This window comes from Cupriavidus campinensis (assembly GCF_905397395.1).
Lineage (GTDB): Bacteria > Pseudomonadota > Gammaproteobacteria > Burkholderiales > Burkholderiaceae > Cupriavidus > Cupriavidus campinensis.
The window spans coordinates 1-110,771 of sequence record NZ_CAJPVH010000003.1 but is presented as its reverse complement, the minus strand read 5'-3'; the positions used below and the strand labels follow the sequence as shown (position 1 = coordinate 110,771).

At 67.1% G+C, this 110,771-nt stretch carries 106 protein-coding genes, 4 tRNA genes and 1 riboswitch (1 of these 111 running past the window's edge); of the genes, 48 read left to right on the top strand and 62 right to left on the bottom strand.

Features of this window, described 5'->3' with window-relative positions; genetic code table 11:
- The 6 genes in view from phnL to phnG are tightly spaced (at most 5 nt apart) and all read right to left on the bottom strand, a layout consistent with a single transcriptional unit that may run on beyond the window.
- Positions 1-455: the 5' portion of a phosphonate C-P lyase system protein PhnL gene (gene phnL / locus KHO18_RS03260; protein WP_144197471.1), read on the bottom strand. The gene continues 283 nt to the left of window position 1, outside the view; 455 of the gene's 738 nt are visible here — the first part of the coding sequence; it begins with the start codon at positions 453-455; the stop codon falls past the left edge of the window.
- 5 nt (positions 456-460) lie between these two features.
- Positions 461-1,237 carry a phosphonate C-P lyase system protein PhnK gene (gene phnK / locus KHO18_RS03255; protein ID WP_144197472.1) on the bottom strand — a complete coding sequence of 259 codons (777 nt, stop codon included), beginning with the start codon at positions 1,235-1,237 and terminating at the stop codon, positions 461-463.
- Entirely contained in the window at positions 1,234-2,148 is a 915-nt protein-coding gene (locus KHO18_RS03250; protein ID WP_211942771.1) for an alpha-D-ribose 1-methylphosphonate 5-phosphate C-P-lyase PhnJ, read from the bottom strand. The genes phnK and KHO18_RS03250 overlap by 4 nt, the downstream gene beginning before the upstream one ends.
- Positions 2,145-3,287, bottom strand: coding sequence for a carbon-phosphorus lyase complex subunit PhnI (locus KHO18_RS03245; protein WP_144197474.1), 1,143 nt, complete (start codon positions 3,285-3,287; stop codon positions 2,145-2,147). Before KHO18_RS03245 ends, KHO18_RS03250 begins: the two co-directional genes overlap by 4 nt.
- 1 nt (position 3,288) lies before the next feature.
- Positions 3,289-3,960 carry a phosphonate C-P lyase system protein PhnH gene (gene phnH, locus KHO18_RS03240; RefSeq protein WP_211942770.1) on the bottom strand — a complete coding sequence of 224 codons (672 nt, stop codon included), beginning with the start codon at positions 3,958-3,960 and terminating at the stop codon, positions 3,289-3,291.
- Position 3,961: 1 nt separating this feature from the next.
- Positions 3,962-4,438: a phosphonate C-P lyase system protein PhnG gene (gene phnG, locus KHO18_RS03235; RefSeq protein WP_211942769.1), complete on the bottom strand. Its 477-nt coding sequence runs from the start codon at positions 4,436-4,438 to the stop codon at positions 3,962-3,964.
- A 195-nt stretch (positions 4,439-4,633) separates the two neighbouring features.
- Between phnG and phnF the strand changes: the two genes are divergently transcribed.
- The 4 genes from phnF to phnN all read left to right on the top strand — a co-directional run bounded on the left by phnF (position 4,634) and on the right by phnN (position 8,031).
- Positions 4,634-5,368: a phosphonate metabolism transcriptional regulator PhnF gene (gene phnF / locus KHO18_RS03230; RefSeq protein ID WP_144197477.1), complete on the top strand. Its 735-nt coding sequence runs from the start codon at positions 4,634-4,636 to the stop codon at positions 5,366-5,368.
- A 97-nt stretch (positions 5,369-5,465) separates the two neighbouring features.
- On the top strand, positions 5,466-6,698 hold the full coding sequence (locus tag KHO18_RS03225; protein WP_211942768.1) for an alpha-D-ribose 1-methylphosphonate 5-triphosphate diphosphatase: 1,233 nt from the start codon (positions 5,466-5,468) through the stop codon (positions 6,696-6,698).
- Positions 6,695-7,435 (top strand): DUF1045 domain-containing protein, encoded by a 741-nt coding sequence (locus KHO18_RS03220; protein ID WP_211942767.1) that lies wholly within the window; start codon positions 6,695-6,697, stop codon positions 7,433-7,435. Before KHO18_RS03225 ends, KHO18_RS03220 begins: the two co-directional genes overlap by 4 nt.
- Positions 7,432-8,031 carry a phosphonate metabolism protein/1,5-bisphosphokinase (PRPP-forming) PhnN gene (gene phnN, locus KHO18_RS03215; RefSeq protein WP_144197480.1) on the top strand — a complete coding sequence of 200 codons (600 nt, stop codon included), beginning with the start codon at positions 7,432-7,434 and terminating at the stop codon, positions 8,029-8,031. The genes KHO18_RS03220 and phnN overlap by 4 nt, the downstream gene beginning before the upstream one ends.
- Before the next feature lie 58 nt (positions 8,032-8,089).
- Here the strand turns inward: phnN and KHO18_RS03210 are convergent, their stop codons facing one another.
- The 12 genes from KHO18_RS03210 to KHO18_RS03155 form a co-directional block, all read right to left on the bottom strand.
- Positions 8,090-8,635 carry a phosphonate degradation HD-domain oxygenase gene (locus KHO18_RS03210; protein ID WP_211942766.1) on the bottom strand — a complete coding sequence of 182 codons (546 nt, stop codon included), beginning with the start codon at positions 8,633-8,635 and terminating at the stop codon, positions 8,090-8,092.
- Positions 8,632-9,453 carry a phosphonate ABC transporter, permease protein PhnE gene (gene phnE / locus KHO18_RS03205; protein ID WP_092292169.1) on the bottom strand — a complete coding sequence of 274 codons (822 nt, stop codon included), beginning with the start codon at positions 9,451-9,453 and terminating at the stop codon, positions 8,632-8,634. The genes KHO18_RS03210 and phnE overlap by 4 nt, the downstream gene beginning before the upstream one ends.
- A 78-nt stretch (positions 9,454-9,531) precedes the next feature.
- Complete coding sequence (phnD, locus tag KHO18_RS03200) at positions 9,532-10,512, bottom strand: phosphonate ABC transporter substrate-binding protein (protein ID WP_144197482.1); 981 nt, start codon at positions 10,510-10,512, stop codon at positions 9,532-9,534.
- A gap of 94 nt (positions 10,513-10,606) precedes the next feature.
- On the bottom strand, positions 10,607-11,455 hold the full coding sequence (gene phnC, locus KHO18_RS03195) for a phosphonate ABC transporter ATP-binding protein (RefSeq protein WP_144197483.1): 849 nt from the start codon (positions 11,453-11,455) through the stop codon (positions 10,607-10,609).
- Positions 11,456-11,585: 130 nt separating this feature from the next.
- The gene (gene rng / locus KHO18_RS03190) at positions 11,586-13,049 is read right to left on the bottom strand and encodes a ribonuclease G (protein ID WP_144197484.1); all 1,464 of its coding nucleotides are present in this window, start codon (positions 13,047-13,049) and stop codon (positions 11,586-11,588) included.
- An 82-nt stretch (positions 13,050-13,131) separates the two neighbouring features.
- Complete coding sequence (locus KHO18_RS03185; RefSeq protein ID WP_211942765.1) at positions 13,132-13,746, bottom strand: Maf family protein; 615 nt, start codon at positions 13,744-13,746, stop codon at positions 13,132-13,134.
- A 43-nt stretch (positions 13,747-13,789) separates the two neighbouring features.
- Positions 13,790-14,269 carry a 23S rRNA (pseudouridine(1915)-N(3))-methyltransferase RlmH gene (gene rlmH, locus KHO18_RS03180; protein WP_144197486.1) on the bottom strand — a complete coding sequence of 160 codons (480 nt, stop codon included), beginning with the start codon at positions 14,267-14,269 and terminating at the stop codon, positions 13,790-13,792.
- A 58-nt stretch (positions 14,270-14,327) separates the two neighbouring features.
- Positions 14,328-15,083 (bottom strand): ribosome silencing factor, encoded by a 756-nt coding sequence (gene rsfS / locus KHO18_RS03175; protein WP_211942764.1) that lies wholly within the window; start codon positions 15,081-15,083, stop codon positions 14,328-14,330.
- Between the two features lie 45 nt (positions 15,084-15,128).
- Positions 15,129-15,836, bottom strand: coding sequence for a nicotinate-nucleotide adenylyltransferase (locus KHO18_RS03170; RefSeq protein WP_149136487.1), 708 nt, complete (start codon positions 15,834-15,836; stop codon positions 15,129-15,131).
- An 11-nt stretch (positions 15,837-15,847) separates the two neighbouring features.
- Positions 15,848-16,759: an oxygen-dependent coproporphyrinogen oxidase gene (hemF, locus tag KHO18_RS03165; protein WP_144197489.1), complete on the bottom strand. Its 912-nt coding sequence runs from the start codon at positions 16,757-16,759 to the stop codon at positions 15,848-15,850.
- 132 nt (positions 16,760-16,891) lie between these two features.
- Complete coding sequence (purD, locus tag KHO18_RS03160; RefSeq protein WP_144197490.1) at positions 16,892-18,160, bottom strand: phosphoribosylamine--glycine ligase; 1,269 nt, start codon at positions 18,158-18,160, stop codon at positions 16,892-16,894.
- An 82-nt stretch (positions 18,161-18,242) separates the two neighbouring features.
- Complete coding sequence (locus tag KHO18_RS03155) at positions 18,243-18,968, bottom strand: YebC/PmpR family DNA-binding transcriptional regulator (protein WP_144197491.1); 726 nt, start codon at positions 18,966-18,968, stop codon at positions 18,243-18,245.
- A gap of 167 nt (positions 18,969-19,135) precedes the next feature.
- On the opposite strand from KHO18_RS03155, the gene KHO18_RS03150 reads away from it, so the two are divergent.
- On the top strand, positions 19,136-20,680 hold the full coding sequence (locus KHO18_RS03150; RefSeq protein WP_144197492.1) for a helicase HerA-like C-terminal domain-containing protein: 1,545 nt from the start codon (positions 19,136-19,138) through the stop codon (positions 20,678-20,680).
- Positions 20,681-20,775: 95 nt separating this feature from the next.
- Here the strand turns inward: KHO18_RS03150 and upp are convergent, their stop codons facing one another.
- Both upp and KHO18_RS03140 read right to left on the bottom strand, forming a co-directional pair.
- A complete protein-coding gene (upp, locus tag KHO18_RS03145) occupies positions 20,776-21,426 on the bottom strand; it encodes a uracil phosphoribosyltransferase (protein ID WP_144197493.1) in 651 nt (216 codons plus the stop codon).
- Positions 21,427-21,584: 158 nt separating this feature from the next.
- A complete protein-coding gene (locus KHO18_RS03140; protein ID WP_144197494.1) occupies positions 21,585-22,559 on the bottom strand; it encodes a Bug family tripartite tricarboxylate transporter substrate binding protein in 975 nt (324 codons plus the stop codon).
- A 272-nt stretch (positions 22,560-22,831) separates the two neighbouring features.
- Here KHO18_RS03140 and KHO18_RS03135 point away from each other — a divergent pair, with 272 nt between their 5' ends.
- The 3 genes from KHO18_RS03135 to KHO18_RS03125 all read left to right on the top strand — a co-directional run bounded on the left by KHO18_RS03135 (position 22,832) and on the right by KHO18_RS03125 (position 25,003).
- Complete coding sequence (locus tag KHO18_RS03135) at positions 22,832-23,719, top strand: DMT family transporter (protein ID WP_211942786.1); 888 nt, start codon at positions 22,832-22,834, stop codon at positions 23,717-23,719.
- Between the two features lie 76 nt (positions 23,720-23,795).
- Positions 23,796-24,584: an SDR family oxidoreductase gene (locus tag KHO18_RS03130; protein ID WP_144197495.1), complete on the top strand. Its 789-nt coding sequence runs from the start codon at positions 23,796-23,798 to the stop codon at positions 24,582-24,584.
- A complete protein-coding gene (locus KHO18_RS03125) occupies positions 24,581-25,003 on the top strand; it encodes a methylglyoxal synthase (protein WP_144197532.1) in 423 nt (140 codons plus the stop codon). Before KHO18_RS03130 ends, KHO18_RS03125 begins: the two co-directional genes overlap by 4 nt.
- A 26-nt stretch (positions 25,004-25,029) precedes the next feature.
- On the opposite strand, the gene KHO18_RS03120 is transcribed toward KHO18_RS03125, so the two are convergent.
- From KHO18_RS03120 to KHO18_RS03095, 6 genes are all read right to left on the bottom strand, one after another.
- A complete protein-coding gene (locus KHO18_RS03120) occupies positions 25,030-25,323 on the bottom strand; it encodes a YkvA family protein (RefSeq protein WP_144197496.1) in 294 nt (97 codons plus the stop codon).
- Positions 25,324-25,460: 137 nt separating this feature from the next.
- Positions 25,461-26,603: a BMP family ABC transporter substrate-binding protein gene (locus KHO18_RS03115; protein WP_149136482.1), complete on the bottom strand. Its 1,143-nt coding sequence runs from the start codon at positions 26,601-26,603 to the stop codon at positions 25,461-25,463.
- A 73-nt stretch (positions 26,604-26,676) separates the two neighbouring features.
- Complete coding sequence (locus KHO18_RS03110) at positions 26,677-27,597, bottom strand: ABC transporter permease (protein ID WP_211942763.1); 921 nt, start codon at positions 27,595-27,597, stop codon at positions 26,677-26,679.
- An 18-nt stretch (positions 27,598-27,615) separates the two neighbouring features.
- Positions 27,616-28,710, bottom strand: a complete 1,095-nt coding sequence (locus KHO18_RS03105) for an ABC transporter permease (RefSeq protein ID WP_144197499.1) — start codon at positions 28,708-28,710, stop codon at positions 27,616-27,618.
- A complete protein-coding gene (locus KHO18_RS03100) occupies positions 28,703-30,271 on the bottom strand; it encodes an ABC transporter ATP-binding protein (RefSeq protein WP_211942762.1) in 1,569 nt (522 codons plus the stop codon). The genes KHO18_RS03105 and KHO18_RS03100 overlap by 8 nt, the downstream gene beginning before the upstream one ends.
- Positions 30,272-30,602: 331 nt before the next feature.
- The gene (locus KHO18_RS03095; RefSeq protein ID WP_144197501.1) at positions 30,603-31,511 is read right to left on the bottom strand and encodes a pirin family protein; all 909 of its coding nucleotides are present in this window, start codon (positions 31,509-31,511) and stop codon (positions 30,603-30,605) included.
- 680 nt (positions 31,512-32,191) lie between these two features.
- On the opposite strand from KHO18_RS03095, the gene KHO18_RS03090 reads away from it, so the two are divergent.
- Genes KHO18_RS03090 through KHO18_RS03075 form a run of 4 tightly spaced genes read left to right on the top strand, consistent with a single transcriptional unit; the run spans position 32,192 to position 35,726 of the window.
- On the top strand, positions 32,192-32,908 hold the full coding sequence (locus KHO18_RS03090; protein ID WP_211942761.1) for an ABC transporter permease: 717 nt from the start codon (positions 32,192-32,194) through the stop codon (positions 32,906-32,908).
- 13 nt (positions 32,909-32,921) lie between these two features.
- Entirely contained in the window at positions 32,922-33,863 is a 942-nt protein-coding gene (locus KHO18_RS03085) for a glycine betaine ABC transporter substrate-binding protein (RefSeq protein WP_211942760.1), read from the top strand.
- A gap of 10 nt (positions 33,864-33,873) precedes the next feature.
- Positions 33,874-34,527, top strand: a complete 654-nt coding sequence (locus KHO18_RS03080) for an ABC transporter permease (protein WP_144197504.1) — start codon at positions 33,874-33,876, stop codon at positions 34,525-34,527.
- A complete protein-coding gene (locus KHO18_RS03075) occupies positions 34,524-35,726 on the top strand; it encodes an osmoprotectant ABC transporter ATP-binding protein OsmV (protein WP_144197505.1) in 1,203 nt (400 codons plus the stop codon). The genes KHO18_RS03080 and KHO18_RS03075 overlap by 4 nt, the downstream gene beginning before the upstream one ends.
- A 79-nt stretch (positions 35,727-35,805) precedes the next feature.
- Here the strand turns inward: KHO18_RS03075 and KHO18_RS03070 are convergent, their stop codons facing one another.
- On the bottom strand, positions 35,806-37,383 hold the full coding sequence (locus KHO18_RS03070; protein WP_211942759.1) for an aldehyde dehydrogenase (NADP(+)): 1,578 nt from the start codon (positions 37,381-37,383) through the stop codon (positions 35,806-35,808).
- A 114-nt stretch (positions 37,384-37,497) separates the two neighbouring features.
- Positions 37,498-38,256 (bottom strand): FadR/GntR family transcriptional regulator, encoded by a 759-nt coding sequence (locus KHO18_RS03065; protein WP_144197507.1) that lies wholly within the window; start codon positions 38,254-38,256, stop codon positions 37,498-37,500.
- 220 nt (positions 38,257-38,476) lie between these two features.
- Here KHO18_RS03065 and gudD point away from each other — a divergent pair, with 220 nt between their 5' ends.
- Both gudD and KHO18_RS03055 read left to right on the top strand, forming a co-directional pair.
- Positions 38,477-39,826: a glucarate dehydratase gene (gene gudD, locus KHO18_RS03060; RefSeq protein WP_211942758.1), complete on the top strand. Its 1,350-nt coding sequence runs from the start codon at positions 38,477-38,479 to the stop codon at positions 39,824-39,826.
- A gap of 59 nt (positions 39,827-39,885) precedes the next feature.
- On the top strand, positions 39,886-40,884 hold the full coding sequence (locus tag KHO18_RS03055; RefSeq protein ID WP_144197509.1) for a Bug family tripartite tricarboxylate transporter substrate binding protein: 999 nt from the start codon (positions 39,886-39,888) through the stop codon (positions 40,882-40,884).
- Positions 40,885-40,966: 82 nt separating this feature from the next.
- Here the strand turns inward: KHO18_RS03055 and KHO18_RS03050 are convergent.
- A tRNA-Ser gene (locus tag KHO18_RS03050) sits at positions 40,967-41,056 on the bottom strand.
- A gap of 192 nt (positions 41,057-41,248) precedes the next feature.
- Here KHO18_RS03050 and KHO18_RS03045 point away from each other — a divergent pair.
- The gene (locus KHO18_RS03045; protein WP_144197510.1) at positions 41,249-41,761 is read left to right on the top strand and encodes an outer membrane lipoprotein; all 513 of its coding nucleotides are present in this window, start codon (positions 41,249-41,251) and stop codon (positions 41,759-41,761) included.
- A 76-nt stretch (positions 41,762-41,837) separates the two neighbouring features.
- On the opposite strand, the gene KHO18_RS03040 is transcribed toward KHO18_RS03045, so the two are convergent.
- The 6 genes from KHO18_RS03040 to KHO18_RS03015 form a co-directional block, all read right to left on the bottom strand.
- A complete protein-coding gene (locus KHO18_RS03040) occupies positions 41,838-42,935 on the bottom strand; it encodes an enolase C-terminal domain-like protein (RefSeq protein ID WP_144201707.1) in 1,098 nt (365 codons plus the stop codon).
- 105 nt (positions 42,936-43,040) lie between these two features.
- Entirely contained in the window at positions 43,041-44,321 is a 1,281-nt protein-coding gene (gene hemW / locus KHO18_RS03035; RefSeq protein WP_211942757.1) for a radical SAM family heme chaperone HemW, read from the bottom strand.
- Positions 44,318-44,932, bottom strand: a complete 615-nt coding sequence (rdgB, locus tag KHO18_RS03030; protein WP_092293271.1) for an RdgB/HAM1 family non-canonical purine NTP pyrophosphatase — start codon at positions 44,930-44,932, stop codon at positions 44,318-44,320. Before rdgB ends, hemW begins: the two co-directional genes overlap by 4 nt.
- A gap of 35 nt (positions 44,933-44,967) precedes the next feature.
- Positions 44,968-45,684 carry a ribonuclease PH gene (gene rph / locus KHO18_RS03025; RefSeq protein ID WP_144201703.1) on the bottom strand — a complete coding sequence of 239 codons (717 nt, stop codon included), beginning with the start codon at positions 45,682-45,684 and terminating at the stop codon, positions 44,968-44,970.
- A gap of 85 nt (positions 45,685-45,769) precedes the next feature.
- Positions 45,770-46,684, bottom strand: coding sequence for a PP2C family protein-serine/threonine phosphatase (locus tag KHO18_RS03020; protein WP_144201701.1), 915 nt, complete (start codon positions 46,682-46,684; stop codon positions 45,770-45,772).
- A 59-nt stretch (positions 46,685-46,743) separates the two neighbouring features.
- Positions 46,744-47,790 (bottom strand): serine/threonine protein kinase, encoded by a 1,047-nt coding sequence (locus KHO18_RS03015; RefSeq protein WP_144201699.1) that lies wholly within the window; start codon positions 47,788-47,790, stop codon positions 46,744-46,746.
- Between the two features lie 257 nt (positions 47,791-48,047).
- Here KHO18_RS03015 and KHO18_RS03010 point away from each other — a divergent pair, with 257 nt between their 5' ends.
- The 4 genes from KHO18_RS03010 (at position 48,048) to KHO18_RS02995 (ending at position 52,715) form a co-directional block, all read left to right on the top strand.
- Positions 48,048-48,983, top strand: coding sequence for a YicC/YloC family endoribonuclease (locus tag KHO18_RS03010; protein WP_144201697.1), 936 nt, complete (start codon positions 48,048-48,050; stop codon positions 48,981-48,983).
- A 22-nt stretch (positions 48,984-49,005) separates the two neighbouring features.
- Complete coding sequence (gene gmk, locus KHO18_RS03005; RefSeq protein WP_144201695.1) at positions 49,006-49,680, top strand: guanylate kinase; 675 nt, start codon at positions 49,006-49,008, stop codon at positions 49,678-49,680.
- A 97-nt stretch (positions 49,681-49,777) separates the two neighbouring features.
- Positions 49,778-49,981 (top strand): DNA-directed RNA polymerase subunit omega, encoded by a 204-nt coding sequence (gene rpoZ / locus KHO18_RS03000; protein WP_006162413.1) that lies wholly within the window; start codon positions 49,778-49,780, stop codon positions 49,979-49,981.
- A gap of 316 nt (positions 49,982-50,297) precedes the next feature.
- Entirely contained in the window at positions 50,298-52,715 is a 2,418-nt protein-coding gene (locus tag KHO18_RS02995; protein ID WP_144201725.1) for a RelA/SpoT family protein, read from the top strand.
- Positions 52,716-52,718: 3 nt separating this feature from the next.
- Here KHO18_RS02995 and greB read toward each other — a convergent pair whose 3' ends face one another.
- On the bottom strand, positions 52,719-53,288 hold the full coding sequence (greB, locus tag KHO18_RS02990; RefSeq protein WP_144201693.1) for a transcription elongation factor GreB: 570 nt from the start codon (positions 53,286-53,288) through the stop codon (positions 52,719-52,721).
- A 125-nt stretch (positions 53,289-53,413) separates the two neighbouring features.
- Here greB and KHO18_RS02985 point away from each other — a divergent pair.
- The 4 genes from KHO18_RS02985 (at position 53,414) to KHO18_RS02970 (ending at position 54,526) form a co-directional block, all read left to right on the top strand.
- Positions 53,414-53,490 (top strand) — tRNA-Arg (locus KHO18_RS02985).
- Between the two features lie 161 nt (positions 53,491-53,651).
- Complete coding sequence (locus KHO18_RS02980; RefSeq protein ID WP_144201691.1) at positions 53,652-53,930, top strand: hypothetical protein; 279 nt, start codon at positions 53,652-53,654, stop codon at positions 53,928-53,930.
- Positions 53,931-54,087: 157 nt separating this feature from the next.
- On the top strand, positions 54,088-54,327 hold the full coding sequence (locus KHO18_RS02975; protein ID WP_144201689.1) for a hypothetical protein: 240 nt from the start codon (positions 54,088-54,090) through the stop codon (positions 54,325-54,327).
- A gap of 122 nt (positions 54,328-54,449) precedes the next feature.
- Positions 54,450-54,526, top strand: a tRNA-Met gene (locus KHO18_RS02970).
- A 92-nt stretch (positions 54,527-54,618) separates the two neighbouring features.
- Here KHO18_RS02970 and KHO18_RS02965 read toward each other — a convergent pair.
- Positions 54,619-54,882, bottom strand: coding sequence for a hypothetical protein (locus tag KHO18_RS02965; RefSeq protein ID WP_092292249.1), 264 nt, complete (start codon positions 54,880-54,882; stop codon positions 54,619-54,621).
- 59 nt (positions 54,883-54,941) lie between these two features.
- Positions 54,942-55,223, bottom strand: coding sequence for a hypothetical protein (locus tag KHO18_RS02960; protein ID WP_092292251.1), 282 nt, complete (start codon positions 55,221-55,223; stop codon positions 54,942-54,944).
- Between the two features lie 231 nt (positions 55,224-55,454).
- Here KHO18_RS02960 and KHO18_RS02955 point away from each other — a divergent pair, with 231 nt between their 5' ends.
- From KHO18_RS02955 to lpxO, 3 genes are all read left to right on the top strand, one after another.
- The gene (locus KHO18_RS02955; RefSeq protein ID WP_144201687.1) at positions 55,455-56,867 is read left to right on the top strand and encodes a DUF2252 domain-containing protein; all 1,413 of its coding nucleotides are present in this window, start codon (positions 55,455-55,457) and stop codon (positions 56,865-56,867) included.
- 45 nt (positions 56,868-56,912) lie between these two features.
- Positions 56,913-57,224, top strand: coding sequence for a hypothetical protein (locus tag KHO18_RS02950; protein WP_092292255.1), 312 nt, complete (start codon positions 56,913-56,915; stop codon positions 57,222-57,224).
- Positions 57,225-57,336: 112 nt separating this feature from the next.
- On the top strand, positions 57,337-58,239 hold the full coding sequence (gene lpxO, locus KHO18_RS02945; RefSeq protein WP_144201685.1) for a lipid A hydroxylase LpxO: 903 nt from the start codon (positions 57,337-57,339) through the stop codon (positions 58,237-58,239).
- 23 nt (positions 58,240-58,262) lie between these two features.
- Here the strand turns inward: lpxO and KHO18_RS02940 are convergent, their stop codons facing one another.
- Both KHO18_RS02940 and KHO18_RS02935 read right to left on the bottom strand, forming a co-directional pair.
- Entirely contained in the window at positions 58,263-59,795 is a 1,533-nt protein-coding gene (locus KHO18_RS02940) for a sensor domain-containing diguanylate cyclase (protein ID WP_211942756.1), read from the bottom strand.
- A 100-nt stretch (positions 59,796-59,895) separates the two neighbouring features.
- Entirely contained in the window at positions 59,896-61,344 is a 1,449-nt protein-coding gene (locus tag KHO18_RS02935) for an aminotransferase-like domain-containing protein (RefSeq protein WP_211942755.1), read from the bottom strand.
- Positions 61,345-61,520: 176 nt separating this feature from the next.
- On the opposite strand from KHO18_RS02935, the gene KHO18_RS02930 reads away from it, so the two are divergent.
- Entirely contained in the window at positions 61,521-61,904 is a 384-nt protein-coding gene (locus tag KHO18_RS02930) for a hypothetical protein (RefSeq protein ID WP_144201679.1), read from the top strand.
- Complete coding sequence (locus KHO18_RS02925) at positions 61,888-63,507, top strand: NAD(P)/FAD-dependent oxidoreductase (protein WP_211942754.1); 1,620 nt, start codon at positions 61,888-61,890, stop codon at positions 63,505-63,507. Before KHO18_RS02930 ends, KHO18_RS02925 begins: the two co-directional genes overlap by 17 nt.
- Positions 63,508-63,510: 3 nt before the next feature.
- Here the strand turns inward: KHO18_RS02925 and KHO18_RS02920 are convergent, their stop codons facing one another.
- A complete protein-coding gene (locus tag KHO18_RS02920) occupies positions 63,511-64,773 on the bottom strand; it encodes a TIGR03862 family flavoprotein (RefSeq protein WP_144201675.1) in 1,263 nt (420 codons plus the stop codon).
- A 157-nt stretch (positions 64,774-64,930) separates the two neighbouring features.
- Between KHO18_RS02920 and KHO18_RS02915 the strand changes: the two genes are divergently transcribed.
- Both KHO18_RS02915 and KHO18_RS02910 read left to right on the top strand, forming a co-directional pair.
- The gene (locus tag KHO18_RS02915; RefSeq protein ID WP_144201673.1) at positions 64,931-66,040 is read left to right on the top strand and encodes an acyltransferase family protein; all 1,110 of its coding nucleotides are present in this window, start codon (positions 64,931-64,933) and stop codon (positions 66,038-66,040) included.
- Positions 66,041-66,093: 53 nt separating this feature from the next.
- On the top strand, positions 66,094-66,696 hold the full coding sequence (locus KHO18_RS02910; RefSeq protein WP_211942753.1) for a DUF1415 domain-containing protein: 603 nt from the start codon (positions 66,094-66,096) through the stop codon (positions 66,694-66,696).
- A 54-nt stretch (positions 66,697-66,750) separates the two neighbouring features.
- On the opposite strand, the gene KHO18_RS02905 is transcribed toward KHO18_RS02910, so the two are convergent.
- The gene (locus KHO18_RS02905) at positions 66,751-67,593 is read right to left on the bottom strand and encodes a class I SAM-dependent methyltransferase (RefSeq protein WP_211942752.1); all 843 of its coding nucleotides are present in this window, start codon (positions 67,591-67,593) and stop codon (positions 66,751-66,753) included.
- Between the two features lie 261 nt (positions 67,594-67,854).
- Here KHO18_RS02905 and KHO18_RS02900 point away from each other — a divergent pair, with 261 nt between their 5' ends.
- The 4 genes from KHO18_RS02900 (at position 67,855) to KHO18_RS02885 (ending at position 71,085) form a co-directional block, all read left to right on the top strand.
- On the top strand, positions 67,855-69,468 hold the full coding sequence (locus tag KHO18_RS02900; protein ID WP_144201667.1) for a DUF342 domain-containing protein: 1,614 nt from the start codon (positions 67,855-67,857) through the stop codon (positions 69,466-69,468).
- 189 nt (positions 69,469-69,657) lie between these two features.
- A complete protein-coding gene (locus KHO18_RS02895) occupies positions 69,658-70,104 on the top strand; it encodes a response regulator transcription factor (protein WP_186296952.1) in 447 nt (148 codons plus the stop codon).
- Positions 70,105-70,502: 398 nt separating this feature from the next.
- The gene (locus KHO18_RS02890; protein ID WP_144201665.1) at positions 70,503-70,781 is read left to right on the top strand and encodes a type II toxin-antitoxin system RelE/ParE family toxin; all 279 of its coding nucleotides are present in this window, start codon (positions 70,503-70,505) and stop codon (positions 70,779-70,781) included.
- Between the two features lie 19 nt (positions 70,782-70,800).
- A complete protein-coding gene (locus tag KHO18_RS02885) occupies positions 70,801-71,085 on the top strand; it encodes a HigA family addiction module antitoxin (protein WP_313818701.1) in 285 nt (94 codons plus the stop codon).
- A 115-nt stretch (positions 71,086-71,200) separates the two neighbouring features.
- Here KHO18_RS02885 and KHO18_RS02880 read toward each other — a convergent pair.
- Positions 71,201-71,276: transfer RNA gene (locus KHO18_RS02880), tRNA-Thr, on the bottom strand.
- Positions 71,277-71,455: 179 nt separating this feature from the next.
- Entirely contained in the window at positions 71,456-72,523 is a 1,068-nt protein-coding gene (locus KHO18_RS02875) for a porin (RefSeq protein WP_144201661.1), read from the bottom strand.
- 682 nt (positions 72,524-73,205) lie between these two features.
- On the opposite strand from KHO18_RS02875, the gene KHO18_RS02870 reads away from it, so the two are divergent.
- The 6 genes from KHO18_RS02870 to KHO18_RS02845 all read left to right on the top strand — a co-directional run bounded on the left by KHO18_RS02870 (position 73,206) and on the right by KHO18_RS02845 (position 78,847).
- Complete coding sequence (locus tag KHO18_RS02870) at positions 73,206-74,042, top strand: NAD-dependent epimerase/dehydratase family protein (protein ID WP_144201659.1); 837 nt, start codon at positions 73,206-73,208, stop codon at positions 74,040-74,042.
- Positions 74,043-74,085: 43 nt separating this feature from the next.
- Positions 74,086-74,943, top strand: coding sequence for an SMP-30/gluconolactonase/LRE family protein (locus KHO18_RS02865; protein ID WP_211942785.1), 858 nt, complete (start codon positions 74,086-74,088; stop codon positions 74,941-74,943).
- A 98-nt stretch (positions 74,944-75,041) separates the two neighbouring features.
- Positions 75,042-76,052: a TRAP transporter substrate-binding protein gene (locus tag KHO18_RS02860; protein WP_144201657.1), complete on the top strand. Its 1,011-nt coding sequence runs from the start codon at positions 75,042-75,044 to the stop codon at positions 76,050-76,052.
- 145 nt (positions 76,053-76,197) lie between these two features.
- A complete protein-coding gene (locus KHO18_RS02855; RefSeq protein WP_244844498.1) occupies positions 76,198-76,647 on the top strand; it encodes a TRAP transporter small permease in 450 nt (149 codons plus the stop codon).
- Positions 76,638-77,921 (top strand): TRAP transporter large permease, encoded by a 1,284-nt coding sequence (locus KHO18_RS02850; RefSeq protein ID WP_211942751.1) that lies wholly within the window; start codon positions 76,638-76,640, stop codon positions 77,919-77,921. Before KHO18_RS02855 ends, KHO18_RS02850 begins: the two co-directional genes overlap by 10 nt.
- Positions 77,894-78,847 (top strand): aldose 1-epimerase, encoded by a 954-nt coding sequence (locus KHO18_RS02845; RefSeq protein ID WP_244844487.1) that lies wholly within the window; start codon positions 77,894-77,896, stop codon positions 78,845-78,847. Before KHO18_RS02850 ends, KHO18_RS02845 begins: the two co-directional genes overlap by 28 nt.
- 67 nt (positions 78,848-78,914) lie before the next feature.
- On the opposite strand, the gene KHO18_RS02840 is transcribed toward KHO18_RS02845, so the two are convergent.
- Both KHO18_RS02840 and pepN read right to left on the bottom strand, forming a co-directional pair.
- Positions 78,915-79,931 carry a class 1 fructose-bisphosphatase gene (locus tag KHO18_RS02840; protein WP_144201651.1) on the bottom strand — a complete coding sequence of 339 codons (1,017 nt, stop codon included), beginning with the start codon at positions 79,929-79,931 and terminating at the stop codon, positions 78,915-78,917.
- Positions 79,932-80,026: 95 nt separating this feature from the next.
- Complete coding sequence (gene pepN / locus KHO18_RS02835; protein WP_211942750.1) at positions 80,027-82,738, bottom strand: aminopeptidase N; 2,712 nt, start codon at positions 82,736-82,738, stop codon at positions 80,027-80,029.
- Positions 82,739-82,900: 162 nt separating this feature from the next.
- Between pepN and KHO18_RS02830 the strand changes: the two genes are divergently transcribed.
- The gene (locus KHO18_RS02830) at positions 82,901-83,638 is read left to right on the top strand and encodes a DUF4136 domain-containing protein (RefSeq protein ID WP_377731475.1); all 738 of its coding nucleotides are present in this window, start codon (positions 82,901-82,903) and stop codon (positions 83,636-83,638) included.
- A gap of 182 nt (positions 83,639-83,820) precedes the next feature.
- Complete coding sequence (locus KHO18_RS02825; RefSeq protein ID WP_211942749.1) at positions 83,821-86,142, top strand: NADP-dependent malic enzyme; 2,322 nt, start codon at positions 83,821-83,823, stop codon at positions 86,140-86,142.
- 150 nt (positions 86,143-86,292) lie between these two features.
- Here KHO18_RS02825 and KHO18_RS02820 read toward each other — a convergent pair whose 3' ends face one another.
- The 8 genes from KHO18_RS02820 to KHO18_RS02785 all read right to left on the bottom strand — a co-directional run bounded on the left by KHO18_RS02820 (position 86,293) and on the right by KHO18_RS02785 (position 93,598).
- Positions 86,293-86,538: a hypothetical protein gene (locus tag KHO18_RS02820; protein ID WP_092292299.1), complete on the bottom strand. Its 246-nt coding sequence runs from the start codon at positions 86,536-86,538 to the stop codon at positions 86,293-86,295.
- Between the two features lie 187 nt (positions 86,539-86,725).
- A complete protein-coding gene (locus tag KHO18_RS02815) occupies positions 86,726-87,349 on the bottom strand; it encodes a hypothetical protein (RefSeq protein WP_244844486.1) in 624 nt (207 codons plus the stop codon).
- A gap of 40 nt (positions 87,350-87,389) precedes the next feature.
- Positions 87,390-88,067, bottom strand: a complete 678-nt coding sequence (locus KHO18_RS02810; protein ID WP_144201645.1) for a VIT1/CCC1 transporter family protein — start codon at positions 88,065-88,067, stop codon at positions 87,390-87,392.
- 246 nt (positions 88,068-88,313) lie between these two features.
- Complete coding sequence (locus KHO18_RS02805) at positions 88,314-89,429, bottom strand: porin (protein ID WP_144201643.1); 1,116 nt, start codon at positions 89,427-89,429, stop codon at positions 88,314-88,316.
- Between the two features lie 144 nt (positions 89,430-89,573).
- Positions 89,574-90,104, bottom strand: coding sequence for a 2-oxo-4-hydroxy-4-carboxy-5-ureidoimidazoline decarboxylase (gene uraD / locus KHO18_RS02800; protein ID WP_144201642.1), 531 nt, complete (start codon positions 90,102-90,104; stop codon positions 89,574-89,576).
- Complete coding sequence (gene puuE, locus KHO18_RS02795; protein WP_144201640.1) at positions 90,101-91,045, bottom strand: allantoinase PuuE; 945 nt, start codon at positions 91,043-91,045, stop codon at positions 90,101-90,103. Before puuE ends, uraD begins: the two co-directional genes overlap by 4 nt.
- 228 nt (positions 91,046-91,273) lie before the next feature.
- Positions 91,274-92,680, bottom strand: coding sequence for a nucleobase:cation symporter-2 family protein (locus KHO18_RS02790; protein WP_144201638.1), 1,407 nt, complete (start codon positions 92,678-92,680; stop codon positions 91,274-91,276).
- A gap of 171 nt (positions 92,681-92,851) precedes the next feature.
- Positions 92,852-93,598: a GntR family transcriptional regulator gene (locus KHO18_RS02785; RefSeq protein WP_149136443.1), complete on the bottom strand. Its 747-nt coding sequence runs from the start codon at positions 93,596-93,598 to the stop codon at positions 92,852-92,854.
- Between the two features lie 355 nt (positions 93,599-93,953).
- Between KHO18_RS02785 and uraH the strand changes: the two genes are divergently transcribed.
- Together uraH and KHO18_RS02775 are read left to right on the top strand one after the other, a co-directional pair.
- A complete protein-coding gene (gene uraH / locus KHO18_RS02780) occupies positions 93,954-94,307 on the top strand; it encodes a hydroxyisourate hydrolase (protein ID WP_144201634.1) in 354 nt (117 codons plus the stop codon).
- Between the two features lie 31 nt (positions 94,308-94,338).
- Complete coding sequence (locus tag KHO18_RS02775; RefSeq protein WP_144201632.1) at positions 94,339-95,547, top strand: urate hydroxylase PuuD; 1,209 nt, start codon at positions 94,339-94,341, stop codon at positions 95,545-95,547.
- A 129-nt stretch (positions 95,548-95,676) separates the two neighbouring features.
- Here the strand turns inward: KHO18_RS02775 and KHO18_RS02770 are convergent, their stop codons facing one another.
- From KHO18_RS02770 to xdhA, 7 genes are all read right to left on the bottom strand, one after another.
- Entirely contained in the window at positions 95,677-96,255 is a 579-nt protein-coding gene (locus KHO18_RS02770; RefSeq protein ID WP_092292319.1) for a TMEM165/GDT1 family protein, read from the bottom strand.
- A 98-nt stretch (positions 96,256-96,353) separates the two neighbouring features.
- Positions 96,354-96,526, bottom strand: a riboswitch (yybP-ykoY riboswitch).
- A gap of 68 nt (positions 96,527-96,594) precedes the next feature.
- On the bottom strand, positions 96,595-97,764 hold the full coding sequence (locus tag KHO18_RS02765) for a fatty acid desaturase (protein ID WP_211942748.1): 1,170 nt from the start codon (positions 97,762-97,764) through the stop codon (positions 96,595-96,597).
- A 150-nt stretch (positions 97,765-97,914) separates the two neighbouring features.
- On the bottom strand, positions 97,915-99,237 hold the full coding sequence (gene guaD / locus KHO18_RS02760; RefSeq protein ID WP_144201628.1) for a guanine deaminase: 1,323 nt from the start codon (positions 99,235-99,237) through the stop codon (positions 97,915-97,917).
- A 56-nt stretch (positions 99,238-99,293) separates the two neighbouring features.
- Positions 99,294-100,349, bottom strand: a complete 1,056-nt coding sequence (locus tag KHO18_RS02755; RefSeq protein ID WP_144201626.1) for an adenosine deaminase — start codon at positions 100,347-100,349, stop codon at positions 99,294-99,296.
- Between the two features lie 48 nt (positions 100,350-100,397).
- Positions 100,398-101,414, bottom strand: a complete 1,017-nt coding sequence (xdhC, locus tag KHO18_RS02750; RefSeq protein WP_144201624.1) for a xanthine dehydrogenase accessory protein XdhC — start codon at positions 101,412-101,414, stop codon at positions 100,398-100,400.
- Between the two features lie 10 nt (positions 101,415-101,424).
- Positions 101,425-103,770 carry a xanthine dehydrogenase molybdopterin binding subunit gene (gene xdhB, locus KHO18_RS02745; protein ID WP_211942747.1) on the bottom strand — a complete coding sequence of 782 codons (2,346 nt, stop codon included), beginning with the start codon at positions 103,768-103,770 and terminating at the stop codon, positions 101,425-101,427.
- 14 nt (positions 103,771-103,784) lie between these two features.
- Positions 103,785-105,290, bottom strand: coding sequence for a xanthine dehydrogenase small subunit (gene xdhA, locus KHO18_RS02740; protein WP_144201619.1), 1,506 nt, complete (start codon positions 105,288-105,290; stop codon positions 103,785-103,787).
- Between the two features lie 276 nt (positions 105,291-105,566).
- Here xdhA and KHO18_RS02735 point away from each other — a divergent pair, with 276 nt between their 5' ends.
- Positions 105,567-106,514, top strand: coding sequence for a LysR substrate-binding domain-containing protein (locus tag KHO18_RS02735; protein WP_149136436.1), 948 nt, complete (start codon positions 105,567-105,569; stop codon positions 106,512-106,514).
- Positions 106,515-106,528: 14 nt separating this feature from the next.
- Here KHO18_RS02735 and KHO18_RS02730 read toward each other — a convergent pair whose 3' ends face one another.
- The gene (locus tag KHO18_RS02730) at positions 106,529-107,371 is read right to left on the bottom strand and encodes an ABC transporter substrate-binding protein (protein ID WP_377731474.1); all 843 of its coding nucleotides are present in this window, start codon (positions 107,369-107,371) and stop codon (positions 106,529-106,531) included.
- Positions 107,372-107,516: 145 nt separating this feature from the next.
- Here KHO18_RS02730 and KHO18_RS02725 point away from each other — a divergent pair, with 145 nt between their 5' ends.
- The 3 genes from KHO18_RS02725 to KHO18_RS02715 form a co-directional block, all read left to right on the top strand.
- A complete protein-coding gene (locus KHO18_RS02725) occupies positions 107,517-108,614 on the top strand; it encodes a substrate-binding domain-containing protein (protein WP_211942746.1) in 1,098 nt (365 codons plus the stop codon).
- A gap of 94 nt (positions 108,615-108,708) precedes the next feature.
- The gene (locus KHO18_RS02720) at positions 108,709-109,290 is read left to right on the top strand and encodes a DUF4126 domain-containing protein (RefSeq protein WP_144201613.1); all 582 of its coding nucleotides are present in this window, start codon (positions 108,709-108,711) and stop codon (positions 109,288-109,290) included.
- A 33-nt stretch (positions 109,291-109,323) separates the two neighbouring features.
- A partial coding sequence (locus KHO18_RS02715) for an ABC transporter permease (RefSeq protein ID WP_322791027.1) occupies positions 109,324-110,771 on the top strand: 1,448 nt, incomplete at its 3' end.

The window sequence follows — 110,771 nt, the reverse complement described above, 5'->3', positions numbered from 1 at the left end:
AGCCGTTCGAGCAGCACGGCGGCGCGGGCGCGGGCTTCTTCGTGCGAGGTGCCGCGCTGCTGGAGCGGGTCCGCCACGACGTCGAGCGCCGAGACGCGCGGGATGGCGCGCAGGAACTGGCTGACGTAGCCGATCACATGGCGGCGCAGGTGCAGGATGCGTTGCTCCGGGGCCTGCGTCAGTTCGACCCACGGCGCGCCTTCGGCGCTGGTATCGCGCAGGCGGATGGTGCCTTCGGTGGCGAGATAGTTGCCGTAGAGGCAGCGCAGCAGCGTGCTCTTGCCGGTACCGGAGCGGCCGGACAGCACCAGGCATTCGCCGCGCGCGGCGTCGAAGTCGATCGCGCGCAGCACGGGCAGGCGGATGCCGCCCTGATTGTGCAGCGTGAACATCTTCCCAAGGCCGCGCACCTCGATCAGTCGCTCGGCAGGGGTGTGGAGGTTGTCGGTGGACATCGTCGTCAGCCTTGCAGGATGGAGGAGACCAGCAGCTGGGTGTACGGGTGCTGGGGGTCGTCGAGGATCTGGTCGGTCAGCCCCTGTTCCACCACGCGGCCGCCCTGCATGACCAGCGTGCGGTGGGCCAGCAGGCGGGCCACGGCCAGATCGTGGGTGACCAGCACGGCGGCGAGGCCGAGATCGGTCACCAGTCGGCGCAGCAGGTCGAGCAGGCGGGCCTGCACGGAGACGTCGAGCGAGGCGGTCGGCTCGTCCATGAAGACCAGGCGCGGATGGGTGACGAGGTTCCGTGCGATCTGCAGGCGCTGCTGCATGCCGCCCGAGAACGTGCCGGGCACGTCGTCGAGCCGGGACAGGTCGATTTCCATCTTTTCGAGCCAGGCGCCAGCCACTTCGCGCAGATCGCCGTAGTGGCGCTCGCCCACGGCCATCAGCCGCTCGGCGATGTTGGCGCCGGCGCTGACCTGCATGCGCAGGCCGTCCCGGGCGTGCTGGCGCACGAAGCCCCAGTCGGTGCGCGCCAGCAGCCGCATGCGGGCGCTGGAGAGTGTGGCAAGGTCGGTCAGGCCCGATTCGCGCATGTCATAGCTGACGCTGCCGCGCTGCGGCGGCGCCTGCATCGACAGGGCCTGCAGCAGCGTGCTCTTGCCCGAGCCGGATTCGCCGACCACGCAGAGCACTTCGCCCGGATAGAGGTCGAAGCTGACGTCGTGGCAGCCGTGCAGGCCGTCCCAGGTGCGCGTGAGGTGGCGGACGGAAAGAAGCGGCGTGGCGGTCATTGGCGCACTCCCGCGGCTTCCACGGCTTCCACGGCTTCCACGGTCTGGGCGGCCTGGCGGTCGGCGCAGTACTCGGTGTCCGAGCAGACGAACATGCGGGTGCCGGCGTCGTCGGTGATGATTTCGTCGAGATAGCTGTCGGTGGCGCCGCACTGGGCGCAGCAGCTGGACCACTTCTCCACGGTGAACGGGTGGTCCTTGAAATCGAGGCTCTTGACGGACGTGTACGGCGGCACCGCGTAGACGCGCTTCTCGCGGCCGGCGCCGAACAACATCAGCGCGGGGCTGCGGTCGAGCTTGGGGTTGTCGAACTTCGGAATGGGCGACGGACGCATCATGTACCGCTGGTTGACGATCACGGGATAGTCGTAGGTCGTGGCGATATGCCCGTGGTGGGCAATATCCTCGTAAAGCTTGACGTGCATGGCGCCGTACTCGGACAGCGCATGCATGGTGCGCGTCTCGGTCTCGCTCGGCTCCAGCCAGCGCAGCGGCTCGGGAATGGGCACCTGATAGACCATGGTCTGGCCCGCGCGCAGTGCCGTCTCGGGAATGCGGTGGCGGGTCTGGATGATCGATGCCTCGGCGGTGCGCTCGGTGGTCTGCACCCCGGTCACGCGGCCGAAGAAGCGGCGGATGTTGATGGCGTTGGTGGTGTCGTCGGAACCCTGGTCGATCACCTTCAGCACGTCCTGCTTGCCGATGATGGCGGCCGTCACCTGGATGCCGCCCGTGCCCCAGCCATAGGGCAGCGGCATCTCGCGGCTGCCGAACGGCACCTGGTAGCCCGGAATCGCCACGGCCTTGAGCAGTGCGCGGCGCAGCATGCGCTTGGTGGATTCGTCGAGGTAGCCGAAGTTGTAGTGGTCGTCGCGGGCGACGGTGGCCGGATGGGCGATGGTCTGTGTCATGCCAGCGTTTCCTCTTGGGTGGCGGCCGGTGCGGGGGCCGGCGTCGGCGCGGATGCGGCTTGCGGCGCGGCGGCCTCCTGCTCGGCGCGCAGGCGGCGCAGCAGTTCCAGGTTGGCCTGGAAGTCGACGTAGTGGGGCAGCTTCAAGTGCTGGACGAAGCCCGAGGCCTCCACGTTGTCGCTGTGATAAAGCATGAATTCGATGTCGTTGGCCGGGGCGTCGGCGGCTTCGCCCAGCTCCGCCGCCCGCATCGCACGGTCCGCCAGCGCCATCGACATGGCCTTGCGCTCGTTGTAGCCGAACACCAGCCCGTAGCCGCGCGTGAAGCGGGGCGCCTCGTCGGCATTGCCGCTGAACTGGCTGACCATCTGGCACTCGGTCAGCTCGACCTCGCCGATCGTCACGGCGAAGCCCAGTTCCTCGACGAACAGTTCCACCTCGGCGGTGCCGTAGCGGATCTCCGCCGCGAACGGGTGCGAGTTGCCGTAGCCGCGCTGGGTCGAGTAACCCATCGACAGCAGGAAGCCCTCGTCACCGCGCGCCAGGTTCTGCAGGCGGGCGGCGCGGTCGGCCGGCAAGGTCAGCGGCTCGCGCGTCAGGTCCGGCGGGGCGGGGTCGCCGGGCGGGATGGTGTCCGCTTCCACCAGTTCATCGGCTTCCAGCAGGCCCGTCACGCGCGGCATGCCGCTGGCCAGCGGCTGGGCGGAGGGCGGCAGCGGTTCGGGGTCGCGGCCGGCTTCGAGCGTGAAGTCGAGCAGCCGCTGGGTGTAGTCGTAGGTCGGGCCGAGTACCTGGCCGCCCGGCACGTCCTTGAACGTCGACGAAATGCGGCGTTGCAGGCGCATGGCGCCGGTATCGAGCGGCTGGGTGTAGCCGAAGCGCGCCAGCGTGGTGCGATAGGCGCGCAGCAGGAAGATCGCCTCGATCTGGTCGCCGGCGGCCTGCTTGAGGGCGAGGGCGGCGAGGTGCGGGTCGTAGAGCGAGCCTTCGGCCATCACGCGGGCCACGGCCAGCGGCATCTGCTCGCGGATCTGGGCGAGCGTGAGTTCCGGCACCGACGTATCGCCACGGCGATAGCTGTCGAGCATCTGGTACGAGTTCAGGATGGCGCGTTCGCCTCCCTTCACGGCTACGTACATGTCAGTTCTCCCCGTGCGTCAGGTGCGTCAGGTGCGTCAGGTGCGTAAGGTGCGTAAGGTGCGTGGTGCGCGTCAGTGCGCAGAATTGGTCGCCGCTGGCCAGCAGCAGGTCCACACCGAGCGGGAAGCCGGCGTTGTTCGCGCGCCAGCTCGCCGGGAAATCGGCGGGCAGGCCGGTGACGGTCAGCGCCTGCGTGGTCTCGATGCCGGGGCCGTGCAGCGTGAGCGTGTCGCCTTCGGTCAGCGAGGCCACCTCCACGATCAGCGTGGCCGAGCGGTCCGGGTAGGCCGGCTGGCCCTGGGCGCAGTCGGCGAGGGCGGGCATCGCATGGCCGGCCGGCACGCAGACGAAGCTGGCGGCATCGAGCTGATCGACCAGCGGGCAGCCGCAGTGGAAGCGCAGGAAGGCGCGCGCCGGGGCGGGGACGGCGGCGGGCAGCCAGACCGGCGTGTCGGGGTCGGCCAGCGTCAGCAGCAGCGCTGCCAGCGCGGGCGAGAGGCCCTCGGGCACGCCGCTGGTGGCGGGCAGCGTCTCCAGCCGGCCCGGATGGGCGAAGGCTTCCAGCGTGGCGCGGAACACCTGCTGGGCGTCATCGACCGGGTTGTCGAAGCCGGGCAGCAGCGAGGCGGCCGGCGTGCCGAAGTTCGGCAGATTTGCTTGCGTGGTGGGCATGTCAGTCTTCTCCGCGTGCCATCGTGAAGAATTCGACGCGCGTCTGCGCGGCGGTGGCGGCCTGCTGCGCCGCGCGCTCGGCAAAGGCCTGCGCCATCGGGGCCAGGACGAGGTCGGTCACGCGCGGGTGCCAGGCCGGAAGCTGGAGCAGGGCGTCCAGCACGGCGGCCTGCTCGGCATGGCGGGCGCCACGGCCCTGCACGTAGGCCACGCCGGCGGTTCCACCGGCTTCCCCATCCTCGATCACCACGGCGCAGCGCGTGACGGTCATCTCGCCCAGATTGAACTGGGCGCCCGTGCCGCCGGCGCGGCCCCGCACCATGGCCATGCCCGACTCCGGCTTGCGCAGCAGGCGGTAGGCCGGCAGCGCCGCTGCCTCGCCAAGCCGCGCGTAGGCCGCGTCCAGCGCGTCAGACTGCGCCAGGGCCAGGGTTCGCAGCCATGCGGCGCGTGCCGCATTGGTTTCGCTTTGCATCATCACCCCTATACGTCTATACGTTTAGATGTAAAATACCACATCACGGCGATACTAGACCACAGCCACATGAAGGTTTCATGACGCGCTGGCCGACCCGGAGCGGATTGATCGGGCACGCCACGCGGGCGCTCCGGCTGAGGCACAATCGCACGCAATTGTGGATTTACGATGAATGCATGATGAAAGAGGGAAGCGATGTCTGATCGGGAAGTCGAACGTGGCTCCGGCGTGGCCGTGTGGCGCCAGATTGGTGAGGCGCTGGCGGACGACATCCGCAACAAGCTCTACGGCCCGGGCGAGCAGCTGCCGCCCGAGCCGGAGCTGGCCACGCGCTTTGCCGTGAACCGTCACACCATCCGGCGCGCCATGGGCGAGCTGGAGCTGAGCGGCCTCGTGCGCATCGAGCAGGGGCGCGGCACCTTCGTGCAGGAGCACGCCATCGACTACGCCATCGGGCGCCGGACGCGGTTCTCGCAGAACCTGGCCGCGCAGGGCATGCGCGGGCATATGGAGATCCTGGGCAGCCAGGTGATCCGCGCGCCGGAGGTGGCCAAGCACCTCGGTCTGGCGCGCAATGCCGACGTGCTGCACGTGCAGATGGTGGGCAAGGCCGAGGATCGCACCATCGACGTAGCCGAGCACTACTTCGACCCCAAGCGCTTCCCGGGCATGGAGGAGCAGGTGCGCGCCAAGTTGTCGATCTCGCGCGCGCTGGCGCACTTCGGCATTGCCGACTACACGCGCAAGTGGTCGCGCATCACCGCCGCCATGCCGAGCGCGCCCGTGGCGCGGCTGCTGAACCAGCCCAAGACGCGGCCGGTGCTGCAGGTGGAAGCCCTCAATGTGGACATCGACGGCGCGCCGCTGCAATACAGCATGACCCGCTTTGCCGGAGACTGGGTGCAGCTCACCGTCTCCGATAGCGACTGAATCCGGGTGCGCCGCGAGGGGCGGCGCTTGCATCGCATTGGTCTAGACATCCGGTGTAGACATGCGACTGTCATCAACCAGGGGTAGTGTGTTGTCCATGCCTACGACAAACCAAACTCATTCGGCGCGGCTGGCCGGCATCACGGGTCGCCGTGTGCTGGGCGCGGCCGCCATTGGCCCGGCAACGCTGGGTTTCGACCAGGGCAGCATCGCGTCGCCGCAACAGGCGCCCGAGAACGGCCCCTGCATCGATGCGGGCGACCTGCTGGTGCTGCCCGGCATCGTCGACATCCATGGCGATGCCTTCGAGCGCGCCGTGATGCCGCGCCCCGGCGTGAGCTTTCCGTACGCGGGCGCGCTGCTCGACGTGGACCGCCAACTGCTGTCGCACGGCATCACGACCGAATTCCACGGCGTGACGCTGTCCTGGGAAGGCGGCCTGCGTGGCGAAGCCTACGCGCTGCGTATGTTCGATGCCCTGGCGCACCTGCAACCGGTGCTGGGGGTCTCCCACAAGGTGCACCTGCGCTTCGAGGCCTATCACCTCGCCGGCGTGGAGACCGCGCTGTCCTGGATGGCCGATGGCCGCGTCGGCCTGCTCGCCATCAACGATCACCTGCCGATGATGGCGCGCAAGATGGCCAACGACAGCAAGCTGGCCCAGTACGCCGAGCGCGCCGAGTGCGACCCCGAGACCTTCCGTACGCGCCTGCGCACGGCCAGCCGCAACGCGCAGGACGTGCCGGCGGGCGTGTCCAGCCTGATCGCGGCCGCCCGCGTGGCGGGCCTGCCGGTGGCTTCGCACGACGACCCGGACCTCGCCACGCGCCAGCACTATCACCGCCAGGGCTGCCATATCGCCGAGTTCCCGCTGACCATCGAGGTCGCGAAGCTCGCCCGCCAGATCGGCGACGAAACCGTGTTCGGCGCGCCTAACGTGGTGCGCGGCACCAGCCACACCGGCGCCCCGAACGCCACCGAGATGGTGGCGGCGGGCCTGTGCACGGTGCTGGCCTCCGACTATTACTATCCCGCGCCGATCCAGGCCGCGTTCAAGCTCGCGCAGCTTGGCGTGGTCTCGCTGGCGGACGCCTGGCACCTCGTCTCGCGCAACCCGGCCCGTGCGGCTGGCCTGCGCGACCGGGGCGTGCTCGCGCCGGGGCTGCGCGCCGACGCCATCCTCGTCGATGACAGCGTGCCGGGCCTGCCGCGCGTGTGCGGCACCATCGTCAACGGTGAGCTGAAGCACGCCACGCGCGTGCTGCCGATGATCGACATCGCCGATGCCCGCTACGCGGCGGAGGGCGACGCAGGCAGTCTGGCCGCATGACGATGGCCGCCTCGCGCTTCGCGATCTACCTGGCGCCGGCCGAGCCGTTCCGCACGTTCGGCGCGCAGTGGCTGGGGCGCGATGCCGATACCAGCGCGCCGCTGCCACTGCCGAAGGACCTCGGGCCGCGCCCGGACGCCTGGGTGGCGGCGCCCGCCCACTACGGCCTCCACGCCACGCTGAAGCCACCGTTCCGGCTGGCGGCGGGCACGGACGGCCCGATGCTCGACGCCGCCGCGCGGGACTTCGCGCGCGGGCTCGATGCCTTCCACGCCCGGCTCACGCTGCGCGCGCTGCGCGGCTTCCTGGCGTGGTGTCTCGATGACGGCGCGGAGAGCCACGATGGCGCACGCCGGATGCACGCGCTGGCAGATGGCTGCGTGCGGGCCTTCGAACCGTTCCGCGCGCCGCCCACCGAGGCGGAGCTGCGCAAGCGCAAGCCGGACCAGCTCACCGCCGCCCAGCGGCGCATGCTCGAGGCGTGGGGCTACCCCTACGTGTTCGAGACCTTCACCTTTCATATCACCCTCACCGGCATGCTCGACGCCGCGGCGCAAGCCGCCGCGCTGGCGCAACTCGCGCCGGCCAGCCAGTCGCTCTGCAGCGCGCCGATGCATGTGGACGGCATCGCCGTGTTCGTGCAGCCCGAGCCCGGCGCCGATTTCCTCGTCGCGCGCCACTACGGCTTCAACGGCAGCACGCGCGATGGCACGGGCGTGGCGTTCCTCGGATCATGACGACCTATACCCGTGCCGACTCCGGCATCGAGCCCCACGCGGACGGCCACGGCCTGTTCTACGTGATGGGCCCCTCTGGCAGCGGCAAGGATTCGCTGCTGCGCGCGCTGCGCGAGCGGCTGGGGCCGCAGGACCGCGTGGTGGTGGCCCACCGCTACATCACGCGCGCCGCCGATGCCAACGAGGCCTCGGTGGCGCTCTCCACTGACGAGTTCGCACGCCGCCAGGCGCTCGGCTGCATGGCGCTGCACTGGCACAGCCATGGGCTGGACTACGGCATCGGGGTGGAAATCGAGGACTGGCTCGCGCGCGGGCTCAAGGTCATCGTCAATGGCTCGCGCGAGTACCTGCCGAAGGCAGTCGCCCGTTATCCGGGCCTGTGCGCGGTGCACGTGCGCGTGAAGCCCGAGGCCCTGGCGGCGCGCCTGCGCCAGCGTGGCCGGGAGTCGGAAGCGGCGATCGCACAGCGGCTGGCGCGCGCAGGGCAGGCGTTCGACGTGCCGGCCGGCTGCAGGCTGGTCGAGATCGACAATAGCGGGGCGCTGGATGACTCGGCGGCGTCGTTCGCCCGGCTGATTGGGGTAGGGCACGACTGAGCCCCGGATCGAATGAAAAATGCCCGGGACTCCCGGGCATTTTTCATGGGCGCGTGGCTCAGGCGTGCCGTGCGCAGCGCGCGGCGAAGCCCAGATAGTGCGCCAGCGCCGGCGTCGGCAAATCCACCACCTTGGCCAGATCGTCGTAGCGGCGCAGCCGCACCGCTGCCTCGGCATGCGGGCTGGCGATGAAGGCGTCCGCCTGCGCGGCGTCGTACGGTCCGCCCTGCAGGGCCAGGCTGTGGACCGAGGCGGGCGAGAGCGTGGCAAAGTAGGCCGGGTCCACCGCGCACAGGTAGCGCTTGGCGGCCACGTGCAGGCGTACAGGCTCGGTCACGTCCGCGCCGAACAGGTCGGCCAGCGCCTGGGCGGCGGCCTCCTGGTGGCGCATGTCGGTGGTGCTGCTCTCGGCCAGCATCAGATGACCCACGTCGTGCAGCAGCGCGGCGGCCACCAGCGCCGCCGGCTCGCCGGCCTGCTCGGCCAACTGCGCGCACTGCAGCGCGTGGGCGGTCTGGCTGATCGCCTCGCCGCCATACCAGTCCTTGCCGTGGTTGGCGAAGAGCGTCTCGATGCGTGCCAGGGTCAGGCGGTCCGCGCTCATACGAGCACCTTGCGGATCTGCGCGGACACGATGTCGATGCCGGTGACGAACAGGATGATGATGATCATCACCGCACACGTCTGCGCGTACTGGAAGCTGCGGATGATCTCCCAGAGCACGGTGCCGATGCCGCCGGCGCCCACGATGCCGACCACCGACGCCGAGCGCACGTTCGACTCGAAGCGGTACAGCGCGAACGACAGCCACAGCGGCAGCACCTGCGGAATCACGCCATAGACGATTTCCTCGATCGGGCCGGCCCCGGTGGCGCGCACGCCTTCCACGGGGCGGGGGTCGATGGCTTCCACGGCTTCGGCGAACAGCTTGGCCAGCACGCCCGTGGTGTGGATCCAGATCGCCAGCACGCCCGCGAACGGGCCCAGCCCCACGGCCACGATGAACAGCATCGCAAAGACCATCTCGTTGATGGCGCGGCAGGCGTCCATGATGCGGCGCGCCGGCTGGTAGACCCACACCGGCACGATATTGGCGGAGCACAGCAGGCCGAGCGGCACGGCCATGAACACGGCGATGGCGGTACCCCAGAGCGCGATCTGCACGGTCACGAGCATCTCGTCGAGGTAGTTGCGCCAGTCGCGGAAATTGGGCGGGAAGAAGTCGGCGGCGAACTTCGCCATGTTGCCGGAGTCGCGCAGCAGGTCCATCGGGCGCATGTCGGCGCCTTGCCAGGACATGGCGAGCAAGGCCAGCACGATCGCCCAGACCAGCATCATGGACAGCGAGGTGCGCGGCGGGCGGACGTTGCTGTGCGGCGCGGGGGACGGGGGCGGGAGGCCGGGCTTGGCGGTGGCGGTCATGGGGGGCATCGGATGGAATACGGTGAAGATGGCACAAGGCCGATGGCAGCGCGCCATCGGCCCTGGGCGGGGTACGGCTTACTGGGCGCTGATGGCCTTGTCGATCTCGGCCAGGCGGCGCGACACGTCAGCCAGCTGCTTTTCCTTGTCGGCGGCGGCCAGCGTGGTGTCCGTCTCGATCTTGGACTTCTGCTTGGCCAACTCGATCTGGCGGATCGGCAGCAGCTGCGCGTCCGACGACACGCGGAAGCCCTGGTAGGTCAGCGTGGTCAGCACCTGCTTTTCGCGCGCGGCGTCGGCCCCCTTGCCGTAGTTGACGAAGAAATCCTGGATCTTTTTCTTCGTCTCGGCCGGCAGGTCCTTGCGGTAGACCATGGGGTCTGCGGCGATCAGCGGGCTCTTCCACAGCACGCGCACCTCGTCATAGGCATTCTTGCCCGTGTTGATGCGATAGCGCTCGAAGTTCTCGGTGTTGTTCACGGCCACGTCCACCTGCTTGTTCAGCACGGAGAGCAGGTTGGTCTCGTGGTTGCTGATGCGCACGGCCTTGAACAGCGTCTTCGGCTCCACCTTGTGGGCGCCCCACAGGTAGTAGCCCGGCACGGCCGTGCCGGACGTGGAGTTCGGGTCGCCGGCGCCGTAGGAGAGCTCCTTGCCGCGCTTGATCACGTCTTCCACGGTCTTCAGGTCGCTGTCCTTGCGCACGACCAGCAGCGACCAGTAGCCCGGGTTGCCGTCCTTGTCGATCACGGAGGCGAACACCTCGCCGTTGGCGCGGTCGACGGCTTCCATGGCCGACTTGTTGCCGAACCAGCCGATCTGCACCTTGTTGAAGCGCATGCCTTCGATGATGCCGGCGTAGTCGGAGGCGAAGAACGGCTTGACCGGCACGCCGAGCGCCTTGCTCAGGTCGTCGATCAGCGGCTGCCAGGCGGACTTCAGGTTCGACGACGATTCCGTCGAGATAAAGCCGATGTTCAGGGTCTTGGCGTCCTGGGCGTAGGCGGGCAGGGCCACGACGCCCGAGGCGACCACGGCGAGAAAGGTTCTGCGAAGCATGTGTGACTCCGTTTCGGATGAGTCGTTGTGGATAACGGCAAATGACCGCAAGACAGCGGGAAAGCGAAAACGGGGTGCGATGACGCGGCGGCGTTCAGGCGGCTGCGAGGTTCATCGTCACCATGGCCGGCACCGGCATGGCGCTGGTGGTGTCGGCCTGGTCGGGTACCGAGTCGTGGAGCAGTTCGTCGGCCTCGGTGCCGTACAGGTCGCGCAGCATGCCCGGCGTGAGCGCGGCGGACGGGCCGTCGTAGACCACCTTGCCCTGGCGCAGCGCCACCACACGGGGGCAGTAGCGCATGGCCACATCTACCTGGTGCAGCGACACCACCACGGCCACCTTGCGGGTGCGGTTGATCTGCGAGAGCAGGGCCATCACGCGGCGCGACGATTCCGGGTCCAGCGAGGCAATCGGTTCGTCGGCCAGGATGACCTTGGCGTTCTGCACCAGCGTGCGTGCGATGGCGGCGCGCTGCTGCTGGCCGCCCGAGAGCGTGGAGGCACGCTGAAACGCATAGTCGTCTATACCAACCTGGGCAAGTGCATCGAGGCCGGCTTGCACTTCATCAGCCTTGAACAGGCGGAACAGGCTGCGCCAGGCCGGGATGCGGGTGAGCATGCCGACGAGCACGTTGGTGATGACCGGCAGGCGGCCGACCAGGTTGAACTGCTGGAACACAAAGCCGATCTCGGCGCGCACCTTGCGCACGTTGCCGGCCAGGCGGCCCTGGCGCTGGATGGAGCGGCCATTGACCAGGATCTCGCCGGCGTCGCCGGTCACGAAGCCGGCCACATGGCGCAGCAGCGTGGACTTGCCAGAACCCGAGGCGCCCAGCAGGGCCACCATTTCGCCCGGCGCGACGTGCAGCGTGACATCGTCAAGCGCCTTGCGGTCCGCGCGGAACGATTTGCTGAGTCCGCGGACTTCGATTGCATGCGTCATGTCGACTCCCTTGCTTGAATGACTTGGCGCATTCTGGGGGGAGCGGATGACAGAACGATGACGTGGCGCGGGAGAGTGTGGGGGGAATGTCTGCGGGGTGAGGTATTGGGCGCGTGGCGCCCAATGCACTTTACATCAGGATGATGTCGTACTGTTCCTGATGGAACGTGGATTCCACCTGGAGCGAAATCGGCTTGCCGATGAAGTCGTTGAGCATCGCCAGATGCTGGCTTTCTTCCTCGAGGAACAGATCGATCACTTCCTGGGAGGCCAGGATGCGGAACTCGCGCGGGTTGAACTGGCGGGACTCGCGCATGATCTCGCGCAGGATGTCGTAGCAGACCGTGCGCGGCGTCTTGACCTGGCCCTTGCCCGAGCAGACCGGGCACTGCTCGCACAGCACGTGCGCCAGCGACTCACGCGTACGCTTGCGGGTCATCTCCACCAGCCCGAGCTGCGAGAAGCTGTTCACCGTGATCCGGGTGCGGTCCCGGGACAGCGCGCGCTTCAGCTCGGAGAGCACCGCGTCGCGATGCTCCACGTTCTCCATGTCGATGAAATCGATGATGATGATGCCGCCGAGGTTGCGCAGCCGCAGTTGCCGGGCGATGGTGTGCGCGGCCTCGAGGTTGGTCTTGAAGATCGTGTCGTCGAAGTTGCGGGCGCCGACGTAGCCGCCCGTGTTGACGTCGATCGTCGTCATCGCCTCGGTCTGGTCGATCATCAGGTAACCGCCGGACTTCAGGTCCACCCGCCGCGACAGCGCCTTTTCGATCTCGGCGTCGATATTGAACAGGTCGAAGATCGGCCGCTCGCCGGTGTAGTGCGAGAGCCGGGGCAGCACGGCCGGGGTGTACTCCTGGGCGAACTCCACCAGCTTCTGGTAGTTCTCGCGCGAGTCGATCTGGATCACGCCCGTGGCGTCGTTGATGAAGTCGCGCAGCACGCGCTGGGCCAGGTTCAGGTCCTGGTACAGCAGGCTGGTGGCCGGCTGGGTGGTCGCGTTCAGGCGGATCGACGCCCAGATCTTGCGCAGGTAGGCGATGTCGTTGCCGAGTTCGTCGTCGCTGGCTTCCTCGGCGATGGTACGCACGATGAAGCCACCACGCTCGTCGCGCGGCACCAGCCCCTGCACGCGGGCGCGCAGCGCCTCGCGGTCTACCTCGCCCTCGATGCGTTGCGAGATGCCGATATGCGGGTCCTGGGGCAGGTACACCAGCGTCCGGCCGGCAATGCTGATCTGCGTGGACAGCCGCGCGCCCTTGGTGCCGATGGGGTCCTTGATGACCTGCACCATCAGGGCCTGGCCCTCGAACAGCGTCTTTTCGATGGCGAGCTGCGCGGTGCCGTTCTTGTCGGGGTCGCGCGGATGCCAGATGTCGGCCACGTGCAGGAAGGCCGCGCGCTCGAGGCCGATGTCGATGAATGCGGATTGCATGCCCGGCAGCACGCGCACGACCTTGCCGAGATAGATATTGCCCACCAGCCCGCGCGTCAGCGTGCGCTCGACATGCAGTTCCTGCACGGCGGCCTGCTGCACGATGGCAACGCGCGTCTCTTGCGGCGTGATGTTGACGAGGATGTCTTCAGTCATAGCGATGGATGCGCGCTGCCGTGTTGTCGGCGGCTTGTTGTTGTCGTTCGGCGCCGGGCGGGATGGCTGCGGGACGGGGCGCTCAGAAACGCAGGCCGGCCTCGCGCAGCAGGGCCGCGGTCTCGAACAAGGGCAAGCCCATGATACCCGAATAGCTGCCGTCGATTCGTTCGACAAACTCGGCCGCGCGGCCCTGGATGCCGTACGCGCCAGCCTTGCCGAGCGGCTCGCCGCTGGCCACGTAGCGGGCGATCTCATCGGCGTTCATCGGCCGGAAAGTGACGTGCGAGATCGACAGCGCATGGCGCTGGCCGAGTGTGGAAACCACGGTCACGGCGGTCAGCACGCGGTGGGTGGTGCCGGCGAGCGCGGCCAGCATCGCGGCGGCATCGTCAGGGTCGGCCGGCTTGCCCAGGATGTCGCCACCCCGGCATACCGTGGTGTCCGAGGTCAGAATCGGATGGTCGGGCAGGGCGCGGCGCTCGCGGCGGCGCAGGGCGGCCTCGGCCTTGAGCGCGCAGACGCGCTGCACGTAGGCGTCGGGCGTCTCGCCGGGGAGCACGGCTTCGAGCGCTTCGGCGTCCTCGTCGTCATCGGCGAGCAGCAGTTCGTGGGAGACGCCGAGCTGCGTCAGCAGTTCGCGGCGGCGCGGGCTTTGGGAGGCGAGGTAGAGGAGGTCGTGGGTCACGGCGCGCATCGGGAAAATCGATGCGGCGATTGTAACCGTCGGCGGCGGGAACTCAGACCCGGTGATACGGGTGGTTTTGCGTGACCGACCAGGCGCGGTAGAGCTGCTCGGCCAGCAGCACGCGCACCATGCCGTGCGGCAGCGTCAGGCTGGAGAGCCGGATCAGCGTGCTGGCGCGCGCCTTGAGGGCCGGGTCGAGCCCGTCCGCGCCGCCAATCAGGAAAGCCACGTCGCCGCCTTCGCGCTGCCAGCCGGTCAGCTGGTCGGCCAGCTGCACCGTGGTGAAGTCGCGCCCGCGTTCATCGAGCGCAACGATCCGGCATTGCTTGGACAGCGAACCGAGCACGGCGTCGATGCGCGCGGCTTCCCGCTGCATGACCGTGGCGGCGTTGTTGCTCGACGAACGGGCTTCCGGCTTGACCTCGCGCAGTTCGATGCGCAACTCCGGCGGCATGCGCTTGGCATACTCGCCGAAGCCGGTTTCGATCCAGCCGGGCATCTTGTGGCCGACGGCCACGATCACGAGTTGCATGGGCGATCTGGCGATACCTGGTGGATCGGTGCGGACGGCTTAAGTCGAATCCGCTGACTCAGGCCGAGCGCTTGCGCGGCGCGGCGGTCTTGGTCGCAGCCTTCTTGGCGGCCGGCGCCTTGCGTGCCGGGGCCTTGGCGGCGGTCTTTGTTGCCGGCTTCGTAGCCGTCTTGGTTGCCACCTTGCGGGCCGGCGCCTTCACGGCCGGGGCTTTGCGGGCCGGCGTCTTGGCAGCCGCCGTCTTGGTGGCGGCGCCGGTGCTGGTCTTGCGCACCGGCTTGCGGATGGTGGCGATGGCGTCCGGATCGGTGTCTTCGTGGCCCATCGGCGGCGAAGGTTCCTTCATGCCTTCCGGCAGCTTGGCCAGCGCCGGGCGCAGGCTCGAGGCACGGCGCGAACGCGGTGCCGGTGCGGAGGCCTCGGCTTCGTCCTCGTCCATCGGCTCGCTGGCCTTGGCCAGGCTCCTGGCGCCGGTCAGCTTCACGCGCACCGGCTTGTCGCCCCAGATTTCCTCGAGGTTGTAGTACAGGCGCAGTTGCGGCTGGAGGATGTGCACCACGGCGTCGCCGCAGTCCACCAGCACCCACTCGCCGGTCTCCAGACCCTCGACGGCAATGATATGGCCGCCAGCGTCCTTCACCGTATCCCGCACAGAGGCAGCAAGCGCCTTGGTCTGGCGGTTCGAACTACCGCTGGCGATCACCACCCGGTCGAATAGTTCGGTCAGGTGAGTGGTGTCGAACACCTTGATGTCCTGCGCTTTGACATCTTCGAGCCCGTCGACGATGGCGCGTTGCAGTTTACGAATATCCATGGTGTCTTTCTTGTTCAGCTTCGTTCGGGATAGGGGCGAGCCGGCTCAGGGATTGCGGTACAACCCGCGACTCGCGATGTAGTGTGCCACGCCGGCAGGCAGTTGGTCATCCGCCGGCTGGCCATCGGCCAGGCGCTGGCGCAGACCGGTGGAGGACAGATCGACGGCAAGGGTCTGGTCGATCCACATCCGGCCGGAGGGCGTGCATTGTATCAGGTGCGTGTCCGCCAGCCGCTGGTTCATGGCTTCGAGCACCGGACCGTCCAGCGCGGCGAGGTCGAAACCGGGCCGGGTGGCGATGCACAGGTGCACTTGTTCGAACAGCGCCTCCCACCCGTGCCATGTGTGCAGGCGCAGCAACTGGTCGGCGCCCATCAGCCAGGCCATGGAGGTATCCGGGCCGTATTCGTCGCGCAGGTGGCGCACCGTGTCGATGGTATAGCTCGGGCCGGCCCGGTCCACCTCCATGCGGCTTACTCGTATCTTGGCGCGCGGGCTGTCCAGCGTGGCTGCGGCCAGTTCGGTCATGGCAAAGCGGTCGGCGGCGGGCGTTACCTGGTCACCCTTCTGCCAGGACTGGCCGGTGGGGATCCAGACCAGCTCGTCGAGCGCCAGATGGTCGATGCAGAGTTGCGCCAGCGCGACATGGCCGCGATGCGGCGGATCGAAGGTGCCGCCCAGGATACCCAGGCGGTACGGGCGGCCGGTGGACGGGGCGGGGTGGGTTGCGCGGGAGTCTTCAGGAACAGTCATCACACTCGCCGTCAGGCCCACTCGCGTGCCGGCAGGAAGTCGGTGTACAGCGCGGCCTCCGCGCTGCCCGGCTCGGGTTGCCAGTCGTAGCGCCAGGTCACCTGCGGCGGCATCGACATCAGGATGGATTCGGCGCGGCCGCCCGATTGCAGGCCGAACAGCGTGCCGCGGTCGAATACCAGGTTGAATTCCACGTAGCGCCCGCGCCGGTAGGCCTGGAAGTCGCGCTCGCGCGCGCCGTAGGGCGTGTCCTTGCGGGCTTCGAGGATGGGGAGGTAGGCGTCGAGGAAGGCGTCGCCGACCGATTGCATCATCGCGAAGCTGCGGTCGAAGCCCAGCGCGGCGAAATCGTCGAAGAACACCCCGCCGATGCCGCGCGCCTCGCCCCGGTGGCGCAGGAAGAAATAATCGTCGCACCACTGCTTGAAGCGCGGGTACAGGTCGTCGCCGAACGGCGCCAGCGCGGTCTTGCAGGTGCGGTGGAAGTGCGCGCAGTCATCGGCATTGCCGTAGTACGGCGTCAGGTCCATGCCGCCGCCGAACCACCAGACCGGGTCCGCATCGGGCTTCACGGCCACGAAGCAGCGCACGTTCATGTGCACCGTCGGCACGTACGGATTGCGCGGATGGAACACCAGCGAGACGCCCATGGCCTCGAAGCTGCGCCCGGCCAGTTCGGGCCGGTTGGCGCTGGCCGAGGGGGGCAGGGTGTCGCCGCGCACGTGGGAGAAGCCCACGCCGGCGCGCTCCATCACGGCGCCGCCTTCCAGAATGCGGGTGCGGCCATTGCCGCGCAGGCGCTCGGTCGGTGGCTTTTCCCATTCGTCGGTCAGGAATGGCTGGCCGTCCACGGCGGCAATGGCGTCGGTGATGCGGTCTTGCAAGCCGAGCAGGTAGGCGCGGACTGCCTGGGAGTCGATCATGATGGGCGGAATCGGATGGGCCGGTAGCGCGACGGCCGCCCGGAGGGCGCGGCCGTCATGGCGCTGTCATGATTGTACCGGCTGGACTCCCGCCGCGCCGTGAAGCTGGCGCGGGGGCGTCCGGTGCGCGCATCAGCGCTTGATGGCGCGGTAGCCAATGTCGGTGCGGAACTGCATGCCGTCGAAGCGGATCTGCTCCACAGCCGCGTAGGCAGCGCGCTGCGCGGCCTTGACGGTGTCGGCCAGGCCCACCACGCAGAGCACGCGGCCGCCCGAGGTCAGCAGGGTGCCGTCCTTGAGCGTGGTGCCGGCGTGGAACGTCACGGCCTCGACCGTCTCGGCGGGAATGCCGGTGATGGCATCGCCCTTGCGCGGGTCTTCCGGGTAGTTGTAGGCAGCCATCACCACGCCCAGCGCGGTACGGCGGTCCCAGTCCAGTTCCACCTGGTCGAGCTTGCCGTCCACGGCCGCTTCCATCACGTCCACGAGGTCGGTCTTCAGGCGCGCCATGATCGGCTGCGTCTCCGGATCGCCCATGCGGCAGTTGAACTCGAGCGTCTTCGGGTTGCCGTCCTTGTCGATCATCAGGCCGGCGTACAGGAAGCCCGTGTACGGGATGCCATCCTTTTCCATGCCGCGCACGGTCGGCATGATGATCTCGCGCAGTGCACGGGCGTGCAGCGCCGGCGTAACCACCGGGGCGGGCGAGTAGGCGCCCATGCCGCCGGTGTTGGGGCCGGCATCGGCGTCCAGCAGGCGCTTGTGGTCCTGGCTGGTGGCCAGGGCGAGCACGTTCTTGCCATCCACCAGCACGATGAAGCTGGCTTCCTCGCCTTCCAGGAATTCCTCGATGACCACGCGCGCGCCGGCATCGCCGAGCTTGTTGTCGGCCAGCATCATGTCGACGGCGTGGTGCGCTTCTTCCAGCGTCATCGCCACGACCACACCCTTGCCGGCGGCCAGGCCATCGGCCTTGATCACGATCGGGGCGCCCTGGGCGTCGATGTAGGCGTGCGCGGCGGCCGCATCGGCAAACGTCTGGTAGGCAGCCGTGGGGATGTTGTGGCGATGCATGAACGCCTTGGCGAAGTCCTTGGAGGACTCCAACTGCGCGGCAGCCTGGGTCGGCCCGAAGATGCGCAGGCCACGGGCGCGGAACACGTCGACGATGCCGGCGGCCAGCGGGGCCTCGGGGCCGACCACGGTGAACGCCACCCCTTCGCGCTCCACGAAGGCGGCGAGCACCTCGGGATCGGTCAGCGGCACGTTCTGCAGGCGCTTGTCGAGCGCCGTGCCGCCGTTGCCCGGCGCCACGTACACCACTTGCACCTTGGGGGACTGGGCCATTTTCCACGCCAGCGCGTGCTCACGTCCGCCCGAACCGACAACCAATACTTTCATGATCCACTGCCAGAAAAGAAACGCATGCGAAAAGCGGCAGCTGGCCGGGGCCGGGCTGCCGCCATGGGGCGCGGCGGAGGACTTAGTCCTCGATCACCGCGTTGGTGAAGACTTCCTGTACGTCGTCCAGGTTTTCCAGGGCGTCCAGGAGCTTCTGCATCTTGACCGCGTCGTCGCCGGTAAAGCTCACCTCGTTCTGCGGCTTCATCACCACATCCGCCAGTTCGGCCTTGAAACCGGCCGCTTCGAGGGCGGTCTTGACCGCCGGGAAGTCGTTGGGCGGGCAGGTCACTTCGATCGAGCCGTCGTCGTTGGTCACGACGTCATCGGCGCCGGCTTCGAGCGCGGCATCCATCAGCTTGTCCTCGGGCGTGCCCGGGGCGAACAGGAACTGGCCGCAGTGGGTGAACATGAAGGCCACCGAGCCTTCCGTGCCCATGTTGCCGCCGTGCTTCGAGAACGCATGGCGGACTTCGGCCACGGTGCGGGTACGGTTGTCGGTCAGGCAGTCGACGATGATCGCCGCGCCGGCCAGGCCGTAGCCTTCGTAGCGGATTTCCTCGTAGTTCGCGCCTTCCAGGCCACCCACGCCGCGCTGGATCGCGCGCTGGATGTTGTCCTTGGGCATGTTCGCGTCCATGGCCTTGTCGATCGACAGGCGCAGGCGCGGGTTGGAGTCGGCATCGCCGCCGCCAAGCTTGGCGGCCACGGTGATTTCCTTGATCAGGCGCGTCCAGATCTTGCCCCGCTTGGCGTCAGCAGCGGCTTTCTTGTGTTTGATATTGGCCCATTTTGAGTGACCGGCCATGATTCTCTCCGAGGCGGAATAGCTGTCGTGCAGCGTGCTGGGTGGCGCTTCCGGCGGCCACGCCATGTGATGGATGTGCCGATTTGCTGGCTATAATCAGCGCAGGATTTTATCACGCGGCCCCTGTCTTCCGATCTGGATGACACCGCGATTACGACGAGACCATCATGGCCGACCCCATCCTCATCGCCAAGAACGCCGACTGCGAGCTCGTACTGCTGCCCGAGATGGGGAATCGGCACGGTCTCATCACCGGCGCCACCGGTACCGGCAAGACCGTCACGCTGCAAACGCTGGCGCAGGGGTTCTCGCGCCTGGGGGTGCCGGTGTTCATGGCGGACGTCAAAGGTGATCTTTCAGGCATATCTCAGGTCGGCAAGCCCTCGGACAAGCTCAAGGCCCGCCTGGCGGAACACGGGCTGCCCGAACCGGCCTGGGGCGCCTGCCCGACCACGCTCTGGGATGTCTTCGGCGAAAAAGGGCATCCGGTGCGCGCGACGGTCTCGCACATGGGGCCGCTGCTGCTGTCGCGGATGCTCGAACTCAACGACACCCAGCAGGGCGTGCTGAACCTTGTGTTCCGCATCGCCGATGCCAACGGCCTGTTGCTGCTCGACGCCAAGGACCTGCGCGCGATGCTCCAGCACGTGGGCGACAACGCCAGCCAGTTCACCACCGAGTACGGCAATATCTCGGCGGCCTCCATCGGCGCGATCCAGCGCGGGCTGATCGCGCTGGAGTCGCAGGGCGCGGACAAGTTCTTTGGCGAGCCGATGCTGAACCTGGAGGACTTCATCCAGACCGAGAAGGGGCAGGGCGTCGTCAACATCCTCGCCGCCGACAAGCTGATGAATGCGCCCCGGCTGTACGCCACCTTCCTGCTCTGGATGCTGTCCGAGCTGTTCGAGCGGCTGCCCGAGGCCGGCGATCTGGACAAGCCCAAGCTGGTCTTCTTCTTCGACGAGGCACACCTGCTGTTCAACGATGCCCCCAAGGCGCTGCTGGACAAGATCGAACAGGTGGTGCGGCTCGTGCGGTCGAAGGGCGTGGGCGTGTACTTCGTGACGCAGAACCCCGTGGACATTCCGGATACCGTGCTCGGCCAGCTTGGCAACCGCGTGCAGCACGCGCTGCGCGCGTTCACGCCGCGTGACCAGAAGGCGGTGAAGGTGGCCGCCACGACCATGCGGCCAAATCCGAAGCTCAATCTGGAACAGGCGATTGGCGAACTGGGCGTGGGCGAGGCGTTGATCTCGTGCCTGGACGCCAAGGGGACCCCGGTCGTCACCGAGCGGGCGTGGGTACTGCCCCCGGGCAGCCGCATCGGCCCGGCCACGCCCGACGAGTGCAAGGCCCTGATCGCCAATTCGCTGGTGGCCGGCACCTACGAGAAGACCGTGGACCGGGAATCGGCCTACGAGAAGCTGCGCGGCAGTGTGGCGACGGCCGGCAACGGCGAGACATCGGCGCAAAAGCCCGGCACGACCGCCAGGCCCGGCACCCCCCAGCCGCAGGCCGAGGAAGGCGGCAGCAGCTGGGCCGGCGACATCTTCGGCACGCTGACCAAGGGCACCGGCAAGACTGGCCGCGGCGACTCGATCCTCGAATCGATGGCCAAGTCCGCCGGCCGGACGCTCGCCTCGCAAGTCGGCCGGGAACTGGTCCGTGGCGTGCTGGGCAGCCTGCTGGGCGGCGGCGGACGGAAGAAGTAAGGCTGGTTTAGCGCAACAGCAGCAGGTGCGGGAAATGCACCGCCAACTGGATCGCGCATAAACATTGAGGCGCATCAAGCGCCTCATATTTCACATCAGTTCTTGGTGCCGAACAGCCGGTCGCCGGCGTCGCCCAGGCCCGGGATGATGTAGGCGTGGTCGTCCAGGTGGCTGTCCAGCGACGCCACGTACAGCCGCACGCCCGGGTGGGCCTTCTGGAACACTTCCACGCCTTCCGGCGCGGCCACCAGCGCCACGAAGGTGATGGCTTCGTCCTTCACGCCGCGCCGCTTGAGCACGTCCACCGCATGCGCGGCCGAATAGCCGGTGGCGACCATCGGGTCGCAGAGGATGAAGCTGCGGTCTTCCACGTCCGGCAGGCGCACCAGGTACTCCACCGGGCGATGCTGTTCGTCGCGGTACACGCCGATATGGCCGATGCGGGCCGACGGAATCAGCTCGACCAGCCCATCGCTCATGCCCACGCCGGCGCGCAGTACCGGCACGATGGTCAGTTTCTTGCCGGCGATGACCGGGGCTTCCAGCGGCACAAGCGGGGTCTCGATGCGGCGCGTGGTCAGCGGCAGGTTGCGCGTGATCTCGTAGCCCATCAGCAGCGTGATCTCGCGCAGCAGCTCGCGGAACGTGCGCGTGGACGTTTCCTTGTCGCGCATGTGCGAGAGCTTGTGCTGGATCAGCGGGTGATTGAGGATGAAGAGATTGGGGAAACGCGGATCTTGTTTCATGGCGGCGGCAGGCTCGGCGGAGGGTGGTGGGCGCGCTGGCCTGGCAAGGCAGGCGCGGCGCCCGATGCAGCGGGATTGTAATGGATGCCGCCCCGCTCCACGCGGCCATCTACGTGGTCATCGGGGCCGCCGGGCCCCGCCTTTGATCTTGCCCCGCCTCAGTCCACGGTGATGGCGGCCGACTTCGCCACTTTGCCGAAGCGCTCGTACTCGGTCTGCGTCAGCGTCTGGAGTTCGGCCGCGCTCGATCCCTTCGGATTGAAACCGGCCTGTTGCAGCTTGTCGCGCACCTCGGGGCGGACCAGCGCCTCCACGAAGGCCGCGTTGAGCGCCTGCACCACCGGCGCCGGCAGGTTGGCCGGGCCGTAGACGCCGAACCACGGCTCCACGGCGTAGCCGGGCAGGCCGGCCTCGGCCAGCGTCGGCACGTTGGGCAGCGACGGCGCTCGGGTCTTGCCGGCCACCGCCAGCGCGCGCAGCTTGCCCGCCTGGATATGGGGCAGCGAGGCGGGCAGGTTATCGAACATCACCTGGATATGGCCGCCGAGCAGGTCGTTGATGGCCGGGCTGCTGCCTTTGTAGGGCACGTGGGTCAGGCCGGTCTGGGTCATCTGCGAAAACATCGCGCCGGCCAGGTGCATCGACGTGCCAGTGCCAGCCGTGGCGTAGGTCAGCCCTGGGTGCGCCTTGGCATAGGCAATCAGCTCTGGCACGGTCTTTACGGGCAGGCTTTCGCTGACTTCCAGCACGATGGTCGAGGTGCCCAGCAGGCTGATGGCCGTGAAGTCCTTGCGGGGGTCAAACGGCACGTGCTTGTAGATATGGGGATTGAGCGCGTTCGTCGAAATCGCCCCGAAACCGATGGTGTAGCCATCGGCAGGTGCCTTGGCCACGGCTTCCATGCCGATGTTGCCCCCTGCGCCGGGGCGGTTCTCCACCACCACCGGCTGGCCGAGCTTCTCGGCCACGCGCTGGCCGACGGTGCGGGCGACGAGGTCCGTGGTGCCGCCGGCGGCGTAGGGCACGATGAAGCGGATCGGCTTGGCGGGGAAGGCATCGGCGGCGCCGGCAGGGGTGGCGGCGGCGAACAGGACGCCGGTGGAAAGGATGGCGCGGGCGAACGGGAAGGGCATGGCTCGGTGTCTCCGTGTTTTTTATATGGCAGGGTGTGGCCTGGTATCGTCTTGGCGCCCCGCCGGCAAGGCTTGGCGGGGCGCGGGCCATTGTAGGGGAAAGCTGCTGGTGCCGCGCGCGGCACCCCGGCGCGCCTTGCGCCTTTTGACATACAATCGACGCGTTCCGGCCCCGCGTCATCCTCGCGTCACCCCCTCGCGGCCGCGGCCGGCATCCGAACTCTGCGTCTCCCGTGCCTGCTTCCCAGAAGTCCCTGTCCTCGCCCGTCGAGCTGCCCGCGCCGCAGCGCTATGGGCTCGCCGTCGCGGCCGTCGGCGCCGTGCTGTTTTCCGCCAAGGCCATCGTGGCCAAGCTGATGTACCGCTATAGCGTCGATGCCGTCGTGGTCATCACGCTGCGCATGCTGTTCGCGGTGCCGCTGTTCATGGCCATCGGCTGGTGGCAGGCGCGCAAGCTGCCGGCGCTGTCCTGGGCCGATCGCGGCCGGGTGGTCTTCCTGGGCTTCATCGGCTATTACCTGTCCAGTTTTCTCGATTTCCTCGGCCTGCAGTACATCACCGCCGGCCTGGAGCGGCTGATCCTGTTCCTGACGCCGTCCTTCGTGCTGCTGACCACGGCGCTGGTGTTCCATCGGCCGATCCATGCGCGGCAGTGGATGTCGCTGCTGCTGGCGTATGCCGGCATCGTGCTGGTGTTCGCCCATGACCTCGACGTGAGCGGTGCGCAGGTCTGGCTGGGCGGCGCGCTGGTGCTGGCCAGCGCCTTGTCGTATGGTGTGTACCTGATCCTGAGCGGCGAGCTGGTCAGGCGCGTCGGCTCGCTGCGGCTGGTGGCCTACGCGATGTGCGTGTCCACGGCCTGCTGCGTGGTGCAGTATGTGGCGCTGGGCCGTCCGCTGGCGGCGCTGGCGCAGCCGGCGCCGGTGATGTGGCTGTCACTCGTCAACGCGGTGTTCTGCACGGTGCTGCCGGTGTCGCTGACGATGATCGCGGTGGCGCGCATCGGCGCGCCGATGGCGTCGCAGGCGGGCATGATCGGCCCGGTTTCGACGCTGCTGCTGGCATTCTGGCTGCTCGGCGAGCCGATCACGGGCTGGCAGATCGCCGGCAGCGCGCTGGTGCTGGGCGGCATGTATCTGTTGTCGAGCCGCCGGGCCTGAACAATTTCGAGAGCAACCGGGACGCCGCACCAAGAGCCGGCGCCCGGTCTTAGCAACCAAGGAAGGAGAGCAAGCGATGGATTTCGGACTGCGCGGTAAGCATGCGCTGGTGTGTGGCGCCAGCAAGGGACTCGGGTTTGCGTGCGCCGACGCGCTGGCGGCCGAAGGGGTGGACGTGGTGATCGTGGCGCGCGGCGCCGATGCGCTGGAAAAGGCCGCTGCCGACCTGCGCGCCCGCCATGGCCGCCGCGTGCTGGCCGTGGCCACGGACATCACCACGCCCGAGGGCCGCAAGCTCGCGCTGGACGCCGCGGCCAAGCTGGGCGACCTCGACATCCTGGTCAACAACGCCGGCGGCCCGCCCCCGGGCAATTTCCGTGACTGGGACCGCGACGCCTGGCTCGCCGCCATCGACGCCAACATGCTGACCCCGATCGAGCTGATCAAGGCCACCGTGGACGGCATGATCGCGCGCAAGTGGGGCCGCATCGTCAACATCACGAGCGGCGCGGTCAAGGCACCGATCGACGTGCTGGGCCTCTCCAACGGCGCACGCTCGGGCCTGACCGGCTTCGTGGCCGGCCTGGCGCGCGAAGTGGCGCAGCACGGCGTGACCGTGAACAACCTGCTGCCCGGCCCGTTCAACACGGACCGCCTGTTCAAGACCATGGAAGGCGGCGCCAAGAAGGCCGGCCTGAGCGTGGAGGAAGTGGCCGCCAAGCGTGCCGCCGCCAATCCCTCGCGCCGTTTTGGCGAGCCGGCGGAGTTCGGCGCGACCTGCGCGTTCCTGTGCAGCAAGCAGGCCGCCTACATGACGGGCCAGAACGTGCTGCTGGACGGCGGCTCGTACCCGGGGACGTTCTGATGGGAAAGCCGCGCATCGCGCTGATTGCGCACGATCACAAGAAGGACGACATCGTGGCCTTCGCGGGCCGTCACCGCGAGATGCTGGTGCGCTGCGAGCTGCTGGCCACCGGCACCACCGGCGGCCGCATCGCGGCCGAAACCGGCCTCGAGGTGGAGCGCATGCTGTCCGGCCCGTGGGGCGGCGATCTCCAGATCGGCGCGCAGCTGGCCGAGGGCAAGGTGACTGCGGTGATTTTCCTGCGCGACCCAATGACGCCGCAGCCGCATGAACCGGACATCAACGCGCTGGTGCGGGCGTGCGACGTCCACAATGTGCCGTGCGCGACCAACCTCGCCACGGCCGAACTGCTGCTGGTGGAACTCGCGCGGCACTGCTTCGAAGACGAAAAAGCCGCCGGAAGAACGCCGGCGGCCTGAGTAGAGAGTCGGGTGGGACGATGCCGTCAGCGCGACCGGACCGTGGTCGCGGTGGCGCGCATCGTCGCCTGGCGCAAAATGTGCGGCGGCAGCCGCTTCAGGATCAGGTGGACGGCCAGCGGAATCAGTACCACGTCATCGACGATGCCGAGCCCGGCGATGAAATCTGGAATGAGGTCGATCGGGGAGATGGCGTAGAACACCAGCCCCAGCGCGGCAGGCTTGAGCCACGCGGGCGCGTCGGGATGACGCAGCGCGAACCAGAGCAGGCGGCCGTCGCGGCGCACCAGCGTCCACAGGGCCGAAAATCGCTTCCACATATGGGCCTCCTTGTCCACACGCCACACACGCAGTCATTGCGCATGCACGGATAACTTGGGCCGATGCAGGGGGATTCAAGTTCCCCTCCGCCCGAGGCGGCGGACGGAGGGGCGGTCAGTCAGGCCGAAACCGGCGATCAGCCCGGCACGTTGCCTTCCACGCCTTCCACGTAGAACTTGATGTCGTGCAGGAACTTGTCGTCGGCGACCTGATCCTTGGCCAGCTGTTCCTTGCCGGCGTTGTCCTTGAGCGGACCCTTCCAGATCGGGGCGGTACCGTCGATCACGCCCTTCTTGCGTTCCTCGACCAGCGCCTTCACGTCATCCGGCACCACGGCGTTGAAACCCTTCAGGTCGATCATGCCTTCCTTGAGGCCCCACCACGTGGTGCTGTTCTTCCACTGCTTGTTCAGCACGTCTTCCACCACCTTGTTGTAGTAGACGCCCCAGGTGATCACCGAGGCAGCCAGGTGGGCCTTCTCGCCGAACTTGCTCATGTCGCTGTCCCAGCCGAACGCGTAGACGCCTTTCTCCTGCGCGGTCTGCACCACGGCAGCGGAGTCGGTGTTCTGCATCAGCATGTCCACGCCCTGGCCGATCAGGGTGGTGGCGGCCTCGCGCTCCTTGCCCGGATCGAACCACTTGTTCACCCACACCACCTTGACGGTAGCCTTGGGGTTCACGCTGCGTGCGCCGAGCGCGAACGAGTCGATGTTGCGGATGACCTCGGGAATCGGCACCGACGCCACCACGCCCATCTTGCCCGACTTGCTCATCTTGCCGGCCACCACGCCGGCCAGGTAGGCGCCTTCATAGGTGCGCACGTCGTACTGGGCGAGGTTGTCGGCGGTCTTGAAGCCGGTGGCGTGCTCGAACTTCACGTCCGGGAATTCCTTGGCCACCTTCAGCATCGACTCCTGATAGCCGAACGTGGTGCCGAAGATCAGCTTGTTGCCCTGGCTGGCCAGGTCGCGGAACACGCGCTCGGCGTCAGCGGCGGACTCGGGCACGTTCTCGACGAACGAGGTCTTCACCTTGTCGCCGAACTTGGCTTCCACCGCCTTGCGGCCGGCGTCATGGGCGAAGGTCCAGCCGGCATCGCCCACCGGGCCGATGTAGACGAATGCCACCTTGAGCGGTTCGCTGGCGGCGGCGGCTGGCGCGGAGGCCGGGCCTGCCGTCTCGGCCGGCTTGTCGGCCTCTTTCTTGCCGCAGCCGGCCAGGGCCAGTACGGCGGTGGCGGCCAGGGCTGCCAGGGTGGTCCTGCGTGACACGATCATCGATCTCTCCTTGAAAAACGTCTTGTGATGCGTTTGGTTTTGACGACTGGTTGGCTCGAAAAACGACGAAAAATCAGGCATTGCCCGGGCGGAACGGCTTGCCCAGCGAGGCCGGCATATTGAGCCGGATCCACGCCGGGTTCCGCGAAATCAGCGCCAGCACGACGATGGTGGCCGCGTACGGCAGCATCGACAGCACCTGCGACGGCACCGACACGCCAATGCCCTGCAAATAGAACTGGAGAATGGTCACGCCGCCGAACAGCCACGCGCCCACCAGCACCCGGCCCGGGCGCCACGTGGCGAAGGTGGTCAGCGCCAGCGCGATCCAGCCCCGGCCCGAGACGAGGTTCTCCACCCACATCGGCGTATAGACCAGCGACAGGTACGCGCCCGCCAGCCCGCAGCAGGCGCCGCCGAACAGCAGGGCGCCAAAGCGGATCCAGCGCACCGGGTAGCCCAGCGCATGGGCGGACTCCGGGGACTCGCCAATCGCGCGCAGGGTCAGCCCGGCCCGCGTGCGGAACAGGAACCAGGCGATCGCAGCACATAGCAGAATGCTGAAATACACCATCCAGTGATGCTGGAAAAAGGCCGGCCCGACAAAGGGCAGGTCGGCCAGGAACGGCACCGACTTGGCCTGCGCGGGCATGGCGTAGCCGACGAAGCGCTGCGCCATGAAGGCCGACAGGCCGGTGCCGAAGATCGACAGCGCCAGGCCCGTGGCCACCTGGTTGGTGGCCAGCACCAGCGCCAGCCACGAGAACAGCGAAGCCATCAGCATGCCGGCCAGCGCGCCGGCCGCGAAGCCGAGCATCGGCGACTGGGTCTGGTAGCCGACCATGAAACCGAACGCGGCAGCCACCAGCATCATGCCTTCGGCGCCGAGGTTGAGCACGCCGGCGCGCTCGTTGACGAGCAGGCCCAGCGCGGCCAGCAGCAGCGGGGTGCCGGCGTTGATCGCCGTGGCGATCAGGGGAGCGAGTTGTTCCATATTCTTGTCGGCTCCGGTTCAGGCGGCCCGGGCGCGCCAGCGCAGGCGGTTGTCGATCAGCGTGTCGCACGCCAGCAGGAAGAACAGCAGCATGCCCTGGAACACCCAGCCGATGGCCGAGGGCAGCCCCAGGCGCGACTGCGCCATCTCGCCGCCTATATAGAAGAGCGACATGACGATGCCGCCGAACACGGCGCCCACCGGATGCAGCCGCCCCACGAAGGCGACGATGATGGCCGTGAAGCCGTAGCCGGGCGAGATCGAGGGCAGCAGCTGGCCGATCGGCCCCGTTACCTCGAACGCGCCCGCCAGCCCGGCCGTGCCGCCCGAGATCATCAGCGCGCTCCACAGCGCCTTGCGCGACGAGAACCCGGCGTAGCGCGCCGCCAGCGGGGCGGTGCCGCCCACCTGGAGCCGGAAGCCGGCAAAGCTGCGGAAGACGAACACCGTCATCGCCGCCACCAGCACCAGCATGACCAGGAAGCCCACGTGCAGCCGCGAGCCGGACAGCAGGTTCGGCAGCAGGAACTCGGACGAGAACACCTTCGACTGCGGGAAGTTCATCCCCGCCGGGTCCTTCAGCGGCCCGTTGACCACCCACAGCAGCAACTGCTGGGCGATGTAGGTCAGCATCAGCGAGACCAGGATCTCGTTGGCATTGAAGCGGTCCTTGAGCAGCGCGGTGATGGCCGCCCAGGCCATGCCGCCGATAATGCCGGCCAGCCCGGCGATGACCAGCACCGCCGGCCCGGCGATGGTGTGGCCCGGTGTGTCGAAATAGAGCACGGCGGCCCCGGCGAAGATGCCGCCGAGGATCAGCTGCCCATCGGCGCCAATGTTCCAGACATTGGCCCGGTAGCAGACCGACAGCCCCAGCGCGCAGAGCACCAGCGGCACGGTCTTGAGCAGCACCTCGCCAATCGCGCGCTTGTCTTTGAGCGGATCGACCAGGAATACCTTGAGCGCGGCCACCGGGTCCTTGCCGAGCACCAGGAACAGCAGCGCGCCGAACAGCAGCGTCAGTACCAGCGCGAACACCGGCGAGGCATAGGCCATCGGGCGCGACGGGGCGCCGCGCGGCGCCAGCGTCAGCGGGGAGCGGAGATCAGCCATGGCTAGCCCCCTCCGTGGCGGCGTGCGGCCGTTCGCTGGCCGGCCCGCCTTCCCACAATCCGCTCATCCACAGGCCCACCTGCTCGCGCGTGGCCGATTCCACGGGAATCGACGGCGACAGGTGACCCTTGGCCATCACATGGAGCCGGTCGCAGAGCCCGAACAGCTCGTCGAGTTCCTCGGACACGACCAGCACGGCGCAGCCGGTGGCCTTGAGCGCGAGGATCTCGTTGTGGATCTGCGCGGCGGCGCCCACGTCCACGCCCCAGGTGGGCTGTGCCACGATCAGCACTTTCGGGCCACTTTCGATCTCGCGTCCGACGATGAATTTCTGGAGATTGCCGCCCGACAGGCTGCGCGCCAGCGCCGCCGGCCCGCTGGCCTTGACGCGGAAACGGTTGATGATGCCGGCTGCCAGGCCCTCGGCTGCCTTCGGCGACACCATGCCGCCCCGCACATAGGGCGGCGTCTGGTGCGACAGCAGGGTATTGGCCGACAGGCTCATGCCCGGCACCGCGCCCCGGCCCAGCCGTTCCTCGGGCACGAAGGCCAGCCCCACGCGGCGGCGGGCGGCGGCGTCGAGCCGGCCCACCGGCTGGTGGTCGATCTGCACGCTGCCCGCCGCGCCGCGCGGGTCCTCGCCGGAGAGCGCCGCCAGCAGTTCCTGCTGGCCATTGCCGGATACCCCGGCGATGCCGACGATCTCGCCCGCATGCACATCGAGCGCAATCTGTTGCAGTTCGGTGGCGAAGGCGTGCGCGCGTGGCACCGAGAGGTCGCGCACGGCCAGTCGCACCGGCCCGCGCTCGGTGGTCACGCGGGCCTCGCGCGGCGGCTCGCCGCCAATCATCAGCCGCGACAGCGACGCCGCGCTTTCCGCGCGCGGGTCGCAGACGCCCGTCACCCGCCCCATCCGCATCACGGTGGCGTGATGGCACAGCGCGCGGATCTCGTCGAGCTTGTGACTGATATAGAGGATGCTGGTGCCTTCCTCGGCCAGCTGGCGCAGCGTGACGAACAGCGTCTCCACGGCCTGCGGGGTCAGCACCGAGGTGGGCTCGTCCAGGATCAACAGCTGCGGCCGGGCCAGCAGCGCGCGGACGATCTCCACGCGCTGGCGCTCGCCCACGGACAGCGTGTGCACGTGGCGGTTCGGCTCCAGCGGCAGGCCGTAGCGCGCCGCCGTGGCGCGGATGCGTTCGGCCAGCTGCTTCATCCCGCCGACTTCCTTCGGCGGCAGGCCGAGCGCGATGTTCTCGGTCACGGTCAGGGTGTCGAACAGCGAGAAATGCTGGAAGACCATGGCGATGCCCAGGTTGCGGGCATCGTGCGGGCTGGCGATGGCAACCGGCGCCCCGTTGAAGTGCACCTCGCCGGCGTCCGGGCGGACCGCGCCGAAGATGATCTTCATGAGGGTGGATTTGCCGGCGCCGTTCTCGCCAAGAACGGCGTGGATCTCGCCGGGAGCGACGGAGAGGCTCACGTCGTCATTGGCGGTCACGCCGGGATAGCGCTTGGTGATGTGGGCAAGCGCCAGCCTGGGGGGAAGTTGTAATGTCACTGAGGCGGCTCGGATTGTTGTGGCAGCAACGTTGAAATCAGGCACGTGACAGCGGCTGTGCGTGGCGCAGCATCGCCGCGCGGCAGGTTGTCATCATCATGGTGTCGTGATGCCCGGAATTTGCTGTGGATTATATAAGTGCGCGGGGGTTCGGCGGGCCGTTTCCGGCCGCAGGCCATGGCCCACAACGGTTACAGGCAGGTTGCAAGTCGCGTGCCGAGCACGCGGGCATGAAAAAACCGCCGCGCTGTCACGAGGACAGGGCGGCGGTCAGCAAGGGCCCCGGCGGGCGCCGGGGCAGGGAGCTATCGGTCAGGCGTCAGTCAGCGCATCACGCGGCATTGGCTGCCACGCCAAAGCGGCCTTCGCGGAAGTCGGCCAGCGTCTGGTAGATCTGTTCCTGCGTGTTCATCACGAACGGACCGTACTGCGCGATCGGCTCGTTCAGCGGCTGGCCGGCAATCACCAGGAACTGCGCGTCGCTCGAGGCGGTCACGACCACGCCATCGGCCTGGCCGCTGTTGTCCAGCACGCCCATGCGCTGCGCTTCCACCACCGCGTCGCCAATCCGCACTTCGCCCTGATGCACATAGACAAAGGCGTTATGGCCGGCCGGCAGGGCCTGCGTGAAGGTCTGCCCGGCGGGCAGGTTCACGTCGAGGTAGATCGGCGCGGTGACCGGGCGCGTCATGGCCCCGGCCACGCCGTGGGTGGCGCCAGCCAGCACGCGCACGGTGCCACCCGAGGGCAGTGCCACGGTCGGGATCGACGTGGCCGGCATGTCGCGGTACCACGGCGTGGTCATCTTGTCCGCGGCGGGCAGGTTCAGCCAGAGCTGAAAGCCTTCCATGCGGCCGTCTTCCTGCTCGGGCAGTTCCGAGTGCACCACGCCGGAGCCGGCCACCATCCACTGCGCGCCGCCGCCTTCGAGCAACCCTTCATTGCCGGCGCTGTCGCGGTGACGCATGCGGCCAGCCAGCATGTAGGTGATGGTCTCGAAGCCCCGGTGCGGGTGATCGGGGAAACCGCCGATGTAGTCGTCCTTGTTGTCGGTGCCGAAGGCATCGAGCATCAGGAACGGGTCCAGCCGGCGTTGCAGGTTCTGCGTCAGCACGCGGGTGAGCTTTACGCCGGCGCCATCGGACGTGGCAATGCCGCGCACCACGCGGTCGACGGCGCGCGAGCGCGCTACGGTCTCCTGGGCGGTGGCCGGAACGGTGGCGAGAGTGCGGGTTTCCATGTTGTTTGTTCTCCTGTGGCGGACGGCCCTCGGCCGTCTCTGCATACCCGTAAATGTAGGGGTTTGGTGGCAAAGCGGTAGACGGCCGACGGGCAACAGATTGTTCCACTCATGTTGCAAGTGAGCATGCAGTCGGCGCATGGATGCAACGGGGTGACCGGCGTATCAGCAGTTGGAAGATCGCTACCAGATCGCAGAAGAAGCCGCCCGAAACCGCTGCGGAAAACGCGAAGATGACAGGTTGGCAGAAGTTGTGTAGAATAGCGCTCTCTTTGTCATCCGTTGCTGGAAATTGCTGTGGGCCGGTCTGTGCCGGAATCCCCGCAATCCGTTGTCCAGCAACGGCCGATTGACCGGCGGCGCCCACCGAAGCGCGTTTTCACAACGACACCAGTCGCCGCCACTGGCCAAGCCGGATCGATGTGATCCGATTGCGCCGCTATCGGGCGATCCGCGCCACAGCTTTACCGCGCGAATCCCCTTCACAAGGCTGTCCCGCCCCTTTCGCGTGGCAGCCACAAGTCCGTCCGCCGGCAATCGTGCCGGTCATGGCGGCAAGGCAATCTGAACCGGGCCCCGGCGGGCACCCATCCGAACTACCGCCGGCCCTTTTGTTTTCCGCTTCCGGGAAGTGGCGCCTGATTCTCATGGTGCCGCCCCTGGCTTTGGAAAGGGGGAATATGTCGAAGCAAACCATCCGGGCGCTGGCCTGGAGCGGTGTCATTGCCGCTGCGCTGGCCGGTCTGGTCGCGTGGATTGGTGTGGATGTGATTCATCGGTATCACGAGCGTCTCTTGTACGACGTGGGCGACCACCTCCGTCTGGTCACCATCTCGATGGCGCTGGCGCTCATCACCGGCGTGCCGGCGGGTATCGCCCTGAGCCGGCCCTGCATGCGCCGCTGGGCGGACCGCCTGATGCAGATCTTCAATATCGGCAATACCGTGCCGTCGCTGGCCGTGCTGGCACTTGCGCTGGCCGTGCTCGGCATTGGCGAGCGCCCGGCGGTGCTGGCGCTCTGGCTGGCGTCGCTGCTGCCCATCGTGCGGAATACGTACGAAGGGCTGCGCAACGTCTCGCCGGCCCTGCGCGAGGCCGCGCGCGGTATCGGCATGACGCCGTGCCAGCGCCTGGTGCGCGTGGAACTGCCCAACGCGCTGCCCGTGATCCTGGCCGGGGTGCGCATCAGCCTGGTGATCAACGTGGGCACCGTGCCGCTCTCGTTCCTGATTGGCGCCAACAGCCTTGGCGAGCTGATCTTCCCGGGCATCTACCTGAACAACCAGCCGCTGCTGCTGCTGGGCGCCGCGGCTACCGCGCTGCTCGCGCTGCTGCTGGACGCGCTGTTCGCCGCCGCCGGCCATATCTATCTGCGCCGCCGTGGGCTGGCGTACTGAGGAGCTGAATCACATGGGAATGCAACGAAACTGGGAGCGCCGGCTGTTCTGGCTGTTCGCCGTGGTGGGCGTGGCGGCTGCCGCAGTGCTGCTGGGCACCGCCCCGGCCCGCGCGCAACAGCCGGCTGGCGAGCCCGTGCGGGTGGGCGGCAAGAATTTCACCGAGCAGCTGATCCTGTCGTCGATGACCACGCAGTACCTGCGCGCCAAGGGTATCAACACGGAAGTCACCTCGGGTCTGGGCAGCACGCTGATGCGCCAGGCCATGGAGTCCGGCCAGCTGGACGTGGTGTGGGACTACACCGGCACCGCGCTGATCGTCTTCAACAAGGTCGAGGAAAAGCTGGACGCCGAGCAGAGCTACGCCCGCGTGAAGCAGCTGGACGCCGCCAAGGGGCTGATCTGGCTGGACGCCTCCCGGGTCAACAACACCTACGCGCTGGCCATGCCGAAGGAGCGCGCCGAGCCGGGCCTGACCACGCTGTCCGCATACGCCGCCAAGCTGCGCGAGAAGGCCGCCGATGACAAGGCCCGCCCGTTCGCCGTGGACATGGAGTTCGCCGCGCGCCCGGACGGCCTGGAGCCGCTCAAGGCCGCCTACCAGCTGCCGCTGGGCCGCAAGGACGTGATCCAGCTCGATCCCGGCCTGGTCTACACCGCGCTCAAGAACAACCAGGTGGATCTGGGCCTGGTCTACACCACCGATGGCCGCGTGAAGGGCTTCGACCTCGTGCTGCTCGAAGACGACCTGCACTTCTTCCCGCCGTACAACGCCGTGCCAGTCGTCCGCAAGGCCGTGCTCGACAAGCGGCCGGAGTTGGCCGGCCTGCTCAACGCGCTGTCCGCCCAGCTCGACAACGCGGCGATGACCGACATGAACTATCAGGTCGATATCGGCCAGCAGCCGGTGGACAAGGTGGCGGGAGACTTCCTGCGCAGCCACGGTCTGATTTGAGGAGCCGCCCATGGATTTGCTGACTTATCTCGCGCATAGCTGGCCGACGCTGCTGCGCCTGACCGGCGAGCATCTGGCGCTGGTGGGCTCCGCCGTGGGGCTGGCCATCCTGATCGGCGTGCCGCTCGGCATCCTGATCACGCGCCACCGCTTCCTGGCCACGCCGCTGCTGGCGCTGGCCACGGTGGTGCTGACGCTGCCGTCCATCGCGCTGTTCGGGCTGATGATCCCGATCTTTGCGCGCTTCGGCCACGCGCTCGGCTACGTGCCGGCGGTGACCGCCGTGTTCCTGTACTCGCTGCTGCCGATCATGCGCAACACCTACACGGCGCTGGCCAATGTCGATCCCGGCATCCAGGAGGCCGGGCGCGGCATCGGCATGACCACCTGGCAGCGGCTGCGGCTGGTGGACCTGCCGCTGGCCGTGCCGGTGATCCTGGGCGGCGTGCGCACGGCCGTGGTGATGAACATCGGCGTGGCCACCATTGCCGCCATCATTGGCGCCGGTGGCCTTGGGGTGCTGATCCTGCAAGCGATCAGCCAGAGCAACATGAGCAAGCTGGCGGTGGGCGCGGTCCTCGTCAGCGTGCTCGCCATCGCGGCGGACGCCGGCCTGCAAGCCCTGCAGCGCGCGCTGACGCCGAAAGGAATCCGCCAACCATGATCGAACTCGACCAACTCACCAAGTCCTTCCACCAGAAGGACGGCACCGAAGTGCGCGCCGTGGACGCCGTCTCGATGACGGTGCCCAAGGGCGAGATCTGCGTCTTCCTGGGCCCCTCGGGCTGCGGCAAGACCACCACGCTCAAGATGATCAACCGGCTGATCGAGCCCACCTCGGGCACGGTCCGCATCGAGGGCGAGGACACCGCCGGCATCGACGGCGTGACGCTGCGCCGCAAGATCGGCTATGTGATCCAGCAGATCGGCCTGTTCCCGAACATGACGATCGAGGAAAACATCATGGTCGTGCCGCGCCTGCTCGGCTGGGACAAGCGCCGCTGCCGCGAGCGCGCCCGGGAGCTGATGTCGATGGTGCAGCTCGACCCGGACAAGATGCTGGGCCGCTACCCGCGCGAGCTGTCGGGCGGCCAGCAACAGCGCATCGGCGTGATCCGCGCGCTGGCGGCGGACGCCCCCGTGCTGCTGATGGACGAGCCGTTCGGCGCGGTGGACCCGATCAACCGGGAGAGCATCCAGAACGAGTTCTTCCAGATGCAGCGCCAGCTGGGCAAGACCGTGATCATGGTGTCGCACGACATCGACGAGGCGATCAAGCTGGGCGACAAGGTGGCCGTGTTCCGTCGCGGGCAACTGGTGCAGTTCGACCATCCGGACGCGCTGCTGGCCCACCCGGCGGACGACTTCGTGCAGGCCTTCATCGGCCATGACAACACGCTCAAGCGCCTGCTGCTGGTGCGCGCGGGCGATGCCGCGACGATGCCGCCGAGCTGCCGTCCGGACATGTCGCTGGCGGAGGCGTTCGGCGTGATGGACGAAGCCGACGTGCGCCACCTGCCGGTGATTGATGATGCACAGCGCGCGCTGGGCTACGTCACGCGCCGCGACGTGCGCAACGCGCTGGCCAAGGGCGGCAGCTGCGCCGACGTGCTGCGCCCGTTCGCGGTCAGCGCCGCGTTCGACGAGCACCTGCGCATCGTGCTGTCGCGCATGTACCAGCACAACACGAGCTGGCTGCCCGTGGTGGATGGCGAGGGGGTCTACCTCGGCGAAGTCACGCAGGAGTCGATTGCCGACTACCTGAGTTCGGGGCGCTCGCGCGGCAACGCGCCGGTGATTCCGCCGCCGGTATCGTCGCCGGTCACCACGCCGAGTTCGGCGCCGGTGCGGGTTGCCGCCTGACCGCGGCTGGAACGCCCTCCGCCATGAAAAACGGCCGCTTGCGCGGCCGTTTTTTCGTTCATCAGGACTGGGACGAGGCTCAGGCCCGGCCGAGTTCGCCGTCCTTCAGGCGCCACAGGTTCAGCGGGTTGCCATCCTGCACGGCTGCCGGCAGCAGGGCGGCCGGCACGTTCTGGTAGCACACCGGACGCAGGAAGCGGTCGATCGCCGAAGCGCCCACCGAGGTCGTGCGGGTGTCCGAGGTGGCCGGGAACGGACCGCCGTGCACCATCGCGAACGACACTTCCACGCCGGTCGGGTAGCCGTTGAACAGCACGCGGCCCACCTTGCGTTCCAGCGCCGGCAGCAGGTGCGCGGCCACGGCCTGGTCGCCGGCGTCAGCCTGCACCGTGGCCGTCAGCTGGCCTTCCAGGATGCGGGTGACGGCCAGCAGCGTGTCCACGTCGCGGCAGGTGACGAGCACCGTCGACGGGCCGAACACTTCGGCATGCATGCGGTGATCGGCGATAAAGCGCTCGGCGGTCGTCTCGAAGAACGCCGGACGCGCCTGGTTCGGACCCGTGCCCGCCAGGCCGCAACCCGGGCGGGTCAGGCCTTCCACGGCGGACAGCTGGGCCACGCCACGCTCGAACGCCTGATGGATGCCCGGCGTCAGCATCGTGCCGGCGGCCTTGGCCGACACCGCTGCCACGGCGGCGGCGCGGAAGGCGTCCAGCGCCGGGCCTTCGATGGCCAGCAGCAGGCCGGGATTCGTGCAGAACTGGCCCACGCCCATCACCAGCGATTCCACCAGGTCACGCGCAATGGCTTCGCCGCGCGCGGCGAGCGCTTCGGGCAGCAGGTAGACCGGGTTGATGCTGCTCATCTCGGCGTAGACCGGAATCGGCTGCGGACGCTCGTTGGCGACCTTGACCAGCGCCATGCCGCCCGTGCGCGAGCCGGTGAAGCCCACGGCCTGGATCACCGGATGGGCAACCAGCGCCGTACCGATGGCGATGCCGGCGCCCATCACGAGCGAGAACACGCCTTCCGGCAGGCCATTGTCGGCAACTGCCTTTTGAATCACACGTCCGACCAGTTCCGAGGTGCCCGGATGCGCCGGGTGGGCCTTCACGACCACCGGGCAGCCTGCGGCCAGCGCGGAAGCGGTATCGCCACCGGCCACCGAGAATGCGAGCGGGAAGTTGCTGGCGCCGAACACGGCCACCGGACCCACGGGAATGTTCTGCATGCGCAGGTCGGGGCGCGGCGGGGTGCGCTCGGGCAGGGCGCTGTCGAGCGTGGCGTCTTGCCAGCGGCCATCGCGCACCACGCGCGCAAACAGGCGCAGTTGGCCGGCGGTACGGCCGCGCTCGCCCTGCAGGCGGGCGATGGGTAGCGCCGTCTCGGCGTGCGCGCGCTGGACCAGTTCATCGCCCAGTGCCTCGATGCCTTCGGCGATTGATTCGAGGAAGCGCGCACGCTGCTCGGGCGTGGTGGCACGATAGGTATCAAAGGCCGCCTCGGCCAGTTGGCAGGCGCGGTCCACATCTGCGGCATTGCCACCGTGGAACGTAGGGGCCAGCGTCTCGCCCGTGGCCGGGTTGATCGCCTGGAAAGTGTCTTCGGTGCCGCGTACGGCAGTCGCGCCGATCAGCATCTCGCCGGTAAGAGTCATGGTGTATCGATCCTGCGTCGTATCAGAAACATGTCATAAGACATCATATGACATCGGAAAGTCGCCCGCAACCGCGCCGCCCCCCAACTGCCAAAAGGGGCCGCGCGCATGGCGTCAGGCGGGAGAACCGGTGGAGCCTGCCATGGCGGAAGCCTTGCGCAGGCGCTCGCGGCTGTTGGTCAGGTGCATGCGCATGGCGGCCTTGGCGGCCTCGGGGTCGCGGCGCTCGATCGCATCGTAGATGCTCTCGTGCTCGAAGTTGACGCGCTCCAGGTACTGCTCGCGCTCGGGCGTGCTGACCTGCAGGCGGCTGCGCGGAATCACCATCGTGCCGAGGTGGCCCATGATGTCCGTGAAATAGCGGTTGCCGGTGGCGCGCGCGATGGACAGGTGGAACTCGAAATCCGAGCCCACGGCATCGCTGCCTTCGGAAGCCTTGCGTTTCATGTCATCGAGCGCGCGGCGAATGGCCGTGAGCTGCTCGTCGCTGCGCCGCGTGGCGGCCAGGCTCGCGGCCTCGGCTTCCAGGCTGACGCGGAATTCCAGCATCGCCAGCACGTCCATGGCCGTGACCATGGCCGAGGGGTCGATGCGGAACGGCGAATGGGTCTCGACCGGGCGGGCCAGCACGAAGGTGCCGATGCCGTGGCGGGTCTCGACCAGGCCGCTGGCCTGGAGGCGCGAAAGTGCCTCGCGCACCACCGTGCGGCTCACGCCAAGCGTGGCCATGATCTCGGATTCGGTGGGCAGCTTGTCGCCGGGCTTGATCTGGCCCTGCTGGATGCTGTCGGTCAGGTTACCCACTACTTCCTCGGCAAGCGTACGGCCGCGGCGGCGCAGGGGGGCGGGCGAAGTCATCGGGACATTGGACATGGGTAGGGGAAACTGAGGTATTGACCGGCGCAAGATGCGCTCATTATACTGCGTCGTAAGTCATACGATGACAGATAACGCACAGGTTTGCGAGGCCACTTGCAATAATCGGCATCGATCTGTCGCCGTATGACGGCCAAACATCACAAGCAGGGCGCAGTCTCGTCTTGGAGCGCGAACCCGGCATCACCCTGAAACGCGATTTCGGAGACAGATCCACATGACCGCATCCCAACATGCCGGCGTTGCCACGCCCGTCGTCACCGAGCTGACCGTCGTGCCCGTGGCGGGCCATGACAGCATGCTGATGAACCTGTCCGGCGCCCACGGCCCGTACTTCACCCGCAATATCGTGATCCTCAAGGACAGCGCCGGCAATACCGGCGTGGGCGAGGTGCCGGGCGGGGAGGGCATCCGCCAGACGCTGGAGGATGCACGTCCGCTGGTGGTGGGCCAGCCGATCGGCCAGTACCAGGCCGTGCTGAACAAGGTGCGTGCGACGTTTGCGAACCGGGACGCCGGTGGCCGCGGCCTGCAAACCTTCGATCTGCGCATCACGATCCATGCCGTGACGGCGATCGAGGCGGCAATGCTCGACCTGCTCGGCAAGCACCTGCAGGTGCCCGTGGCCGCGCTGCTCGGCGAAGGCCAGCAACGCGACGCCGTGGAGATGCTCGGCTACCTCTTCTACGTGGGCGACCGCCAGAAGACCACGCTGGACTACCGCACCGAGCCGAACGCCGACAACGAATGGTTCCGCGTGCGCAATGAAGTGGCGATGGACGCCAAGGGCGTGGTGCGCCTGGCCGAGGCCGCATACGAGCGCTACGGCTTCAACGACTTCAAGCTCAAGGGCGGCGTGCTGAGCGGCGACGAGGAGATGGAAGCCATCATCGCGCTGCATGAGCGCTTCCCCAAGGCGCGCGTGACGCTGGACCCGAACGGCGGCTGGCTGCTGGCCGACGCGATCCGCCTGTGCCGCGACAAGCACGGCATCCTGGCCTACGCCGAAGACCCCTGCGGTGCCGAGGACGGCTACTCGGGCCGCGAGATCATGGCCGAGTTCCGCACCGCCACCGGCCTGCCGACGGCCACCAACATGATCGCCACGGACTGGCGCCAGATGGGCCACGCGGTGCGCCTGCACTCGGTGGACATTCCGCTGGCCGACCCGCACTTCTGGACCATGCAGGGCTCGGTGCGCGTGGCGCAGATGTGCGCGGAGTGGGGCCTCACCTGGGGTTCGCACTCGAACAACCACTTCGACATCTCGCTGGCAATGTTCACCCACGTGGCGGCCGCCGCGCCGGGCCGCGTCACCGCCATCGACACGCACTGGATCTGGCAGGACGGCGAACACCTGACGCGCAGCCCGCTGAAGATCGAGGGCGGCCTGGTGCAGGTGCCCAAGACGCCGGGGCTGGGCGTGGAACTCGACATGGACGCGCTGGCACGTGCCAACCGTCTCTATCAGGAGAAGGGTCTGGGCGCGCGCGATGACGCCATCGCCATGCAGTTCCTGATCCCGGGGTGGAAGTTCAACAACAAGGCGCCGTGCATGGTGCGGTAACGCGTCCGGGTCACGGATCAAGGCATTAAAGATAAGACAGTCAGACAGGAGACAAGACAATGCTGAAACAGAAGACGCTGTTCCGCCGGATTGCCGGTGTATTCGTCGCCCTGGCCGTGGGCGCCACGGTCAGCAGTGTGGCCGTTGCGGCCGGCACGGCCTGGCCGCAGAAGGCGGTGACGATGGTGGTGCCGTTCCCGGCTGGCGGGTCGTCGGACACCATCGCCCGCGTGCTGGCGCAACCGCTCAACGACAAGCTGGGCCAGCCGTTCGTGATCGACAACCGCCCCGGCGCCACGGGCGCGATCGGTGCCACCTTCGTCAAGCGTGCCCCGGCCGATGGCTACACGCTGCTGGTGGCCTCGATTGGCGTGTACGCGGTCAACCCGTTCCTCCAGAAGAACCTGGCCTATGACCCGGCCAAGGACTTCGACCTGCTGACCGTGGCCGTACGCGCGCCGAACGTGCTGGTGGCCAACCCGAACTTCCCGGCCAAGAACCTGGCGGAACTGGTTGCCCATATGAAGAAGAACCCGGGCAAGGTGAGCTTCGCCACCTCGGGCGCGGGGTCGTCCGACCACCTGACCGCGGCGCTGTTCTGGCAGAAGAGCGGCACTGACGGCCTGCACGTGCCGTACAAGGGCGGCGCGCCGGCCATCTCGGACCTGCTAGCGGGCCAGGTCGATGTCTCGTTCCAGAACCTCAACGCGGTCATCCAGCACATCCGCACGGGCAAGCTGCGCGCGCTGGCGATTACGTCGGACAAGCGCTCGGCCCTGCTGCCGGACGTGCCGACGATGGCCGAGGCCGGTGTCAAGGATGTGGAAGTCTATTCGTGGCAGGCCGTGGCCGCCCCGAAGGGCCTGCCGGCGGACGTGAAGTCGCGCCTGCATGGCGCGCTGGTGAGCGCGCTCAAGGAACCGGGGATGCAGAAGAAGCTGGGCGAGCAGGGCTTCGAAGTCGTCGCCAACACGCCGGAGCAGTTCGTCCAGTTCGAGAACGAGGAACTGAAGCGCTGGAAGACCGTGATCGAGCAGGGCAAGATCACGCTGGAGTAAGCGCCCGGACCGAATCACCGTGGGGGTCAATGCTCCACAGCAGTGCTTCGCCCCGCCTGAATGGCGGGGTTTTTTATTTGTCTGGCGGAAGCGGTGAGATTCGAACTCACGGATGGGTCACCCCATCGGCAGTTTTCAAGACTGCTGCCTTAAACCACTCGGCCACGCTTCCTTGGAGGGCCGCATTATACAAGGTGGCGGCGGCCCGTAGTGTGATGCCCTCGTCAATCGCTTTGCCTGCGTTGTCGGTGTTTGTCGGACACAGCGGAACCTTGTGGGCCACATCGCCTCATATTGGCAGGACGTGCGGCGCCTGCCTGCCGCGCGTTGGCATCTCAAACAAGCGATAGAGGAGGACTTATCCATGCAGCAACATCGCAGCAAATCGTGGCTGGCCCTTGGCGCGCTGGCCTGTGCGGCCACCCTGGCAGGGTGCGCGCAACCGGGCTACAACGGCTACGGCAACTACAACAACGCGCCGCCCAACACGGGTTACCAGGACCCGAACCAGACCACCTACCAGGCCCCGGCCGGGTCGGTGTTCACGGGCCGCGTGGAGTCGATCGAGCCGATCAGCAGCACGCAAGGCAGTTCCGGCCTGCTCGGCACCGTGATTGGCGGCGCGGCGGGCGGCTTGCTCGGCCACCAGATCGGTGGCGGGCGTGGCCAGACCGTGGCGACCATCGGCGGTGCCGTGGCGGGCGCCGTGGCCGGCAACCAGATCGAGAAACGCGCGGGCAGTAATACGCAGACCGTGTATCGCGTGAACGTGCGGCTGGACGATGGCCGGATGGCCACCGTGACGCAGAGCAACATCGGCAACCTGCGCGTGGGCGACCGGGCGCGCGTGGCCAACGACATGGCTACGCCGTACTGAGTACGCACCTCGTAGTTCTACGAAAAAGCCACGCGTCATGCGTGGCTTTTTCATCGGAGGCCCGTTTGACCCGGTTTCACTCGTATTGAAACCGCTTCACGGCGGGCTCGTCCCACTCGATCCCCAGACCGGGCCTGTCCGGCACGATGAGTTGCCCGTCTTCGAGCGCGAAGGGCGCCTTCAGGACGGGGTAGCCCCAATCCTGCCATTCCAGCCAGTGTGGGGTCTCTGTGATGCGCATCAGGTGCGCGCAGGCTTCCGGATACAGGTGCGTAGAGACCGGGATCCCCGCAGCGGACGCGATCGGCGCGGCGCGCAGCCAGCCCGACACGCCGCCGATCCGCATCATGTCCAACATGACGCAATCGCAGGCGCCGGCCTGCAATGCCTTCCAAACATCCCGCGGACCGTAGAAGTTTTCGCCTAACTGGATCGGCGTCCTGATCTCCCGGGCCAACTGTGCATGTCCGTCGGTGTTGGTGTAGGCGACCGGCTCCTCGAACCAGTAGAGCCCTTGATCGTCGAGCGCGTGGCAGCGGCGCAGGGCGTCGTCGAACGACAGGCCCTGGTTGAAATCCACCATGAGTTTGGTGTCTTCGCCGACGGCTTCCCGGACGCTACGAATGGCGTCGAGGTCGTCCTGCAGCCGCTCGCGGCCCAGCCGCAGCTTCAGCGCGTGGAAGCCGCCCTCTGCAACGAGCGCGGCGGCCTCCTCGGCAAGCCCGCCGACGTCGCTCAGCCAGAGTCCGTTGCTGTTGTACGCCGGCACCTTGCCCACCGCGCCCCCGAGCAATGCGGCGAGCGGCAAGCCGGCGGCCTGGCCAAGGGCGTCCCACGCGGCCATGTCGAGCGCCGCGATGGCGATCATCGTAATACCCTCGTAGCCCACAAGGTGCAGGGCGCGCCTGGCGTGCTGGAAGTCATCCAGCGGGCAAAGCGGGGTGCCTGCCCGCGCCGCGACAAGGTCTCGGATGACGGGCACGATGTACTTCGCGGCTTGCTTGAGGTACGGCTCAAGATAGCTGCGGCCGACAATGCCTTCCCGGGTGTGAAGATCGATCAGGATCAACGGCCACTGGTCGAATGCGCCAACTTTCGACACGATAGGCCGTTTCAGTGGCACCAGAACCGGCCGGACCTCAACGCTTTGGCAGACCAGCGGTTCAAGCTTCATGGCGGCACCTCCAGCGCACTTCCCGAGGCGGTCGGCGGCAAGCGTGCCGCGACCTTCTCCCCAATATAGTCCGGGGTGGGGGGGATGGCGGGACCAGGTGCCGGTTCAGTCCTTCAGGAACATCTCCTGGAGGTCGTTCAGGAAGCGCCGGCCCAGTTCGGTCGGGCGGATCGTGGCGAGGTCGGCCTCCAGCAAGCCTTTCTTCTCGGCTTCGGCCAGGGTCTTGCTGATGGTGTGCAGGGGCAGGCCGGTGTAGTCGTGGAAGCTCGATGCCGGGACGCCGTCGGTCAGCCGCAGCGCGTTGAGCATGAACTCGAACGGCAGTTCGTCGGCGCTCACATCGCGCGCTTCCTGCACGGCGTTGCCGGCCATCGCCTCGCGCATATAGGTGGCGGGGTGCTTGTGCCGCATCTGGCGCAGCACCCGGTGCGGGAACGACAGCTTGCCGTGCGCGCCCGCCCCGATGCCGAGGTAATCGCCAAAACGCCAGTAATTGAGGTTGTGCCGCGCCTCCCGGTGCGGCTTGCCGTAGGCCGAGGTCTCGTAGTGCCGGAAGCCGGCCTCGCCGGTGCGGGCCTCGATGATGTCCTGCATCTCGTAGGCGATGTCCTCGTCCGGCAGCGCGGGCGGGTACTTGGCGAACAGCGTGTTCGGCTCCAGCGTCAGGTGGTACATCGACAGGTGCGTGGTGCCATAGGCCAGCGCCGCTTCGAGGTCGCGCACGCATTCCTCCACGGTCTGGCCCGGCAGCGCGTACATCAGGTCGAGGTTGACGTTGTCGAAACTGGCCTGGGCGATCTCGATGGCCGCGCGCGCCTCGCGCTCGCCGTGGATGCGGCCCAGCGCCTGGAGATGCCGGTCGCTGAAGCTCTGGATGCCGATCGACAGCCGGTTGATGCCGCTCGCGCGGTAGCTCGCGAACCGCTCGGCCTCGAAGGTGCCGGGGTTGGCTTCCATCGTGATCTCGGCGTCGGCATCGAGCGGCAGCAGCGCGCGGATGTCCGATAGCAGCCGGTCCATGCCGGCAGCGGACAGCAGGCTCGGCGTGCCTCCGCCGATAAACACCGTATGCACGGGGCGGCCCCAGACCAGCGGCAGCGATTGTTCCAGGTCGGCGCGCAGTGCGTCGAGGTAGGCGTCTTCGGGGATGTCGTGGCTGTCTTGTCCGCCGACGGTGCCCGGCGCCGCGTGCGAGTTGAAATCGCAATACGGACACTTGCGCACGCACCACGGGATATGCACGTAGAGCGAGAGCGGCGGGGAGCCTGGCAGGGCAATCTGGCCCGGCTTGAGCCAGAGTTGCTGGTTGTCGGCGGGAGAAACGGCGGGCGAAGCGGCGGCGGAAACAGCCGGCTTGCCGCTGCTGACGGGGTGAATCGGAATCATGCGCGAACCTTCAGGCTGGCCGCCTGGAGCCGGGCCACCAGCCCCTGGAGCGCCAGCGCGCGGTGACTGATGGCGTTCTTCTCTTCCGCGCTGAGTTCGGCGGCCGTCTTGCCGATGCGCGGGAGCAGGAAATGCGGGTCGTAGCCGAAGCCGCCGGCGCCGCGCGGGGCGTCGACCACCTCGCCGGCCCAGGTGCCTTCGGCGATGATCGGGCGCGGGTCGTCGGCATGGCGCACCAGCACCAGCACGCAGTAGTAATGCGCGTGGCGATTGAGCTTGCCGGCCAACTGCGAGATCAGGTGCGCGTTGTTGGCCGCGTCGGACTTTGGCTTGCCCACGCTTTGCGCGTAGCGGGCCGAATACACGCCCGGGGCGCCGTCCAGCGCGTCCACGCAGATGCCCGAGTCGTCGGCCAGCGCCGGCATGCCGGCGAGCCGGCTGGCGTGGCGCGCCTTGGCCAGTGCGTTCTCGACGAAGGTCGGATGCGGTTCCTCGGCTTCGGGAATGCCGAGGTCGCCCTGCGGCACCACGTCGATGCCCAGCGGCATCAGCAGCGCGCCGAACTCGCTCAGCTTGCCGGGATTGTTGGAGGCCAGCACAAGGCGTTGCATCGTCATCCCCTTTTGCTTTGCACGGTTCTCGTCGCTTACAGGCCGAGCGCCAGCTTCTGGTGGCGCACGAGGTCGGCAATGCCGGCTTCGGCCAGGCGCGTCATGGCGTCCAGGTCGGCGCGGCTGAACGGCACGCCTTCGGCGGTGCCCTGTACTTCGACGAAGCCGCCGCTGCCGGTCATCACCACGTTCATGTCGGTGTCGCAGCTGCTGTCCTCGGCGTAGTCGAGGTCGAGCACGGGCACGCCATCGACCATGCCCACGGAAACCGCGGCCACGAAGTCAAGAATTGGACTTTTTGCGATCAGGCCATCGGCCAGCATCTTGCTCACGGCGTCATGGGCGGCCACGAAGGCGCCGGTGATGGCGGCCGTGCGGGTGCCGCCGTCTGCCTGGAGCACGTCGCAATCGAGATGGAGGGTGTACTCGCCCAGCGCGCCGAGGTCGAACACCGTGCGCATGGCGCGGCCGATCAGGCGCTGGATCTCCTGCGTGCGGCCGGTCTGCTTGCCGCGCGCGGCCTCGCGGTCGGAGCGGGTGTGCGTGGCGCGGGGCAGCATGCCGTACTCGGCCGTGACCCAGCCTTCGCCGCTGCCTTTCTTGTGCGGCGGCACCTTGGCCAGCACGCTGGCCGTGCACAGCACCTTGGTATCGCCAAAGGCACTCAGCACGGCACCTTCCGCGTGGCGGGTGTAGTGGCGGGTCAGGGTGATGGGTCGCAGCGCATCGGCTGCGCGTCCGCTGGGTCGCATGGGGATCTTTCGTTGGAATCGGGTGAGACCGCGATTCTAACGCCGGCAGGCCATGCGTGCCCGCCGGCGCCCCATGCGCGGTACTTCAGCGCATGAAATTGGTGGTCTTGTCGATCGCGGCGCGGATCTCGGCAATCGACCGTTCGATCTCTTCCTCGGACAGCAGGTCGTTCTCGCTGCCCGTCCGCTCCAGGATCGACGTGGTGAAGGCGTTCAGTGGCAGGGTGTCGGTCAGCACGGCGTCGTCGTTCGGCACGGTGGCGTCGGCCTCCCACATCATGGCGATGGCTGTGGTGTTGTCGGCACCTTCGCCCGCGTTTTGAAGCGCCTGTTCGATCATGTCCGGAATGGCGTGCACCACCGACAGGCTGGTCACCTTGTCGACGATGACCTTTTCTTCCAGCGCGCCCCACAGGCCGTCCGAGCACAGCATCGCCACGTCGCCCGGTTCCAGGCGCACCGGGCCGCCGATGTCGATCAGCGGCAGGTTGGGCGAGCCAAGGCAGTTGTACAGCTTGTTGCGCTCGGGGTGGTTGGCCACGTCCATCGGCAGCACGCGCTCCTGCTGAAGCAGGTTTTCGATCTTCGAGTGATCGCGGGTGCGGGTGAGCAGCGTGCCCTTGCGGATCAGGTACAGGCGCGAATCCCCGGCGTGGGCCCAGTGGATCTGGCCGTTCTGGATCAGGCAGCAGACCACGGTGGTGCGCGGCACGTCCGCCAGGCGGTTGGCTTCGGCGTAGCGATGGATCTCGCGGTGCGCCAGCATGACCGTGTCCTGGAGGAAGTCCGCCGGATTGCGGATGGCCGGGCGGGCCTGGGTCTGGAACTGGCGCGCCAGCGTCTGCAGGGCTTGCTGCGCGGCGACTTCGCCCAGCGCATGGCCGCCCAGGCCGTCGGCCAGCACCATCAGCAGGGCATCACGCGTGAAGCAGTAGCCCATGCGGTCCTGGTTGATACGGCGGCCGCCTTTCCGGCTTTCCTGGTAGACGGAGAATCGCATGTTGTCGTGAGTTCGGTCAGGGCCGGCCCGGCGGGTGCGCGGGGCCGACGCGTAGTGATTTAATCGCCGCTCTGCGTGGTGGCGGTGTCGTCGCGGCGGCGCAGCAAGGTCATGAAGCGGCTCGTTGCGTTCATGCGTTCGGTAACGGGCCCGGCGGGGTTGGCCGCTGCCGCGGCGGCGGATTGTTCGCCCAGCGCGTTGCTCTGGTCGCGCAACTCCTTCTGGAGGCGGAACACGCTTTGCGGGCGCTCGGACGGCGTGAGCCGGAGGCACCATTCCACGAGGTCCACCAGCCCGTTGGTATAGGTGGCGCGCAGGCGGGCGATCGATTCGCCCATGCGGTCTTCCTTCTCGCGCTGGTTGGCTTCCTGCGGCGGCATGCCGGCCATGCACGCGTAAAGCGTGGCGCCCAGGCTGTAGATGTCGGTCCAGGGGCCGAGGTCGCTGTGCTTGCCGTAGAGTTCGGGCGCGGCGAAACCGGGGGTGTACATCGGCTGGAAGCGGGCGGCTTCCATGGTCAGGATCTGCCGCGCGGCGCCGAAGTCGAGCAGGATCGGCGATTCGTCCTCGCGCAGGTAGATATTGCCGGGCTTGATGTCCAGGTGCAGCAGCTTGTGGATATGGACTTCGCGCAGCCCGCTCATCAGGTCGTGGAATACCTTGCGGATGAACCGCTCGCGCAGGACCTTGGGCTTGCCCTGCTGCCGGGCCTGCAGGATATGCTCCTGCAGCGTCTTGCCCAGCTCGTAGTTCATGACCATGTAGACCGTGGAGTTCTCGCGGAAGAAATTCACCACGCGCACCACGCTCGGATGGGAAATGCGTGCCAGCGAGCGGCCTTCCTCGAAGAAATATTTCAGGCCCAGGCGAAACGAGGCCGCGTTCTCGTCCGGGACGACCGGAATCAGCTCGCCCGGGTTGCGGCGGGCCAGCGAGGACGGCAGGTATTCCTTGATGGCCACCGGGGCGCCGGTTTCATCGGTGGCGAGGTAGACGAAACTGAACCCCCCGCTGGCCAACTTCTTTACAATACGGTAGTTGGCGAGCAGCGTGCCGATGGGCAGCGGCGCACTCTTGGGTTGGTTAGCGCCCTTGGACTCTGTCATAGGATTCGGGACCTCATTTGCCCACGGATTCTCCCGGCTAATCGATCACTTGTAAAGAAAACATTAGCGGGGACTGTTGCCAAAAATCCGCGTTTTCCAACCGGGTTTTCCGTTGATTTTCTGCCCGGCCGGCGCGCTGCCCGCGCACCCGCCCCGGTGCTGGCTTGCAGGCCCCGGCGGCATGCGATTACCGCCCCGATTTACCCGTATTTCGACCCTTTCCGACCCTTTCCGACTCTTACGCGAGATAACCGACAATGATCCACAGCATGACAGGGTATGGCCTGGCGACGCGCCAGGCGCCGCTGACAAACGCCAAGGGCGAGCCCAGCGGCCGGACCGCCTCGGTTTCGGTGGAATTCCGGACTGTCAATTCGCGTTTTCTCGACCTGTTGTTCCGCGCCCCCGAGGAATGCCGCGCGTTCGAGCCCGCCCTGCGCGAGATGCTCATGGGCGAGCTGTCGCGTGGCAAGCTGGAGTGCCGCATCAACCTGCAGCGCACCGATACCGGCGGCGCCACGCTGGCGCTGAACCAGGGCCTGCTGGACCAGATCCGCGCGCTGGAGTCCACCGTAGCCGCTACGTTCAGCGGCGCCGGTTCGCTGCGCATGGGCGAGATCCTGCGCTGGCCCGGCGTGCTGGTGGAGCCGGAACTGTCGCAGGAGTCCCTGCGCGAGGCTGTCACGGGTGCCGCGCGTGACGCGTTGAACCAGCTGCTGGAAGCGCGCCGGCGCGAGGGCGAGGCCCTCAAGGCCACGCTCATGGAGCGCATCGACGCCATGCTGGCCATCGTCGAGCGCCTGACGCCGACCATCCCGCAACTGATCGCCCATCACCAGGAAAAGCTGACCGAGCGCCTCCAGGAGGCGTTCAACCTGGCCGCACCGTCCGGCATGCCGTCGATGAGCCGCGACGAGATCGGCGAGCGCATCCGCCAGGAAGCCACGGTGTATGGCATTCGCATCGATATTGCCGAGGAACTGTCGCGCCTGCAGGCCCACCTCAACGAAACGCGGCATATCCTGAAGAAGGGCGGTCAGGTCGGCAAGCGGCTCGACTTCATGATGCAGGAGCTGAACCGCGAGGCGAACACGCTTGGCTCGAAGGCCGCCGCCAAGGAGCTGGCCGATGCGTCGATGGAGCTCAAGCTGCTGATCGAGCAGATGCGCGAACAGATCCAGAATCTCGAATAAGTCCTAAACCAGATCACAGATCATGAGTGAAACGTCCCACACCGCGTCCCAGTCCACGCCGCACGTCGCCATCGACACCGCCTACCCCGGCAACCTGTTCATGGTGGTGGCCCCGTCCGGCGCCGGCAAGTCCACGCTGGTGAACAAGCTGCTGTCGCAGGATTCGGCCATCCGCCTGTCGATCTCACACACCACGCGCAAGCCGCGCCCGGGCGAGCAGAACGGCCGCGAGTACCATTTCACTACCGTGGACGAGTTCCGCGCCGCACGCGACCGGGGTGAGTTCCTGGAATGGGCCGAGGTGCACGGCAACTACTACGCCACGTCCCAGGTCTGGATCGAGCAGCAGATGGCCCAGGGCAACGATGTGCTGCTCGAGATCGACTGGCAGGGCGCCCAGCAGGTGCACAAGCGGTTTTCGAACGCGGTGGAGATCTTCATCCTGCCGCCGTCGCTGACCGCGCTCGAGGAGCGGCTCAAGAAACGCGGCCAGGACGAGCCGAACGTGATCGTGCGCCGCCTGCTGGCCGCGGGCAGCGAAATGTCGCATGCGTCGGAGTCGGACTACGTCATCATCAACGAGGTGTTCGATGACGCGCTGGCGCAGCTGAAGGACGTCGTTCGTGCCACCCGTCTGCGCTTTTCGTCGCAGAAGGCACGCCACAACGAGCTGTTCATCGAGTTGGGCATTCACTGACCTGAGGTCGGTGCCCAGGGGGCGGCCGGAACGTTTCCGGCCGCGTGCTGTAAAATGACGGCCTGTCGAACAGGTTTTGTCCCAAGGTGGATTCAATATGGCGCGTATTACCGTCGAAGATTGTCTGAAACACATCCCGAACCGCTTTGAGCTTGCGCTCGCCGCGACGTACCGGGCACGCCAGCTGGTGCAGGGCCATACGCCCAAGGTCGAGGCCAAAGACAAGCCCACCGTGGTGGCGCTGCGCGAGATCGCGTCCGGCCAGATCGGCATCGAGATGCTGAAGAAGGTGCCGACCTGATTGCCAGGGCGGCCTGTGGTGCATCGTTGTCTCGCGTACGTGCGGATTCAGCCGCGCATTCGTCCGGATTCCAGGGGCCGCCCCCATGTCTTCATCGTCGTCCAAGTCCGCGATCCATCCCGCGATCGTCCCGCCGGTCCCGCCCGGCGTACGGACGGACGGCGAACGGCCGGCATTGGGCCCCGTTGCCGCCGCCAGCGTGGCGCCGGGCGCCCCCTTGCCTGCCACACCCTCCGCACTGCCGGTGTCAGTCGGCTTGCCGCCTGCGCCGCCGGGTTCACCCGGAGGTAGGCGCGCCATGTCTGGCCAGATGCCGATGACCGCCCGAACCGGCGCCCCGAACCTGCCCGATCCGCTCGGCGACAACGTCGTCGGGGAGCGGTCTGTCGTGCCGCCGCTGCAGGGTAAGTCACGTGCGGGCCTGGCCAGCGAACTCGTGGCCGAGCCCGTCGAGGGCACCCTGCCGGCCGCGCCGGCGGGCGAGCTCTTCATCGACGCAGTGCTGGCGCAGTCATACCGGCACTTCTTCGGCCCGACCTCGCAGCCAGCGGTTCCGCCGCGCCAGCAGGTCATCTCCATCGCCCGGCTGATGGAGAAGCTCGCGTACCTGAAGCCCGCCGACCAGGCGCTGGTGCGCGAAGCCTTCCAGTTTTCCGACGAGGCCCACCTGGGCCAGTACCGCCAGAGCGGCGAGCCCTACATCACCCATCCGGTGGCGGTGGCGGAGCTGTGCGCGGACTGGAAGCTGGACGTCCAGTCGATCATGGCCGCGCTGCTCCATGACGTGATGGAGGACCAGGGCATCACCAAGAGCGAGCTGGCCGAGAAATTCGGTCCCAAGGTCTCGGAACTGGTGGATGGCCTGACCAAGCTGGACAAGCTCGAATTCCAGAGCCGCGAGCAGGCGCAGGCGGAAAGCTTCCGCAAGATGCTGCTCGCGATGGCGCGCGATGTGCGGGTGATCCTGGTCAAGCTGGCCGATCGCACGCACAACATGCGTACGCTCGATTTCGTGCCGCCCGAGAAGCGGCGCCGGATCGCGCTCGAAACCATGGAGATCTACGCGCCGATCGCGCACCGGCTGGGTCTCAACACGATTTACCGCGAGCTCCAGGAACTGTCGTTCAAGGTGGGCTCGCCGTTCCGCTACGCCACGCTGGAGAAGGCCGTCAAGGCCGCGCGCGGCAACCGGCGCGAGGTGGTCAAGCGCATCCTGGAAGCCGCCGAGCGCGCGCTGGCCGACGCCGGCATCGTGGCCGAGCTGTCCGGGCGCGAAAAGACGCTGTACAGCATCTATCGCAAGATGCACGACAAGCAGCTGTCGTTCTCGCAGGTGCTGGACGTCTACGGCTTCCGCGTGGTGGTGGAAACGCAGATGCACTGCTACATGGCGATGGGTGCGCTGCACAGCCTGTACAAGCCGATGCCGGGCAAGTTCAAGGACTACATCGCGATTCCGAAGATCAACGGCTACCAGTCGCTGCACACGACGCTGGTGGGCCCGTTCGGTACGCCGGTGGAGTTCCAGATCCGCACGCGCGGCATGCACCAGATTGCCGAGGCCGGCGTGGCTGCGCACTGGATGTACAAGCACCAGGCCGATCACGCCAACGATATCCAGCAGCAGGCCCACCAGTGGCTGCAGTCACTGCTGGACATCCAGAGCCAGACCGGCGACTCGCAGGAGTTCCTGGAGCACGTCAAGATCGACCTGTTCCCGGACGCGGTCTACGTGTTCACGCCGAAGGGCCATATCCGCGCACTGCCGCGCGGCGCCACGGCGCTGGACTTCGCCTACGCGGTGCACAGCGACCTGGGCAACCAGTGCGTGGCGGTCAAGATCAACAACGAGCTGCTGCCGCTGCGCACCGAGCTGAAGAGCGGCGATATCGTCGAGGTGGTGACGGCGCCGTACTCGAAGCCGAATCCGGCGTGGCTCGCCTTCGTCCGCACGGGCAAGGCGCGCGCGGCGATCCGGCATTACCTCAAGACCACCAAGCTCGACGAGGCCATCCAGCTGGGCGAGCGCCTGCTGGAGCAGTCGACGCGCCAGCTTGGCATCGAGCTGAAGGCGGTGCCGCAGGCGGTCTGGGATCGCATGATCCAGTGGACCGGCAACAAGCATAAGGAAGACATCTTCGCCGACCTGGCGCTCGGCCGCCGCGTGCCGGCAGTGGTGGCGCGGCGCATGGAGATCCTGCTGCAGGAGCTGTCCGGCGACGTCGACAGCGCGCTGCTGGCCGCCGTGCAGACCTTTGCGGGCGAGGAAGCGCCGGCCGTGCCGATCACCGGCGACGAAGGCATGTCGATGATCTTCTCGGCCTGCTGCCGGCCGATTCCGGGCGATTCGATCGTCGGCTATCTGGGCAAGGGCGAGGGGCTGCAGATCCACGTGCAGGACTGCAAGGTGGCCAAGCGGCTGCACAGCAAGGACCCGGAGCACTGGATCGAGGTCATGTGGGCCAAGAAGACGACGCGCGCCTTCGACGTGTCGATCAAGGTCATGGTGCGCAACGTGAAGGGCATCGTGGCGCGCGTGGCCGCGGACCTGACCGCCGCCGACGCCAACGTGGCCCACGTGGCCATGGAACAGCAGCAGGGCGGCCACCAGGAAGCCACGTACATGCAGTTCGTGATCCAGGTCCAGAACCGCCTGCACCTGGCCAACGTGATGCGTGGGCTGCGGCGCAACCCGGACGTAATCCGGATCTTCCGCGACCGCAACGACGGCTGACGCCTAGTTCACCGCGGCCTTCGCCGGGTAGCGGACTTCCAATATATCGATCTGTTCCATCCCGGCCGGCGTGCGCAGCGGCACGGTGTCGCCCTCGCGCGCCTTGATCAGCGCCTTGGCGATCGGCGAAATCCAGCTCACATGGTTGTTGTCGAGGTCTACCTCGTCCATGCCGACGATGGTGATGGTGGTTTCGTCGCCCGACTGGTTCGCATAGGTGACCGTGGCGCCGAAGAAGACCTGGTCGTTGTCGCCCTGCAGCGAGGGGTCGACGACTTCGGCCTTGTCGAGCCGGCGCGTGAGGAAGCGGATGCGGCGGTCGATCTCGCGCAGCCGCTTCTTGCCGTAGAGATAGTCGCCGTTCTCGGAGCGGTCGCCGTTGGAGGCGGCCCAGGAGACGATCTGCACCACCTCGGGACGCTCCACGTCGATCAGGTGCATCAGCTCGTCGCGCAGCCGGTTGTAGCCCGTGGCGGTAATGTAGTTCTTGGTGCCGGCGGGCAGCGGTGTCGCGCCCTCGGGCAGGTCGTCGTCGTCATCGTTCGACGACTCTTTGACAAAAGCCTTGTTCATGGTCCGGATCACTTCTTCGGGTAGTCATTATAGGAAGTTGCGCGGCTGGGGCGCGCCGGGCGAAAAAAATGCGGCGTAGGGGGTTCACAAAACTGAAAACTTCTATATAATCTCATTTCTCGAGTGCGGCTGTAGCTCAGTTGGATAGAGTACTTGGCTACGAACCAAGGGGTCGTGGGTTCGAATCCTGCCAGCCGCGCCACCTATCGAGTCAAAAAGGGCTTCCGGAAACGGAAGCCCTTTTTGCATTCTGGCCTCGATTCTCCGCCCCCGCTCCCCGTATTTCCCTTTCGCTCGCTGGAACGCTCCGCCCGCGCACCGCTCAAACCTGCATCGGTCTTGTCGATCGCAGGGAGAACGCGCATGAACCAGGATGAATGGCGGGTGGAGGGCTATCGCGGCATGGATGCCTACGTGCTGGTGTCGTCGCATCGTCAGGCGGTGGCCGGCAGCGTGGCCGACACCGAAACGTATGGCTACGAGGTGCGCGTTGCCGAGGAAGGTGTCGATCCCTCTGATACCGGTGATATCGAGATACTTTCCAGCGGCGGCCACGAATTTGCCACGCGGCACGCGGCCGAAGTGGCGGCTTTCAGTGCTGCCTACGCCCTTATCGACAAACTTTTGGGGCCGGTCAGATAGACAGCAAAGTTCCTTGTGGCCAGTGCAATGACGCATATCACGTCGTGATGCGTCTGTCGGGCCGGAACTTGATCAGGATCATTTTTGATCGGCGGGGTGACCCCTAGTCTGGATGTGGAGCGCGATGTTCGCGCCTTGCAGAAGACAGGAGGTAACCATGCCCGAGTATGAAGGGTTCAAGATCGTCTACGAAGTGATCAATTTGCCGAAGGGCAAGTGGGGGATCCTGATCGAGGTCATCCGGCGCGTGGACGGCGAAATCCTGATGGCCCGGCACAATCCTTTTCCGAGCCATCCTTTCGATACGAAGCTCGAGGCGCTCGAGCACGTGAACCGCTACGTTGCCTCGACGCTCGATGATCTTGATGACGCGCACACGGTGCGGCGTATCGCGTGATCCGCGTCGGTAATGCACAAAAAGAAAACGCCCTTCGCGGGCGTTTTCTTCTTCATGGTGCAGAAAGTGGAAATAGTGGTTGCCTTATGCGGGACGATCCCCCATAATTCATCTCCTTCAGACGCGGGGTGGAGCAGTCTGGCAGCTCGTCGGGCTCATAACCCGAAGGTCGCAGGTTCAAATCCTGCCCCCGCAACCAACACCTCTGAAGCCCTCTTCAAACACCTCTGCCGATCACGGCAGAGCGTTCCTGGCAGTACTTTCCCACATCGTATTTTCAGCGCCTGACGCCTACGCGTGCACCAGCGACGCCGCCTTCGCGAACGTGTCGCGCACCTGCGGCTGGCCTTCGCGCTCGGCCGCCTCGGCGCGATCGGTGAGGCGGCCCTTGAGCACGGCGATATTGCCGCCGCCGCCCAGCTTGGTCGATGCATCGCGCATCAGTTGCGTGAGCTCCTGCGTCACGTCGGCGCCATCGAAGGCGCTGACCGACAGCGCGGACACGCGCTCCAGAAAATTGTTGACCAGCGCTTCATCATGTTGCGGTTCGGGCATGGCTGCTCCTTGTCGAACGATTGTGAGACGCAATTGTGAGACGCAGGGCCGGGGGGCGATCAGGACCGGGGCAATTGCGGCGTGATGCGCCGCCGTGCGGGCTTCAGCGCCCGCGTGGGCCAGAGCACGTAGTTCGTATGCGGGTCCATCGGCTTGCCGAAGTACGAGACCCACACCTGCACGCCTTGTTCGGTTTCGGAAACGATCGCGGCCACGGCACGGGCGGCGACGGAAGGGGACTTGAGCAGATCGGCCAGTGCTTCCACGCCCTGGACCACATGGTGCTTCACCCCCCTGAACCACACGTACTGGCGCATGGCTGCAAGAAAATTCTTTGTCATGGACTCGATGGTTCCTTGTTGGTGCTGCGAGATGAGACCCAAGCTTACACGCTTAGTTGTGACACCTTTGTAGGGGGGCGTCTGATTTTTCCGCAAAGGCACGGCCAGATGTGATGCATGCGACGTGCGGTGCCAAATTGACAATGTGCGACGCTTGTCTTAGCTTCGTTACATACGCTGCACAAATCGCTGGTTTCACAACGTTTTTCCGGCCGAAGGCATGGAGGCATTTTGGAACATGTGGCGGATCTGAACGAACGGCGCGCCCGCGGCAAGGCGCTGCGCCAACTGGTGCCGCGGCGCTCGCACGCGGCGGTCGGCAATGTGGACCGGGACCCGATACCGCTGCTCGAGACCAGCAGCGCTGGCCGGGTGGAGCGGCTGGTGCCCTTGCGCTACGGGCGCATGATCCAGTCCCCGTTCGCATTTTTCCGAGGCGGCGCGATCATCCAGGCGCACGACCTTGCCGGCACGCCAGCCTCGGGCATGACCATCCAGATCTGCGGCGACTGCCACCTCTCGAATTTCGGCGGGTTTGCTACGCCCGAGCGCGCGCTGCTGTTCGATCTGAACGATTTCGACGAGACCAGCCCCGGCCCATGGGAGTGGGACCTGAAGCGGCTGACCGCCAGTATGGTGGTGGCCGCGCGCCACCTGCGCCACAGCAAGGCCGTCGCCGACAACATGGTGTGCGAAGTGGTCAACGGCTACCGTGACCGCATGGCCATGTATGCGGAAATGGGCGTGCTGGAAACCTGGTACGACCGCATTACGTTCGACCGCCTGCTGGCCGAGGCGCTCAACCCTGTGGCCCAGAAGGAGATCCGCCGCGCGATGGAGCGCGCCGCCAGCCGGACGCATGAGACGCTGCTGCCGAAGCTGAGCGAGCGCGAGGGGCACCGCTGGCGCATCCTGGACGCCCCGCCGGCCCTCTTCCATGTGCGCGGCGAGCAAACGCTGTTCACCGAGGACGACGACTGGCTCAAGACCGACATCGGCCCCGAAGTGATTGCCAGGTGCTTCAGCGATTACATCACCACGCTGGCCGCCGATCGCCGCGAACTGCTCTCGCACTTCACCTCCCAGGACATCGCCTTCAAGGTGGTGGGCGTGGGCAGCGTGGGCACGCGCTGCCTGATCCAGCTGCTCACGGACAGCCATGACAAGCCGCTGTTCCTCCAGTTCAAGGAAGCCACGCAATCGGTGGTGGCGCGCTTCTTCAAGTCGCCGAAGCTGACGCACGAGGGCCGGCGCGTGGTGGAGGGGCAACGCCTGATGCAGGCCGCCAGCGACCTGTTCCTGGGCTGGACCAAGGGGCCGTACGGCCGCCATTTCTACGCCCGGCAGTTGCGCGACATGAAATTCTCGGCCGAGATCGAACTGATGGATGCCGACCTGCTGACCGGCTACGGGCGCATCTGCGGTCGGGCACTGGCCCGCGCGCATGCCAAGGCGAGCAACCTTGCGCCGGAGATCAGCGGCTACCTGGGCACCAGCGATGCCATGGCCGAGGCGCTGGTGGGCTATGCCAACGCCTACGCGGACCAGGTGGAACGCGACTACGAGGCCTTCACCACGGCTTGCCGGTCGGGGCGGCTCGCCGCGCGCACCGATGCCGACATCGCCGCCGATTTTCAGGTTTGATGCCCGCGTAATATCAGAATCAGAATCGTCCTAAGGAGCTTGCCGATGACCGAGGATATGCTGCTGCAACTGATGGTGGAGGTGGAGCGTGCGGACCCCATCGACTATGCCAACCTGCCGTTCGACGACGACGCGTTGCGTGCGCTCGCCTGCAAGCTGATCGCCGAACGCTCGACGGAACTGGAGCTATCGGGGATGTCGCAGGAAGCGTTGTTGGCGACACTTTGGGCATCCACAGCCAAGCTCGTGCTCGAGAACATCGTGCTCAACGCGCGGCTGCTGACGTTGCAGGGATTGCCCGATGACGCCAAGGCGCTGATCGACCGCATCGCCCGCCAGTCGCGCGGCGGGGCGTGAACCCTCCCGCAGTAAAAAAGCGGCCCGCGCATCACACGATGCGCGGGCGCCGACGTTTGGATAAAATACCGGCTTCAATCGGGCCTGGGCCTGATTTCTGGAGGTTTTACGCGTGATCAAGTGGATTATCGTCGCTGGATATCTGGGTGCGATCCTGTATGTGCATTTCCGCGGCAAGGTGCGACTGCCGTTCATGCGCCAGTTGCTCGACCACTCCGCGCTGGTGGCGCCGGTCAACTGCTTCATGTACATGTTCTCGGGCGTGCCGCGCACGCCGTACATCGGCGTCGAACGCTTCCCGGACCTGGAGAAGCTGCGCGCCGCCTGGCCGCAAATTCGTGACGAGGGCCTGGCCCTGGTCGCGATGCGCAAGATCAAGGCCGCCGACAAGAATGACGACGCCGGCTTCAACTCGTTCTTCAAGTACGGCTGGAAGCGTTTCTACCTGAAATGGTATGAGGCGCAGCACCCGTCCGCCGAGACGCTGTGCCCGAAGACCGTGGCGCTGCTGCGCGAGTTGCCGACCGTGAAGGCGGCAATGTTCGCCGAGCTGCCGCCGGGCGGCAAGCTGAACCCGCACCGCGACCCGTTTGCCGGCTCGCTGCGCTATCACCTGGGGCTGTCCACGCCGAACGATGACCGCTGCTTCATCGAGGTGGACGGCGAGCGCCATAGCTGGCGCGACGGCCATGGCGTGGTGTTCGATGAAACCTACCTGCACTGGGCCGAGAACCGCAGCGACAAGGATCGCCTGATCCTGTTCTGCGACATCGAGCGCCCGATGCGCTATCGCTGGGCCGCCGCGGTCAACCACTGGATGGGCCGCAAGGTGATGACGGCCGCCAGCTCGCCGAACGAGGAAACCGACCAGACCGGCGCGATCAACAAGCTGTTCCGCTTCGTCTGGCTGGGCGGGCAGTACCGCCGCCGCTTCAAGTCCTGGAACAAGAACGTCTATTACGTGACCAAGTTCGGACTGATCCTCGGCGGCGTCGCGCTGATCGTTTTTCTCTGATTTTTCCGATTATTTCCCGATAGTCAGGACTCGGCGGCACCCGTCCGCCGACGCTCCGCGCCCACTGCCTCGTAGTGGGCGCGCTTGTCCTCGTACATGCGGCTGTCGGCCAGCTTGACTGTGTCGGTCAGCCGGTCGCCCTGCGCGCACGTGGCGGCGCCAATCGAAAACGACAGCCGCGCACCCGGATAGAACTGGTTGTTCAGCTCCACCACCTGCTGGATCTGATCGACCACCGTGGCCGCGCCGCGTTCGTCGTTGCCGGGTAGCAAAACCATGAATTCGTCGCCGCCGATGCGGGCCACGCAGGCTTGCTCGCCCACGGCTTTCTTGAGCACCTCGCCTGTGCGGCGCAGCAGCGCGTCGCCGTCGCCGTGGCCGTACTGGTCGTTGACCTGCTTCAGGCCATTGAGGTCCACCGCCACCACGCTGACCGGCCACGGCCCCTTGCGGCCCAGGCGCGCCAGCTCGTCCTCGTAATAGGCGCGGTTGTAGAGCTTGGTCAGCACGTCGTGCTTGCCCAGGAACTCCACGTAGGCTTCCGCCTTTTTGCGCGCGGTGATGTCGGTCAGCGACACCAGCACCTGGTCCCAGTCTGCCTCCCGGCCCGGGAAGACCGACCACTGCATGAACACGTCCACCGAGCGGCCATCGAGCGCGTAGTTGATGACTTCGCGCTGCTGCCAGAGCTTTTCGTGCCAGAGGTCGATCAGCTGCTCGGCGAAGTGGATGCGCATGTCGTCGCGGAACACGTCGCCCAGCCGGGACAGCAGGATCTCCTTGCTCGGCGCGGCGAACATCGTCAGCGTCTGCTGGTTGACGTCGAGCACGCGGATTTCCTGCATGCAGCGCGAGACGAAGTCCGGGTGCACATTCAGAAACGTCCGAAAATCGGTGATGCCGGCCGCGCGTACCTCGTCCAGCAGCATCTTCACCGCGCTGAAGTCCTCCACCCAGAGCGAGACCGGCGAGTGCTCGAACAGCCCCTGGGCGTACTGCTGGCTGCGGCGCAGGTCGCGCTCGCTGCGCACGCGCGCGGTGATGTCCTCGATCGACAGCAGCACGCGCGACCAGTCCTGCTCGTGGCCGGGCATGACCGTGGCGTCGAGGCGGATGTCCAGCCGTTCGCCGTCGAGCGTGTAGTTGACGGTCTGGCTGGCGAAGTGCCGGCCGCCGTCCCAGAGCTGACCCAGTTCCTCGACGTGCTGGTCGAACATGTCGTCACGGAACACGGTGTCGAGGTTGGCGACGAGGTCCGCCAGGTCGGCGGCGCGGAAGAGGTCGAGCGTGCGGCGGTTGACGTCGAGCACGCGGATCAGGGCCGAGCAGCGCGCCACTTCGGCCGGGCGCTCGCGCAAATAGGCGCGCAGGTCGGTCACCCCGCCCGCGCGCAGCTGGTCGAAGGCCAGCCGCACGGCGCTGAAGTCCTCAAGCCAGAGCGAGACCGGCGCGAGCTGGAACAGCGTTTGATAATCGTCGTCAAGCCGCGAAGCGGCGGGTGCACTGCCCAAGTTTGTTCTCCCTGGTTCTGGTAGTCGGTGTCCGCGCACAAGCATAGGCGAGGGCGCCGCCATTTTGGGACAAATCTGGGCGGAAGTCTCGCAAGAACGGTGCCGGGGGCGGGTGCGCGGGGACGCAGGAAGGCGGAGGGCGCCGTCAGGGGGCCAGCCGGCGTACCACGCCGGCCACGGTTTCCAACGCGCGTTCGATCGCCGGCTCGCGCGGATTGCCGCAGTTGAGCCGCAGATAGTGATCGAAGCGGTTCGAATTCGAGAACATCGAGCCCGGCATGACCCGGATGCCATGGGCCAGCACCTGCTCGAAGACGGTTTCAGACGACATCCCGGCCGGCAGTTCGATCCACAGGTGCAAGCCGCCGCGCGGCAGGGTGAGCCGCGTGCCGGCCGGAAAGCTGCCCGCCACGGCCTGCGCCATCCATTCGCGCTGGTTGCGCAACTGCTCGCGCAGGCGGCGCAGATGGCGCTCGAAAGCGCCGGTGCCCATGAAATCGGCCACGGCAATCTGCGCCAGCATCTCGTTGGGCCGCGAGAGGCCGAACTTGAGCATCTCCACGCGCGCCTGCCACTTGCCGGCGGCGATCCAGCCCAGCCGCATGCCCGGCGCCAGCACCTTGTGGAGCGAGGCGCAGTGGATCACGTTGCCCGTTGTATCCCACGTCTTGGCCGCCGCGAGCGGCGTCTCGCCCTCATAGGTGGAAGCGCAGCTGTCGTCCTCGATCAGCGCGATGCCGCGCGCCTCGCACCACGCCACCAGGCGCTGCTTGTGCGCGTCGGGCATGACGCAGCCGAGCGGATTCTGCAGGTTGGGCACCACGGCCACGGCCTTGATGTTGTCGTAGGTCTGCGCGGCCAGTTCCAGCGCCTCCAGCGAGATGCCGGTCTGCGGGCTGCACGGGATTTCGAGCGCGCGCATGCCCAGGCTCTCGAGAATCTGCAACAAACCGTAATACGTGGGCGATTCCACGGCGATGACATCGCCCGGCTGGGCCACGGCGCGCAGGGCAAGGTTCAGCGCCTCGGTGCAGCCATGGGTGACGACCACGTCCTCGGGCGCGAGCTGGATGCGCGAGCGCAGCGCGTGCCGGGCCAGTGCGGCGCGCAGGGACGGATGGCCGTCTGCCTCGGCCGCGCTGCCAAAGAGATCGGGATAGCGCCGCAACGCGCGGGCCGTGGCGGTGCGCAGCGCGGCCGTGGGGTAGAGCGAGGGCGCGCCGCACGCGCCGCCGAGGTTGATCTTGATATCGCGATGCTGGCTGCGCGCGAGGATGGCCGAGATGCGCTGGTGAATGCCCACGTACTGCGCTGGGTCGGGCAGGCCGGCCGCCGGTTCCTCGATCGGCGCCAGCGCCGGGCGCGACGGCGCGCGCACGAAGTAGCCCGAGCGCGGCCGTGCTTCCAGCAGCCCGGCGGTTTCCAGTTCCCGGCACGCCTGGAGCGCCGTGGACAGGCTCACCTCATGCAGCCCCATCAGCGACCGCACCGACGGCATGCGGTCCCCCACGGCCAGTGTGCCGGCGGCGATGGCCTGCCGGTAGTGGCCGGCCACCTGTTGATAGAGCGGGAGGGAGGGGTGCGTGGCAGTCATGGCGCGATCATCGCCCACGGAGCGCGGGCACAACAGATACAGATGAAGGGTGTCTGTATCGTAACAGAGCCGCATCGTGCGATCTGTTCTGGTCCGGTCCGCAATCCCTTGTGCCTGTTGGCCTGGCGGGCCGCCCGATAGGCTGGAGACCTGATTCTGGACCCCGGAGCGCGATCATGTCCCCAGCGAAGTTATCGACCGAAACCTACCAGCTGGCCGCCGGCCAGTGCCTCAGGCTGCACCTGGAGCCCGGTGCCGTGGTGCACCTCGAATCCGGCCGCCTGACCGTGGCGGGCCCGCCGCGCTGGCTGGCCGAGACGGTTTGCCAGCCTGCCGCCACGCTCGCGCCCGGCGCGGTGTATATCGCCGGCATCGCCGGCTGGGCCACGCTGGCCGCCGGCGGCGCGGCAACCGTGCACATCATGCAGCCGGCGCCGCCCCCGGGATGGTGGCGACTGATAAAATCCCGCTTCGGCCGATCTGGCCTCCTGCTGGGTAACGCCCGGCCACCAGACACCAAGGCCGCTGAAATACCCGTTCCCCATGCTACGTCTAAGTGAAGTCAAACTCCCGCTCGACCATACCGAGAGCGACCTGGAGGCGGCCGTGCGCAGCCACCTCGCGCAGATCGGTGTCAAAGGCGACGGGATGGTCGCGTTCACCGTCTTCCGCCGCGCGCACGATGCCCGCAAGCGCGCCGACATCAAGCTGACCTACATCGTCGATATCGAGGTCCGCGACGAGGCCGCCGCGCTCCAGCGCATGGCCGGCAAGCCCAACTGGAGCGTGACGCCCGACATGACGTACCGCTTCGTGGCGCAGGCCCCGGCGGGCGGGCCGAAGCTGCGCCCGGTGGTGATCGGCCTGGGTCCGTGCGGGCTGCTGGCGGGCCTGCTGCTGGCGCAGATGGGCTTCCGCCCGATCATCCTCGAGCGCGGCAAGGAAGTGCGCGAGCGCACCAAGGACACTTTCGGCCTGTGGCGCAAGAGCGTGCTCAATCCCGAGTCGAACGTACAGTTTGGCGAAGGCGGCGCGGGCACGTTCTCGGACGGCAAGCTCTACAGCCAGATCAAGGACCCCCGGCACTACGGCCGCAAGGTGCTCAACGAGTTTGTGCGCGCGGGCGCACCCGAGGACATCCTCTTCAAGGCGCGCCCCCACATCGGCACATTCCGACTGGTGAGCATGGTGGAGAAGATGCGCGCCGAGATGCTGTCGTTGGGCGCCGAAATCCGCTTCGAGACGCGCGTGGACGACATCGACATCGAGAATGGGCAGGTGCGGGGCCTCAAGCTCTCCACCGGCGATTACCTCGAGTGCGACCACGTGGTGCTGGCCGTGGGCCACAGCGCGCGTGACACCTTCCACATGCTGCACGACCGCGGCGTGTTCATGGAAGCCAAGCCGTTCTCGCTGGGCTTTCGCATCGAGCATCCGCAGGGGCTGATCAACCGCAGCCGCTTCGGCAAGTTCGCCGGCAACAAGCTGCTGGGCGCGGCGGACTACAAGGTGGTGCACCACGCCAGCAACGGGCGCGCGGTGTACAGCTTCTGCATGTGCCCGGGCGGCACGGTGGTGGCGGCGGCGTCCGAGCCGGGCCGGCTGGTGACCAACGGCATGAGCCAGTACTACCGGGCCGAGCGCAACGCCAACGCCGGCATCGTGGTGGGTATCACGCCGGAGGTCGATTTCCCGGGGGGGCCGCTGGCGGGCATTGCGCTCCAGCGTCATTGGGAGGAGCGCGCCTTCGAGCTCGGTGGCAGCGACTACCGCGCGCCGGGCCAGCTGGTGGGGGATTTCATCGCGGGACGGCCGTCCACGGCGCTCGGCTCGGTGGAGCCGTCATACAAGCCGGGGGTGACGCCGACGGACCTCAGCACGGCGCTGCCTGACTATGTGATTGACGCGATCCGCGAGGCGCTGCCGGAACTCGACAAGAAGATTGCCGGGTTTGCGATGCACGACGCGGTGCTGACCGGGGTGGAGACGCGCACGTCGTCGCCGCTGCGGATCCGGCGCAATAACGACGACTACCAGAGCATCAACGTGAAGGGGCTGTACCCGGCGGGCGAGGGTGCCGGCTATGCGGGCGGGATCTACTCGGCCGCCATCGACGGCATCGAGGTGGCCGAGGCCGTGGCGCTCGACATCGCCAACGGCTAGCCGTTACATACCCATCAGATAGTTGGCCGCGCCCAGGCCGGCCATCCGCCCACTGGCGAAGCAGGCTGTCAGCAGATAGCCGCCGGTGGGCGCCTCCCAGTCCAGCATCTCCCCCGCGCAGAACACGCCCGGTATGGCGTTGAGCATCAGGTGAGCGTTCATTGCCTCGAACGCCACGCCGCCGGCCGTGCTGATGACTTCGTCGATGGGCCGCGCGCGCACCAGCCGCAGCGGCAGCGCCTTGATGGCCGCCGCGAGGGCGGCCGAATCATGCATGTCGGCCTTCGACACCGCTTCATAGAGCAACCCCGCCTTGACCCCGGTAATGCCGAGCTTGCTCTGCAGGTGGCTCGACACCGAGCGCGAGCCGCGCGGACGGGCGATCTCGTCGGCCACGCGTGCCGCGCTCATGCCGGGCGCCAGGTCCAGGTGGATCTCGGCGCTGCCATCCCGTTCGATGAGATCGCGGATCGGGGCGGATAGCGCGTAGACCAGGCTGCCTTCGATGCCGGTCGCGCTGATCACGAACTCGCCCTGACGATGCAGCGGCGTGCCGTCCGGCGCGGTGACCGCCATCGCCACGGATTTCACCGGCTGGCCGGCGTAGCGCTCGCGGAAGACGGCGGACCAGTCCACATCGAACCCGCAATTGGCGGGGCGTAGCGGGGTGATGGTGACGTCACGTTCGGCGAGCCAGGGGACCCAGGCGGCGTCCGAGCCGAGCCGCGCCCAGCTGCCGCCGCCCAATGCGAGCACCACGGCGGGCGCCGATACCGTCGATTCGCCCGCCGGCGAGGCGAAGCGGAGCCGTCCGGCATCGTCCCAGCCCAGCCAGCGATGGCGGGTGTGCACGCGCACGCCCGATTCCCGCAGCCGATGCAGCCACGTGCGCAGCAGCGGCGCGGCTTTCATCTCGGTGGGGAAGACGCGGCCGGAACTGCCGACGAAGGTGTCGATGCCGAGGCCGTGCACCCAGGCACGCAGCGCCGGGCCGTCGAACTGCGCCAGCAGCGGTGCGATGCGGTCGGCCCGCTGGCCGTAGCGCGCCAGGAAGGCCGGCGCGGCCTCGGCATGCGTGATGTTCATGCCGCCCTTGCCAGCCATCAGGAACTTGCGGCCGACCGAGGGCATGGCGTCGTAGACGTCTACCGTCACGCCGCGCCCGGCCAGCGCCTCGGCCGCCATCAACCCGGCCGGGCCGCCGCCGATGACCACGGCGTGGGGCGTGCCAGAAGGGGCGGATGCTGAAAAGGAGGAGGCGGACATGGGCGGTGGCCGGTTGGCGGAGCAGGGGGAAGAGACGCGGGACGCCGCGCATTATAGGTGACAGCGCTCCGGCACCACGGCCGTGCGCGGACGTGCGGTGGCGCACAGCGGGCGCTCCCGGCGCCGGCCAGACTCGTTTAAAACAGGGGAGGCTTCCATGAGCTCAGCACCGCGCAATCCCACCATCGACATGTGCAGGGGCATCGGCATCGCGCTGGTGGTCTTCAGCCATGCCTGGGCCCTGCCTGATCCGGTGTATCGGGCGATCTATTCGATGGCCTTTCCCGCCTTCCTGCTGCGGGCCGGGCTGGTGTTCCAGCCCTCGCGGGCGGTGGCTGCACCGGCGTCGCACCTGTGGGGCAAGTTCATGCGGCTGGTGGTGCCGGCCTGGGGCATGGGGCTGGTGCTGGCGGTGCCTTATATCGTCGCCTGGGCGCTCGGACGGTTTCCCGACGACGAATTCGCCATGCGCTTTGTCGGCACCATGACCGGGTCCGCCATCAACGAATGGAATTTCCTGAGCACGCCGCTGTGGTCGCTGTTCTGCCTGTTCTGGCTGGACGTGGCGGCTACCGCGCTGGCGCGGCTGGGCCCGAGCGTGGCCGGGGCGCTGATGACCGGCGTCGGGCTGGTCTGGATTGTCTTCACGCAGGGTGGCGGCACGTGGTCGGACGTGAATCCGGTGGAGTGGCCGTTCTCGCTGCGTAACGTGGGCTGCGCCATGGTGTTCTACGGCGCCGGGCTCTGGCTGGGCGGCGGCAAGGGGCCCCGGGCCGCCGCGGTGGGGCCGATGCAGTTCACGCCGGCCTCGCTGACCATGCGGCGCGCCCTGTTGCTGGTGGTTACGCTGGCGGTCTGGGTGCTGGCCGTGCGCCACGCGCCGGATGTCTTGAATGTTTCGCGCAACCGCATCGGCACCACGCCCATGGCGATGGCGATGACCCTGCTCGCGGCCTTCGCCGGCACCGCGCTGCTGTGGCAGGTGGTGGTGCTGCTGCCAACCTCCCGCGCGGTGGTCTGGCTCGGCACGCATACGCTGCCCGTGTTCGGCTTCAACTACCTGGTCAACAAGATCGTCTTCGAGACGGCCACCCGCGCTGGGGTGGAGGTGGCGCGGCTGGGCAACTGGTGGTGGGTGCTCGCGCTGATCGAGCTGGCGCTGCTGTGCGCCATCGCCTGGGTGCTGGACCGCATGGGGCCCATCGGCGACCTGTTCAATGGCCGGCCGCTCAAGCGGGTGGGGCGAGAGAAGGCGCGCATGGCCTGACCTCGGGGGGAGGCGGGGCGTAGAATGGCGCTTTGCCAGCCGCTGTCCCCGCCATGCCTGCCTTTCCTGATTCTGCCGATGCTGCCGATGCTGCCGATGCCACCGATGCCCAGGTCGTCGAGGCCGTGCGCCATTGGCTGTCGCGCGCCGTCATCGGCCTGAACCTGTGCCCGTTCGCCAAGAGCGTCTATGTGAAGGATCAGGTGCGCTACGTGGTCAGCCCGGCCACGCGGGCCGAAGACCTGCTCGAAGAACTCGAGGGCGAACTGCGCGCGCTGGCGGACGCCGATCCGGCCCAGACCGACACCACGCTGCTGATCGTGCCGCACGCGCTGGCGGACTTCCTCGCCTATAACGACTTCCTGTACTTCGCCGAGCGCCTGCTGCGCAGCCTGCGGCTGGCCGGCACGCTCCAGATCGCCAGCTTCCACCCGGACTACCAGTTCGAGGGCACCGAGGCGGACGATATCGAGAACTACACCAACCGCGCGCCGTATCCGATCCTGCACCTGCTGCGGGAAGACAGCATCGCGCGCGCCGCCGAGGCGTTTCCGGACGCCGCCGATATCTACGAGCGCAACCAGGCCACCATGCGGCGGCTGGGCATCGACGGTTATCGGCGGTGGATGTCGGAAAAATCCGAAGACGAAGGCTGATCCGGGCGCAGTTCAGGGCGTCCCGGGCGCTTCCGGGGGCTGCACGGGGCGGTGTCAGGGCGCGGTGAAGAACCGCTCGCCCATTTCCTCGAGTCCCAGCGTCTCCAGCACGTTCTGGAGCCGGTCGGCCGCCCGCTTGCGCGGCAGGTCCTTGTACTGGGCGATGATCAGCTCGTTTTTCATCGAATGTTCCCAGCCCACCAGTTCGGTCACGCTGACCTGGTAGCCGTGCGCCTCGAGCTGCAGGCAGCGCAGCACATTGGTCACCTGGCTGCCGAACTCGCGCGTGTGCAGCGGATGGCGCCAGATCTCCGTCAGCGGATTGCCGGCCAGCAGCTTGCCCTTGTGCTTGCGCAGCACGCTGGCCACCTCGGCCTGACAGCACGGCACCAGCACGATGTGGCGTGCCTGCCGGGCCAGGGCGAAGCGGATGGCGTCGTCGGTGGCGGTGTTGCACGCGTGCAGCGCGGTCACCACGTCCACCGTGGCGGGCAGGGCGGGCGAGGTGATGGATTCGGCTACCGACAGGTTCAGGAACGACATCCCCGGGAAGCCCGCGCGTGTGGCCAGTTCCTGCGAGCTCTTCACCAGTTCCTCGCGGGTCTCGATGCCGTAGATATGCGAGTTCTGGCCCTGTTCCTCGGGCAGATCCTTGAAGAACAGGTCATAGAGGATGAAGCCCAGATAGGACTTGCCGGCGCCATGGTCCACCAGCGAGACCGCGCCGCGCGCGTCCGCCACCTCGCGCAGCAGCGGCTCGATGAACTGGAACAGGTGATAGACCTGCTTGAGCTTGCGGCGGCTGTCCTGGTTCATCTTGCCGTCGCGCGTCAGGATGTGGAGTGCCTTGAGCAGCTCGATGGACTGGCCGGGACGGACTTCGTAACTATTGGACATGGAAGGCAAAACCTGAGGCGGGGACATCGGAGGGCGACAGTTTACCGAAATCCCGCCCCCCGGACCGCCATCCCCCGATTTCCGGGGCTTTCCGCGCGAGTGATACCCCACTTTTGTGGGCTAAAGTTCACGCCACCCGCTGCCGTTGATCAAAGATCGACGACAAGCAGAGTTGGCGGCAGCAAACGGTAATCCTTGCGGAAGGATCGGGGCCACGGCCCGGCCGGACTGCCATCGCCTGCCACACAGAAGCGGGGACACATGACAACCGACGCCGGACTACGCCTGGAACTGAGCCAGCCAGGGGACCACGTACGCGCGTGCTTTACACCGGAACCAGGACGCCTGCCGCCTGACCGCGCCACCCTCGAAGCCAGCCTCGAGGAACATGGCTGGCGCGGCGCGCGGCTCGACCAGAGCGCGGTGAACGCCTTCCTGACCCAGTGCCAGCTAGCCGACGGCGAGGTCGACGGCGTGATCGGCAGCCTGCTCGACGGGGCCTTCGAACTCGAAATTACCGCTGACAAGCTGTCCCTGCTGCTGACGCTGATGCCGCCCGAGGGCGGCCGGGCGATCGATATCGAAGACATTGCCGCCGCGGCGACCTCGATGGGCGTGGTGGCGCTGCTCGACAAGGCGGCCATCGAAGTGGCGCTGGAGGCCGGCAGCTGCGAGGGACGTGAAATCGCGCGCGGCGTGGCGCCGGTGCAGGGCCAGGCGGCACGCTTCGACAGCCTGGTGCAGCCGCGCAAGCCCGCGCAGAGCGAGAGCGAGGATGACCGCTTCGACCTGCGCGACCTGGGCAGCCTGCTGCTGGTGAACCCCGGCACGGCACTGATGCGCCGCACCCCGGCAAAGGCCGGCCAGGACGGCATGGATATCCTGGGCAAGCCGATTCCGGCCGAGCCGATGGTCGACACGCCGTTCGCGGCGGACCTGACCGGCGTGGCCATCGACCCCAATGACCCGCTGCTGCTGCTGGCCGTGATCGCCGGATCGCCGCGCGTGCTGCCGAGCGGCGTGATCGTGAGCCCGGTGGTGGACGTGGAGGCGGTGGACCTGCATTCGGGCAATGTCACGTTCGATGGCTCGCTGCGCGTGTCGGGCGACATTCGTACCGGCATGTCGGTGCGCGTGACCGGCGACGTGGTGGTCAGCGGCACGATCGAGGCGGCGCACGTGGAGGCCGGCGGCGACGTGATCGTCAAGGGCGGCATCATCGGCAAGGCCGAGACCGCGCACGGCGCCGATTCTGGCGAAATTGCGAGTGTGCGCAGCAAGGGCGCGGTGCATGCGCGCTATATCCAGAATGCGATTGTCGAGGCAGCCACCGAGGTGGTGGTGGAGAGCGGTATCCGCCAGAGCGACGTCTCGGCGGGCGAGCGCGTCACGGTAGGCAGCCCGACCGGCCAGGGCAGCATCAGCGGCGGCCGCACCCGGGCGCTGGCCAGCGTCAGCACGGCCATGCTCGGCGCGCCGGCGGGCACGGCCACGACCGTGCAGGTGGGCCTCAACCCGTTTGCCGACCAGCAGAAAGCGGAGCTGGAGGAGCAACGGCGCAAGATCCTGGAGGAGCAGGCCAAGCTCCAGCAACTGGCCGCGTTTTTCGCGAAACATCCAGAGCGCGCCGTCGGCGACATCCGCGAGAAAGCGCGTGCGACGATGTACAAGATCAACCGCGACCTGTTCGAGCTGGACGCCGAGATCGCCAGGCTGGCCGAGCAGATGAAGCCGTCGGAGGAGGCGGTAATCGCCGTGGGGCGGCGCATTCATGGCGGCGTGACGATGCAGGTGGGCCACAAGATCCTCAAGGTGATGGAGGACAAGACCGGCGGCCAGGTACGCGTGGTGGACGACCGGATCTCGGTGACCTGAGCGCGGCCGTGTTACGGCGGGCTGGGTCGACGTTACGGCCGCCGTAACATTGGCGCGTCCCTCCGGCCGGCATGTCCGGCGGCGGTCTTCCCTTGTCCGGCAAGGGTTTGCGGGCCGATCGGCTTGCCCTTCTTCCTATGGCATGGCCCTTGCGGATGGCTCCCCGGCAAGACCAACGGGGAGACAGCCATGCGCGCGATCATCATCGACAGCCAGCCACTGGTGCGGATCGGCATCCTGCGGATGCTGGAGCACCTGCCGGACATCGGCCCCATCCGCAGCACCGACCCGGAGTCCATCGGGACGCTGCCCGTGACCGACGAACGGGTGCTGGTGGTGTACGGCATGTCCAGCGAGACCACAGACAACTGGGGGCTGCTGCGCCGGCTGCATCGCAGGATGCCGCAGGCGCGCATCCTGCTGCTCTCCGACAACGTCTGGCTGCACGTGCCGTCGTCGCTGCAGGTCTGCGGGGTGGTGGAGCAGGCCCCGAAATCGGCTTCCATCGAACGGCTGGAGGCGGCTATCCAGCACCTGCTGGGCAGCGCGGGCGCCCTGCCGCAGCCGGCACCCCGCTCGGACGCCTGGCAGCCGCTGCATCTGCCCCAGGCCCTGCTCGCCCCGGCTGCGCGCTGAGCACGCCGAATGACGCCCGCTGAAGGACACCCGCCATCGCGGGAAATCTGCACTAAGCTGGAAGGGTGTCCTGGGGTGCCGCAGGATCCGCGACAGCTAGTTCCGGGCAGCGAATGAAGACGCGGTCCAGCACACTGCGAAGGCGTTACGCGGAACCGGATCACGAGGCACTGGAATCAGGAAAGCCAACCTGCGCAAGCGGTTGGCTTTTCTTTTTGGTGGGTGGCGAACTTGGAGAACGTGGTGATTGAGAGGAATCTGATTTTGCGGGGAGGGCGCTTGCGCGTGTGCGGGCGGTCCTAGAATCGGCCTTCCCTATTTCGATGGAAAGCACGATTGGCTGATTGCGTTGCGTAACCCTAAGGGTTACACTCTCCGCCGACGATTGCCGTCTCACCATGATTCGCTCATTTGCGCACAAGGGTCTCGAACGCTTCTTCACCACAGGCAGCACGGCGGCGATTCCCGCGATGCACGTCAAGCGGTTGCGGCTGATCCTGGCGCTGCTGGACGAGGCAGGCTCCGCGCGCGATATGGATGCGCCCGGCTTGCGACTGCACGCGCTCAAGGGCGACCGCGCGGAGCTTTGGGCCGTGACGGTGCAGGCGAACTGGCGGGTGACCTTCCGGTTCGAGAACGGGGACGCGCACATCGTCAACTACATTGACTATCACTAGTGAGAGGGGCGCCATGCGCATGCACAATCCACCGCATCCGGGCGAGTTGCTTGCGGAGCTTTGGCTCGAGCCGCTGCGGCTGACGATTACCGATACCGCCGCGGCGCTCGATGTTTCGCGGAAGACGGTTTCCGAGATCGTGAATGGCCGGGCTGGCGTCACGCCGGAGATGGCGGTTCGGCTTGAACTGGCGTTCGGCAAGAGCGCCGAGTCTTGGCTCGCGCATCAGGCCGCGTACGACCTGTGGCAGGTGGACCAGTACCGCAGCGAGCTGCGCGTGCGCTCGCTCCAGCCCGCGACCTGAGCTTCGCCCCAAGTGCGCCGCCCATGAAGCGCCGCCCATGAAAAAACCCGCAGCGCTTGCGCGGTGCGGGTTTTTGAAGGCGACGCGGTAAAACTGGCGTCGCCGGTAATGCTGTTGGTGCCGAAGAGAGGAATCGAACCCCCGACCTTCTCATTACGAATGAGCTGCTCTACCGACTGAGCTACTTCGGCAACACCGTTGAGTGTTTCCAGCGCCTTGCGTTGCTTGCGAAACAATCGAACTGAGCCCGCAATCTTAGCGGTGAGTTTTGGGTTTGGCAAGACCCCCGTGCAGATTTTTTGCGCGATTCTTGCTGTGGCAACGTCGCCGGAACAACGCGGAAAGCCGGCGACGCGCCACAGGCGTCACATCAGAATTTGTGGCGCAGGCCGGCCATCACGCCAACCCGGCTACCGTGGCCGTAGAACGGAGTCTGGAACGTGGACTGGCCGCCCAGGGTGCGCCAGGCGTCGGTCAGGTTCGTGTAATCGGCCTCGATGTACACGTCCGTGCGCTTGCTGAATGCGTAGTCGAGCATCAGGGCGCCGGTGAAGCGGTTGCCGGAATCGTCGCCGTGCTTCAGGTGGTCGTAGGTGCCGAGTGCGATCACGGACCACGCGTTGGTGAACGCGTATTGCAGGCCCAGGTAGCCGGCCTGGTTCTTGTAGCCGGCGTTGTCGACATTGCTGTTGGTGTAGCCGAGGTAGACCGTGGCCGGGCCGACCTTGTAGGTGCCGCCCAGCGTCCAGACCTTCTGGTCGCTTACGGGTACGGCCACGCCGTAGTACGCCGCCGTGTCGCGCATGATCTGGTAGCCGCCGCCGACCATGAACGGGCCCGAGGCGTAGCTCACGCTGGCGCCCGTGGAGGACGAGTTCGAGAAGCTGCCGGCCACTTCGCCGAAGGCGTGTTGCGCCGCGATCGAGAACCCGCCGAACCGGCCCGAGTACTTGATCATGTTGTCCTGGCGCACGCCGCCGGTGTAGTTGCCGCCCTGGAAGCCGACGATGGCGAGGTTGGCCAGCGCCATCGCGTCATAGCTGGCAATGACTTCGTGGATCACGGTGAACTGGCGGCCCAGCGTGACCGTGCCGAAGTCACCCTGCAGGCCGACGTATGCCTTGCGGCCGAACAGGCGGTTGCCTTGCAGGCTCTGGCCGGCGTCGGGCGAGAAGCCCGATTCGAGCACGAACAGCGCCTGGTAGCCGCGGCCCAGGTCTTCCAGGCCGTACATGCCCCAGCGGCTGCCGGTGAGCACGCCGTCGGTCATCTGGACCTTGCCGTTGCCGGCGGCGGATTCGTTCGAGGTATAGCGGATCGTGGTGTCGACAATGCCGTACAGCGTGACATTGGATTGCGCGTGGGCGGGCGCCGTGGCGCCCAGTGCTGCGGCGCCGAGTGCTGCGGTAGTGAAGAAGGGCGCGAGGGCTCGCTTCATGGTTTGCGTCTCCATCCTGGCTCGTTATGGGTTGTTGTTGCGGAATGGCCGGTGCCTGTTTTCTTTGTGGACTTCTGCGACGTCCTTGGCTCAGGCATTGACCTGCACCGGCGTGGCGTGAAGGCGGCCCTGGATGGGCAATCCAGGGCGCCGGGACTGCTGATTGCCGGGGTTGGGAAAGGCAACTCAGGTCATCAGATGTCCTATGACATCGTACCTTACAGAAAAATAACGTCGCAAGACATAGGACGAGACATTAGTCAGCACGCAACACTAGAGCGGGGTGTCAGTTTTGCCAGGACAACCGGCCGAGGCCAGACATTTCGGCATCGCCGGCGTGATGCCTTTGTCGGTGCAGGGACGATGCACGAAAGCCTCGGCGCAATCGATGGATTTGCGTTGATCCATGTGCGAAGCCGGTTTCCGGGCGATTGACCGTGCGGCGTACCGCAAAAAGACCCCGTTTTCAAAGCGGCAAATTTACCCAAAACACCAATACGCGCAAATTCGTTTCAGTTGTCTGCAAACTAAAACTTCTAGGGAATTCACTGACGTTGCACCGCCTTGACCGCAGGTTGACGGACGATTAGATTCCAGTCACGTTGTATGACGACAGATCAATCAACCTATCCACATATCCCGCGAGGCCCTTGGCGGGGCCACGCCAGCGCATCCCGAACCTATGTCCCTCGCCCCCAAAGATCCGCTCGACGGTGTTGTCACCCGTTGCCATCGCATCCTGCTGACCGGCGCGGCCGGCAACCTCGGCAAGGTCCTGCGTGACCGCCTGAAGCGCTATGCCGATGTGGTGCGCATCTCCGATATCGCCGACCTCGGCCCGGCAGGCGCGCAGGAAGAAGTCGTGCCTTGCGATTTGTCTGACGCCAAGGCCGTCCACGCGCTGGTGGCGGGCGTCGATGCCATCGTCCATCTGGGCGGCGTGTCGGTGGAGCGTCCGTTCGAGGAGATCCTGCCGGCCAATATCCAGGGCACCTACCACCTCTACGAGGCGGCGCGGCGCCATGGCGTGCGGCGCATCGTGTTCGCCAGCTCCAATCACGTGATTGGCTTCTACAAGCAGGGCGAGGTGCTCGACGCCGATTCGCCGCCGCGCCCGGACGGCTATTACGGCGTGAGCAAGGCGTTCGGCGAGCAACTGGGCAGCTTCTATTTCGACCGCTACGGCATCGAGACCGTGGCGCTGCGCATCGGCTCGTCGTTCCCGGAGGCGAAGGACCGCCGCATGCTGGTCACCTGGCTCGGCTACGACGACCTGGAGCAGTTGATCAAGCGCGCGGTCTTCGTGCCGGAGGTGGGTTTCACGATCGTCTACGGCGCCTCGGCCAACCGCGATAGCTGGTGGGACAACAGCAAGGCGGCGCGGCTCGGTTTCCGGCCGGTGGAGTCGTCGGAGCAGTTCCGGGCCAAGGTGGAATCCGTCCCGCCGCTGCCGGCGGACGACGCGGCGGGCTGGTACCAGGGCGGCGCCTTCGTCAAGGCCGGTCCGTTCGGGGACTGACGCCGTGAGCGCCCCCATCTCTCAAGGCGAACGCATTGGCGACATGCGCTGCGGCGTGGGCGAGAGCCCCGTCTGGCACGCCGCCGAGGCTGCGCTGTACTGGACCGATATTCCCGGCCGCACGCTGTGGCGATACGACCCGGGCAGCGGGCAGACCGACCACTGGAGCCTGCCCGAGATGGCCGGCTGCATGGCGATGACGCCGGACGGCGGCTGGCTGCTGGCAATGGAAACCGGCCTGTTCCGCGTGGCGCGGCTGGTGCCGGGGCAGGCCACGCCGCCGCTGCAACGCGTGGCCACGGTGGCGCATGCGCGCGCCGGCATGCGCTTCAACGATGGCCGCGCGGACCGCCAGGGCCGCTTCTGGGCCGGCACGATGGTCATGGACATGTCGCTGGCCGCGCCCGACGGCAAGCTCTATCGCCATGACCCGGTCACCGGTGCGCTGGATGTTATGCGTGACGGATTGATCACCCCCAACGGACTCGCCTTCAGCCCCGATGGCCGCACGATGTATCTGTCCGATTCGCATCCCGCGCGGCAGGCCGTGTGGGCGTACGACTACGACACCGACACCGGCACGCCGTCCAACCCGCGCCTGTTTATCGACATGAACCGCTACCCGGGCCGCCCCGACGGCGCCGCCGTGGATGCCGATGGCGGCTACTGGATCTGCGGCAACGACGCCGGCCAGATCCACCGCTTCACGCCCGATGGCCGGCTGGACCGGTCGCTCGCGGTGCCCGTGGCCAAGCCGGCGATGTGCGCGTTCGGCGGGGCCGGGCTGGACACCCTTTATGTCACGTCGATCCGCACCGACGACACCGATCCGCTCTCGGGCGCGGTGTTCGCGCTGCAACCGGGCGTGCGCGGCCTCGAGGAGCCCATGCTGCGCGCGTGAGACCCCAATCGTCGAATCGCCGAATTGCCGTATCGCTTGCCCGCAAGCACCCAAGTCTTGAAGTCTTGATCGAAAAACTACAAATCCGGAGGCACTTCATGTTTTCTACCCGACTCCCGCGCGTCCGCCTGGGCGCACTGATGGCCGCCATGGCCGCCGCTGCTGCCACCTTGGCCACCGTGGCGATGCCGATGGCCGCGCAGGCCGCGGACATGCGCTCGGCTGACATCCACCCCGAGGACTACCCGACCGTGCAGGCCGTACGCCACATGGGCGAGTTGCTCAAGCAGCGTTCCAATGGCCGGCTGACGGTCAAGGTGTTCGCGCAGGGCTCGCTGGGCAGCGAGAAGGATGCGATCGAGCAGACCAAGATCGGCGCGCTGTCGATGGTGCGCGTGAACTCGGCGGCCATGAACAACATCTGCGAGGCCACCATCGTCCCGACGATGCCGTTCCTGTTCCGCTCCACCGACCACATGCGCCACGTGCTGGACGGCCCGATCGGCGACGACATCCTGAAGTCGTGCGAGAAGAACGGCTTCATCGGCCTGGCCTGGTATGACAGCGGCTCGCGCTCGATGTACACCACCAAGCGTCCGATCCGCACGCTGGCCGATGCCCGCGGCATGAAGATCCGCGTGCAGCAGTCGGACCTCTGGGTCTCGCTGCTGGAGGCGATGCACGCCAACGCCACGCCGATGCCGTGGGGCGAGGTCTACACCGCGCTGAAGACCGGCCTGGTCGATGGCGCCGAGAACAACTGGCCCAGTTACGAAAGCTCGCGCCAGTTCGAGGTGGCCAAGTACTACTCGCTGACCGAGCACTCGATGGCGCCCGAGATGCTGCTGTTCTCGAAGGTGATGTGGGACCGCATGTCCAAGGATGACCAGGCGATGGTGCGCCAGGCCGCCAAGGACTCGGTGCCGTACATGCGCAAGCTGTGGGACGAGCGCGAGCTGAAGTCGCGCAAGATGGTGGAGGCCGCCGGCGTGCAGATCATCAGCGTCGACAAGACCTCGTTCCAGGCCGCGATGAAGCCCGTCTATGACCGCTTCATCACCAGCGCCCAGATGAAGGACCTCGTGCGCCGCGCGCAGGATACGAAGTAAGGGTAAGGGCGCCATCATGCTTTCGTCTTCTCCCACCCCGGCCACGCCGGTGGATGGTGCGCCGGGGCCCGCTCCGGCCCCGGTCTCCAGCCCCACCGGCGCCAGCCTCTACACCCGCTTCTGCGCCACGCTGGCTCGCGCCTGCATGGCGCTGGGCGTGACCGGGCTCTTGCTGCTGGTCATTGCCGTGCTCACGCAGGTGTTCGGCCGCTACGTGCTCAACGACACCCCCACCTGGGCCGAAACCATCGCCATGCTGCTCGTGCTCTACGTGACGATGCTCGGTACGGCGGTGGGCGTGCGCGACGCCGGCCACATCGGCCTGGAGTCCCTGCTGGTGCTGCTGCCCGAGCGCATCCGAACCAGGATCGAGCTGCTGATCCACGTGCTGGTCGGCACCTTCGGCGCGGTCATGGCCTACAACTGCGCGCTGCTGGCGCTGTCCGTGGCGGACTACAAGCTGCCCACCCTCGGCATCTCCGAGGGCTGGCGCTACCTGCCGCCGGTGATCGCCGGCGCGCTGATCGTGCTGTTTTCGATCGAACACATCATTGCGGTGCTGAAAGGCACGGAAGTGGAGCCGGCATGGCACTGATCATTCTCTCCATCAGCTTCTTCGGGCTGCTGGTCCTTGGCGTGCCGGTGGCGTTCTCGATCGGGCTGTCGGCGGTCATCACCATCCTGTACGAGGGCCTGCCGCTGGCCGTGGTGTTCCAGCAGATGACCTCGGGCATGAACGCGTTCTCGTTCCTGGCCATCCCGTTCTTCATCTTCGCCGGCGAGCTGATGCTGTACGGCGGCATCGCGGACCGCATCGTCAACTTCGCCAAGTCGATGGCCGGCCATGTGCGCGGTGGGCTGGGCATGTCGAACGTGCTGGCGTGCACGCTGTTCGGGGGCGTTTCCGGCTCGCCGGTGGCCGATGTGTCGGCCATGGGCGCGGTGATGATCCCGATGATGAAGCGCGAGGGCTACCACGCCGACTACGCGGTCAACGTGACCACGCACGCGGCGCTGGTCGGCGCGCTGATGCCGACCAGCCACAACATGATCATCTACACGCTGGCGGCGGGCGGGAAGGTGTCGATTGCCGCGCTGATCCTGGCCGGCGTGCTGCCGGCGCTGATCCTGACGATCTGCAACCTGGCCGCCGCCTACTTCGTGGCGCGCAGCCGGGGCTATCCGGCCGGCAAGTTCCCGGGCTGGGACATCGTCGGCCACTCGCTGGCGGCGGCGTTGCCCGGGCTGTTCGTGGTGGTGCTGATCCTGGTGGGCATCCTGTCCGGCGTGTTCACGGCGACGGAGTCCGCGGCGGTGGCAGTGCTCTACGCGCTGGCGCTGACCGTGCTGGTCTACCGCTCGCTGACGCGCGAGCAGTTCGTCAAGGCCGCGGCCAGGGCGGTCAAGACCACCGGCGTGGTGCTGCTGCTGATCGGCATTTCCGGCACTTTCGGCTACCTGATCAGCCTCTATGGCGTGGCCGAGCTGACCGGGCAGTTTCTGAGTTCGCTGTCCACCAGTCCGTGGATGATCTTCCTGATGGTGAACGTGATGCTGTTCATCCTCGGCACCTTCCTGGACATGGCCGCCACCATCCTGATCTGCACGCCGATCTTCCTGCCGATCTGCCAGCACTTCGGCATGGGGCCGGTGCAGTTCGGCATGATGATGCTGATCAACTGCGCGCTGGGGCTGAACACGCCGCCCGTGGGCACGACGCAGTTCGTCGGCTGCGCCATCGGCGGGGTGTCGGTGGGGCAGGTGATGAAGACGATCTGGCCGTTCTACGGGGCGCTGCTGGCGGCCCTGCTGATGGTCACCTACGTGCCGGCGTTCTCGATGTGGCTGCCGGACCTGCTGCTGAAGTGAGCGGCTGGCTGACCCCCGGCGCACTGCACACCGTGCGCGCGGGCGCCCACGTCCTGACCGTGGCGCCCGCCGCCGGTGGCCGCATGGCCGCGCTGACCACCACGCGTGCCGATGGCAGCGCCATCGACTGGCTCGCGCCGATGCCGGCCGCCGCGCTGCGCGACGGCTTCGAGGCCCGCGCCTGGCCCAAGGCCGGCAGCTATCCGCTGCTGCCGTACTCGAACCGCATCCGCGATGGCCGGTTCCGCTGGCAGGGGCGCGAGGTCCAGTTGCCGCCGCATCCGGGCCAGCCGCACGCGATGCATGGCTTCGGGCACGTCCGCCCCTGGCAGGTGGTGGAATCTCAGGAAAATGCGATCACGCTGGCGCTCCAGCATCCGCCCGGCACCGACTGGCCCTGGGCCGTGCTGGCGCGGCAGTCGCTGGTGCTGGACGAGGCGGGCCTCGCCGCCGCGCTCGACATCCGTAACGTGGGGGATACGCCGATGCCGGTGGGTGGCGGCTTCCATCCGTTCTTCGCCCGGCCGCCCGGCCTGCGCATCCAGTTCGACGCGGCGCATGTCTGGCCGGCGGACGGCGGCGGGGTGGCCACGGGCCGCGCGGCGATCGGGCGGCGCGAGGCCTTCCTGCGCGAGCGCCATCTGCCCGACTCGGACCTCTCCGTCTATTACAGCGGCTGGAAGCGCCAGGCCACGCTGCGGCGCGCGGACGGCGCCACGCTGACCCTGCGCGCCGCCGAGCCGCTCGAGCACCTGATCCTCCACGCGCCCGGCGGGTGCGACTTCGTCTGCCTGGAGCCGGTGTCGCACGTGGCGGACGCTGTCAACCTGCGCGCGCGGGGCTGGGAGGGCACCGGCCTGCGCGCGCTGGCACCTGGTGAGTCGGTCACGTTCCGCATGCAGTGGCTCATCGAGGTGCCGCGCTGATATGCAAACAGGGCGCCGGAGCGCCCTGTCTTGTCCTGCATCCCCCTATATATATAGAGGGACTGGCTTACGCCTTGCCTTCGGCTTCCCGGTGGTAGCGCGTGATGCGATCCACCTCGTTCTTGGAGCCGAGCACCACCGACACGCGCTGGTGCAGCTGGGTCGGCTGCACGTCCAGGATGCGGTCGTGGCCGTTGGTGGCCGCGCCGCCGGCCTGTTCGACCAGGAACGCCATCGGGTTGGCCTCGTACATCAGGCGCAGCTTGCCCGGCTTCTCCGGCTCGCGCTTGTCCCACGGATAGAGGAACACGCCGCCGCGGGTCAGGATGCGGTGCACATCGGCCACCATCGACGCCACCCAGCGCATGTTGAAGTTCTTGCCGCGCGGGCCTTCCTCGCCGGCCAGGCATTCGTCGATGTACTCGCGCACGGGCGGGGCCCAGTGACGCATGTTCGACATATTGATGGCAAATTCCTTGGTGTCTTCCGGAATCTGCACGTCCGACTGGGTCAGCACGAAGCTGCCGGCCTCGCGGTCCAGCGTGAACATATGTACGCCGTTGCCCACGGTCAGTACCAGCGTGGTCTGCGGGCCGTACACGGCATAGCCGGCTGCCACCTGGTGCGTGCCCGGCTGCAGGAAGTCGTGCTCGGTCACGGTCTGGCCCGGCTTGGGCATGTGCAGCACCGAGAAGATCGTGCCGATCGACACGTTCACGTCGATATTCGACGAGCCGTCGAGCGGATCGAACAGCAGCAGGTACTCACCCTTCGGGTAGCGGTTCGGGATCTCGTAGAACGAGTCCATTTCCTCCGAGGCCATCGCCGCCAGGTGGCCGCCCCACTCGTTGGCGTCGAGCAGCACTTCATTGGCGATGACGTCCAGCTTCTGCTGGGTCTCGCCCTGCACATTGCCGGTGCCGGCCGAGCCGAGCACGCCCGCGAGGGCGCCCTTGCTCACGGCGTTGGAAATGGCCTTGCAGGCGCGCGCCACCACCTCGATCAGCAGCCGGAGCTCCGGCTGGATCGTGTTGTGCTTGCGCTGCTCCTCGACCAGATAGCGGGTGAGGCTGATGCGTGTCATGTGGGTTCTCCTTCGATGGCCGCAATTCTACATGTCTGCCGCTACAGACATCGCAGTTTTACGAATGGTTGCCGCTCCGTCCTCAGCCGGCGGGGTCAGGCAGCCAGTGACTTGCCGACGATCTCCCGCACGTCCCGCGAGAGCGTCTGGGACGCCGCCACGCGCTCCAGCGCGGCGCGCATGCGGTCCCGCAGCGGCAGCGCGTACTTCTGCCAGCGATCCATCACCCGCGCCAGCCGGGCGGCCACCTGCGGGTTGATGGCGTCCAGCGCCAGCACCTGATCGGCCCAGAATTCGTAGCCGGAGCCGTCCTCGGCGTGGAACTGCGCCGGATTGCCCGAGCAGAAGCTGAAGATCAGCGAGCGGGCGCGGTTCGGGTTGCGCAGGTTGAAGGCGGGGTGGGCCATCAGCGCGCGCACGGTGTCGATGGTGCGCTTGCCGGCGTGCGGGCCCACGTCGCCGCGCTGCATGCCCTGGAGCGAGAACCACTTGTCGATGACCAGCGCGTCCTGCTCGAAGCGCTGGTAGAAATCCGCCAGCGCGTGCTCGCGGCCCGGCGCGAAGCTGTTGACCAGCGCCGACAGCGCCGCGGCGCGGTCGGTCATGTTGTCGGCCTGCTGGTAGTGGGTGTCGGCCAGCGCCTGCATGGCGGCGTCGCCGCTGTCGGCCAGATAGCCGAGCGCCAGGTTGCGCAGCGCGCGGCGGGCCATCGCATCCGCGTCGGGGCTGTACGGCCCCGGAGTGGCGTTGGCTTCATATGCGGCGAGCCATTCGCGTTGCAGCGCGCTGGCCAGGCCCTCGCGCATGAACAGGCGGGCGCGGTGGATCGCGGCCGGATCGGCCACGCCCATGCGCTCGGCCAGATAGGCTTCGGCAGGCAGCATCAGCGCCTGCTCGCGGAACGCCGGGCTCAGCGAGCCGTCCGTCAGCACGGCGCGGAAGGCAGCCACCAGCGCAGGGTCGAGCTTCAGTTCCCGGCCGGCCTGCACCTCGCCCACCAGTTTCAGCAGCGCGCGCGTGGCCAGGCGCTGGCCGGCTTCCCAGCGGTTGAACGCGTCGCTGTCATGGGCCAGCAGGAAGGTCAGTTCGGCATCGGAGTATTCATAATCGACGATGACCGGCGCGGAGAAGTCGCGCAGCAGCGAGGGCAGGGGCGCCTTGTCGCCGCGCGGCAGCCCCGTGAAGCGGAAGGTCTGTTCGGCCTGCGTGAAGTCGAGCACGCGGGTGGTGCCACGCTGGGTAGCATCCCCGGCCCGCTCGCCTTCGAGGTGCAGCGGCAGGTCGGCGCCATCGGCACCGATCAGGCCCACCGCGAACGGGATGTGGAACGGCTGCTTTTCGGGCGTGCCCGCGCGGGTCTCGATGCCGACCTTGGGGCAGCGCTGGGTCAGCGTTAGCGCCAGCGTGCCGGCGGCGCCGTCCCACGCGGTCTTCACGCTGACCACCGGCGTGCCGGCCTGGCTGTACCAGAGCCCGAACTGGGTCAGGTCGCGGCCGTTGGCGTCGGCCATGGCGGCGCGGAAGTCGTCGCAGGCCACGGCCTGGCCGTCATGGCGCTGGAAGTACAGGTCCATGCCCTTGCGGAAGCCGTCGCGGCCCAGCAGGGTCTGGTACATCCGCACGACTTCGGCGCCTTTCTCGTAGACCGTGACGGTGTAGAAGTTGTTGATCTCCTCGTAGCTGTCCGGGCGCACCGGGTGGGCCATCGGGCCGGCATCCTCGGGGAACTGCACCTGGCGCAGCACGCGCACGTCCTCGATCCGCTTCACCGCGCGGCCGGACTCGGAGCCCATCATGTCCGCCGAGAACTCCTGGTCGCGGAACACCGTCAGCCCTTCCTTGAGCGAAAGCTGGAACCAGTCGCGGCAGGTCACGCGGTTGCCGGTCCAGTTGTGGAAGTACTCGTGCCCCACCACCGACTCGATATTGGCGAAGTCCACGTCCGTGGCCGTCTGCGCATTGGCCAGCACGTACTTCGTATTGAAGATGTTCAGGCCCTTGTTCTCCATCGCCCCCATGTTGAAGTCGCTCACGGCGACGATCATGAAGCGGTCAAGGTCGAGTTCCAGCCCGAAGCGGCGCTCGTCCCAGCGGATGGCATGGATCAGGGAGTCCATGGCGTGGCGGGTCTTGTCGAGGTCCTGCGGCTCCACCCAGACCTGCAGCAGCTTTTCCTTGCCCGAGGCGCTGGTGATGCGCTCCTCCACGCAGGCCAGCTTGCCGGCCACCAGCGCGAACAGGTAGGACGGCTTGCGGAACGGGTCTTCCCAGACCGCTTCGTGGCGGCCATCGGGCAGCGCGCGCTCGGACAGCAGGTTGCCGTTGGAGAGCAGCACCGGGCTGGCGGCGCGGTCGGCGCGCAGCGTGACGCGGTAGGTCGCCATCACGTCGGGTCGATCGAGGAAATAGGTGATGCGGCGGAAGCCTTCGGCTTCGCACTGGGTGAAGAAGTTGCCGTTGGAGACGTAGAGGCCGGACAGCGTGGTATTTGCCGCCGGGTTGCAGGCGGTGGTGATGGCGAGCGTGCCCTGCGCCGGCAGGCCGGTCAGCGTGAGCGTGCCGGCGTCTTCCTTCGCGCTGGCGAACGGCTGGCCGTCGAGGGTTACGCCGAGCAGCTCCAGGGCCTCGCCCACCATGACCAGCGGGGCGTCGCCGGTCGCGCCGGGCGCGCGCTGGAAGGTCAGCGTGCTGGTGACGACGGTGCGTTGCGGGTCCAGCTCCAGCACCAGATCGACGTGGTCGATGGCGAAGGCGGGCGGAGTATAGTCCTTGCGATAGACGGTAACGGGCGTATCGGTGCGCAGCATGGGGAATCCTGTCTTCGGAGTGACCGGGGGCGGGCGCCACGGCGGGTGGCGGTGCGGAAGGTCCGCGGGAGTCCCCATTGTAGCCAAGGGCGGCGGGGAATTCCGCGAGACCGCCCGTGTCTGAAGTCTGGTAGGACGAACGAACAAGAACGAGGTATCGCGATGTGGGATTTGGTAGCAGGGATGGGGCGACGGGCCGTGGTGGCGCTTGGGGCGCTGGGAGTATTGGGTTTGGCTGGCTGCGCCAGCACGGTGACCACTGAGGTCACCGCCTTCCGGCAGGCCGGGTGGCAGAACGACGCGCCGCGCACCTACGCCTTCGAGCGTGCGCCGGTGCAGGCGCCGGCCGGGCAGGCGGCGGGGCAGCCCGCCCAGGCCCCGCAGACTCAGCAGGCTCAGCAAGTCCAGGCTCAGGATTCCCAGCTCGAATATGAGACCTACCAGGCGTGGCTGGCCGAGGCGCTGGCCGGCGTAGGCTTCGAGCAAACGCCGCCGGGGCAGGCGCGCTACCTCGTCAGCATGGACTACGGCGCCGTGCCCGGCATGGTGCGCGTGGCCGAAACCTACTATTCCGATCCCTGGTACGGCCCGTGGGGACCGTACTGGGGGCCGTACGGCGGCTACTACCGGCCCTATGGCCCGTGGGGCTGGGGCCCTGGCTATTGGCCGCCGCAGACCGTGGTGCGCGACGTGCCGGTGACGTTCTCCAGCCTGCGCATCTTCTTCAAGGACGCCGCGAGCGGCAAACGCGTGTACCAGATCACCGCGCGCAATACCACCGAGGGCGGCAGCCTGGCGGGCGTGATGCCGTACATGATCCGCAGCGCCCTGACCGAATTCCCGTCCGAGAACGGCCGGCCCCGGCGCGTGACACTGGAAGTCGACAAGGACAAGAAGTAATTGCGGCGCGGCGCATGGGACGCCCGCTGGTTCACCCATAAGACAAGGCGATTGCCTACCGTGCGGTAAAAGGAGTTTTTGCGCCAGATTCGCGCAAAACTGCTGCCGGCACGCGGCAAAGCGCAACCAGCCGCGAAATGGCTGGGCTAGAATGGCTCCTCGATTTTTTCCGGTACGAGCAAATGAGCAGCAAGACAAGCGGTGATGCACCGCAACATGCCCCCAATAGCCCTGAAGCGCAGTTGCGTCTCGCCGCGCTGGAATATCACCGCAGCCCGACCAAGGGCAAGATCCAGGTAACCGCCACCAAGGCGCTGTCCAACCAGCGCGACCTGTCGCTGGCCTACTCGCCGGGCGTGGCCTATGCCTGCGAGGAGATCGCCAAGGATCCGTCGATGGCCGCCGAGTACACCTCGCGCGCCAACCTCGTGGCCGTGATCACCAACGGCACCGCCGTGCTCGGCCTGGGCGATATCGGCCCGCTGGCTGGCAAGCCGGTGATGGAAGGCAAGGGCTGCCTGTTCAAGAAGTTCGCCGGCATCGATGTGTTCGACATCGAACTCGATGCCCGCGACCCGGACAAGATCGTCGAGATCGTCGCCGCGCTGGAGCCCACGCTCGGCGGCGTGAACCTCGAGGACATCAAGGCGCCCGAGTGCTTCTATATCGAGAAGAAGCTGCGCGAGCGCATGAACATCCCCGTCTTCCATGACGACCAGCACGGTACGGCCATCATCTCGGCCGCGGCACTGCTGAACGGCCTGAAGGTGGTGGGCAAGGAAATCGGCAGCGTGAAGGTGGCCGTGTCGGGCGCCGGCGCCGCTGCCATCGCCTGCCTGGACACCATGGTGAGCCTGGGCCTGAAGCGCGAGAACATCTCCGTGGTGGACTCGAAGGGCGTGATCTATGTGGGCCGCGACGCCAACATGGAAGCCAACAAGGCCCGCTACGCGCAGGACACCGCCAACCGCACGCTGGCGGACATCGTCAACAACGCCGACGTGTTCCTGGGCTGCTCCACCGCTGGCGTGCTGACCGGCGAGATGGTCAAGACGATGGCCGACAAGCCGATCATCCTGGCGCTGGCGAACCCGGAACCGGAAATCCGCCCGGAAGTGGCCAAGGCCGCGCGCCCGGACTGCATCATCGCAACCGGCCGGTCGGACTATCCGAACCAGGTCAACAACGTGCTTTGCTTCCCGTACATCTTCCGTGGCGCGCTGGACTGCGGCGCGACGAAGATCACCGAGGAAATGAAGCTGGCCTGCGTGAAGGCGATTGCCGAGCTGGCCGAAGCCGAGCTGAACGACGCCGTGGCCGCTGCCTACGGTGGCCGTGAGCTGAAGTTCGGCCCGGACTACATCATTCCCACGCCGTTCGACCAGCGCCTGATCGAGAAGATCGCGCCGGCCGTGGCGAAGGCCGCCGAGGAATCGGGCGTGGCCACGCGGCCGATCCAGGACCTGGAAGCCTATCGCCAGCAACTGACGCACTACGTCTACCACACCGGCCTGATCATGAAGCCGGTGTTCTCGGCCGCCAAGGCCGCGCCGAAGCGCGTGGCCTACGCCGAGGGCGAGGAAGAGCGCGTGCTGCGTGCCGTGCAGGGCGTGGTGGACGAGGGCCTGGCCAAGCCGATCCTGATCGGCCGCCCGCACGTGATCCAGATGCGCATCGAGAAGGCCGGCCTGCGCCTGCGCCCGGGCGTGGACTTCGAGCTGATCAACCCCGAGGACGATCCGCGCTACCGCGCCTATCACGAGGCCTACCACGCGCTGCGCGGCCGCGACGGCGTGACGCCGGACATGGCCAAGGTGGCGCTGCGCCGCTCGAACACGCTGATCGGCACCATGCTGATGCATATGGGCGATGCCGATGCACTGCTGTGCGGCACCGTGGGCCGCTTCGAAGCCCATCTGGAGCACGTGCGCGACGTGATCGGCCTGGCGCCGGGCGCCAAGGTGTTCGCCGCCATGAACGCGCTGATGCTCGAGAAGTACACGCTGTTCATCACCGATACCTTCGTGAACGAGGACCCGACCGCCGAGGAACTGGCTGCCATCACGCAACTGGCCGCCGAGGAAATCCAGCGTTTCGGCCTGCATCCGAAGGTGGCGATGATGTCGCACTCGATGTTCGGCTCGTCGAACCGCCCGTCGGCACGCAAGATGCGCGACGCCGCCGCGATCCTGGCCAAGGTGGCCCCGCAGCTGGAAGTGGAAGGCGAGATGCAGGGCGATGCAGCACTGGTCGAGGACGTGCGCCGTCACTTCCTGCCGAACACCAAGCTGGCCGGTAGCGCCAACCTGCTGGTCATGCCGACGCTGGACGCCGCCAACATCGCCTTCAACCTGCTCAAGATCACGGGCGGGCAGGGGGTGACGGTGGGCCCGATCCTGCTGGGCGCGGCCAAGCCGGTGCATATCCTGAACCCGCAGGCCACCACGCGGCGCATCGTCAACATGACGGCCGTGGCCGTCGCGGAGTCGAGCGCGGTGCGCTAAGTGTCTGGCGCGGCGCGCTAGGCAGCGGCCGGCAGGAAAGCGCTGGTGCCAAAGAAAAACCGGGCCTGAGGAAACTCAGGCCCGGTTTTTTCATGTCGGTGCGCTGGCAGCGTCTGCCGGGGTTGCCAGCGCGTCGGCGGGGCGATTGCACTATTGCAGCACGTTGTACTGCTCCCGCATTACCACGATGATCGAGCGTGCCGCTGCCATGCGATGGGACAAGTCGTCAAAGGTATCCTCGCGAAAATCAACCTCAGCGCTCCAGTTGCAACCCGTATGGTCCGGCTGGTGCACGCGCATGGCGTGAAGTTCCGCCTCGCCGCATTCAGGGTTGTTGTCCAGGCACTGGCTCAGGATAGCCATCAATTCCGACCGGGTCTTCGCATAGCGCCTCATGAGTCACCTCTTTGGTTCGCCGCGGGATTCGCGCTGGTTCGTGGTCCGGCCCACAGTCCGGACAATTAATTTATGCAGCGGGCGGGTCAGTCGCCAATTGAATCCACCTATGGAGCACCGGCTTCCGATCCTTCCCGGCATGTATTCCGCAGCGCAGCAATCGCCGCCGTCCTGGCCATCCGCTGCGCTAGAACGCGATCCCCATCGACACCACCACCACCTGCGCCGACGAAGCAGGATTGAACCAGTACACGCCCGCGGTGACCCGCTTGAACGTTACCTGCGCGAACGGGCCGCGTTGAATGTCGCGATCCGATTGATAGGCGCGCGTCCGCTGCACCGCGAGGCCGAGCCTGAGCCAGTCCGCCGGCCGATAGGCGAGTTCGCTCCACGCATAGACGTAGCTCGATTCGCGCTCGCGCTGGTCATGCACGTATTCGATCTCGATGTAGTAGTCGAACTTCCGCCAGGCAAGACTGGCCTCCAGGCCGCCGATCGGGCCGCGAACGTCGCCGCCGACCCAGCCCACGATCGGCGTAGCGGAGTAGGTGAGGGCTTCGCCGCCGGCAAAGGTCCACCCGACGAAGGCCGACATCGCGCGTCTCGCCTCATAGTTGACCCGTGTCTCCAGACGCAGCGCGCCAATATTCGCGCCGACGATGCCGGTCACGTACTGCTCGCCATGACGCGGAATGTTCCAGTAGGCCGTGGCGGCGAGGCTTTTCTCCGGGCCGCCGGCTTCCTTCGCTTCTTCCCCCACTTCGGCACGCGCGTCCTGGCAGGCCATTGCCATTACCGCTGCCATTGCCATGCCGGCGCCGCCGACCATCACCCGGCAACGGGGGCGCATGTCAGCCACCCAGGGCGATGACCGCCATGGTCAGCGCCAGACCCAACGCCAGCATGCCGAAGCCAGCGCGTATGGCACCAAAGCCTGCGTAGTGCCCGAGCGCCATGCCACCCGCGAACAGCATGATCATCGAGAGCACGCGTGAGATGAGCAACGCAAGCGGCACGTGGTCGATCAGAACGAACGGCAGTGCCACCGGGAAGGTCGACAGCACGACGATGAAGAAGATGCGGACTGAGCCGAGCCAGTCGGCGGCGTCGAGGGTGGGGCGCGTCGGCAGGGCGGTCGCACCGGCCAGCCGGGCGCGGATGGCTTCCAGCTCGGTGTCGTCGACGAGCGTCCTCATCGCCGGCGGCAGCGTGTCGCGGATGATCCGCACGGCTTGCGCGGGATCGGCGGCGTGCTGCACCGCCAGCGCCAGCCTGAGCCGCTGGCCGCGGTTTGCCAGCGTCCGCACGAGGAACATGACCGCGTCGACGAGCCCCCAGGCAAGGTTGCAGCCCAGCGCCGCGCGTAGCATCAGGTGCCCCGCGTCAGGACCGACCGAAGTGGAGACGGCGCCGACAAACGTCAGGGCCATGAACAGTCCAAACAACATCTCTGACACGCGGTCGACGATATCGAGCACGGGCTCGCGTGTTTCCGCTGCGTTCTCGATGGCGATGTGGTTCGGATTCATGAGGCGTCGTTCCTCGAAAAGTGCCGGCAGCCTGACCTATTTATAGGCGGATCTTCGCGAGGATTCGCTTGGCCGAAAGGCCCGATCGCGCCAATCGCCGCGGGTAGCCGGAACGAGGACGCGATGAGGCCGTGATGCGGTGTGCCTCATGATGCACCGTCGGTATGGCGCCAAAAAAAATGCCGTCCAGCGCCTGGCTGGACGGCATCGCCGCCGAAACGGCTTCCGTCTGACCGGTGACCCGGATCAGAACTTGTGACGCATGCCCACGCCGAAGGTATCGCCGTGCTCGAGGCCAGTGATCTTGTCGTAGAAATACGCTGCGTACACGTCCGTACGCTTCGACAGGTTGTAGTCGTAGGCCACCGCGAACGTGTTGCGCTTGAAGCTGGCCACGTCGTTCAGCGTCTTCACGTAGCCGTACGAGGCCAGAACGTTGCCCGCGCCCACCGGCACCGAAACGCCGGCCTGGCCGTCCATGTGCTTGATGTCGCCGTTGACGTTGGCGTTGACGTCGCTCTTGATGTACTGGCCCTGCGCGAACACCTTCACGACCTTGAAGTCGTACGACAGGCCCACCTGCACGGCGTTCTGCTTGTCGAAGCCCTGGATGTACGGGCTGTTGACGCTGCCGGTGGAGTTGGTCAGGTCACCCGGGGTGCTGTCGAACTTGACCTGCTGGTAGGCCACCGTCGCGGCGAAGTTGCCGACGAAGTACGTCAGGTTGGCGCCGAACTTGTTCTTGCTGTTGTTGCCGGCCGACTCACCCAGGCTGTAGATGAAGTTGGCGGTCAGGCCGCCGAACGTCGGCGTGGAGTAGACGATCGAGTTGCTCCAGCCGGAGTCGCCGATGATGCCCGGATCGTACAGCTGGCCGTTGTTGACCGTGAAGTACGTGTGGAAGATCTGCGGCGAGAACACGTACGAGTCGACCAGCGGGTTGAACAGGATCGTCGAGACGAAGTACGGCGTAGTGTTGCGGCCGAGCTTGACCGTGCCGTAGCTGTTGTTCTGCAGGCCGACATACGCATTGCGGCTGAACATCGAGTCGCCGTTGAAGCGGCCCATCGAGCCGGAGTCGGTGCGGAAGAAGCCGTTCAGGTCGAAGATGGCCTTGGTGCCCATGCCCAGGTCCTCTACGCCCTTGATCCCCCAGTAAGACGTCTGCATGCCGCCCGAATTGGCCACAAAGGCTCGGTCGCCGTTGCCCGGGCTCTTGACGCCACCGACGAACATGTCGGCCTGGCCGTACAGCGTGACGCTGGACTGGGCCATGGCCGCGCCGGAAAAGAGCATGGCGGCGACGGCCGCCAGCTTGATCGCCGGCTTGGAAGCCGGCTTGTTGTTGTACTGCTTCTGCATGGTAAAGACCTCCGTGGTTGTGATGCCTGCTCAGAACGTTTCTTGTGTGTGCCGGAACCCTTCTGGGTCTCTCTGGTGTGTCGAACGTTGCTGCCCTTCTTTCTCTCTCTTCTTCCAGTTGCCGCGCTATGCGTGTCGCGGCAACTAAGTCGCGGATACTAAGTCGTTCAGCCGGAACTGCGCAATGCGATGAATCTGACTGATGCAAGTTTGCAACTCCACCCCGGGCGCGTTATCGAGGCGGCTTGCAAAAGCGTCGATGATGCCGTGGCGGTCATAGCCGCGAACGGCCAGGATGAACGGGAAGCCGAACTTCTGGTTGTAGGCGGCGTTGAGCGCCTGCAGCCGTTCGAACTCCTCGGCCGTGCATTGGTCGAGCCCCGCGCCGGCCTGCTCGCGCGTGGACTCTGCCGTCAGCTCGCCGCGCACCGCAGCCTTGCCGGCCAGCTCCGGGTGGGCGCGCACCAGCTTCAGCTGGGCGGCCTCGCCGGCGGCATCGACGGCACCACGCAGCGCGGCGGCCAGTGCTGCGGCGTCGGCGAACGGGCGCGCCTTGGCGGCGGTCTCGGCGAACCAGGGCGAATGCTCGTAGATGCCGCCTAGTACTTCGACGAATTCAGCCTCGGGCATCGCATTCAGCTGGGCGAGGGTGTAGGTCGTGCCGGTCGTGCTCATGCCTGGCTCCCGTGCGGATGGGTGTCGATCCAGTGGCGGGCGATGTCCACGCGCCGGCAGATCCATACCTTGTCGTGCGCCTGCACGTAGTCCAGGAAGCGTTGCAGCGCGCGGAAGCGGCCCGGGCGGCCGAGCAGCCGGCAGTGCATGCCGATCGACAGCATCTTGGGCCGGTCCTGGCCCTCGGGGTCGCCCTCGGCATAGAGCACGTCGAACGCGTCCTTCAGGTACTGGAAGAACTGGTCGCCCGTGTTGAAGCCCTGCGGCGTGGCGAAGCGCATGTCGTTCGAGTCGAGCGTGTACGGCACCACGAGGTGCGGCTTCTTCTCGCCGCCGGTGACTTCCACCTCGGTCCAGAAGGGCAGGTCGTCACCGTAGTAGTCGGCGTCGTACAGCAGGCCGCCGTGCTCCACCACCAGCCGGCGCGTGTTGGGGCTGTCCCGGCCGGTGTACCAGCCGAGCGGCATTTCGCCGGTCAGTTCCTTGATGATCTGCATGCCGATGCGCATGTGCTCGCGCTCGGTGGCTTCGTCGATGTTCTGGTAGTGAATCCAGCGCCAGCCGTGGCAGGCGATTTCGTGGCCCAGCTCGACGAACGCGCGCGTCAGCTCGGGATGGCGCTGGAGCGCCATCGACACGCCGAAGATCGTCAGCGGCAGCTTGCGCTGCTCGAACTCGCGCAGGATGCGCCAGACCCCGGCGCGCGAGCCGTACTCGTACACGCCTTCCATGCTCATGTGCCGCTCGGGATAGGCCGCGGCACCGATGATCTCGGACAGGAACTGCTCGGAGCCGGCGTCGCCGTGCAGCACGTTGTTTTCGCCGCCTTCCTCGTAATTGAGCACGAACTGCAGCGCGATGCGCGCGCCGCCCGGCCAGCGGGCGTGCGGCGGCTGGGCGCCGTAGCCGATGAGATCGCGTGGATAGTTATCGTGTGTCATCTCTTATATGTCTGCTTCAGGAGAAATCTGCTGCTCGCATGAGCGAAGGTCTCGATTGTTGTCATCGCCCCTGGCTGAAGCGACTTCACTTACGCAAAGCGCGTGCCAGAGGCGTCTCATGCGAGTCCGGCGCTGTTGACATGTTTTAGCGATGGTTGCGCGCCAAATGCCGTCAAAAACTGTCGGACAAAAATGTTGAATACGATTGTTGAATCAGGATTGTTGGGCTCACTCCGTGCCGTGGGAGTTGGCCGCTGCGCTGCGCATGGCCTCGTCGGCCGATTGCATGCCGTTGAAGAACAGGTTCAGCACGACCGCGACGATGGTGCCCAGCACGATGCCGCTGTGCGTGAACGGATCGGTCCACTTGGGCAGGTACTGGAACAGCGTGGGCGAGAGCGTGGGGATCATGCCGAAGCCGATGGAGATCGCCACGATGAACAGGTTGTGCCGGTTGCGGGTGAAGTCGCAGCTACCCAGGATGCGGATGCCCGACGCGGCGACCATGCCGAACATCACGATGCCGGCGCCGCCGAGCACGAACTGGGGCACCGACGCCACGATGTGCGCCATCTTCGGGAACAGGCCGAACGCGATCAGGATCACGCCGCCGGCTGCCGCCACGTAGCGCGAGCGCACGCCGGTCACGGTGACCAGGCCCACGTTCTGCGAGAACGAGGTGTACGGGAAGGTGTTGAAGATGCCGCCGATCACGGTGCCCAGGCCGTCGGCGCGCAGGCCGGCGGTCAGGTCGTTGCGGCTAAGCTTGCGGCCGGTGATGTCGGAGAGGGCCAGGAACATGCCGGTGGACTCGACCAGCGTGATCAGCATCACGATGCACATCGACAGGATGGCCGTGATCTCGAACGTCGGCATGCCGAAGTGCAGCGGCGTGATGATGGCCACGTAGCTGGCTTCGTTCAGGCCCTCGAACGAGACCTTGCCGAACGCCATCGCCACCACCGTGCCGATCACGATGCCGAGCAGCACCGCGCAGTTGGCGATCAGCCCCCGGCCATAGCGCGAGAGCAGCAGGATCACCAGCAGCACCAGGCCGGCGATGGCCAGGTTGCCGAGGTCGCCGTAGGCGAGGTTGGGCACGTCCTTGACCACGCCGTCGATCACGGTGCGCGTGGTGGGCTGGCCGCCGCCGGCCCAGTTGATACCCACCCGCATCAGCGACACCCCGATCAGCGTGATCACCGTGCCGGTCACCACGGGCGGAAACAGCCCGAGCATGCGTCCCATCATCGGCGCAATCAGCACGCCGAACAGCCCTGACGCGATCACCGCGCCGTAGATGCCGAGCAGGCCCACGTTGGGGTCGTTGCCGATGGCGATCATCGGTGCCACCGAGGCAAACGTCACGCCCATCATCACGGGCATGCGGATACCGAACTTCCAGAAGCCGATGGCCTGGATCAGCGTGGCGAGCCCGGCCGCGAACAGATCGGCATTGATCAGGAACGCCAACTGGTCCTTGGGCAGCTTGAGCGCCCCGCCGACGATGAGCGGTACGGCAACGGTGCCGGCGTACATCACCAGCACGTGTTGCAGGCCCAGCGCCAGCAGGCGCCCGGAGGGCAGCCGTTCGTTGGTGAGGTCCGTGGGGACCGTGGTGCTTGGGGAAGTCATGGGTGTGTCTCCTCTCCTTTGGTTTTGATGGGAACGCGCGCCGGGGTCCATGGCCTCTTGTAGTTATGAGGGTCTCGCGCCGTGCCTCTGTCGGGCGTTGGTGGCGGCGGGATTTGTGGGCCTGGCATCGGCAACAGGGGTGTGCTGTTGTCCGGCGGCGGGAACATCGCGCTAGGTGGAGCGGCCCAGCACGCTGCGAAGATCGAAATTGCCGGGTTCGTCCGGCTGCACGCGGTCCGCACAGGCGCCAAGGTGGTGCGCCATGCGCGACTGGGCGAGGGCGGCGTCGCCCTGTTCCAGTGCGTCGAGAATGTCGTCGTGTTCGTCGAACGAGCACGCGTTGTGGCCAGGGGACTCGACGCTGGCAATCATCAGCGTGGTGCGCGAGACCAGCCGGCGCATCATCGTCACCAGCAGCGCGTTGCCGGACAGCTCGGCCAGTGCGGTGTGGAACTCGGCGGAGAGCCGGATCCAGCGCGGGCGCGCGTGCGTCAGGAAGGCCTGGCGCTCGGACTCCACCATCTTGCGCAGCGGGGCGATCACGGTGCGGACGTTGGGCAGGCTGGCGAGCTTCTCCAGCACGGCGCGCTCGAGCATCTGGCGCAGCTCGAACATGTCGTGCGCTTCGTCGGTGGACGGGCTGGCGATGAACGCGCCCCGGTTGGGTTCGAGGTCGACCATGCCGTCAGCGGCCAGCCGCGAGAGCACCTTGCGCACGGTGTGGCGCGCGGTGGCATAGATCTCGCAAAGCGAATGCTCGGTCAGCTTGGTGCGCGGCGGCAGCCGGTGCTCCATGATCGCGTCGTAGATCTCGTGGTACATGCGCTCCTCCACGGAGCCCTTGCGGGCGGGCTTGTTATCGGAGGGGGTGGACTGGGCTTCGGCCACGGCGGCAATCAGTTTGAGATTCTTGGACATCCTGGGCACTCGCAAGGGAGACAGAGGGGATGATCGGGAGGAGCAACGATCGTAGCGAGTGGGTATCAAGTCGACATCAGGCGCCTTGATACCGGTCATACGGTCGCGTGGATCTAAAAATTGTTGACAATTATTTGGATATGCAAGCACTATTGTCAACAAAACCTGAGAAGGTTTTCGACAAGTACGGGAAATCCCCGAGTTGTCATACGGATTGGGCAGGCGCATTGTCGCCACGCACCAATCCAGCGCCGGGATGCGTTAAAAGACGTACCGAGCGGGCATCATTCCCACAAATGGTGCTAGTGAAGGCAGCGGCGCCCCTCACAACCCACACCCGCAAAGGAAGAACAGGATGGGACGCTTGACCACTCACGTTCTCGACACGGCCGCCGGCACGCCCGGTAAGGCGATGTCGGTCACCCTTCATAAAATTGTCGACAATCGCCGCGAGACGCTGAAGCAACTCGTGACCAACCACGATGGCCGTTGCGACCAGCCGCTGCTGGAAGGCGATGCGCTCGTGGCAGGCGTGTACGAACTCGAGTTCGGCGCCGGCGACTATTTCCGTGCCCAGGGCGTGCAGTTGCCCGACCCGGCATTTCTCGACGTGGTGACGCTGCGCTTCGGCATTGCCGACACGGCCGCGCACTACCACGTGCCCCTGCTGGTGTCGCCGTGGTCGTACTCGACCTACCGCGGCAGCTGAGCATCAGGCGGACGGGAAAAGGAGACAAGTCATGGAAGGCTACATTCTCGACTGGGCCAATCTGCTGCTGCGTTGGGTGCACGTCATCACGGCCATCGCGTGGATCGGTTCTTCGTTCTATTTTGTCTGGCTCGACAACAGCCTGACGCGCCCCGAAGATCCGGCCCTGAAGGAGAAGGGCGTTGGCGGGGAACTCTGGGCCGTGCACGGTGGCGGGTTCTACAACCCGCAGAAGTACCTGACCGCACCCAAGTCGCTGCCCGAGAACCTGCACTGGTTCTACTGGGAGTCCTACTCCACATGGATGACCGGCTTCGGCCTGCTGGTGGTGCTGTACCTGTTCAACGCCAGCACCTACCTGATCGACAAGAACGTGTTCGACATGTCGCCCGGCGCGGCGGTCGGCTTCGCGGTCTCGTACCTGGTCATCGGCTGGGTGGTCTATGACTCGATCTGCCGGCTGTTCGGCAAGAGCGACCGCGTGGTGGGCATCCTGGTGGCGGTGTTCGTGGGCGTGGCGGCGTATGCGGCCTGCCATATCTTCTCGGGCCGCGCGGCGTTCCTGCTGACTGGCGCGATGATCGCCACGATCATGAGCGCCAACGTCCTGATCTGGATCATCCCGGGTCAGCGCAAGGTCGTGGCGGCGCTGAAGGCCGGCCAGCCGGTGGACCCGATCCACGGCAAGCGCGGCAAGCAGCGTAGCGTGCACAACACCTACTTCACGCTGCCGGTGCTGTTCGCGATGCTGTCGAACCACTACAGCATGACGTACGCGCACAAGCAGAACTGGCTGGTGCTGATCCTGATCATGCTGGCCGGCGTGCTGATCCGCCAGTTCTTCATCCTGAAGCACAAGGGCAAGATCAACGTGGCCTGGCCGGCCGCCGGCGTGGCGCTGCTGGGTGTGGTGGCGGTGATGATCGCGCCGCAGCCGCGCCCGCAAGTGGCCAGCAACGCCGCTGGCGAAGCCGCCACCGCGGTGAGCTTTGCCAAGGTGCAGGAGATCATGAACGCGCGCTGCGTGCAGTGCCACGCCGAGGCGCCCAAGATGATGCCGACCGCCGCCAAGGGCATCAAGCTCGATACCGTCGACGAGATCAAGGCGCACGCGCAGTTGATCTACCAGCAGGCGGTGCAGCAGAAGGCCATGCCGCTGGGCAACGTCACGCAGATCACGGAAGACGAGCGTGCGCTGCTGGGCCAGTGGTTCGAGGGCGGCGCGAAGACCACCAACTGAATTTGACCGGGCATCGGTGATCGACGGTCCGGGGGCTGTGCAGTCCCGGCAGCCGGCAGTACCGGACCGGCGAGGGTTTGAACGGGGCGCAAGCCCCGTTTTTTTATGGCGTGCCGGCTTTGACCTGTCTCAGTGGCCGCCGACGTTGAACAGCGCCAGCAAGCCGAGTACGAGGAAGATCACTGCGGCGATCTTGTGTACGAGGGCGATCGGCATCCGGTTGGCAAAGCGGTCGCCGAGCAGCACGGCAGGCGCATTGGCCAGCATCATGCCGAACGTCGTGCCCGCCACGACGGCCAGTACTTCGCCATGGAAGCGTGCGGCCAGGGCCACGGTGGCGATCTGCGTCTTGTCGCCCATTTCGGCGAAGAAGAACGCGACGATCGTGGTGCCGAGGATGCTCAGGGCGCCGTTTGCGGGCTTGGCTTCCTCTGCCTCGTCGAGCTTGTCGGGAATCAGCATCCAGCCCGCCATGGCGATAAAGCCGAGGCCGAGGATCCAGCGTAGCAGGTTGGCGCCAAGCACCTGCGTGATCCAGCCGCCGAGCGCGCCGGCGAAACCATGGTTGACGAGGGTGGCGATCAGGATGCCGGCGATGATCGGCAGGGGCTTGCGATAGCGCGCGGCCAGCACGAGCGACAGCAGTTGCGTCTTGTCGCCCATTTCTGCGAGCGCGACGATGCCTGTGGAGACGAGGAACGATTCCATTTTTATAGGATTGGTACCGGGCCGCACACGCATCGCGAGATGCCAATGACGCACACCTTTCCCGGCCCGGCCAGAAAGGTATGGTCATCGGTCTCGCCAGGCGTTGGACGCTTGAGTCAGGCACGAAGCCCGCTCGGGTCCTGCGCTGCGTACGCCATAACCGTTGATGCTGGACACCACGGTCAAGTCTGTTGACGTACGCCCCTGTCTGCCGTATGCCGCATTGCGCGGCGTGGTGAGACGAGGGCGGCTACTCCCCAATGGAAGTCGCAATTGTACTAAAAGGCGGCGGACACTGTCCACCGCCTTTGGCATCGTTGCTGGGAAGTGCGGGTCAGGTCAGACCGGCACGGGCGAGTTGTCGCTGGTCTGGCGGCCGCGGAAGTCGGTCCAGCACAGGGCCTTGAAGTCGTACAGCTTGCAGCGGCGCGCGGTGCGGAAGTACCAGCGCCAAGAGAAATTCTCGATGATGATGCGGCCCGGCAGCGCATGCTCCAGCAGGGCCTGGGCGCGCTTGAGCCGGTACAGCGGCACGCTCATGTCCACGTGGTGCGCGGTGTGCTCCATGATGTGGTGGAGCGCGGCGCCGATGCCGAAGCGGAAACGCAGGTGCACGGTGGTCGAGACGAACGGCTGGGCCTTGGCCCACATCGGCTTGGTGTCGTACCACGCCACGCTCGTGTGCGTGTGGTGGACATACAGCACGAAGCCCACGGTCAGGTTCCAGATCAGGAACGGCAGCACGAAGCCGGCGCCGACCAGACCCAGGACCGACTGGTCCGTGGCCACGGCCAGCCACGCCAGCGCACCGATCCAGATGGCGCCGAAGGTGGCCACCAGCGTGCAGTCCCACATGAAGATCGCGCGGCGCGTGGCCATCTGGCGCTTGCTCGGGAAGAACAGCTTGAGCCACCAGATCTCGATCAGGTAATAGAGTCCGGCGCCAAAGCCATTGCGATAGATCCGCTCCATCACCCGGCGCCAGCGCGGCAGCGCGCGGAATTCCTCGAGCGAGTAGGGCGCCCAGACGAAGTCGAAGCCCTTGAGGTTGGTGTACCCATGGTGGACCACGTTATGGCCGACTTCCCACAGACTGTAGGGCGTGAGCGACGGCAGGAACGTCAGCCGGCCGAGCCATTTGTTCAGGCCGCGGCGGTCGGTCAGGCTCTGGTGGCAGGCATCGTGGCCGATGATGAACAGCCGGGCGATCACCAGACCCAGCAGCACGCCGAGGCCCAGCTTGGCCCACCACTGCGGCGCCAGCACCACGCCGGCCAGCACGGCGGCGAAGATCGCGTAGTCGAGCGCGAACAGCGTCAGCGCGCGGGCCACGCTGCGCTCGCCGAGCGGAATCAGCCAGCCACGGATGGTCTTGCGGTTCGGGAACGGGGCCTCGAAGGCGATGGGTTCCGGCAGGGGAACGCCGGCGAGCTTGCGGGGCGGGTGGGCAGGGTTGGAAGCCGGCTCAGCGGTCTGGGCCGGCGATAAATCCAGAGGTCGGGCAGTCATGTCAGTCTTTTTGGGTCTGTCTTGGCGCACCCGATAGCCGGGGGCGGGCAATGCGACAGCCTAGAAGGCTTTGATGACGATTGTGTTGATGCTGGTCAAGGCGGACGGGCGACAACCCGTATTTGCATGCCGTCCGTCGCCCAAAAGCGATCAGCCCGCCAGTTCCCGCGTGGCTTCGCCCATGATGTAGACGTTGTCCACTACGCGGTCGTCGCCCAGCATGGCAAACGCGAACAACTGCTCCTCGAGGGTCTCGGAGCGGCTGCTGCGGCGTGCGATCAGCGGCGTGGCCTCGGGGTCCAGCACCACGAAATCGGCCTCGCAGCCCACCGAGAAGCTGCCGATGCGGTCCGCCCAGCCCAGCGCCTCGGCGGCGCCGCGCGTGGCCAGGTAGAACATGCGCAGGGCGGTCAGGTGATAGCCGCCCATGCGCGCCACCTTGTGCGCCGCGTTCATCGTGCGGAACATCGAGAACGAGGTGCCGCCGCCCACGTCGGTGGCCAGCGTCACGTTCAGGCGGTGGGCATCGGACTGGTGGAAGTCATAGAAGCCGCTGCCCAGGAACAGGTTCGAGGTGGGGCAATGCGCCACGGCGGCGCCGCTGTCGGCCAGCCGGCGGCGGTCGTCCTGGTCGAGGTAGATCGCATGGCCGTAGAACGCGCCGGGGCGCAGCAGGCTGTAGCGGTCGTACACGTCCAGGTAGCTGCGGGCGTCGGGGAACAGCTCGGCCACCCATTTCACCTCGTCGCGGTTCTCGGCCACGTGGGTCTGGATGAAGGCGTCCGGATGGGCGCGCGCCAGTTCGCCGCAGGCGGCCAGTTGCGCCTCGGTGGAGGTCGGCGCGAAGCGCGGCGTGATGGCGTAGGCCAGCCGGCCCTTGTTGTGCCACTTCGAGATCAGGTCGGCGGAGTCCCGCGCGCCGCTCTCGGCCGTGTCGCGCAGGAATTCGGGGCAGTTGCGGTCCATCAGCACCTTGCCCGTGATCATGCGCAGGTTGCGGTCCTGGCTCGCGCCGAACAGCGCGTCTGCCGACGTGGCGTGCACCGTGCTCCAGACCATCGCCGTGGTGGTGCCGTTGCGCAGCAGCTCGTCGGTGAAGAACTCGGCCACGGCGCGCGCGTAGGCGGGCTCGCTGAAGCGGCGTTCCTCGGGGAAGGTGTAGGTGTCGAGCCAGTGCAGCAGGCCCGGCGACGGCGACGCGATGATGTCGGTCTGCGGATAGTGCACGTGGGTGTCGATGAAACCCGGCACGAGCAGCTTGCCGCGATGGTCGATCACCTCGGCGCCGGCCGGGATGTCGCGCGCCAGGTCCTCGTACAGCCCTACGGCGGCAATGCGGCCGTCCGTGACGAGCATCAGGCCATCTTCCCAATATTGATACGCCTCCTCATGGAACTGCGGATCGCGCAGGAAGTGGAGGATGCGGCCGCGGATGGCGCGGGTCGTGGCGGGATTGGGGGAAGTCGTGGTCATCTTCTCGTCTCAGGGGCGGCCGGACCTGGGGTCCGGCATCGTGTTTATGCGCCCGGTCAGGTCGTGGGAGCCGTCGCGGGCGGATTCTCGGGCGTGGCGGACCAGAAATGGTCCACTTCGGCCAGGTACTCGGCCTTCTGCTTGGCGGGCAGGAAAGCCGCTTCGAAACTGTTGCGGGCCAGCTTGTAGGCGTCGGCCGCGTCCAGCGGCAGCGCGGCGAACGAGGCTTCCCAGTTGGCGTTCATGTAGCCGCCGAAATAGGCCGGATCGTCCGAATGCAGCGTGACGGCCACGCCGGCATCGAGCAGGCGCTTCATCGGGTGGTCGCGCAGGTCGGGGTAGACCATCAGTTTCTGGTTCGACAGCGGGCAGACCGTCAGCGCGATGCGCTCGCGCGCCAGCCGCTGCACCAGGGCCTCGTCCTCGACGGCGCGCACGCCATGGTCGATCCGCTCTACATCGAGGATGTCGAGCGCATTGACCACGTACTGCGGCGGCCCTTCCTCGCCGGCATGGGCCACGCGGTGCAGCCCGAGCGCCTTGGCGCGGGCAAATACGCGCGCGAATTTCTCCGGCGGATGGCCTTTCTCGGACGAATCCAGCCCCACGCCGACAAAGCGGTCGCGGTAGGGCAGGGCAGCCTCGAGCGTCTCCAACGCGGCGTCCTCGGACAGGTGGCGCAGGAAGCAGAGGATCAGGCTGCTGGAAAAGTCGTACTCGGTGCGGGCCTGGGCCAGCGCATCGGCAATGCCGTCGATGATCACGCCCATCGGCACGCCGCGCTCGGTATGGGTCTGCGGGTCGAAGAAGATCTCGGCATGGCGGACGTTGTCGGCGGCGGCGCGCTTGACGTAGTCCATCGTCATGTCGAAGAAGTCTTCCTCGGTCAGCAGCACGCTGGCGCCGGCGTAGTAGATGTCGAGGAAGGACTGGAGGTCGGTGAACGCGTAGGCCGCGCGCAGCGCCTCCACGTCGGGGTAGGCCAGCTTGACCTGGTTGCGCTGGGCCAGCCGGAAGATCAGCTCGGGTTCGAGCGTGCCTTCGATATGCACGTGCAGTTCGGCCTTGGGGGTGCGGCGGATGCTGTCCGCGAGCGCGGCATCGATGGTCATGGGGCCTCTTTTCTGTCTTTGGCGGCTGCCGGATCACGGCGGCCGGGGTTACGGATGCATCGCTTCCGCCTGGCTGGCGGCCAGCGCCGCAGCGCGCTGGTCGCGCACCTGAAGCAGCTGGGCGACGATGGCTACCGCAATCATAGCCGGTGCCTTGTCCGTAATGCCGGAGACTCCCATGGGACACGTCATTTCCGGGAAGCGGGCCGGGTCGAAGCCGTGCTCCGCCATCCGGTGTTCGAACTTCGCGCGCTTGGTTTTCGAGCCGATCAGGCCGAAGTAGGCGTAGTCCGTGCGGCGGAAGATGCGCTCGCAGAGCGCCTGGTCCAGCGCGTGGCTGTGGGTCATGACCAGGAAATACGCGCCGGGCGGGGCCTGGTCGACCACGGCCTCGGGGGTATCGGAGGCCTCGGCCTCGATGTTCTCGGGCAGGCCGCCCGGGAACAGTGTGTCGCGCTCGTCCACCCAATGCACGCGGCAGGGCAGCGTGGCGAGCACCTTGACCAGCGCATGGCCGACGTGGCCGGCGCCGAACAGCACCACGTGCATGTCGTCCGGCACCAGCGTGTCGGTCCAGGCGCCGTCGGGGCGCAGCGCCACGGATGGCAGCAGCGCGCGGCTCGGCGCCACGGTGACCGGGCCAGCGCCGGAGGCCGGCACGGACCGCTCCAGCGCGCGCCCGCTGGCGAAGGCGGCGTCCACGGCATCGAGCCAGCCCAGGTCCTCGGCGCCCAGCACCTCGAAGGCGAGCTGCACCACGCCGCCGCAGCACTGGCCCAGCGAGGGCCCAAGCGGAATCCGCTCGATGCGGCGGGCGGCAGCGCCGGCGCCATGGGTACCCTCGCCGGCCATCATGGAGCGGGCGATGTCCATCCCGCGCCATTCAAGGTGCCCGCCGCCGATCGTGCCGACCAGATCGCCGGCCGTGACCAGCATGCGGATGCCGGGCTCGCGCGGCGCGGAGCCCTTGACCTCGACGATGGTGACCATCGTCACAGGCACGCCGGCGCGCACCCAGCGGGCGGCGTCGGCGAAACGGAACGGTTTGAGTGGGGCGTCCTGCATGATGACCGCCTCAGGCGCGCGCCGCCTGCACCGCTTCCACGGCATCGAGGATGGCCTCGCTCGTGGCCGGGGCGCGCAGCGGCGGGTTGATGCGGTAGTCGCCCACCGCCGCGACGGCATCGCGGATCGCGAAGAACACCGAGAACGGCAGCAGCAGCGGCGGCTCGCCCACGGCCTTTGAGCGGTGGATGCTGTCCTCCACGTTGCTGTTCTGGAACAGCCGCACGTTGAAGGCCTCCGGGCAGTCGTTGATGGTCGGGATCTTGTAGGTGGACGGCGCGTGCGTCATCAGCTTGCCGTTCGGGTTCCACCACAGTTCCTCGGTGGTCAGCCAGCCCATGCCCTGGATGAACGCGCCCTCCACCTGGCCGATGTCGATGGCCGGGTTCAGGGACTTGCCGGCGTCGTGCAATGCATCGGCGCGCAGCAGCTTCCATTCGCCGGTCAGCGTATCGACGAGCACTTCCGAGCACGCCGCGCCGTAGGCGTAGTAATAGAACGGCCGGCCCTGCAGCGCCTTCTGGTCCCAGTGCAGCTTGGGCGTGGTGTAGAAGCCATCCGACCAGAGCTGCACGCGGGCCACGTAGGCTTCGCGCGCCAGGTCGCCGAAGGACAGGCGCAGCTCGCCGGCCACGACCAGGTCGTCGCCGAAGCGCACGGTGTCGGCCTCCACGCCGGCCTTGCGCGCGGCGAAGGCGGCCAGCCGCTCGCGGATCTGGCGCGCGGCGTCCTGCGCGGCCTTGCCGTTCAGGTCGGCGCCGGTGGAGGCAGCCGTCGCCGAGGTGTTGGCCACCTTGCTGGTGTCGGTGGCCGTCACGCGCACGCGCTCCAGGCGGATGCCCAGCTCGTGCGCTACCACCATCGCCACCTTGGTGTTCAGGCCCTGGCCCATCTCCGTGCCGCCGTGGTTCACCAGCACCGAGCCGTCGTTGTACACGTGCACCAGCGCGCCGGCCTGGTTGAAGTGGGCCACGTTGAACGAGATCCCGAACTTCACCGGGGTGATGGCGATGCCCTTCTTGAGCACCGGGCTCGTCGCGTTGAACGTGCGCGTGGCGGCGCGCCGGGCCTGGTACTCGCTTGATGCCACCAGCTCGTCGATCAGCTCGTGGATCACGTTGTCTTCCACGGTCTGGCCGTACGGCGTGACGTTGCGCTCGCCCTTGCCGTAGAAGTTGGCGCGGCGCACGTCCAGCGAGTCCTTGCCGACGTTGCGGGCGATGTTGTCGAGGATGTACTCCACCGCGAACGCGCCCTGCGGGCCGCCGAAACCCCGGAAGGCGGTGTTGCTCTGCGTATTGGTCTTGCCGCAGTAGCCGTCGATCTGCACGTTGGGCAGCCAGTAGGCGTTGTCAAAGTGGCAGATCGCGCGGGTCATCACCGGGCCGGACAGATCCGCCGAGAAGCCGGCGCGCGACACCATCTCCACCTGCACGCCCTCGATGCGGCCGGCGTCGTCGTGGCCGACCTCGAAGTCGAACACGAAGTCATGGCGCTTGCCGGTGATCATCATGTCGTCGTCGCGGTCCGGGCGCAGCTTCACCGGGCACAGCAGCTTCCAGGCCGCCAGCGCGGCGCAGCAGGCGAACATGGCCGACTGCGACTCCTTGCCGCCGAAACCGCCGCCCATGCGCCGGCACTCCACCAGCACCTGATGCGCGTGCCAGTTGAGCATGTGCGCCACGGCGTGCTGCATCTCGGTGGGGTGCTGCGTCGAGCACCAGACGTGCATGCCGTCGTTCTCGCGCGGCGCGGCGTAGGCGATCTGGCCTTCGAGGTAGAACTGCTCCTGGCCGCCGAGCTGGATCCTGCCGGCATCGCGGTGGGTGGCCCCGTCGATGTGCGCGCGCGGCGCGCCACGCGTCAGGTGCATCGGCGGCAGCACATAGCTGCCGGCCGCATGGGCGGCCTCGGGCGAGAGCACCGGCGGCAGGTCTTCGTAGTCGATCTCGGCCAGGCGGGCGGCGCGGCGCGCGGCATCGTGCGACGACGCCACCACCACGAAGATCGGCTGGCCGATGAACTGCACCACGTCGCGCGCCAGGATCGGGTCGTCGTGGATGATCGGGCCGCAGTCGTTCACGCCGGGGATGTCGTCCACGGTCAGCACGGCCACCACGCCGGGCGCGGCGCGCACCTTGTCGAGCGACACGGCGCGCAGCCTGGCATGGGCGCGGGCGCTCATGCCCAGCGCGGCGTGCAGCGTGCCGGCCAGCTCTGGGATGTCGTCGGTATAGGTGGCGGTGCCGGCCACGTGCAGGTGGGCGGATTCGTGCGGGCGCGAGATGCCGACTTGCGGCGAGGCTTCGGCGGCCACGCTGGCGTCGAGCAGGAAGGGTTCGGTCTGCTTGTTCATGGTGCGGGCTCTCCTCAGGCGCTCACGGGTTCGCCGGCGCCCAGGGCGCGGACGTTGACCACGGCGGCGGGCAGCGCATCGGCGCGCGTTTCCAGCCAGAAGCGGTAGAGCAGGTTGGCGGCGCCGCGCGCGCGGTAGGCGGCGGTGGCGCGCATATCGGTCAGCGGCTGGTAGTCCTGGCCGAGTGCGGCCATGCCGGCACGGGCGGTGGCTTCGTCCCACGGCTGGCCGACCAGGGCGGCTTCGGTGAGCGCGGCGCGCTTGGGCGTGGCGGCCATGCCGCCGAAGGCGACGCACGCCGCCGTGACGATGCCAGCTTCCACCGTGATGCCGAACGCGGCGCAGACGGCCGAGATGTCCTCGTCGAACCGCTTCGACAGCTTGTACGTCCTGAAATACTGCGGGCCCCGGAAGCCCTTCACCGGCACGCGCAGTCCGGCCACGAACTCGCCCTCGCCCATCGCCGTCTTCTGGTAGGCCAGATAGAGGTCCTCGAGCGGCATGGTGCGGCGCGTCTCGCCGCGCTGGAGCACCACCTCCGTGCCGAGCGCGATCAGCGCCGGCATCGAGTCGCCGATCGGCGAGCCGTTGGCGATGTTCCCGCCCAGCGTGCCGGCGTTGCGGATCGGCAGTGAGGCAAAGCGCTTCCACATTTCGTCGAGTTCCGGATGGGCGGCGGTCAGCGCGGCGTAGGCGCGCTCCAGCGTCACGGCGGCGCCGATCTCGATGAAGCCGTCGCGCTCGGCCACGGTGTTCAGGTCTTCCACCTGCCCCACATAGAGCAGGTTGCCAAGTTCGCGGAACTGCTTGGTCACCCAGAGGCCCACGTCGGTGCTGCCGGCCAGGATGCGGATGCCCGGCTCGGCAGCCTTGATCGCGCCGAATTCGGCGGCGGTGCGCGGGGCGTAGAAATGCTGGCCGCGCACGCTGTAGTGGAAGGTCTCGCCGCGCTTGAGGTTGCGCAGCGTGTCGGCGATCTGTTTCGGATCGAGCTTGCTGGCGGCCGGCGCGGGCAGCGCCATCATGCGCTGGCCGGCGTCGATGATCGGCCGGTAGCCGGTGCAGCGGCACAGGTTGCCGGTCAGGGCATCGCAGATCTCCTGGCGCGCCGGGGGCTCGCCGCCGGGCGTGTGCTGCTGGTACAGCGCCCACAGCGACATCACGAAGCCGGGCGTGCAGAACCCGCACTGGGAGCCATGGCACTCCACCATGGCCTCCTGCACCGGGTGGAGCGTACCGTCCGCCTGACGCAGGTCTTCCACGGTGATCAGGGCCTTGCCGTCGAGCGTGGGCAGGAACTGGATGCAGGCATTGACGGCCTTGAAGGCCACGTCGCCGCCGTCCTGCAACTCGCCGATCACGACGGTACAGGCGCCGCAGTCGCCTTCAGCGCAGCCTTCCTTGGTGCCGGTGCAGCGCACGTCCTCGCGCAGGTACTGCAGCACGGTGCGGGTCACCGGGGCGTCGGACACTTCCTGGACCTGGCCGCGGTGGAAAAAGCGGATGGTTTGCGTCTCCATGGTCTTCTCTCTTTCGGGGATGGCGGAAACATAGCACCGGCCACTTTCATGCAATATTCGGCCCAGGTGATATGCCCCATCAACGCGCGGCCGCTGGGGCGGTCCGGCGCCGTCTTCCCCGCCTGGAACCCAGCGCGGGCGCGGCTTGCCGGCGCACTCCGGGTCTTCCCGTAGTGCGCCGGCATTTGACCGCCCGTGGGGTGCCTGACATACACTATGCGCCGTTCCCATCCCCCACGCCAGCCACGCCCGCCCCCGGGTGCGCCGGCTCTCGCCATGCACGGACGCGACCATCTCGATACCTATTTGCTGCGGGTGCTGCACACCCTGCTCACCGAGCAGAGCGTGACCCGCACCGCCGTGCGCCTGGGCCAGTCGCAGCCGGCCATCAGCAACACGCTGAAGCGGCTGCGCGAGATCACCGGCGACGCCATTCTGGTGCGCGGCAAGAGCGGCATGGTGCCGACCGAGCGCGGCCGCGAGCTGCTGGCGCTGGCCGAGCAGAGCCTGGCGGCGATGGACCGCATCGCCCGGCCGCCGCAGCAGTTCGACCCGGCCACCACCACGCGCACCTTCCACCTGGGCGCGCCGGACTATCTGGATGCCTTCTTCCTGCCGAATATCGTCGAGCGGGTGCGGCGGCTGGCGCCGGGGGCCAAGCTGTTCGTCCATCCGATGACGCAGTCGAGCGATTTCCTGGACGCGCTGGAGCAGGGCCACCTCGACATCGTGGTCGGCAACTGGCTGTCGCCGCCCGAGCACCTCCATATCTCGCCGCTGTTCGACGACGAGGTGGTCTGCATGCTCGGCGCCCAGCACCCGCTGGCCCGCAACGGGCTGACGCTGCGCCACTACCTGGAGATGCCCCACCTGGCCCCGGCGCCGTACGCGTCGATGCAGCGCAGCATGATCGACCAGGCGCTGGCCGAGCAGGGCTACAAGCGCAACATCCAGGTCACGCTGCCGTACTTCGGCCTGGTGCCCTACGTGCTGATGAAGACGGATATGGTGTTCACCACGGGCCGCCAGTTCGCCGCGCACTACGCGCAGTACCTGCCGATCCGGATGGTGGCGTCGCCGGTGCCGTTCCCGCGCATGCGGTTCTACCAGCTGTGGCACGAGCGCTGCCACGCAGCGCCCGATGTGATGTGGATGCGGCGGATGATCGCCGAGGTGGCGGCCGACCTGCCGCAACTGCCGCGGCTGGAGGCCACGGCAGTCTGAGGGGGGGAGGTGACTTACTTCCCCTCGTAGCTCGGGAAGAACAACTGCTCGCCGTCCACCTTGTAGCTGGCGATGGTCTGCTGGCCTTCCTTCGACGTGACCCACTCCACGAACTTCATCGCGTCCGTATAGTTCGTGCCCGGGTGCTTGGCCGGGTTCACGGCGATCACGCCGTACGGGTTGAACATCTTCGGATCGCCCTCGATAGCGATCGCCAGCCCCGTCTTGGCGCGATAGGCGCCATAGGTGGCGCGGTCGCTCAGGGTGTAGCCGGGCATCTGCGCCGCCATGGTCAGCACCTCGCCCATGCCCAGGCCGGCATTCACGTACCACGGCTGGCCCTTCGGCTCGATGCCGGCACGCTTCCAGTAGTCCTTTTCCATCACATCGGTGCCCGAGTTGTCACCGCGCGAGATGAACTTGCTGCCGCTGGCGGCCAGTTTCCTGAACCCGGCGATGACGTCCTTGCCGCCCTTGACGTGGGCCGGGTCGCTGGCCGGGCCGACGACGATAAAGTCGTTGTACATCACGTCGCGCCGGTTCACGCCGTAGCCGGCGGCCACGAATTCATCCTCCATCTTGCGGGCGTGCACCAGCAGCACGTCCACATCGCCCATCTCGCCCATCTTCATGGCCTTGCCGGAGCCCACGGCGATCACCTTCACCGTGACGCCGGATTTCTGCTCGAACTTCGGCAGCAGGTATTTCAGCAGGCCGGAATTCTCGGTGCTGGTGGTGGTGGCCATCTTGATTTCGCCGGCCTGCGCAGCGGAAAGTGCCGATATCAGCACAAGCACGGTGGCGGCGGCCCATGCACGAGACAGGACGCGGGGAAGGGGAAAGCCAGTGCGGGACATCGATCGTTCCTTTATTATGTTTTCGAAAACACAATTGCCACGGCGGTGATGCTTCATGGAGAATGCCCGAACAAGCATCGTGAAACACAGGGCACACGATTGTTATCCGGCCACATTGCTCCTGTAAATATGCAAGGTATTTCATATGACGTTCAGGTTTGACCTGTTCCCGGTCATTGCTGCCGATGACAATCCACGCGCCAACAGCAAGGTGTTCCAGTTGCTGAAAGCCGTGCGCGAGACGGGCTCGCTGCACCGCGCCGCGCAGGAGATCGGGTTGTCGTACCGCCATGCCTGGGGTGTGATGCGTAGCTGGGAAGAGATGCTCGGCCGCAGCATGCTCGATATGGAGCGCGGGCGGGGCGCCTCGCTGACGCGCTTCGGGGAGCGGCTGCTGCGCGCCGAAGCACGGCTGCGGGAGACCATCGACCCGGCTGTGCAGAAGGCCATGGCCGATTTCCTGCTCGAACTCGACGACGCCGTGCAGCCGCAAACCGTGGTGCATTTTTCGGGTAGCCACGATCCTGCCGTGGAAGTGCTTTCCGCAGCACTGAAGGACGGGCCCAGCGCGCTCCAGCTCGATACCGTGTTCTGCGGCAGCGTGGAAGGGCTGATCTGCCTCCAGGAGCGGCAGTCGGAATTGGCCGGCTTCTATGTCTCGCCGATCCAGACCGCCGGCTCGGTCGCCCACGTGACGCTGCGCAAATGGCTGCGGCCCGCCGCGGTGCGGCTGGTGCGGCTGGCGTGGCGCGAGCAGGGGCTGATCGTGGCGCCCGGGGTGGCGCGCGAGATCCGTGACCTGCGCGACCTCGTTCGCACCGGCGCGCGCTTTATCAATCGCCAGCGCAGTTCGGGCACGCGCATGCTGTTCGACCAGCTGCTGGCCGCGCAGGGCCTCTATCCAGACCAGATCACCGGTTACGACGACCCCGAGTTCAGCAACGACAAGGTGGCGGAGGCCGTGCAGGCCGGCCGCGCGCAGGTGGGCTTCGGGCTGCGCATGAATGCCGAGCAGCACGGGCTGGGCTTCGTGCCGCTCACGCGCGAGGCGTACTACCTGGCCCTGCGCAAGAACGATGCGACCGCGCCGTGGATGGGCGCGCTGCTGGCGCTGCTGGCCGATCCGGCCTTCGTGCGCCGGATCGAGGCGCTGCCCGGCTACACGGCTGCCGAGCCGGCCGGCATCCTCACCCCGCAGGAGGCGCTGCCCTGGTTCGGCCCGGACGGCAAGGAAGGCGCCTGAGCGGGGCCATCCCCCCAATCCGCCAACCCGCGTCGGCTACCTTCCCCGGCCCGTATTACACTCCTCCCCAATTACCCACGAGGAGTTCCGCCCCATGCTGGAAACCGCCGCGCTGGCTGCAGGCATGTCCTGGGCCAGCGGCCTGCGTCTCTACCTGGCCGTGCTGGCGGCCGGGGTGCTGGCGCGCCTGGGTTGGCTGGACCTGCCCACGGGGCTCCAGGTGCTGTCGTCGTGGTGGGTGATCGGCGTGGCCGGCGTGCTGGCCCTGGCCGAATTCATCGCCGACAAGGTGCCCGGCTTCGACACCGCCTGGGACGGCATCCAGACCTTTATCCGCATTCCCGCCGGGGCGATCCTGGCCGCAGCGGCGTTCGGCGAACTCGATCCCCAGTGGATGGTGGCCGCCGGGCTCGTGGGCGGCACCCTGGCCGGCGCGGCGCATGCCACCAAGGCCGGCACGCGGGCGCTGATCAATGTCTCGCCGGAGCCGTTCTCGAACTGGGCGGCCTCGTTCACCGAGGACGTTGGCACCATGGGCGGCCTGCTGCTGGCGTTTTTCCTGCCCGTGGTGTTCCTGATCCTGCTGGGTGTGTTCCTGATCCTGGCGATCTGGCTGATTCCCAAGCTCTGGCGCGGCGTGCGACGCCTGCACGCCAGCCTGCGCGGCCCGCGCTGACCCCCTCCCTGCCTCATTCCTAGCGATTTTCCGATGCCGACCGACTCCCCCGCCGTGCCCGCCGCTCACCGTTTCTCCGCCTGGCATCACGCGCTGCGCATGGCCCGGCGCGACTGGCTGGCCGGCGAGCTGACGCTGCTGCTGTTCGCGCTGGTGCTGGCCGTGGCCGCGCTGACCAGCGTCGGCTTTCTCGCGGATCGCATGCGGCTTGGCCTTGAGCGCGACGCGCGCCAGATGATCGGCGCCGATGTGCTGCTGGTGTCCGACCAGCCGTTCGATCCCGCGTTTGCCGACCGTGCCCGGCGCGACGGCCTGCGCGTGGCGCAGACGGTGACGTTCCCGAGCATGGCCACGGCCCGCACCAGTGGCGTACCGGCGGGCGCACCTGCCAGCGGCGAGGCGCCGAGCCAGCTGGGCGCCCTGAAGGCGGTGACCGATGGCTATCCGCTGCGCGGCCGGCTCAAGGTGCTGTCGCCCGATGGCGGCGCGGAGCAGGAGGCCGAAGGCATCCCTGCGCCGGGCACGGTCTGGGTGGATCAGGCGCTGCTGGACGGTCTCGGCCTGCGCCTGGGCGATAGCGTGCAGCTTGGCAGCAAGACCTTCCGCATCGAGCGCGTGATCACGCAGGAACTCGACCGTGGCGCGGGCTTCATGAACTTCGCGCCGCGCGTGATGCTGCCGCTGTCCGACCTCGACGCCACCAAGCTGATCGGCTGGGGCAGCCGCGTGACCTACCGCCTGCTCGTGGCCGGCCCGGACGCCGGCGCCGCCGCCTACCAGCGCTGGGCGACCGACGAGATCGAGCGCCGCCACCTGCGCAACACGCGCGTGGAATCGCTCGACTCCGGCCAGCCGCAGATGCGTGCCACGCTGGACCGTGCCGAGCGCTTCCTGTCGCTGGTGGCGGTGCTGTCGTCGATGATCGCGGCGGTGGCCATCGCCATGTCTGCGCGCCGATACATGCAGCGTCATACCGATGCCTGCGCGGTCTACAAATGCATGGGCCTGTCGCGCGGACAGCTGCTGGCCGCGTTCGGCATCGAATTCCTCCTGCTTGGCGCCGGGGGCGCGCTCGTCGGCGTGGCGCTGGGCTACCTCGCGCATTACGGGCTGCTGCTGTCGCTGGGCGGATTGCTGCGCGTGTCGCTGCCGCAGCCGTCGGTCATCCCGGCGCTGACCGGGGTGGCGGCAGGGCTGGTGCTGCTGGTGGGCTTCGCGCTGCCGCCGCTGCTGGCGCTGACGCGCGTGGCGCCGCTGCGCGTGCTCCGGCGCGACATCGGCCTGCCGCCGATCTCGGCCTGGGTGGCCTATGCGCTGGGCCTGGGCGCCTTCGTGGCATTGCTGATGGTGGCCGCGCGCGACCTGAAGCTCGGCCTGACCACGGCGGGCGGGTTTGTCGGCGCGGGGGTGGCCTTCGCGGTGCTGGCCCTTGGGCTGCTGCTGGCGCTTTCGCGCGGCATGCGCGGCCGGGCGCGCGGCAG

What these genes read in the sequence shown, in the direction of transcription:
- phnK (WP_144197472.1), bottom strand. Translation starts at nt 1,237, where the DNA reads ATGACCGCCACGCCGCTTCTTTCCGTCCGCCACCTCACGCGCACCTGG.
- KHO18_RS03250 (WP_211942771.1), bottom strand. Translation starts at nt 2,148, where the DNA reads ATGACACAGACCATCGCCCATCCGGCCACCGTCGCCCGCGACGACCAC.
- KHO18_RS03245 (WP_144197474.1), bottom strand. Translation starts at nt 3,287, where the DNA reads ATGTACGTAGCCGTGAAGGGAGGCGAACGCGCCATCCTGAACTCGTAC.
- phnH (WP_211942770.1), bottom strand. Translation starts at nt 3,960, where the DNA reads ATGCCCACCACGCAAGCAAATCTGCCGAACTTCGGCACGCCGGCCGCC.
- phnG (WP_211942769.1), bottom strand. Translation starts at nt 4,438, where the DNA reads ATGATGCAAAGCGAAACCAATGCGGCACGCGCCGCATGGCTGCGAACC.
- phnF (WP_144197477.1), top strand. Translation starts at nt 4,634, where the DNA reads ATGTCTGATCGGGAAGTCGAACGTGGCTCCGGCGTGGCCGTGTGGCGC.
- KHO18_RS03225 (WP_211942768.1), top strand. Translation starts at nt 5,466, where the DNA reads ATGCCTACGACAAACCAAACTCATTCGGCGCGGCTGGCCGGCATCACG.
- KHO18_RS03220 (WP_211942767.1), top strand. Translation starts at nt 6,695, where the DNA reads ATGACGATGGCCGCCTCGCGCTTCGCGATCTACCTGGCGCCGGCCGAG.
- phnN (WP_144197480.1), top strand. Translation starts at nt 7,432, where the DNA reads ATGACGACCTATACCCGTGCCGACTCCGGCATCGAGCCCCACGCGGAC.
- KHO18_RS03210 (WP_211942766.1), bottom strand. Translation starts at nt 8,635, where the DNA reads ATGAGCGCGGACCGCCTGACCCTGGCACGCATCGAGACGCTCTTCGCC.
- phnE (WP_092292169.1), bottom strand. Translation starts at nt 9,453, where the DNA reads ATGACCGCCACCGCCAAGCCCGGCCTCCCGCCCCCGTCCCCCGCGCCG.
- phnD (WP_144197482.1), bottom strand. Translation starts at nt 10,512, where the DNA reads ATGCTTCGCAGAACCTTTCTCGCCGTGGTCGCCTCGGGCGTCGTGGCC.
- phnC (WP_144197483.1), bottom strand. Translation starts at nt 11,455, where the DNA reads ATGACGCATGCAATCGAAGTCCGCGGACTCAGCAAATCGTTCCGCGCG.
- rng (WP_144197484.1), bottom strand. Translation starts at nt 13,049, where the DNA reads ATGACTGAAGACATCCTCGTCAACATCACGCCGCAAGAGACGCGCGTT.
- KHO18_RS03185 (WP_211942765.1), bottom strand. Translation starts at nt 13,746, where the DNA reads ATGCGCGCCGTGACCCACGACCTCCTCTACCTCGCCTCCCAAAGCCCG.
- rlmH (WP_144197486.1), bottom strand. Translation starts at nt 14,269, where the DNA reads ATGCAACTCGTGATCGTGGCCGTCGGCCACAAGATGCCCGGCTGGATC.
- rsfS (WP_211942764.1), bottom strand. Translation starts at nt 15,083, where the DNA reads ATGGATATTCGTAAACTGCAACGCGCCATCGTCGACGGGCTCGAAGAT.
- KHO18_RS03170 (WP_149136487.1), bottom strand. Translation starts at nt 15,836, where the DNA reads ATGACTGTTCCTGAAGACTCCCGCGCAACCCACCCCGCCCCGTCCACC.
- hemF (WP_144197489.1), bottom strand. Translation starts at nt 16,759, where the DNA reads ATGATCGACTCCCAGGCAGTCCGCGCCTACCTGCTCGGCTTGCAAGAC.
- purD (WP_144197490.1), bottom strand. Translation starts at nt 18,160, where the DNA reads ATGAAAGTATTGGTTGTCGGTTCGGGCGGACGTGAGCACGCGCTGGCG.
- KHO18_RS03155 (WP_144197491.1), bottom strand. Translation starts at nt 18,968, where the DNA reads ATGGCCGGTCACTCAAAATGGGCCAATATCAAACACAAGAAAGCCGCT.
- KHO18_RS03150 (WP_144197492.1), top strand. Translation starts at nt 19,136, where the DNA reads ATGGCCGACCCCATCCTCATCGCCAAGAACGCCGACTGCGAGCTCGTA.
- upp (WP_144197493.1), bottom strand. Translation starts at nt 21,426, where the DNA reads ATGAAACAAGATCCGCGTTTCCCCAATCTCTTCATCCTCAATCACCCG.
- KHO18_RS03140 (WP_144197494.1), bottom strand. Translation starts at nt 22,559, where the DNA reads ATGCCCTTCCCGTTCGCCCGCGCCATCCTTTCCACCGGCGTCCTGTTC.
- KHO18_RS03130 (WP_144197495.1), top strand. Translation starts at nt 23,796, where the DNA reads ATGGATTTCGGACTGCGCGGTAAGCATGCGCTGGTGTGTGGCGCCAGC.
- KHO18_RS03120 (WP_144197496.1), bottom strand. Translation starts at nt 25,323, where the DNA reads ATGTGGAAGCGATTTTCGGCCCTGTGGACGCTGGTGCGCCGCGACGGC.
- KHO18_RS03115 (WP_149136482.1), bottom strand. Translation starts at nt 26,603, where the DNA reads ATGATCGTGTCACGCAGGACCACCCTGGCAGCCCTGGCCGCCACCGCC.
- KHO18_RS03110 (WP_211942763.1), bottom strand. Translation starts at nt 27,597, where the DNA reads ATGGAACAACTCGCTCCCCTGATCGCCACGGCGATCAACGCCGGCACC.
- KHO18_RS03105 (WP_144197499.1), bottom strand. Translation starts at nt 28,710, where the DNA reads ATGGCTGATCTCCGCTCCCCGCTGACGCTGGCGCCGCGCGGCGCCCCG.
- KHO18_RS03095 (WP_144197501.1), bottom strand. Translation starts at nt 31,511, where the DNA reads ATGGAAACCCGCACTCTCGCCACCGTTCCGGCCACCGCCCAGGAGACC.
- KHO18_RS03090 (WP_211942761.1), top strand. Translation starts at nt 32,192, where the DNA reads ATGTCGAAGCAAACCATCCGGGCGCTGGCCTGGAGCGGTGTCATTGCC.
- KHO18_RS03085 (WP_211942760.1), top strand. Translation starts at nt 32,922, where the DNA reads ATGGGAATGCAACGAAACTGGGAGCGCCGGCTGTTCTGGCTGTTCGCC.
- KHO18_RS03080 (WP_144197504.1), top strand. Translation starts at nt 33,874, where the DNA reads ATGGATTTGCTGACTTATCTCGCGCATAGCTGGCCGACGCTGCTGCGC.
- KHO18_RS03075 (WP_144197505.1), top strand. Translation starts at nt 34,524, where the DNA reads ATGATCGAACTCGACCAACTCACCAAGTCCTTCCACCAGAAGGACGGC.
- KHO18_RS03070 (WP_211942759.1), bottom strand. Translation starts at nt 37,383, where the DNA reads ATGACTCTTACCGGCGAGATGCTGATCGGCGCGACTGCCGTACGCGGC.
- KHO18_RS03065 (WP_144197507.1), bottom strand. Translation starts at nt 38,256, where the DNA reads ATGTCCAATGTCCCGATGACTTCGCCCGCCCCCCTGCGCCGCCGCGGC.
- gudD (WP_211942758.1), top strand. Translation starts at nt 38,477, where the DNA reads ATGACCGCATCCCAACATGCCGGCGTTGCCACGCCCGTCGTCACCGAG.
- KHO18_RS03055 (WP_144197509.1), top strand. Translation starts at nt 39,886, where the DNA reads ATGCTGAAACAGAAGACGCTGTTCCGCCGGATTGCCGGTGTATTCGTC.
- KHO18_RS03045 (WP_144197510.1), top strand. Translation starts at nt 41,249, where the DNA reads ATGCAGCAACATCGCAGCAAATCGTGGCTGGCCCTTGGCGCGCTGGCC.
- KHO18_RS03040 (WP_144201707.1), bottom strand. Translation starts at nt 42,935, where the DNA reads ATGAAGCTTGAACCGCTGGTCTGCCAAAGCGTTGAGGTCCGGCCGGTT.
- hemW (WP_211942757.1), bottom strand. Translation starts at nt 44,321, where the DNA reads ATGATTCCGATTCACCCCGTCAGCAGCGGCAAGCCGGCTGTTTCCGCC.
- rdgB (WP_092293271.1), bottom strand. Translation starts at nt 44,932, where the DNA reads ATGCAACGCCTTGTGCTGGCCTCCAACAATCCCGGCAAGCTGAGCGAG.
- rph (WP_144201703.1), bottom strand. Translation starts at nt 45,684, where the DNA reads ATGCGACCCAGCGGACGCGCAGCCGATGCGCTGCGACCCATCACCCTG.
- KHO18_RS03020 (WP_144201701.1), bottom strand. Translation starts at nt 46,684, where the DNA reads ATGCGATTCTCCGTCTACCAGGAAAGCCGGAAAGGCGGCCGCCGTATC.
- KHO18_RS03015 (WP_144201699.1), bottom strand. Translation starts at nt 47,790, where the DNA reads ATGACAGAGTCCAAGGGCGCTAACCAACCCAAGAGTGCGCCGCTGCCC.
- KHO18_RS03010 (WP_144201697.1), top strand. Translation starts at nt 48,048, where the DNA reads ATGATCCACAGCATGACAGGGTATGGCCTGGCGACGCGCCAGGCGCCG.
- gmk (WP_144201695.1), top strand. Translation starts at nt 49,006, where the DNA reads ATGAGTGAAACGTCCCACACCGCGTCCCAGTCCACGCCGCACGTCGCC.
- rpoZ (WP_006162413.1), top strand. Translation starts at nt 49,778, where the DNA reads ATGGCGCGTATTACCGTCGAAGATTGTCTGAAACACATCCCGAACCGC.
- KHO18_RS02995 (WP_144201725.1), top strand. Translation starts at nt 50,298, where the DNA reads ATGACCGCCCGAACCGGCGCCCCGAACCTGCCCGATCCGCTCGGCGAC.
- greB (WP_144201693.1), bottom strand. Translation starts at nt 53,288, where the DNA reads ATGAACAAGGCTTTTGTCAAAGAGTCGTCGAACGATGACGACGACGAC.
- KHO18_RS02980 (WP_144201691.1), top strand. Translation starts at nt 53,652, where the DNA reads ATGAACCAGGATGAATGGCGGGTGGAGGGCTATCGCGGCATGGATGCC.
- KHO18_RS02975 (WP_144201689.1), top strand. Translation starts at nt 54,088, where the DNA reads ATGCCCGAGTATGAAGGGTTCAAGATCGTCTACGAAGTGATCAATTTG.
- KHO18_RS02965 (WP_092292249.1), bottom strand. Translation starts at nt 54,882, where the DNA reads ATGCCCGAACCGCAACATGATGAAGCGCTGGTCAACAATTTTCTGGAG.
- KHO18_RS02960 (WP_092292251.1), bottom strand. Translation starts at nt 55,223, where the DNA reads ATGACAAAGAATTTTCTTGCAGCCATGCGCCAGTACGTGTGGTTCAGG.
- KHO18_RS02950 (WP_092292255.1), top strand. Translation starts at nt 56,913, where the DNA reads ATGACCGAGGATATGCTGCTGCAACTGATGGTGGAGGTGGAGCGTGCG.
- KHO18_RS02940 (WP_211942756.1), bottom strand. Translation starts at nt 59,795, where the DNA reads ATGCTTGTGCGCGGACACCGACTACCAGAACCAGGGAGAACAAACTTG.
- KHO18_RS02935 (WP_211942755.1), bottom strand. Translation starts at nt 61,344, where the DNA reads ATGACTGCCACGCACCCCTCCCTCCCGCTCTATCAACAGGTGGCCGGC.
- KHO18_RS02930 (WP_144201679.1), top strand. Translation starts at nt 61,521, where the DNA reads ATGTCCCCAGCGAAGTTATCGACCGAAACCTACCAGCTGGCCGCCGGC.
- KHO18_RS02925 (WP_211942754.1), top strand. Translation starts at nt 61,888, where the DNA reads ATGCTACGTCTAAGTGAAGTCAAACTCCCGCTCGACCATACCGAGAGC.
- KHO18_RS02920 (WP_144201675.1), bottom strand. Translation starts at nt 64,773, where the DNA reads ATGTCCGCCTCCTCCTTTTCAGCATCCGCCCCTTCTGGCACGCCCCAC.
- KHO18_RS02915 (WP_144201673.1), top strand. Translation starts at nt 64,931, where the DNA reads ATGAGCTCAGCACCGCGCAATCCCACCATCGACATGTGCAGGGGCATC.
- KHO18_RS02910 (WP_211942753.1), top strand. Translation starts at nt 66,094, where the DNA reads ATGCCTGCCTTTCCTGATTCTGCCGATGCTGCCGATGCTGCCGATGCC.
- KHO18_RS02905 (WP_211942752.1), bottom strand. Translation starts at nt 67,593, where the DNA reads ATGTCCAATAGTTACGAAGTCCGTCCCGGCCAGTCCATCGAGCTGCTC.
- KHO18_RS02900 (WP_144201667.1), top strand. Translation starts at nt 67,855, where the DNA reads ATGACAACCGACGCCGGACTACGCCTGGAACTGAGCCAGCCAGGGGAC.
- KHO18_RS02895 (WP_186296952.1), top strand. Translation starts at nt 69,658, where the DNA reads ATGCGCGCGATCATCATCGACAGCCAGCCACTGGTGCGGATCGGCATC.
- KHO18_RS02890 (WP_144201665.1), top strand. Translation starts at nt 70,503, where the DNA reads ATGATTCGCTCATTTGCGCACAAGGGTCTCGAACGCTTCTTCACCACA.
- KHO18_RS02885 (WP_313818701.1), top strand. Translation starts at nt 70,801, where the DNA reads ATGCACAATCCACCGCATCCGGGCGAGTTGCTTGCGGAGCTTTGGCTC.
- KHO18_RS02875 (WP_144201661.1), bottom strand. Translation starts at nt 72,523, where the DNA reads ATGAAGCGAGCCCTCGCGCCCTTCTTCACTACCGCAGCACTCGGCGCC.
- KHO18_RS02870 (WP_144201659.1), top strand. Translation starts at nt 73,206, where the DNA reads ATGTCCCTCGCCCCCAAAGATCCGCTCGACGGTGTTGTCACCCGTTGC.
- KHO18_RS02865 (WP_211942785.1), top strand. Translation starts at nt 74,086, where the DNA reads ATGCGCTGCGGCGTGGGCGAGAGCCCCGTCTGGCACGCCGCCGAGGCT.
- KHO18_RS02860 (WP_144201657.1), top strand. Translation starts at nt 75,042, where the DNA reads ATGTTTTCTACCCGACTCCCGCGCGTCCGCCTGGGCGCACTGATGGCC.
- KHO18_RS02855 (WP_244844498.1), top strand. Translation starts at nt 76,198, where the DNA reads ATGGCGCTGGGCGTGACCGGGCTCTTGCTGCTGGTCATTGCCGTGCTC.
- KHO18_RS02850 (WP_211942751.1), top strand. Translation starts at nt 76,638, where the DNA reads ATGGCACTGATCATTCTCTCCATCAGCTTCTTCGGGCTGCTGGTCCTT.
- KHO18_RS02840 (WP_144201651.1), bottom strand. Translation starts at nt 79,931, where the DNA reads ATGACACGCATCAGCCTCACCCGCTATCTGGTCGAGGAGCAGCGCAAG.
- pepN (WP_211942750.1), bottom strand. Translation starts at nt 82,738, where the DNA reads ATGCTGCGCACCGATACGCCCGTTACCGTCTATCGCAAGGACTATACT.
- KHO18_RS02830 (WP_377731475.1), top strand. Translation starts at nt 82,901, where the DNA reads ATGTGGGATTTGGTAGCAGGGATGGGGCGACGGGCCGTGGTGGCGCTT.
- KHO18_RS02825 (WP_211942749.1), top strand. Translation starts at nt 83,821, where the DNA reads ATGAGCAGCAAGACAAGCGGTGATGCACCGCAACATGCCCCCAATAGC.
- KHO18_RS02820 (WP_092292299.1), bottom strand. Translation starts at nt 86,538, where the DNA reads ATGAGGCGCTATGCGAAGACCCGGTCGGAATTGATGGCTATCCTGAGC.
- KHO18_RS02815 (WP_244844486.1), bottom strand. Translation starts at nt 87,349, where the DNA reads ATGGCAATGGCAGCGGTAATGGCAATGGCCTGCCAGGACGCGCGTGCC.
- KHO18_RS02810 (WP_144201645.1), bottom strand. Translation starts at nt 88,067, where the DNA reads ATGAATCCGAACCACATCGCCATCGAGAACGCAGCGGAAACACGCGAG.
- KHO18_RS02805 (WP_144201643.1), bottom strand. Translation starts at nt 89,429, where the DNA reads ATGCAGAAGCAGTACAACAACAAGCCGGCTTCCAAGCCGGCGATCAAG.
- uraD (WP_144201642.1), bottom strand. Translation starts at nt 90,104, where the DNA reads ATGAGCACGACCGGCACGACCTACACCCTCGCCCAGCTGAATGCGATG.
- puuE (WP_144201640.1), bottom strand. Translation starts at nt 91,045, where the DNA reads ATGACACACGATAACTATCCACGCGATCTCATCGGCTACGGCGCCCAG.
- KHO18_RS02790 (WP_144201638.1), bottom strand. Translation starts at nt 92,680, where the DNA reads ATGACTTCCCCAAGCACCACGGTCCCCACGGACCTCACCAACGAACGG.
- KHO18_RS02785 (WP_149136443.1), bottom strand. Translation starts at nt 93,598, where the DNA reads ATGTCCAAGAATCTCAAACTGATTGCCGCCGTGGCCGAAGCCCAGTCC.
- uraH (WP_144201634.1), top strand. Translation starts at nt 93,954, where the DNA reads ATGGGACGCTTGACCACTCACGTTCTCGACACGGCCGCCGGCACGCCC.
- KHO18_RS02775 (WP_144201632.1), top strand. Translation starts at nt 94,339, where the DNA reads ATGGAAGGCTACATTCTCGACTGGGCCAATCTGCTGCTGCGTTGGGTG.
- KHO18_RS02770 (WP_092292319.1), bottom strand. Translation starts at nt 96,255, where the DNA reads ATGGAATCGTTCCTCGTCTCCACAGGCATCGTCGCGCTCGCAGAAATG.
- KHO18_RS02765 (WP_211942748.1), bottom strand. Translation starts at nt 97,764, where the DNA reads ATGACTGCCCGACCTCTGGATTTATCGCCGGCCCAGACCGCTGAGCCG.
- guaD (WP_144201628.1), bottom strand. Translation starts at nt 99,237, where the DNA reads ATGACCACGACTTCCCCCAATCCCGCCACGACCCGCGCCATCCGCGGC.
- KHO18_RS02755 (WP_144201626.1), bottom strand. Translation starts at nt 100,349, where the DNA reads ATGACCATCGATGCCGCGCTCGCGGACAGCATCCGCCGCACCCCCAAG.
- xdhC (WP_144201624.1), bottom strand. Translation starts at nt 101,414, where the DNA reads ATGCAGGACGCCCCACTCAAACCGTTCCGTTTCGCCGACGCCGCCCGC.
- xdhB (WP_211942747.1), bottom strand. Translation starts at nt 103,770, where the DNA reads ATGAACAAGCAGACCGAACCCTTCCTGCTCGACGCCAGCGTGGCCGCC.
- xdhA (WP_144201619.1), bottom strand. Translation starts at nt 105,290, where the DNA reads ATGGAGACGCAAACCATCCGCTTTTTCCACCGCGGCCAGGTCCAGGAA.
- KHO18_RS02735 (WP_149136436.1), top strand. Translation starts at nt 105,567, where the DNA reads ATGCACGGACGCGACCATCTCGATACCTATTTGCTGCGGGTGCTGCAC.
- KHO18_RS02730 (WP_377731474.1), bottom strand. Translation starts at nt 107,371, where the DNA reads ATGTCCCGCACTGGCTTTCCCCTTCCCCGCGTCCTGTCTCGTGCATGG.
- KHO18_RS02725 (WP_211942746.1), top strand. Translation starts at nt 107,517, where the DNA reads ATGACGTTCAGGTTTGACCTGTTCCCGGTCATTGCTGCCGATGACAAT.
- KHO18_RS02720 (WP_144201613.1), top strand. Translation starts at nt 108,709, where the DNA reads ATGCTGGAAACCGCCGCGCTGGCTGCAGGCATGTCCTGGGCCAGCGGC.